Source organism: Pseudomonas sp. MWU13-2517, from assembly GCF_023242545.1.
In the GTDB taxonomy this organism is placed as follows: Bacteria; Pseudomonadota; Gammaproteobacteria; order Pseudomonadales; family Pseudomonadaceae; genus Aquipseudomonas.
The window spans coordinates 169,980-257,301 of sequence record NZ_JALMFA010000011.1; the positions used below are offsets into that span (position 1 = coordinate 169,980).

Annotated in this window: 68 protein-coding genes (1 of these 68 running past the window's edge); 38 read left to right on the forward strand and 30 right to left on the reverse strand. The window is 60.2% G+C overall.

Going from position 1 to position 87,322, the window contains the following annotated elements:
* The 3 genes in view from M5B97_RS17700 to M5B97_RS17710 are tightly spaced (at most 14 nt apart) and all read left to right on the forward strand, a layout consistent with a single transcriptional unit that may run on beyond the window.
* On the forward strand, positions 1-195 hold the final stretch of the coding sequence (locus tag M5B97_RS17700) for a cytochrome P450 (protein ID WP_248732175.1). It extends 1,110 nt beyond the left edge of the window; the window shows 195 of its 1,305 coding nt (coding positions 1,111-1,305); its start codon lies beyond the left edge, outside the window; its stop codon occupies positions 193-195.
* Positions 179-1,249, forward strand: coding sequence for a MupA/Atu3671 family FMN-dependent luciferase-like monooxygenase (locus tag M5B97_RS17705; RefSeq protein ID WP_248732176.1), 1,071 nt, complete (start codon positions 179-181; stop codon positions 1,247-1,249). Before M5B97_RS17700 ends, M5B97_RS17705 begins: the two co-directional genes overlap by 17 nt.
* 14 nt (positions 1,250-1,263) lie before the next feature.
* Positions 1,264-1,929 carry a DUF2807 domain-containing protein gene (locus M5B97_RS17710; protein ID WP_248732177.1) on the forward strand — a complete coding sequence of 222 codons (666 nt, stop codon included), beginning with the start codon at positions 1,264-1,266 and terminating at the stop codon, positions 1,927-1,929.
* Here the strand turns inward: M5B97_RS17710 and M5B97_RS17715 are convergent.
* From M5B97_RS17715 to M5B97_RS17740, 6 genes are read right to left on the reverse strand one after another with little or no spacing between them, the layout of a single operon-like run.
* The gene (locus tag M5B97_RS17715; RefSeq protein ID WP_248732178.1) at positions 1,866-2,642 is read right to left on the reverse strand and encodes a 4'-phosphopantetheinyl transferase superfamily protein; all 777 of its coding nucleotides are present in this window, start codon (positions 2,640-2,642) and stop codon (positions 1,866-1,868) included. The two genes, M5B97_RS17710 and M5B97_RS17715, sit on opposite strands and share 64 nt — an antisense overlap.
* Complete coding sequence (locus M5B97_RS17720; RefSeq protein ID WP_248732179.1) at positions 2,587-3,912, reverse strand: ATP-binding protein; 1,326 nt, start codon at positions 3,910-3,912, stop codon at positions 2,587-2,589. The genes M5B97_RS17715 and M5B97_RS17720 overlap by 56 nt, the downstream gene beginning before the upstream one ends.
* The gene (locus M5B97_RS17725; protein ID WP_248732180.1) at positions 3,905-5,317 is read right to left on the reverse strand and encodes a sigma-54 dependent transcriptional regulator; all 1,413 of its coding nucleotides are present in this window, start codon (positions 5,315-5,317) and stop codon (positions 3,905-3,907) included. Before M5B97_RS17725 ends, M5B97_RS17720 begins: the two co-directional genes overlap by 8 nt.
* A gap of 48 nt (positions 5,318-5,365) precedes the next feature.
* Positions 5,366-7,795 (reverse strand): ABC transporter permease, encoded by a 2,430-nt coding sequence (locus M5B97_RS17730; protein ID WP_248732181.1) that lies wholly within the window; start codon positions 7,793-7,795, stop codon positions 5,366-5,368.
* 1 nt (position 7,796) lies between these two features.
* Positions 7,797-8,513 (reverse strand): ABC transporter ATP-binding protein, encoded by a 717-nt coding sequence (locus tag M5B97_RS17735; RefSeq protein ID WP_248732182.1) that lies wholly within the window; start codon positions 8,511-8,513, stop codon positions 7,797-7,799.
* A gap of 46 nt (positions 8,514-8,559) precedes the next feature.
* Positions 8,560-9,810 carry an HlyD family efflux transporter periplasmic adaptor subunit gene (locus M5B97_RS17740; protein ID WP_248732183.1) on the reverse strand — a complete coding sequence of 417 codons (1,251 nt, stop codon included), beginning with the start codon at positions 9,808-9,810 and terminating at the stop codon, positions 8,560-8,562.
* Positions 9,811-10,237: 427 nt separating this feature from the next.
* On the opposite strand from M5B97_RS17740, the gene M5B97_RS17745 reads away from it, so the two are divergent.
* Positions 10,238-10,783 (forward strand): AraC family transcriptional regulator, encoded by a 546-nt coding sequence (locus M5B97_RS17745; RefSeq protein ID WP_248732184.1) that lies wholly within the window; start codon positions 10,238-10,240, stop codon positions 10,781-10,783.
* A gap of 213 nt (positions 10,784-10,996) precedes the next feature.
* Here M5B97_RS17745 and M5B97_RS17750 read toward each other — a convergent pair whose 3' ends face one another.
* The 7 genes from M5B97_RS17750 to M5B97_RS17780 all read right to left on the reverse strand — a co-directional run bounded on the left by M5B97_RS17750 (position 10,997) and on the right by M5B97_RS17780 (position 17,230).
* Positions 10,997-12,052: an alpha/beta hydrolase gene (locus M5B97_RS17750; RefSeq protein ID WP_248732185.1), complete on the reverse strand. Its 1,056-nt coding sequence runs from the start codon at positions 12,050-12,052 to the stop codon at positions 10,997-10,999.
* On the reverse strand, positions 12,042-13,394 hold the full coding sequence (locus M5B97_RS17755) for an MATE family efflux transporter (protein ID WP_248732186.1): 1,353 nt from the start codon (positions 13,392-13,394) through the stop codon (positions 12,042-12,044). Before M5B97_RS17755 ends, M5B97_RS17750 begins: the two co-directional genes overlap by 11 nt.
* On the reverse strand, positions 13,391-14,035 hold the full coding sequence (locus M5B97_RS17760) for a hypothetical protein (RefSeq protein WP_248732187.1): 645 nt from the start codon (positions 14,033-14,035) through the stop codon (positions 13,391-13,393). The genes M5B97_RS17755 and M5B97_RS17760 overlap by 4 nt, the downstream gene beginning before the upstream one ends.
* Positions 14,028-14,288, reverse strand: a complete 261-nt coding sequence (locus M5B97_RS17765; protein ID WP_248732188.1) for a phosphopantetheine-binding protein — start codon at positions 14,286-14,288, stop codon at positions 14,028-14,030. The genes M5B97_RS17760 and M5B97_RS17765 overlap by 8 nt, the downstream gene beginning before the upstream one ends.
* Complete coding sequence (locus tag M5B97_RS17770) at positions 14,263-15,222, reverse strand: 3-oxoacyl-[acyl-carrier-protein] synthase III C-terminal domain-containing protein (RefSeq protein ID WP_248732189.1); 960 nt, start codon at positions 15,220-15,222, stop codon at positions 14,263-14,265. Before M5B97_RS17770 ends, M5B97_RS17765 begins: the two co-directional genes overlap by 26 nt.
* Positions 15,223-15,450: 228 nt before the next feature.
* A complete protein-coding gene (locus M5B97_RS17775) occupies positions 15,451-16,053 on the reverse strand; it encodes a glutathione S-transferase family protein (RefSeq protein WP_123717570.1) in 603 nt (200 codons plus the stop codon).
* Between the two features lie 10 nt (positions 16,054-16,063).
* Complete coding sequence (locus M5B97_RS17780) at positions 16,064-17,230, reverse strand: PLP-dependent aminotransferase family protein (protein ID WP_248732190.1); 1,167 nt, start codon at positions 17,228-17,230, stop codon at positions 16,064-16,066.
* Between the two features lie 81 nt (positions 17,231-17,311).
* On the opposite strand from M5B97_RS17780, the gene M5B97_RS17785 reads away from it, so the two are divergent.
* The 3 genes from M5B97_RS17785 (at position 17,312) to M5B97_RS17795 (ending at position 19,948) form a co-directional block, all read left to right on the forward strand.
* Positions 17,312-17,746, forward strand: coding sequence for a MarR family transcriptional regulator (locus M5B97_RS17785; protein WP_248732191.1), 435 nt, complete (start codon positions 17,312-17,314; stop codon positions 17,744-17,746).
* A 186-nt stretch (positions 17,747-17,932) separates the two neighbouring features.
* Positions 17,933-19,279: an NCS2 family permease gene (locus M5B97_RS17790; RefSeq protein WP_123717567.1), complete on the forward strand. Its 1,347-nt coding sequence runs from the start codon at positions 17,933-17,935 to the stop codon at positions 19,277-19,279.
* Between the two features lie 30 nt (positions 19,280-19,309).
* A complete protein-coding gene (locus M5B97_RS17795; RefSeq protein WP_134656846.1) occupies positions 19,310-19,948 on the forward strand; it encodes a LysE family translocator in 639 nt (212 codons plus the stop codon).
* Here the strand turns inward: M5B97_RS17795 and M5B97_RS17800 are convergent.
* Positions 19,926-25,175: a DUF6543 domain-containing protein gene (locus M5B97_RS17800; protein ID WP_248732192.1), complete on the reverse strand. Its 5,250-nt coding sequence runs from the start codon at positions 25,173-25,175 to the stop codon at positions 19,926-19,928. The genes M5B97_RS17795 and M5B97_RS17800 overlap by 23 nt on opposite strands.
* Positions 25,176-25,329: 154 nt before the next feature.
* Positions 25,330-25,683 (reverse strand): hydroxyisourate hydrolase, encoded by a 354-nt coding sequence (gene uraH, locus M5B97_RS17805; RefSeq protein ID WP_123717565.1) that lies wholly within the window; start codon positions 25,681-25,683, stop codon positions 25,330-25,332.
* A 344-nt stretch (positions 25,684-26,027) separates the two neighbouring features.
* On the opposite strand from uraH, the gene puuE reads away from it, so the two are divergent.
* The 8 genes from puuE (at position 26,028) to M5B97_RS17845 (ending at position 33,185) form a co-directional block, all read left to right on the forward strand.
* Positions 26,028-26,954: an allantoinase PuuE gene (gene puuE, locus M5B97_RS17810; protein ID WP_248732193.1), complete on the forward strand. Its 927-nt coding sequence runs from the start codon at positions 26,028-26,030 to the stop codon at positions 26,952-26,954.
* Entirely contained in the window at positions 26,951-27,466 is a 516-nt protein-coding gene (gene uraD / locus M5B97_RS17815) for a 2-oxo-4-hydroxy-4-carboxy-5-ureidoimidazoline decarboxylase (protein ID WP_248732194.1), read from the forward strand. The genes puuE and uraD overlap by 4 nt, the downstream gene beginning before the upstream one ends.
* Positions 27,467-27,507: 41 nt before the next feature.
* On the forward strand, positions 27,508-28,503 hold the full coding sequence (gene alc / locus M5B97_RS17820) for an allantoicase (RefSeq protein WP_134656849.1): 996 nt from the start codon (positions 27,508-27,510) through the stop codon (positions 28,501-28,503).
* A 141-nt stretch (positions 28,504-28,644) separates the two neighbouring features.
* The gene (locus M5B97_RS17825) at positions 28,645-29,148 is read left to right on the forward strand and encodes an ureidoglycolate lyase (protein WP_025854991.1); all 504 of its coding nucleotides are present in this window, start codon (positions 28,645-28,647) and stop codon (positions 29,146-29,148) included.
* A gap of 51 nt (positions 29,149-29,199) precedes the next feature.
* The gene (locus M5B97_RS17830; protein ID WP_248732195.1) at positions 29,200-30,486 is read left to right on the forward strand and encodes a urate hydroxylase PuuD; all 1,287 of its coding nucleotides are present in this window, start codon (positions 29,200-29,202) and stop codon (positions 30,484-30,486) included.
* Between the two features lie 133 nt (positions 30,487-30,619).
* Entirely contained in the window at positions 30,620-31,963 is a 1,344-nt protein-coding gene (locus tag M5B97_RS17835) for a nucleobase:cation symporter-2 family protein (RefSeq protein ID WP_248732196.1), read from the forward strand.
* 45 nt (positions 31,964-32,008) lie between these two features.
* Positions 32,009-32,377 carry a hypothetical protein gene (locus M5B97_RS17840; RefSeq protein WP_134656852.1) on the forward strand — a complete coding sequence of 123 codons (369 nt, stop codon included), beginning with the start codon at positions 32,009-32,011 and terminating at the stop codon, positions 32,375-32,377.
* Positions 32,378-32,399: 22 nt separating this feature from the next.
* Positions 32,400-33,185: an outer membrane protein OmpK gene (locus tag M5B97_RS17845; RefSeq protein WP_134656853.1), complete on the forward strand. Its 786-nt coding sequence runs from the start codon at positions 32,400-32,402 to the stop codon at positions 33,183-33,185.
* A gap of 46 nt (positions 33,186-33,231) precedes the next feature.
* On the opposite strand, the gene M5B97_RS17850 is transcribed toward M5B97_RS17845, so the two are convergent.
* Together M5B97_RS17850 and M5B97_RS17855 are read right to left on the reverse strand one after the other, a co-directional pair.
* The gene (locus tag M5B97_RS17850; RefSeq protein ID WP_248732197.1) at positions 33,232-34,362 is read right to left on the reverse strand and encodes a patatin-like phospholipase family protein; all 1,131 of its coding nucleotides are present in this window, start codon (positions 34,360-34,362) and stop codon (positions 33,232-33,234) included.
* Positions 34,363-34,391: 29 nt separating this feature from the next.
* On the reverse strand, positions 34,392-35,327 hold the full coding sequence (locus M5B97_RS17855) for a lipid A biosynthesis lauroyl acyltransferase (protein ID WP_123717558.1): 936 nt from the start codon (positions 35,325-35,327) through the stop codon (positions 34,392-34,394).
* 119 nt (positions 35,328-35,446) lie between these two features.
* Between M5B97_RS17855 and minC the strand changes: the two genes are divergently transcribed.
* From minC to M5B97_RS17895, 8 genes are all read left to right on the forward strand, one after another.
* Positions 35,447-36,184: a septum site-determining protein MinC gene (gene minC, locus M5B97_RS17860; RefSeq protein WP_123717557.1), complete on the forward strand. Its 738-nt coding sequence runs from the start codon at positions 35,447-35,449 to the stop codon at positions 36,182-36,184.
* Positions 36,185-36,385: 201 nt separating this feature from the next.
* Entirely contained in the window at positions 36,386-37,198 is an 813-nt protein-coding gene (gene minD, locus M5B97_RS17865) for a septum site-determining protein MinD (protein WP_016970146.1), read from the forward strand.
* A gap of 3 nt (positions 37,199-37,201) precedes the next feature.
* Positions 37,202-37,456: a cell division topological specificity factor MinE gene (gene minE, locus M5B97_RS17870; protein WP_010208824.1), complete on the forward strand. Its 255-nt coding sequence runs from the start codon at positions 37,202-37,204 to the stop codon at positions 37,454-37,456.
* Positions 37,457-37,552: 96 nt separating this feature from the next.
* A complete protein-coding gene (locus M5B97_RS17875; protein WP_248732198.1) occupies positions 37,553-38,188 on the forward strand; it encodes an RluA family pseudouridine synthase in 636 nt (211 codons plus the stop codon).
* A gap of 171 nt (positions 38,189-38,359) precedes the next feature.
* Complete coding sequence (locus tag M5B97_RS17880) at positions 38,360-39,649, forward strand: M18 family aminopeptidase (protein WP_123717555.1); 1,290 nt, start codon at positions 38,360-38,362, stop codon at positions 39,647-39,649.
* A 147-nt stretch (positions 39,650-39,796) separates the two neighbouring features.
* Positions 39,797-39,973: a hypothetical protein gene (locus M5B97_RS17885; RefSeq protein WP_167659640.1), complete on the forward strand. Its 177-nt coding sequence runs from the start codon at positions 39,797-39,799 to the stop codon at positions 39,971-39,973.
* 72 nt (positions 39,974-40,045) lie between these two features.
* On the forward strand, positions 40,046-42,211 hold the full coding sequence (locus M5B97_RS17890) for a mechanosensitive ion channel domain-containing protein (protein WP_134656856.1): 2,166 nt from the start codon (positions 40,046-40,048) through the stop codon (positions 42,209-42,211).
* 17 nt (positions 42,212-42,228) lie between these two features.
* Positions 42,229-43,566, forward strand: a complete 1,338-nt coding sequence (locus tag M5B97_RS17895; protein WP_248732199.1) for an amidohydrolase — start codon at positions 42,229-42,231, stop codon at positions 43,564-43,566.
* 129 nt (positions 43,567-43,695) lie between these two features.
* Here M5B97_RS17895 and M5B97_RS17900 read toward each other — a convergent pair whose 3' ends face one another.
* The 5 genes from M5B97_RS17900 to M5B97_RS17920 form a co-directional block, all read right to left on the reverse strand.
* Positions 43,696-43,920, reverse strand: a complete 225-nt coding sequence (locus M5B97_RS17900) for an MbtH family protein (protein WP_071486465.1) — start codon at positions 43,918-43,920, stop codon at positions 43,696-43,698.
* 82 nt (positions 43,921-44,002) lie between these two features.
* Positions 44,003-45,397 (reverse strand): aspartate aminotransferase family protein, encoded by a 1,395-nt coding sequence (locus tag M5B97_RS17905; RefSeq protein ID WP_248732200.1) that lies wholly within the window; start codon positions 45,395-45,397, stop codon positions 44,003-44,005.
* A gap of 460 nt (positions 45,398-45,857) precedes the next feature.
* Positions 45,858-46,625 (reverse strand): N-acetylmuramoyl-L-alanine amidase, encoded by a 768-nt coding sequence (locus M5B97_RS17910; RefSeq protein ID WP_248732201.1) that lies wholly within the window; start codon positions 46,623-46,625, stop codon positions 45,858-45,860.
* Between the two features lie 247 nt (positions 46,626-46,872).
* A complete protein-coding gene (locus M5B97_RS17915) occupies positions 46,873-48,192 on the reverse strand; it encodes an ATP-binding protein (RefSeq protein ID WP_248732202.1) in 1,320 nt (439 codons plus the stop codon).
* Positions 48,192-48,872, reverse strand: coding sequence for a response regulator (locus M5B97_RS17920; protein WP_123717549.1), 681 nt, complete (start codon positions 48,870-48,872; stop codon positions 48,192-48,194). Before M5B97_RS17920 ends, M5B97_RS17915 begins: the two co-directional genes overlap by 1 nt.
* Positions 48,873-49,047: 175 nt before the next feature.
* On the opposite strand from M5B97_RS17920, the gene dsbD reads away from it, so the two are divergent.
* From dsbD to dsbG, 3 genes are read left to right on the forward strand one after another with little or no spacing between them, the layout of a single operon-like run.
* The gene (dsbD, locus tag M5B97_RS17925) at positions 49,048-50,775 is read left to right on the forward strand and encodes a protein-disulfide reductase DsbD (RefSeq protein WP_248732203.1); all 1,728 of its coding nucleotides are present in this window, start codon (positions 49,048-49,050) and stop codon (positions 50,773-50,775) included.
* Positions 50,775-51,626, forward strand: coding sequence for a TlpA disulfide reductase family protein (locus M5B97_RS17930; protein WP_123717547.1), 852 nt, complete (start codon positions 50,775-50,777; stop codon positions 51,624-51,626). The genes dsbD and M5B97_RS17930 overlap by 1 nt, the downstream gene beginning before the upstream one ends.
* Positions 51,602-52,363: a thiol:disulfide interchange protein DsbG gene (dsbG, locus tag M5B97_RS17935; RefSeq protein WP_248732204.1), complete on the forward strand. Its 762-nt coding sequence runs from the start codon at positions 51,602-51,604 to the stop codon at positions 52,361-52,363. The genes M5B97_RS17930 and dsbG overlap by 25 nt, the downstream gene beginning before the upstream one ends.
* An 80-nt stretch (positions 52,364-52,443) precedes the next feature.
* Here the strand turns inward: dsbG and M5B97_RS17940 are convergent, their stop codons facing one another.
* The 3 genes from M5B97_RS17940 to M5B97_RS17950 all read right to left on the reverse strand — a co-directional run bounded on the left by M5B97_RS17940 (position 52,444) and on the right by M5B97_RS17950 (position 69,032).
* Positions 52,444-55,191, reverse strand: coding sequence for a hypothetical protein (locus M5B97_RS17940; protein ID WP_248732205.1), 2,748 nt, complete (start codon positions 55,189-55,191; stop codon positions 52,444-52,446).
* Between the two features lie 149 nt (positions 55,192-55,340).
* The gene (locus M5B97_RS17945) at positions 55,341-68,228 is read right to left on the reverse strand and encodes a non-ribosomal peptide synthetase (RefSeq protein WP_248732206.1); all 12,888 of its coding nucleotides are present in this window, start codon (positions 68,226-68,228) and stop codon (positions 55,341-55,343) included.
* Between the two features lie 51 nt (positions 68,229-68,279).
* Entirely contained in the window at positions 68,280-69,032 is a 753-nt protein-coding gene (locus M5B97_RS17950; RefSeq protein ID WP_248732207.1) for an alpha/beta fold hydrolase, read from the reverse strand.
* A 302-nt stretch (positions 69,033-69,334) separates the two neighbouring features.
* On the opposite strand from M5B97_RS17950, the gene M5B97_RS17955 reads away from it, so the two are divergent.
* Positions 69,335-69,886 (forward strand): RNA polymerase factor sigma-70, encoded by a 552-nt coding sequence (locus tag M5B97_RS17955; RefSeq protein WP_034117025.1) that lies wholly within the window; start codon positions 69,335-69,337, stop codon positions 69,884-69,886.
* 2 nt (positions 69,887-69,888) lie between these two features.
* Here M5B97_RS17955 and M5B97_RS17960 read toward each other — a convergent pair whose 3' ends face one another.
* Both M5B97_RS17960 and M5B97_RS17965 read right to left on the reverse strand, forming a co-directional pair.
* Positions 69,889-70,677 (reverse strand): transporter substrate-binding domain-containing protein, encoded by a 789-nt coding sequence (locus M5B97_RS17960; protein WP_248732208.1) that lies wholly within the window; start codon positions 70,675-70,677, stop codon positions 69,889-69,891.
* 92 nt (positions 70,678-70,769) lie between these two features.
* Entirely contained in the window at positions 70,770-71,393 is a 624-nt protein-coding gene (locus tag M5B97_RS17965) for a TetR/AcrR family transcriptional regulator (RefSeq protein ID WP_123717541.1), read from the reverse strand.
* Positions 71,394-71,546: 153 nt separating this feature from the next.
* Between M5B97_RS17965 and M5B97_RS17970 the strand changes: the two genes are divergently transcribed.
* The 8 genes from M5B97_RS17970 (at position 71,547) to M5B97_RS18005 (ending at position 80,878) form a co-directional block, all read left to right on the forward strand.
* Entirely contained in the window at positions 71,547-73,325 is a 1,779-nt protein-coding gene (locus M5B97_RS17970) for an acyclic terpene utilization AtuA family protein (protein ID WP_248732209.1), read from the forward strand.
* A gap of 12 nt (positions 73,326-73,337) precedes the next feature.
* Positions 73,338-74,210 (forward strand): SDR family oxidoreductase, encoded by an 873-nt coding sequence (locus tag M5B97_RS17975; RefSeq protein WP_248732210.1) that lies wholly within the window; start codon positions 73,338-73,340, stop codon positions 74,208-74,210.
* A gap of 3 nt (positions 74,211-74,213) precedes the next feature.
* The gene (gene atuC / locus M5B97_RS17980) at positions 74,214-75,830 is read left to right on the forward strand and encodes a geranyl-CoA carboxylase subunit beta (protein ID WP_248732211.1); all 1,617 of its coding nucleotides are present in this window, start codon (positions 74,214-74,216) and stop codon (positions 75,828-75,830) included.
* Positions 75,831-75,846: 16 nt separating this feature from the next.
* A complete protein-coding gene (gene atuD, locus M5B97_RS17985) occupies positions 75,847-77,004 on the forward strand; it encodes a citronellyl-CoA dehydrogenase (protein WP_248732212.1) in 1,158 nt (385 codons plus the stop codon).
* Positions 77,001-77,762, forward strand: a complete 762-nt coding sequence (locus tag M5B97_RS17990; protein ID WP_248732213.1) for an enoyl-CoA hydratase-related protein — start codon at positions 77,001-77,003, stop codon at positions 77,760-77,762. Before atuD ends, M5B97_RS17990 begins: the two co-directional genes overlap by 4 nt.
* Before the next feature lie 42 nt (positions 77,763-77,804).
* Entirely contained in the window at positions 77,805-79,700 is a 1,896-nt protein-coding gene (locus M5B97_RS17995; protein ID WP_248732214.1) for an acetyl/propionyl/methylcrotonyl-CoA carboxylase subunit alpha, read from the forward strand.
* A gap of 287 nt (positions 79,701-79,987) precedes the next feature.
* Positions 79,988-80,530 carry an exonuclease domain-containing protein gene (locus M5B97_RS18000; protein WP_248732215.1) on the forward strand — a complete coding sequence of 181 codons (543 nt, stop codon included), beginning with the start codon at positions 79,988-79,990 and terminating at the stop codon, positions 80,528-80,530.
* Positions 80,531-80,593: 63 nt separating this feature from the next.
* Positions 80,594-80,878: a pyrimidine/purine nucleoside phosphorylase gene (locus M5B97_RS18005; RefSeq protein ID WP_123717533.1), complete on the forward strand. Its 285-nt coding sequence runs from the start codon at positions 80,594-80,596 to the stop codon at positions 80,876-80,878.
* Positions 80,879-80,927: 49 nt separating this feature from the next.
* Here M5B97_RS18005 and M5B97_RS18010 read toward each other — a convergent pair whose 3' ends face one another.
* Positions 80,928-81,734, reverse strand: coding sequence for an MOSC domain-containing protein (locus M5B97_RS18010; protein WP_248732216.1), 807 nt, complete (start codon positions 81,732-81,734; stop codon positions 80,928-80,930).
* A 98-nt stretch (positions 81,735-81,832) separates the two neighbouring features.
* Positions 81,833-82,762 (reverse strand): chemotaxis protein CheV, encoded by a 930-nt coding sequence (locus M5B97_RS18015; protein WP_123717531.1) that lies wholly within the window; start codon positions 82,760-82,762, stop codon positions 81,833-81,835.
* A 554-nt stretch (positions 82,763-83,316) separates the two neighbouring features.
* Here M5B97_RS18015 and M5B97_RS18020 point away from each other — a divergent pair.
* The 3 genes from M5B97_RS18020 to M5B97_RS18030 all read left to right on the forward strand — a co-directional run bounded on the left by M5B97_RS18020 (position 83,317) and on the right by M5B97_RS18030 (position 85,684).
* Positions 83,317-83,766, forward strand: coding sequence for a hypothetical protein (locus M5B97_RS18020; RefSeq protein ID WP_177421564.1), 450 nt, complete (start codon positions 83,317-83,319; stop codon positions 83,764-83,766).
* 368 nt (positions 83,767-84,134) lie between these two features.
* Positions 84,135-85,028: a sensor histidine kinase gene (locus M5B97_RS18025; RefSeq protein WP_248732221.1), complete on the forward strand. Its 894-nt coding sequence runs from the start codon at positions 84,135-84,137 to the stop codon at positions 85,026-85,028.
* On the forward strand, positions 85,025-85,684 hold the full coding sequence (locus tag M5B97_RS18030) for a response regulator transcription factor (protein WP_134656878.1): 660 nt from the start codon (positions 85,025-85,027) through the stop codon (positions 85,682-85,684). Before M5B97_RS18025 ends, M5B97_RS18030 begins: the two co-directional genes overlap by 4 nt.
* Here M5B97_RS18030 and yegS read toward each other — a convergent pair.
* On the reverse strand, positions 85,643-86,563 hold the full coding sequence (yegS, locus tag M5B97_RS18035; protein WP_248732217.1) for a lipid kinase YegS: 921 nt from the start codon (positions 86,561-86,563) through the stop codon (positions 85,643-85,645). The two genes, M5B97_RS18030 and yegS, sit on opposite strands and share 42 nt — an antisense overlap.
* Between the last annotated feature and the right edge of the window lie 759 nt (positions 86,564-87,322).

Genomic DNA, 87,322 nt, shown 5'->3' on the forward strand with positions numbered 1-87,322 from the left:
GGTATGGCGCTCGCACTGGACCAGCTCACCACGGCCATAGAAACACTGTGCAACGTTTGTCATTTCACCCTGGCGCCCTCAACGCCCCCTGCAGCGCTCACACCGTTGTACGGTCTGAATGTCATGCCCAGAGGTGCTATCCATTTCATCATTGAATCCGTAGACAGGGTCACCCAGCATGAATGCATCGCCTGACCTGGCGTCAGACGCCATCCCGCGGCTCAGCGTGTTCTGTTTTTCGGACGTGGCCCGAGACAGCTTTGCGGAAAAATATGAGCAACTGCTGAGCACCGCCCGGCTGGCGGACGAACTCAACTTTCATGCTATCTGGACGCCTGAAAGGCACTTCCACACTTTCGGTGGGATGTTTCCCAACCCCTCCGTGATGAGCGCAGCATTGGTCGCCAGCACGCGACGTATTGCGATCCGCGCGGGCAGCGTCGTGCTGCCCCTGCATGACCCGTTGCGCGTCGCTGAAGAATGGGCGCTGGTGGACAACCTTTCACGCGGTCGGGTAGGCGTGGCGTTTTCGGCGGGTTGGCAGCGTAATGATTTTGTGCTCAATGCGCAGAACTACCGTGAGCGCCATGACGTACTCTTCACGTCCCTGGAACAGGTTCAAGCGTTGTGGCGCGGCGAAACCGTGACCCGTCACGAACTGTCTCGGCCTGGACACCCCGAACCGGTCACGCTGCAAACCTGGCCGCCCGCCTATCAAGCCGACATTCCGGTCTGGGTCACGACAGGGAGTAATCCGCTCTTATTCAACGAAGCCGGAAAACGCGGCTTGAATGTACTCACGCACCTGATTGCACAAACCCGGGAACAGCTGCAGGAAAACTGCGCGTGCTATCGCCAGGCACGCCAAGCCGCCGGGTTGGACCCCGCGGGCGGCACAGTCACGTTGATGATGCATGCCCAGGCCGGAGCAGACCGGGAATCGTTATTGCCACGCTTGCGACCAGCCCTGACGGGCTACCTGCGCGCTTTTATGCAGCTGTCCGAAAACCTCAATGGCCCGTCTACTCTTGATCGGGAAACAACAGAAAAAAAGCAGGCTTACGCGCTCAAATGGGGCGTGGAAAAGTACCTCAACCACTACGGTTTGTTTGGCTCTGCCACCGAATGCCTGGCACAACTCCAACAGTTCAAGCGTGAAGGCGTCGATGAAGTCGCCGGGCTGGTGGACTTTGGCATGCCTCAGGACAGCGTTGAAACAACCCTGCGCACACTGGCGACATTACTGTGAACTATGGAGGTTATATGAACACCCTGAAAACGATGAAGTTGATGCTTGCCCTGCTCGCCGGCACGACCAGTTACTCGGCGCTGGCCGCAGAAAAGACCTTTCCATTGACAGCTTTCAACAGCGTAGAAGTGCGACAGGGTATCAACCTGTCGATCAAGTGCGCAGCCACTTCGTCGATGGTGGTGTCGGGTGCCACAGACACGCTGAACAAGCTCCAGGTGACGACCAATAAAAAGGCGCTGTTGCTGGTCAATGAGGCCGCGGCGAACGATCGCTTCGTCTCCCATTCGCTGGACATCACGCTGTACACCAGCGAGCCGTTGACGGCGCTGACGGGCAAGGCCGGGATAAAAATCGTAGCACCTGCCTGTGCCGTCGACTCATCCAAACTGACGGTTGCCGGCAGTATGGGCGCCGACATCCAGATCGAGGGCAAGACGGCAGAGCTGGTGCTTGACCTGGCGATGGGCGGCACCTTCAATAAAAAGCCGCAGCCCTTCGTTGCAGACGTCGCGAATGTACGGATGAGCATGGGCGCGGAATCATCCCTGTGCCACGTCCCGCGGATCAACGGCAGCCTGTCGGCCGGCGCACGGATGTCTGTCAGCCCATCGGCTCAGGTCGATACGGGCGCCACGGGCTCGTTTGCCAGCGAAATCTCGACATCTGACTGTTCATAAACAATCGGTGTAAACCCATCACTTTGTGTTTGATGGCAGCTGAGCTGCCATTGGACTGAGGATTGCGGCGACTCAACGATCGCACCATAAGCCAGGCAGAAACGTCCCTGCCCTTGCACTTGGCAGTAATGGATCTGCCCGCGACCGCTGGGTGCGTCCTGCCTGACGTGGACCACCCCGCTCGAGCCCGCCTGTGGGATGACGCAAAAGCTGGCCAGCGATTGGGTAAGCCCCGTACCGCGAGCCTTCAACCAGGCTTCCTTGAGGCTCCAGAGCTGCGTAAAGCGAGCGAGATAGTCGGCTTCGTCAAGCGCCAGCCAACGTTGTTCCTCCGGGTGGAAAAAGCGCTGGGCGATGGATTGTTTGACCGCAACCTTGCCGCTGACCATTTCCAGATCAACCCCCACCTCATGCTCTCGACACAAGGCGATAGCGGCCAAATCACCGCTATGGGTCAAGTTGAAGCGCAGCCAGGCGTGTTCAGGCAGCCACGGTTTACCAGTAGCGGTTCTGGCGATGCGCACCTGGTCAACCGGGACCTCAAGGTAAGCGGCCAGCACTTGGTACAGCCAACGTTGCGCACCTTGGCGAACCGTCATCCCCGCCAATTCACTGCCGAAGTGCCGCAGCAGGCAGATGCCACGGCCGTCGATCAGCTCAGGCAGGGGATTGCAGCGGTAAGTTGATGGTGACCTTGCAACCGGTCTGGTCATGGCGATTTTCCAGGGACAGGTAACCGCCGTGGCTTTCGGCAATTTGCCGGCACAGGATCAGGCCGATGCCGGTGCCATTGGGTTTGGTGGTGTAGAACGGTACGAACAGGTTTTTCGGGTTTGTCAGCCCCACGCCACGATCCAGGATGCTGATCAGCAAGCGTCCTTTCTCCTCAGTCCATTCGATGTCGATACTGTCAGTGCTGTTGCCCATGGACTCGTCGGCATTTTTTATCAGATTGATCAGCAACTGATGGATCTGCACCCGATCGAGGCTGGCCATCAGCGGACGTGGTCCCTTCAGGGTGATCACCCGGTGGGCGAACAACAGCGGCAACTCGGCCAACAGGGCAGCCAGGTCCACGCGCTCTTTGAGGGCCGGCGCCAGTTTGCTCAATTGCCGATAGCTGCTGATAAATGCAATGAGCTCGCGTGCGCGCCGATTGATCAGATCGATGCCTTCGGTAAACCCGGGCGGCAGGTTGTCTGAGTGAAGCCGGTAATGTTGCTGCAGCATCTGGCTGATGGAGGCGATGGGACTGAGGGAATTGTTGATTTCGTGACTGATCACACGCAGCAGGTCTTGCCAGGCTTTCTGCTCTTCCTGACGCAACATGTCGTCCACGTCACTGACAAACAACAGCACGTTCTGTACACCGTCGACCATATAGGTGTCACTGGTGACCTTGTAGCGTCCCGGCCGCCCTTCATGATCGGACACGACCGGTTGCTCCGTGTTGGCACTGCGCAACAGGTTGTCGAGCTGCCAGGTGCTGGCCGTCTCGCCAATCAATTTTTCCAGCGAGGTGCCCAACATGCGTGAGGCAGCGTTGTTGCACCAGATCAGGCGATGGTTGCCGTCCAGGGCGAAGATGGCAACCGTGATGTTGGAAATCACTTTTTGCAGCAGGAAATCCATCTCCCGTTGTTGTTGGCGGTGGCGCGACAACTGGCTGGAAATATCATTGATCTGCTCAATGACGCCCTCGAAAACCCCGGCCCCGGTCGTGACCCCACGCAGGCTGAAATCCTCCTGTTCGACCGCTTCCAGCAGGTTGGAGATGACGTTGATTTTGTAAATCAACTGCTGAAAAAAGTGGTAGCAGAAATAAACCATCGCCACACACAGGATGAACAGGGTGAACAACTTGAGGTAGATGGACTGCGCCGGAAAAATCCATAGCAGCAAGTAGGCAATGATTGCGCCTATCGGCGCGAGGCTGCACAACAACAGGTGACGTATTTCAAATGACTGGAAAAACTTACTCATGGCAGATTTTTAATTTTTCAAGCCGACGATAAAAGGCACTGCGGCTGAGGCCCAGCGACTCGGCGGCCTTGACCGCGTTGCCGTCATACTGGCGCAGGCGTTGCAGCAGCAGGGTTTCTTCTGCCTCGGCAAGTGTGCAGGCGTCGCTCAATCCTGAAGGCACGTCGTTGAGCAGGCGCTCCCTGTTTTGGGGTGGCACCGAAAACGGCAGGCAAAGGTCTTCCAGATCAATCACGTTGGCGCGACACAACAATACGGCTCGCTCCAACAGATGGCTGAGTTCGCGGATGTTTCCAGGCCATGGGTAACCAAGCAACCCTTGGCGTGCCTGCGGCGTCAAGACCGGACATGGCTTGTTGTACTTGCGCGCAAAACGTTTCAGGAAGCGCTCGGTCAGCGGCTCGATATCTTCCAGTCGCTCGCGCAGCGGCGGCAACTGGATCTGAATCAGGTTCATGCGGTACAGCAGGTCCTGGCGGAAGCGCCCTTCCGCCACGGCCTTTTCCAGGTCGGAGTTGGTCGCGGCGATGATCCGGCATTGAGTCGTCTGGGTACGCGACGAGCCCACGCGCTCAAATTGGCGCTCTTCCAGCACCCGTAGCAGCTTCACCTGCTGCGTGAGGGGCAAGTTGCCGATTTCATCGAGGAACAGCGTGCCCTTGTCCGCCAGTTCAAACCGGCCGATACGGTTCTCCCGCGCGTCGGTAAACGCGCCTTTGACATGGCCGAACATCTCGCTTTCGAACAGCTGCTCGTTGATGCACCCCATGTTCACTTCGACAATGCTGTGTTCGTTGCGCGCGGAAATCTGGTGGATATAGCGCGCGAGCAGGCTTTTACCGGTGCCGTTTTCGCCCAGGATCAGCACACTGGTATCGGTCACCGCCACCTTCTCTACCAGGCCGATCAAGCGTTTCATCGCCGGGGAACGCACCACCCACTCGCTGTCCATGTCATCTTCAAGCGCCAGCTTGAGCAGCTTGTTTTCCTCTCGCAGGCAATTGCCTGAACGGCGTGCCTGGCTCAGGTCGATCTGCTGCTGCACGATACTCAGCAGACGCTCGTTGTCCCATGGTTTTTGAATGAAATCCGCCGCCCCGGCACGCATGGCGTTGACGATGATGTCGACACTTCCCCACCCCGTCATCGCGACAGCCGGCAGGCAATCATCGAACTTCTTCATTTCGGCCAGCAACTGCAAGCCTTCCAGGCCGGAGGTGGTGTCTTTCTGGAAGTTCATGTCCATCAGCACCAGGTCAACGGGCCTGGCAGACAAGTGGGCAAGCAGGCGATCGGCCTGGGTTTCCACGGTCACGTCATACCCCTGCATGCGTAACAGGATATCGAGGCTGGTCAGGATCCCCGCGTCATCGTCAATGACAAGGATGTGTTTCTTATCGTTCATTCTAAGCATCCAGCTTGTACGGCCGTGCCTGGGAAGCACGGCCGTCGTTTATTCATAACGAATCGCGTCGGCAGGCGACATATTGGTTGCCCTTCGGGAAGGAAGCCAGATAGCCAACGCCACGACCAGCGTAATCATCAGCGCCACCATCCAGAACAAAAGCACAAACGGTGTGTTGCCGTTGCCCAGGACACGCGTCAGTTTGGGTGCCACGAAGAATGCCAGAGGCAAGCCGATAACAAGGCCGGTCAGTAGCTGCTTGCCGCCCTGAAGCATAAGCATACGTAACAAATTACTTTCCGTGGCCCCCATGGCCATGCGCAAGCCAATTTCCTGGGTGCGCTGATTGATCAGGTTGCACATCACCGCATAGATACCCGTGGCCGCCAGTATCATCGCCACCAGACCGAACAACATGAAAAGGTTGGCGATAAAATGCAAGCCGGCCGTGTTGCGGGCCAAGCGTTCATTCAAGGTCTGGATTTGATTGACGGACAGGTTGTTGTCGACCTGACGGACCGCATTGACCAGCGCAGGCCCTACCGTTTCAGGATTTTGCGCGCGCATTACCAGCATCAACGACGAGGCGGGTTGCTGCTCCAGGGAACGGTACACGGTGGTGCGGTGGCGGAAGGCACTGAAAGGCCGCCCGTGGATCACGCTGGGCACCACACCGACGACGGTATACCAGCGTTGGTCGTCGGTATCGCGAAAACGCAGGCGCTTGCCGATCACATCACGCTCGCCCGGCCAGAACTGCTCTGCAAAGGACTGGCTGACCACGACCACCTGTTGTGAATCCTGGGTATCACTGTGAACGAACTCCCTGCCTGCCATGGGGACAATGCCCATCGCCGACAAACTGCCCGGCATCACCTGTACATCATTGACGATGGGGTAAGACCAGCGCTCGTTTTTGTTAATAGTCGATGAGTCGACCTCCACCTGGTGTGGCATAGTGAATTGTCCGACAGTACTGGTGGTCAATGCCGCGCTTTCCACCCCGGGGATCGCACTGGCCGCCTCTTTCAGGCGTTGGTAGAACAGGATACGGCTTGCATCGTCAGGGTAGCTGTTAGTGTTGAGGTGGATTTGCGCGGTCAGGTAGTTGTTGGTATCCACACCATAATCCGCGCGTGTCGCCTGGTAGACCAACAATGCAAACAACGCACTGATACACAGGATCGAGCACGAGAGCCCCACTTCGAAGATCACCAGGATCCGTGAAACCCGGCCTGCGCCACGGCTCTGGGCGCCACGGGTGCCATCACGCAGCACATCATTGAAATTGCCATGGACGATCTTCCAGGCCGGCAATGCGCTGGTGAGCACAGCCGTGATGATCACCAGGACAAGGGCATTGAGGACCAGGACATTGTCGAGCGACAGTTGCCACCAGAACGGGATCTTATTGGGCACGAAGCCGGGCAGTATGGTGTTGGTGATCTCCAACCCCCATGCCGCCAGCAGCACCGCCACAATGCCGGACAGAAAACAGATGAACAGGCTTTCGAGCATCATTTGCAGGACCAGGCGACCTGCAGGAGAACCCAATGCGACACGAATCGCGATCTCTTTGGAACGCTCTGTGGTCCTGGCCAGCAACAGATTGCCGACGTTGCAGCAGGCCAGCATCAGCACAAAACAGACAGCGAGCAGCATGACGATAAAGATCGGCGTGGTCTCCTCGCCCATGAAGTTTTCCTGGAAGGTCAGCACCTGGGCAGACAGCCCTTTGTTGCTTTCCGGATGCTCCTGAGCCAGCGCCTGCATCACTCTGCTGAGGTCGCGATTGGCATCCTCAAGGGTGGCTCCGGGCTTCAGGCGCGCATACACCGACACCTCCGGAGCCCCTTTGCGCACCAGGTACTGTGAAGGTTCAAGCTGCGAAGGCAGCCACAGGTCATGGAAAAAAGGAAAGGCAAAGTTCTGCGGCATGATGCCGACGATGCGGGTATGGACACCATTGATCCTGATATCACGACCAATCACCTGCGCATCGGAAGCGAAGTAGTTTTGCCACATCGCGTAGCTGATCACTGCGACAGGCTGAGCGCCTGCTTGCACGTCTTCTTGGTTCAGCACGCGCCCACGGAACGGCTGAACCGCGACATAGGAAAACATGTGTGCTGTGTTTCGGATGGCCATATAGGAAACAGCCTTGCTGCCATCACTGATATCGGCGCGCTCTGCGTAGAAATACCCCATATCCTCGAGCTGGGTGGTGCGTGCCTTGATATCGCTGTAGTCCATGAAATTCAGGCCCGAATCGCTCAGGCTGACACCATTCACGGTGGGGTTGACCAGCACCATGCTTTTACCGTCCGGATAAGGAAGCGGCGTGAACATGATGGTATTGATGACCGAAAACATATACAGGGTCAGTGCCAGCCCGCAGGACATGATCAGCACCGTGACAAAGGTGAAGCCAGGGCTTTTGAGCAGCAGACGCAACGCATAACGAATGTCAAAAAGCATCTTATGCTTCCTTCACCAGGCTCAGTGGCCGTGCCTGTTCCCCATCGCCGACAACTTTGCCGTCAGACAGGACGATACTGCGCTGTGCACGCTCCGCCGAGCGCGGATCGTGGGTCACGATACAGATGGTGGCGCCTTCCTGATGCAACTTATCGAGAATATCCAGTACCGCTTCGGCGTTATGCGAATCCAGGTTACCAGTGGGTTCGTCCGCCAGCAGGATAGACGGGTTGCCGACAATCGCCCGAGCCACTGCAACACGCTGCTGCTGACCGCCGGAGAGCTGCGAGGGATAGTGACGACTACGGTGAGACATGTTGACCTTGGCCAATGCCTCGGCCACACGTTGATGACGCTCGGACTTGGAAATATCACTACGGTAAGTCAGTGGCAGCGCGACATTTTCTTCAATCGTCAGCTCACTGATGAGGTTGAACGACTGGAAAATAAAGCCGATGTCTCGATTACGCACCTGCGCACGCTGTTTCTTGGAAATGTTGTCGACGTTGTGGCCCGCCAGTTGATAAGTGCCGCTCGACGCGGTGTCCAGCAACCCCAGGACAGAGAGCAGCGTCGATTTACCGCAGCCTGACGGCCCTGATATAGACACGTACTCACCCTTTGAGATGGTGAGCGTGATCTTGCTGAGCGCATGGGTTTCGATTTCGTCGGTCAGGAAGATTTTGTTTACATCCGTCAGAGCTACCAAAGGTTCCATCTTTATTGTCTCCAGGGCATTGTTCCGGTGGCTGGCTCGAGCTGTATCAGTTGGCAATTTCAATCTGATCGGCCCCCTGCCAGGCGGTGCTGTCACTGAGTATTATTTTGTCGCCGGCGTTAAGCCCGCGGGTGATCTGAATGTAGTCAGCAGAACCCTGCCCGAAATCCACTTTCATCTTGGTCGCAGAACGGTCTTTGTCATCCAGGCGGTAGAGCATGGAAGGCAAGTTATTCTGCGCGAATGGCGGGCGCTCGACATACAGCGAATTATTGATTTTCGTCACTGCAATCAAACCGTCGACGCTGAGGTCCGGACGGGCCTCCTGAGGCAAGGGCTGGTTGAATGTGACGTCGACCTTGACCGTACCGTTGATCACCGCAGGATCGACCCTGGACAACACCCCGGAGAACCGGCTACGCCCGGTGTTGATCGTGACGGCTTGCCCGACTGCGAGATCGCGCGACTGCAATTCGGGCACCTTGAGCTCGGCGTATAATTCTTTCTCCTTGGCAAGCCGGGCAATATCACTGCCAACCGTTACCCGTTGACCGACCTGGACTTTCACATCCTGCAAAATGCCATCTATTGGCGACTTGACCTTGAGCGAGTCAACTTCCTGCTGGCTCAATGCAACCAGCGATTCGAATTTATTCAGGCGCATAAAGTTGGCCTTGTTATCCGCCTGGACGCTGAGTTTAAGCGTCTTTAATCGGCGCTCTTCAAAACCGACTTGCTGCGTGTACTGCTCGGTCAGGATGCGTGTGGTTTCATACTCCAGCCGCGGCACCGCGGCGATGTATTTTTTCTGCGCGGCCAGTTTCAACGTGGAACCGAGCAGCCGGCTCTTGGCATCCAGCATCAAGGCTTCTTGATTGAGGATTTTATTTTGCAGTTCGGCATTTTTTGCCTCCGTTTCCGCCCGCAGCGCTTTAAGTTCCAACTGGTTCTCTTGAAGCCTCTGTTCGAGGGTGGGATTGCTCATGACAACCAGCAGTTCTCCCTTGCTGACTTTCATCCCGGCCTTATAGATGACCTCCTCCACCCGAGCGTCAACGTTAGCCGCTACCCAGTTGATGTCCAAGGGCAAGAGCACCCCGTTGCCCCGCACTTCGACGGCGAAGTTACCGTATTTGACTTCGGCAACCGTGACACTGCTGCGGGATACTTGGTAGGGCGAGAACTGATAGTTATAGATAACCAGCAAAAGCAACAGTAAAAAAACGCCAGCCGCAATGGCTTTACTGTGTTTTTTCAGTACAAGCTTATTTTTCGGCGGCGCGATCGAGATATCCATGAGAGTACCAATGTTAACAACTGAAACCAGTAAAGCACATTCCATGCCAGTGCATAAAAAATACGTAACTAACTGATAATTAAGCATATTTTAAAAATACACAGCGATGTGCACTCCATACAAATGGCTGTGCGTTCCAATTCCGGAATTTCCACTAAAACCTGTATGCGGGCTTAACCATATGGGGCGTAGCAAATACGGGAAACCTCGTCCCAATAATGGGATGAAAAATAGTGGTCCTAAAAAAAACATGTCGAAAATGGGATCCAATTTTCCATAAATTGGGAAATACAAAAAAAACACTTAACAAACAGCCACTTGAAACATGCGAAAAAATGGCATAGCAATTGCCTATCCTTCCCCGCATCAAACGCCAACACACATAACTAAAACGCTTCGCCATTGAGCGCTGCAGAACGGAGTCTGTATGTGGGAACGTAAAATTTCGAATGCTGAAAAGACTTTGTTTACACAACAAATAATGGATGACCTGTACAAACGTCACTTTGATATCTACGGCAAGCAGGCACACACCGACAAGGCCATGTGTATTGTCAAAGTGATCAATCACATCGTGGAAAATATTTCAGAGGAGATTACCTTGGAAGACCTCGAAAAAATCTGTGGTAAGTCACGATTTGATATTTGTCGGGTGTTCAACTTGTTTTACAACGTGACGCCAATTAAATGGATGTGGAAAGTTCGCCTGGCACTGGCGAAGGAATTTATCCATCTGGCGCCGGAATGGTCGCTGACGGATATCAGCTATGCGTGCGGTTTTTCATCATTGCCACATTTTTCTCGCAGCTTCAGTAAAACCTATAATGAAACACCGTTGAAACTCAAACAGTGTGTCATGAAGTCGGGAAATTACGAATCCAAGAAAGAAGCCACTGAATATGACTTCATCTTTGGCATGCAACGCAATGGGTTTTCCCGCAACATGTTGATCAACAACATCAATTCACTATAACAATAAAAACCAACGAAAGACGCACGAACCTCAGGTTACTCACACACTCGACCCAGCATAAAAACCGCGCAATCATGAGGCGACAGCTTTCGTTTTCCGGGGAAAACTGAAGCGACGAAAAACCTTGGCCGGCAATAGCGTATGAGTACTTGAGGGGAAGGCAATAAAGTTCTGGGATTTATAGAGCTGGACGAATAATCGGGCTATATAAAGTCAACGCCTCGAGCGTTTGATCCGTATGTTAAACGCCGCACGCAAACACAACGCAGGGTTAACAATAGCGAAATAATCCTCTTGCGTTGTCGCATCCAGAAAAGTTGCAATACGATTAAATACCGTGGCGTCGCGCAATGCGCCATTGTGCCCCTTGCCCTCAGTCACAATGAGTTTGCTTTTGCCCAATACATGGTTAAGCACCATCGCATCTTCCAAGTCGATACTCACGTCGCCCTTGTCATGCAGGATCAGCACAGGCTGCTTTATTCGTGCAATGAGTTCAGGTCCGATTTTATCCGGATGCACGCCATAACGTAGCTGATACAGCTTTTTCATTGACGCTGCAATGTCACGAGGCATCTTATGACTGAGCACATAATTATCCAGCACTTCGCCGTAACTGCACGGACTGCTGATCAAGATCATTCGCTTGAATAGCAGGCCTTGCAACGCTGCCATACAGCCCACCAAGCCGCCCGATGAATGGCCGATAACCACAGAAAAAGGGCCATATTGGCGCTCTATATCGATGACGGCTCTGGAGAGATCGTAAAAAGAGACACCCTTGCCCTGGGAGATCCCATGCGCCGGCAGATCCGGTGCGAAGACGCTATACCCCTTGGCCTGCAGGCGCTGGGCAAGATGCCTGAGCATAATGCTGCGACCGTCCCAGCCATGCAGCAGCAGTACTTTCTCCGAATGCGGCTCAGGTTGAGGGTAAATAAACATTTTCCCGACCGTGCGCCGCCACGTAAAACTCTCCTGTTGACATTGGCTGAGCAACATCAGCTCGGCGGGCTTATAGGGTAATGGTCGGGTCTTTTCAAATAGACGCAACGCATACAGCGCCGAAAGATAGGAAGACATCAGATCCAGCGAATAAAGGTCGAACAGTCTTATCAAACGGCATACGCGAACATAGTGAGTGGTGGGCCTGACCCGCGCCTTCATTAACAATGTAGGTCGCATGCGCATGATCACCAGCACGCGAAGGTAATTTTGGTGGACCAGCGCAACGACCAATAACAGGGGATAAATCACACTAAAGAGCATGTTCACGCCCTAGTTTATTTGCGAGCCGCCAATACTCGTTAACGAAAGCCAGAAAGTTAATGGTACTGAACAGAATGATAATGCTCATGATCGCTTTCAAGTTGGAGAAACGCTCCCAACCGACCAATAAAACGATCACCATCAGCACTTCGATGATGACGGTGAGCACTAATACCCGGCGTGCCTGATCCAGTTGTTCGAGTAAAGCCTGTAAAGAAGCCACAAACGCCGTCAGGAAGAAGGTCGGCAATAAGATCAGCATCATCTGGCTGCTAGCTTCCCTGATCGCCCCATTACTTGAAAGAATACTGATCAGTGTTTGTTCACTGAAATAGACCGCCGCGGTCAGTACGAGATAAAGCCCGCCAATAAACATCAAGCCGCGGTGCAAAAGCCATTTCAGCCCTTCACCGCTACTGATCGTCAGGCGCTGATTTATCAAGATCGCCAAGGCGGAGCCGCATGCCACGGCGGGAATGACAATAAACATCCGGATCTTGGTGATGATCAGAAACGCGGCGACGTACTGTTCACCCAAGGTCCCAATCAGTGGGAACACCAGCAGCGAACTGAAGAACACCACGATAAACGATGCAAAAATCGGTAAGCCCACCTGCTGGATCAGGCCTTTCAATCGGGCAACGAATGCCTGCGGCCGATCATCCTGAGCCTGATGCCCCACACGCCATACCAGCCATGTCGCGACCGGGATCAACAGGCCGGACGCCAGAGCATTGGCTACGATGATCGAATAGAAGCCCAGCCCGTAGACGTGGTAACTGACGTAGCAAATACCAGCGTTCAAAACAATGTAGGCCATCACCAGGAGCATGCTCAGTGCGCTCCTGCCCTGCCCTCGCAGGGCGCTGTTGCACATTTCCAGTTGAATGAACGGCAACATCGAAAGGAAATAGAGGGGCAGCGCCTGTTGATAAAAGCGCCCCCCGGTTACGGGAAGCAGGTTCTCCAGCCATGGCGCGGATAACGCAGTCGTCCCACTCAGTAGCGCAACAATCAGGATACCCAGGACGGATAGGATTGAGGTTGCCCTCAGGACTTTCTGTTTTGACCAGAGGTTCACGGACCGGGCACTGAACACCTGATTACTGATGGCCAGGCATTCGAGAATCGCCAGGAACAAAAAGCTGAACGGCTGGATCATCGACAGCCAATAAATCGATGTCGTTTCAGTGCCATGCCCCAAAATGGCGGTCTGGATATTCTGTGAAAACGACACCGCGACGGCTACGACAATCATGGGCCAGGCAAGCTTCAGCAGATCCGCAATATCCCGAGCTGCCCCTTGGCGTTGCGACAGAACCAAACCCGGTGTTGTATTCACACGACCTCCCCCACGCTGTCATGCCGTGGGCTGGCGTAGTGGCCGGAGGTTTTGCCATACAGGCTGTAAAACATCATCGAGAGATAAGACAGCGTGTGCGTCGCGCCCAGCAGATAACCATGGCCACCCATCAGTTTTTCCGCTCGGTTGGTCAGTTGGGTGATCTGCCAGTGATCGTCTTCAGTGTCCTGAAAGTCCTGTGCCGCAATACGCATCTCCCATTGCAGCATCAGTAAGCTGCACTGACTGCTCAGATCCGCGAAGTCCGCCTTGATCAACTGGTGCCGGGTCGTTTTCATACCAAAGCTCCTGCGCTCGGACAAATGGGTCCAACTCACATTCAACATTCGCGTCAACAGTCCCAAGCGGGCGGCGACGGAAGCAGTCATTGAGGTGTCGCCAGCGACTGCCAACTGCTCCCTGCCCAGAAACTTCAGATCGAGACCGATTGAAGCCAGCACCCTGTCCTCCGGCACTGATGGGTAAGCCTCGACAGTCAAGTCGTCTGGTACGATTTGATAACCCTGGCTGAACACGCACGTGGCTTGCTGTGCCTCCTCAAGACGCAACAGTCGCACAGCATCTGCGGGTTCGTGGTCCGCAAACAGCTGATAAATTCGGTTAAACGCACCGTCAGGCATATGAGTTCTCCAACTGAAGATGCTGTTCGATCCAGGCGATCAATTTGCCAACCGAGGTAAATGCATCCTGATTGATCTGGTCTGGCTCAAACATCAACCCCGGGACCTTTTCTTCAAGGGTCAACAGGAACTGCACAAATAACACCGAATCCAGATCCAGGTCCTCGTTGAAGTCTGTTTCCAAACTGACCGAGACACTGGAAGACATAACATCATTGAGTGCTTCGTTAACCGCCAAGAGAAGACGAGACATGTAAAACCTCACTGTTTTGTTTTTTTTCGATTAAAACGCATGAAAGCGTAACGCCCATGCCCATGGTCAGGCAGAGTATTCGTTGCCCTGTAAAATTTTTCAGCAGGCCGGACAAGTTGAACAGGATGTCCGAACAGTAAGCATGACCATATTCGGCAATATGTTCGGTAAACAGTATCCCTTTGAAGTCCAGTTTATCAGCCACTCTCTTAAGCATCGGCAAGTCAAGATTGCAGGGAACAATGGCGTCGATGCTGCCCGCCGGCACATTGAACTTATCCAATGCATAGAGATAAAAATCGTAATAGTCCTGCTCCAACGACGCATACAATTCGCGTCGACGCGCTGGCGTCTCACCCCGGTGGTTGTCATAAAAAGAAGCCATATGCCTTACAGCCGTGTGCGTGACATACCACGGGGAAGGCCCCGCATTGAGCAGCATTGCCGCAGGCACTTCGGCCAGCACGCTGTTATCGAGCCGATTGATAGCACTATGAAAAGCCTTCTCTCCCGTTAACAACAGCATGGGTTCATTGCGCTTGACCAATCTATTTTTAAATAAATGAATCGCTGACATGGCAGAGGAACAATGGTTCATACTGGTGCTGAGCACTTCCCAGTGACCTATACCACATACCTCGGCAATGTCCGCCAACCAATGATTATCAAAGAACGTGTTATGTGTCTGAGTCTTGGCATAGACCAAGCATCCCTTAAGTTCGACTGCCTGGGGATTTGCTACTAGCATTGCGCGCACTGTCTCAACCAGCATGCTGGCATGTGTGCTGGAAGACATCCCGACTGAATGCAAAGAGTAATAACGTTGAAGTACCTTGCCGGCGCCTGGCTTTAAACCATGTGATTGTTCAAGCGTGCTCAAGGGTTTTAATGAAATACGATCCGGCAACCAACATAAATAATTAAGTGGCAGCATAACGTTCCCGCATGGCGTAATTTTTTAGTGCATTTATAAATTACACACATCGTCCCAGAAACGGATCGCGCTTTTTGCCTCAAATTGCTTAAAAGGCTTATTTTTCCCATTTGCAGGTCCCACAAATGGAATGTTGACTCCGCCATGTCGACCTCGCGCCCTACCGGCGATGGCATTCTCAAGAACGCCATCGCCCGCACGCTGCGCTCGCGCCGGTCAGTCAGTCAGTCAGTCCAGCATTGGCACATGCTTAGGATGGCTGGCAACGCGGGCCAACCACGCCTGCACACCCGGATAAGCGTCCAGGTCAAAACCACCCTCATGGGCCACATGGGTGTAGGCATATAACGCCACATCGGCAATAGAGAATTGCTCCCCCACCAGATAGGGCGTCACTTGCAATTGACGCTCCATGACCTTGAGCGCCTTGTAGCCGCCTTTGTGCAGTTTCTTGTACTCCTCCAGACGCTCTGGCGGCAGGCCCAGATAGAACTGGATAAACCGCGCCACCGCAATGTACGGCTCATGGCTGTACTGCTCGAAGAACTGCCATTGCAGCACCTGTGTGCGCAGGCGCGGTTCGGACGGCAGGAACTCGCTGCCATCGGCCAGGAAGTTGAGGATCGCGTTGGATTCCCACAGGCAGGTGCCGTCTTCCAGTTCCAATACCGGGATTTTGCCATTCGGGTTCTTGGCCAGGAATTCGGCGGTCTGGGTGTCCCCCTTGAGGATGTCGACATCGATCCATTGGTATTCAATGCCCAGAAGGTTGAGCATCAACTTGATCTTGTAGCAGTTGCCCGACTTGTAATCGCCATAAACCTTGTACATGAGGCTCCCCTTATGCCGCTTGCGCGTGCTGTGCTTGACGGACCACCGCGGCCAGGCGCTTGAGACCTTCGTCCAGGCGGGCCGGGTCAATATGGCTGAAATTGAGTCGCAACGAGCCAAGATGCTGGTCCGGCTCGGAAAAGAACGGTTCACCGGGCATGAACGCGACATCCTGCTCCAATGCTTGCGCCAACAAAGTGCGGGTATCGAGGGGTTGTTTCAAGGTCAGCCAGAAGAATAATCCGCCCTGGGGCACCTGCCAGTCAGCCAGTTCGTGGAAATGACGCACCAAAGCGGCCTGGAATACATCGCGGCGCTCACGGTAGAAACTGCGCAGCTGCGCCAGGTGTTGCCGGTATTTTTCAGTGCCGATCCACTGCAATGCCTGCCATTGGCCGACGCGATTGGTATGCAGGTCAGCTGATTGCTTGAGCTTGAGCAGGTGCGGGAACAGGTCCGGGCTGGCGATCAGATAGCCCACACGCAGGCCGGGCAACAGCGTCTTGGAGACAGTACCGGTGTAGATCCAGCTGGCTTTTTTCAGGCGCCCGACAATAGGCTTCGCGCTGCCACCATCAAAGGTCAGTTCGCGATAGGGCTCATCTTCGATCAGCGTCACGCCGAACTCATCGAGCAAAGCGGCCACGGCTTCGCGCTTGGCCTCGCTGTAACGCACCGCCGACGGGTTCTGGAAAGTCGGGATCAGGTAGACGAATGCCGGTCGATGGCGTTCGAGGTTGGCGCGCAACCCCATCAGGTTGGGGCCGTCGGCCTCCAGTTGTACGGTGAGACAGTCGGCACCGAACAGTTGGAAGATCTGCAGCGCGGCCAAGTAGGTCGGGCCTTCCAGCAAAATCGGCGTGCCCTTGTCGATATACAGCTTGGCCGCCAGGTCCAGGGTTTGCTGGGACCCACTGACCACCAGTACCTGGCCGGCCTCGCACGGCACGCCCAGCGCACAGGCCTCGGCCGCGAGCAATTCGCGCAGCCGTGGCTCGCCTTCGCTCATGCCGTATTGGCCAATGTTCAGTGGCATGTCATCCCAATTCAACGCCGGCAACATGGCTTCGGCGGGCAGGCCACCGGCGAATGACATCACCTCCGGGCGCTGGGCTGCCGCAAGGATTTCACGGATCAAGGAGCTTTTGAGGCGCGTAACACGTTCAGAGAAGGCCATAAGGTCACCGCTAGCGAAGCCTGTGGGAAATACGTCAAACTGGTTGACCGAAATTACGACGACTTGCACGGATACGTCAATATGCTTGACCTTAAAAACCCCACTGCCCAGCAAGATGCCATGGAAGCATTCTTTTTCGGCTACCAGGCGTTTACCGCCAAGGCCGACGAAATGCTCGGACGCCGTGGCCTGAGCCGCGTGCATCAGCGCATCGTGTTTTTTATCGCGCGCTACCCCGCAATGAGCGTGAAGGAACTGCTGGAATTGCTCGGCGTGAGCAAGCAGGCGTTGAACATGCCACTGCGCCAATTGCAGGAAATGCACCTGGTCGACAGCGTCGCGTCCGAGACCGACAAGCGCAAGCGCCTGCTGGAACTGACCGAGGAAGGCCGGCGTTTCGAACAGTCACTGCGCCGTGAACAAGTGAAGTTGCTGCAGCGCGCCTTCCACGAAGCCGGGGAAGAAGCCGTGACGGGGTGGCTGGCGGTGAATCAGGCGCTGAGCGCGGGGAATTAGCCTTTCATCTTCTTTTGCGCAGATGATCGAAAACATTATTTGCTTTATTTGTATACAAAAGCATAATCCACTGCGTGCGAGTTCCTGACCTACTGGTCAACAAACCCGCCAGTACCTCAAAGCGCTGTTGCCCACATTCGTGACCGGCGCTGGAAATAACAATAAAACTCTTGAGGAGTACTCGCTGTGGATAGCCGCAAATCCGAAGCCCCTACGCTGGACATCGCCCCGCCCGACAGCCGTTGGCTAGAACGTCTGTTCAAACTCAGCTTGCACGGCACCACAGTGAAGACCGAACTGATCGCCGGCCTCACCACCTTCATCACCATGGCTTACATCATCTTCGTCAACCCGAACATCATGGCCGACGCCGGTATCGATCACGGCGCGGCCTTCGTCGCCACCTGCATCGCCGCCGCGCTGGGTTGCCTGTTGATGGGCCTGTATGCCAACTGGCCAGTGGGCCTGGCGCCGGGCATGGGCTTGAATGCGTTCTTCACCTACACCGTGGTCGGTACCATGGGTTACCACTGGGAGACCGCGCTGGGCGCCGTGTTTATTTCCGGCGTGCTGTTCATGGGCCTGACGCTGTCCCGCGTGCGCGAATGGCTGCTCAACAGCATCCCCGTGAGCCTGCGCCATGCGATGGGTGCAGGCGTAGGTCTGTTCCTCGGCGTGATCGGCCTGAAAACCGCCGGCATCATTGTCGACAGCCCAGCCACACTGATCAAACTCGGCTCGCTGCACGAGCCTGCGCCGCTGCTGGCGGCGGTGTGTTTCCTGCTGATTGCCATCCTCAGCTACCACCGCGTGTTCGGCGCAATCCTCATCAGCATCATTGCCGTGACCTTGGCCGGCTGGGGCCTGGGCGTGGTGCATTACAACGGCATTCTCTCCACGCCGCCGAGCCTGGCGCCCACCTGGATGGCCATGGATGTAAAGGGTGTATTCAATGTCAGCATGATCAGCGTGGTATTTGCCTTTCTTTTTGTACACATGTTTGACACCGCAGGTACACTGATGGGCGTTGCGCAACGCGCCGGGCTGGTCAATGCCGATGGCAAGATCGATAACCTGTCCCGCGCACTGAAGGCCGACAGCGCTTCCAGCGTGTTCGGCGCGGTGGTCGGTGTACCTCCCGTGACGAGCTACGTGGAAAGCGCTGCCGGTGTCGCCGCTGGCGGCCGCACGGGGTTGACTGCGGTGACCGTGGGCGTGCTGTTTGTGGCGGCGATGTTTTTCGCGCCGCTGGCGGGCATGATCCCGGCCTACGCCACTGCCGGTGCATTGATCTACGTGGCAATGCTGATGATGGCGAGCATGGCTCATATCAATTGGGATGAAGCCACCGACAGCATTCCGGCCATTGTCACCGCGATCATGATGCCCCTGACCTTTTCGGTGGCCGACGGTATCGCCCTGGGCTTTATCACATACGTGGCGCTCAAGGCTGGTACCGGCAAGCACCGCGAGATTTCCGTGAGCCTGTGGGTGCTGTGCGCGATCTTTATCGCCAAATTTGTATTTCTATGAAAACTTGCCGCTGACAACTGGAGGAATGAAATGACGATTGAAACCTGGCTACTGTTCAGCGGCGCAGCCTTGGTCGTGATCCTGATCCCGGGGCCACTGTCATTGCTGATGATCAGCAACAGTCTCAACTACGGCCTGCGCCGTTCGTATCCAGCGTTTCTCGGCGGGGTGTTTGCCTCGATCTGCCTGTTGAGCGCCTCGGCCCTGGGCCTGGGTGCCCTGCTGCTGGCATCGGAACAGTTGTTCAGCGCGTTGAAAATCCTCGGCGCTGCCTACCTGTTCTACCTTGCCTGGCAAAGCTGGCAGCAATCCCGTCAGCCAAGCCAGGGTGCGGTGGTGCCACAAGCGGTAGCAACGCCGCGGTTCCGCGCGTTGTTTGGCCGAGCGTTTGTGCTCGGCGCCAGCAACCCCAAGGACATCCTGTTCTTCGCTGCCTTCCTGCCGCAATTTCTCAGCAGCCAGCAACCCTTCCTGCCGCAGCTGCTGATCATGATCGCCACCTGGACCCTGCTCGACCTGCTGTGCAAACTGGCCTACGGGTTGAGTGCCCATGGTGCGGCGCGCTACCTGCGCAGCGGCAAAGGCCAAAGCTGGTTCAACCGCACCAGCGCCGGGCTGTTCGGTGGCGCGGGGATGGTGTCGCTGATCAAGGGGACGGGCCCACTTTGACAAAGTAAACGCTGGGCGGAAGCGTGCCTGATACAGGCCATTGAATGCCTGCTACTAACCGGACAAGGCGCCCTTCCTCCCTGGCACGCTTGATTCGCGCGAATACCTGCGAAACGGGATGACGGTTGATGGCTTTATTGAACCAACCGTCCGTCAGCCTGGAGTGCAGTGTGATAGACGATCTCTCGACCCAGCGGACGGATACGTAATAGAGCCTGTCCGAAAGCGCATGAGTCACGACCAGGTCACGTGTAGTCCTCCTACCGTGGGTGACACGCAATTCCTCTACGTTGAACCCCATCTGCTCCAACACCTGCCTGACGGCCGGATGCTGCGCGTTGTTTCGCACCACGGTGTGCCTGCGGCTGACGGAGCGCAGCAGCGGGTCCAAGCCCTGCACTCGAAAATCGACACGGGTGAAACCAGGCGCTTTGCCGTCATAGCCAATGAATACCGATACCCTGCCCCTTTCGCTGGGCCGCAACATTTTCAGCAAATCATCGGTCTGCCCGGGCCGCGCGGGGGCCGGAGGCAACCAACCATCCAGGGTCGCGCGGATATTGAGCAGGTGAGTGGCCGTAGCTGGACGCCTGGGGCCTGAAAGCTCGACCAGTCTGGCGACTGCAAAGTTCTGGCTACCTTTTGTCAGGGTGGGAAAGGCCTCACTCACATACCTTGCCAGCGCCTTATTGAACAGCGGCTGATGAAGCTGCCAGTCGTTCGCCGAACTGCGCGACGCCGGAATGGGCTGCTCGTCAGGCGCCGTGCGTGTCCACCGTTCGATGTCAGCGCTCGCCAAGGAAACGCGCGGCTCATCCCTTGTGATGAACACGATGCGGTGCAGCGGCGCTTGATCGCCCTGGGGCAACAGCCGGTAATAACCGCTCAACGGATCCGCCAGGCTGGTATTGGGTGGTGCCACTCGCAGGACGTTGTAGGAAATACCTGGACTGGCCAGAGGAACGTGAAACACACCAGGCGCCGGGGAGCTCAACTGCGCGGTAATCGGAATCTGCATCCGCCAGTCCAACCAATGGGTTGCCGTGGAGAATGACTGCAGGATCGAAGCTTCCGTCGCGGTGCGCAAAACCGGTGGCCACCAGTCAGATAAGGCCGACACCGGCGCGGGCCACGGGTTGAGCACCCCCGAACTCGTCCCGGCCATCGGTTGCGGCGCGTCCGCACCCAACAACCATTCACCCGGCTGATGGATATTCAAGATCAGTTCGCCCTGGCCCGCGACCTGTCGATTTTCCAGGCGGAATACCGGCTCGTTGCCGCGTCGATAGACCGGATAATGGTGCGTGTCGTCCGCCACAAACAGCACGCCGTCCTTCGCATGGATGCCGACCTGATCCGGTCCCTTCAACGCCACGGCCTCTTTGGGCACACCCTCGATTTTGAAATGTTCCAAGGTCTTGAGCTGCATCACGGGGGGCGATGCCAATCGCATTGGCCCGCCCTGCGCAGTCATGCGCAGACGATGAATACGCCCCAGGGCAACCCTTGATACGGGGCGGGCGGCGCGCGATGCGACACGCCCCGCCGGCTTCGGGCCGGGCATGACGTTCAGCAGCAGGTCGATGATCAGAAAGCTGCTCATAAAGCCCACATCGACGGCATCGTGCGCATCGCCAAAGCGGTGATAGTGCCGCGCCGCAAGCAGCAACTCATAAACGTCATTGAGGACGCCGAACAAGGGAAAGAAAAACTGCGAGAAAAACGCAACGATCCGGCGACTGCGGGTCCCGCTTTGCTCAGCCAGCCGCCGGGCGCGGTAGTTCTCCAGTTCTTTGCCGGAACGGCTGACCGCCTGAGCCTGGCGCTGCAGCTCGAACACACTGGCTCGATACAGCAATGCCCGGGCATCGCTGTGGGAGGTGGCGACAATTGCCAGCCAGTCCTGCGGATCACAGGCGACCTGTTCAAGAATGACGTTCTCCAGCTCATTGAGCTGCACCGTGGGCTCCAGGTGCTTGATCTTGAATGAGCGAATGAACTCGATCCCGCGCTGTATTCCCTTCACCATGGAAATGCCCGGTAAATAATCAAGGATATCGAGTGCCGGATCGGGCGCAGCGGCCCGGGCGGGATGGTGAGTCAGCGCCTCGAAGGCCCAGCCGGGTGCAACCTGCCGAGCCAACACCTTGACGCTGCCAGGCAGTGAGCCGACCCGGTTCAACTCAACCCGCGCCTGTTCCAGGCTGCTGTATTCGGTGAGCACTGCCTCTGGCGGGCCGTCGGGCCAATAGACCACACACTGGCCCGTGGCGATGTCTCGCACCACCACCAGCCCTGCGATGTAGCGATCATGCTGCATGGTGTGCCCCACCAGGTGCACCACATGCAATTGCAACTGATGCTGGTTTTTCAGCAGATCCCGGGGCGTTCGCGCGGCCATCGCGGTGCGCAACAGACTCTCTGCACTCGCCGTCAGCCCTTGCTGAACCGCCGCGTAAAGATGCTGTTCGGCACCCGCCCGCAACGTGCGGTTCAACAGCGCTGGAATACGTCCCTCAGTCACCTTTTGGGCATCGCCGACAGGTGGATAAAACACTGAATTGATCAACCTGGCGTACTCGCCACCGATATCCAGTGAAGCCACCATGGGTATCAGGTAAGCGGCGTTCAACCGCTCTTTCCATTGGGGCTGCAGATAGCGGGCGCGGTTGAATCGCCACTGTGTCCAAGGTGCCACTGGATCCAGATTATGCAGCGCCAGTTGCTGCAGGCTGAACGTCGTACGCTCGGGGGTGGCGGTCAGGATTCGCTGGCGATCCCCCACAGAGCAGCGGCTTTCCCACCCGCAAAAGCTGTCTTGGACATCATCGGGCAGATCAATCAACGGCTGCTCGATATCCAGGTGCGAGGGCAGACCATCCTGGTGCAAGCGGTCCGTCAGCGCACGGCGGGCAAACGTGCCGAGGTCGGGCAGGCAGTCTTGCAGGCGACGTGCGAAGGCAAAGGCGCTGCTCAGATGCAAACGCCACAAGCGCCTGAAGTGCCTGCGCTGGGCACTGGACGCACTGGCTAACCAGGCCGGCAGTTGCGTGGATTCGGACGCGACCTTGCACATCAGTTCAACGTTCGCTTGTGCCTGGCTCAGCGCGCTGTTCGCCGGAGCCGTCAGGTTGCCTTGCAGTTCGAACATCAACAGCGAGCGACTCAACTCGGCATCCGTCACTTCGCTGAAAATACGCGTGATGTCCTCAGTGCTTTTGTGCAAACGGTCGCAGGTCCCCAGCAGTTTCTTGAGACTGGCCAGTGCAGGTTTGCTACGAATCTCCAGGTAACGCACGCTCAAGGATCCACGCGCCGCATGGGCGCGCAGGTCGCGGCGTTTATCACGCTCCACATAGCCCCATAGCACCGAATCGTCACAACTGCCCAGGCTGGCCTTGAGGCTTTGAGTCAGGGCGTCCAGCCCGGAAAAAGCAGCCACGCCGCCTTCGGCCCCAAACGCGTACAGCACCACAGAGCGCCGGCGGGTCGGGACCCTCACGGCGGCGGCGGTCGTGACGACCCAGACGTTATTCAGCGGGTAAAAGGCATCTGGCTCATTGCCAATGGCGACGGACATCACCCGGGTCTGGCTCTGCGAGCGTCGTGAGGCCAGGGGCTGGTCTATCACCTCAATCATCAGATCGCGATGCGCAGTGCCCAGCAGCTTGAGTTGGTGTTGCAGCAAAACCTCGCAGCGCAGGGCCTCGGCCTGAGCATTCAGGAACAGCGAAACCCGCCTGGGCGTCCCCGCCCCGCCGGGCCGCCCGGCCCAAAAAACCAGGTCGAGCAAGCGTTGTGGCGCAGCCTGCACTAATGCTTTCAACGCCTGCGCATGGACATCCCGTTGGCGTATCAGTGACAGCACCCCTTGATAAGCGGGCGTCTGCACATTGGGATCGGCCGGGCCCAACAACGTGACCAGGCCTTTTTCGTAGCGTTTGACCTGCCGCTCCACCGTCAGCATCGCCAGCGTGGGTGCCGTGCTGGCAAACACAATCTCTGCCCGCCGGCGTTGATGGTCCCATCTGAGCAGTTGATCACGGAGCGGACCGAGCCGAGCGCCACCGATCAGCTGCTTGCGCGCGCCTTCCACACAAGCGAGAAACGCCCTGGCCTCCAAGGGCTGAGGCCGCGGTCGGGCAGTAGAGAACACATGCGCGAGATTGACCTTTCTGGCACACGCCAACTCATTGCCCCACTGCCCACTCAGCAACGCCTCAGCCCCTAGCGCCAGGGCATCGCCCGTCACTGCGTGGCCACGAACGAAGCGGGTTGTCGGGGACAAGTCCGCCGGCGGGCAGGCCACATTGCGCTGATCCAACGGTAAACACTGCCACAGTAGGTGAAAGCGCTCACTGCCAAGCTCGAGCACGCCGCCTTGAAAGGCCTCGAAGCTCGGGTACTCATGAAAATTACGCAGCACACCCGGCAGGTAGATGACATGGGGCGCGTCAACGGGCTCACCGGCACGGTATAGATGCAAGGCACCGGGAATTGCCAGTGCAGGCGAACCGGGCCACATCAACTGGCCTACTCGCACAGCGGCCAAGCCGCCACCGGCGCGCTGGCGTGCCGCAGCGGTCGGGGCATCGATGACGGCCTGGACCATCATCATTCCCGCACTCGACAACTCGTCGAGCTGCCGTGCAATGAAGGCACGGTCAGCAAAAAGCTGCGTGTGTAACGCCGCCCAGCGCTCCCGACGCGTCAGCCAGGAACCTTGCACCAGCGTGTCCCAATAGGTCCGTTGCGCACGAGCCAACACGTCAGGCAGCCCCATCGCAAGCACCCGCCGCAATGCTTCCAGCGGGGTGTAGGGCAACCGACGATTCGGGCTCCCCTTGATGCTCAAAGCGGTAAAGGCGTTGACGTTAATCACCACCGACGGCTTAACCAGCGAGAACAACGCCCGATCGGTCAACGTGTCGAATTTCTGCGGTTCACGGGGCGGCTTGGGCTCAGTGAAAATCAGGCTGTCCGGGTCGATCTCGAAGGTCTTGCGCAGTTCGGCTCGAAGCACATTCAACACCTTGGGAGAACGGCCGATCAGGTGCGCCAACGCCTGCGTCGACTCGCTGCACCGCAGGTCGGCCAGGGCGAGCTGATTGATCAGGCGGCTGGGGTGTGAGCAGGTATTGATTCGCCATCGAAGCGCATCGCGAATGGCCTGTAGCGCGGCTTCGGGCGCAGCGGCTGAATCATCGGTATCGGGGAGCGGACCCATGGTGCTTTCTTCTCATTGAGGAAAACACCCAGCCTAGGTACCGCCGAAGGCCAAGGAGCACTAGATAGTTGAGCCCTCGGCAAATAAAAAAAGCCCGCTGTGTGGGCGGGCGAAAAACCAACGAAGAGCTTTGGGGGTGTGAAGCGAGGTGACGCTAGCTACCGCGATAGGTGGAGTAGCTGTAAGGCGAAATCAGTAGCGGGACATGGTAGTGCTCCTGTTCGGCGCTGATACCGAAGCGCAATACCACCACATCCAGGAAGGCCGGTTCCGGCAGTTGTACACCACGGGCACGGTAGTAATCGCCAGCGCTGAATTGCAGCTGGTACACGCCACTGCGGTAGGCGTCGCCTTGCAGCAGCGGCGCATCGCAGCGGCCGTCGCTGTTGGTCAGGGCGGTGGCGACCAGCTCAAGCTGAGCGCCTTCGACGCGGTACAGCTCAACCTGGATGGCGCTGCCGGGGCAGCCGTGTGCGGCGTCCAAAACGTGTGTGGTCAAACGTCCCATGGCGTCTATGCGCCTCCCGTGGTCAGTAGAAGAGAATCCGCACTTTTTCGGGGCAGGGAAAAAGTCGGCGATGGCTGATTAAGACACTTTTTAAAAAAATTGTACACAATAAAAATCACAAACCCTTGGATGCATGCTTTCGTGCGGCTCGCCAGGGCAACCGACGAGTAATCCTTGCTTTTAAACGACCTTTTGTCCATTAGCTGACCAATCAGGCAAGTTTCTTGCTACAGCATCCCCCCAGGGCCCTGCAGAAAAAATGCGGAAATGCAGGCTTACAAAGTCGTCGATAAGTTGTATACAATCACTCATCGCCAACACGACGAACAAGAAGGAAGACTGCAGTGAGCGCTGACTACCCACGCGACCTGATCGGTTACGGCAGTAACCCTCCTCATCCCCACTGGCCGGGCAAGGCGCGCATTGCGCTGTCTTTCGTACTCAACTACGAAGAAGGTGGCGAGCGCAATATCTTGCACGGTGACAAAGAGTCTGAAGCCTTCCTCTCGGAAATGGTCTCGGCCCAACCGCTGCAGGGCGAACGCAACATGAGCATGGAGTCGCTGTACGAATACGGCAGCCGGGCCGGTGTGTGGCGCATCCTCAAGCTGTTCAAGGAATTCGATATTCCGCTGACCATCTTCGCCGTGGCCATGGCCGCCCAACGGCACCCGGATGTGATCCGCGCCATGGTCGAAGCGGGCCATGAGATCTGCAGCCACGGCTATCGCTGGATCGACTACCAATACATGGACGAGGCCCAGGAACGCGAGCACATGCTCGAAGCCATCCGCATCCTCACCGAGCTGACCGGCGAACGCCCCCTGGGCTGGTACACCGGGCGCACCGGCCCCAACACGCGGCGGCTGGTGATGGAGGAAGGTGGCTTCCTCTACGATTGCGACACCTACGACGACGACCTGCCCTATTGGGAACCCAACACGCCCACCGGCAAGCCGCACCTAGTGATCCCCTACACCCTGGACACCAACGACATGCGCTTCACCCAGGTGCAGGGTTTCAACAAGGGCGATGACTTTTTCGAGTACCTCAAGGACGCCTTCGATGTACTTTACGCCGAAGGCGCCGAGGCACCGAAGATGCTTTCCATCGGCCTGCACTGCCGCCTGATCGGCCGCCCTGCACGCCTGGCCTCGTTGAAGCGCTTCATTGAATACGTCAAAGGCCATGAGCACGTCTGGTTCACTCGCCGGGTGGACATTGCCCGTCACTGGCAAGCAACCCACCCCTGCCCGGGAGCGGCGAAATGACTGCGTTCCACAGCTTCAAACCTTCGACCCTGAGCCGCGACGAATTCGTCAGCGCCTTCGCCGATATCTACGAACACTCGCCGTGGGTGGCCGAAAAGGCCTTTGACCTGGGCCAGGACGCTTCGATTGACCAGATCGAAACCCTGCACCAGCGCATGAGCGACATCCTGTTGAGCGCCGATCACGCCAGCCAACTGGCCTTGATCAACGCTCACCCGGACCTGGCGGGCAAAGCGGCCGTCCAGGGCCAACTGACCCAAGCCAGCACTGATGAACAGGCCGGCGCGGGGATTCACCAATGCACGGCCGAAGAGTTCTCACGCTTCACCGAGCTGAACGAGGCCTACAAGGCCAAGTTCAAGTTTCCCTTCATCATGGCGGTAAAAGGCAGCAACCGGCACCAGATCCTGGCCGCGTTCGAAACGCGCATCCACAACTCGGTGGACACCGAGTTCAAATGCGCCCTGGCCGAGATCAACAAGATCGCGTTGTTCCGTTTACTGACCCTCTAACAGACCATTCCCAGCCACTCTATCCAAGGCAGACAAGAAGAATGAAAGCTTACGCCGCACCTTTCGAAAAGTTCGTCAACCTGGCCGATGCCCGCCTGGGCACCAAGATCATCTCTGTGACCGATGACTGGTTCGCCGACGCCAACCGCCTTTTCCAGCCGACCCCGGCCGTGTGGAAGGAGGGCGTTTTCGATGACAACGGCAAGTGGATGGACGGCTGGGAGTCGCGCCGCAAGCGTTTCGAAGGCTACGACAGTGCGGTCATCCGCCTGGGCGTGCCGGGTTCGATCAAGGGCGTGGACATCGACACTTCGTTCTTCACCGGCAACTACCCGCCGTCGGCGTCCCTGGAAGCGTGTTTCCTGGCCTCGGGCGAGCCCGACGAAAACACCCAGTGGGTAGAAGTGCTGTCGGCCGTCGAGCTGCAAGGCAACAGCCATCACTACCACGAAATCAACAACGACCAGGCATTCAGCCACCTGCGCTTCAACATCTACCCGGATGGCGGTGTGGCCCGTCTGCGTGTGTACGGTGTGCCGTTCCGCGACTGGTCGTCGGTGGGCGATAACGAACAGGTCGACCTGGCTGCCGCGCTGAACGGCGGTCGCGCCCTGGCCTGCTCCGATGAACACTTCGGCCGCATGAGCAACATTCTCAACCCGGGCCGTGGCATCAACATGGGCGACGGCTGGGAAACCGCGCGTCGTCGTACACCGGGCAATGACTGGGTGATCGTCGCCCTGGGCCATCCGGGCGAGATCGAGAAGATTATCGTCGACACCCTGCACTTCAAGGGCAACTACCCGGACACCTGCTCGATCCAGGGTGCATTCGTGAAAGGCGGCACCGACAGCCAGATCGAAACCCAGTCGTTGTTCTGGCGTGAACTGCTGCCGGCGCAGAAGCTGGAAATGCACGCCGAACACACCTTCGCCGAGCAGATCAAGGCACTGGGGCCGATTACCCACATCCGCCTGAACGTGTTCCCGGATGGGGGTGTGAGCCGCCTGCGCGTCCTGGGCAAGGTCGCTAAATAAGCAGTGAACCCTGTGGCGAGGGAGCTTGCTCCCGCTGGGTCGCAAAGCGCCCCCAAGAACTGGAACTGCTGCGCAGTCCAACGGGAGCAAGCTCCCTCGCCACACAAGCAAACAACACAGAATCCGGATAAGAAGACAGCCATGCGCACACTGATGATCGAACCCCTGACCAAAGAAGCCTTCGCCCCTTTCGGAGACGTTATCGAGACCGATGGCAGCGATCACTTCATGATCAACAACGGGTCGACCATGCGCTTTCACAAACTGGCGACGGTGGAAACCGCGACGCCTGAAGACAACGCGATCATCAGCATCTTCCGCGCCGACGCGCTGGATATGCCACTGACCGTGTGCATGCTGGAGAGACACCCGCTGGGCAGCCAGGCTTTCATTCCGCTGCTCGGCAACCCCTTTCTGATCGTGGTCGCGCCACTTGGCGATGCACCTGTATCAGGCTTGGTCCGCGCCTTCGTCACCAACGGCAGGCAGGGCATCAATTACCATCGCGGCGTCTGGCACCACCCGGTGCTGACGATCGAAAAGCGGGATGACTTCCTGGTGGTTGATCGCAGTGGCACTGGCAATAACTGCGATGAGCATTTTTTCAAAGAGGATGAGCGTTTGATCCTCGCCCCCCACCAATAAGAGAAGGTCTGATCACCCGACAACAAGGGTGACAGGCGAGAGGTAAAGACTGTGGAAGCACATCTGTTGGAATGGCTGAACCTGAGCGTGCGCTGGGTTCACATGATCACCGGCGTCGCCTGGATCGGCGCTTCCTTTTATTTCGTCTGGCTGGAAAACAACCTCAACCGCGTCAACCCCAAGGACGGCCTGGCCGGTGACTTGTGGGCGATCCACGGTGGCGGTATCTACCACCTGGAAAAATACAAACTGGCCCCACCGACCATGCCGGACAACCTGCACTGGTTCAAATGGGAAGCCTATTTCACCTGGATGTCGGGCATTGCGCTGCTGTGCGTGGTGTTCTATTCCAACCCGACCCTGTACCTGCTGGCCCCGGGCAGTAGCCTCAGTGGCCCGGAAGGCGTACTGCTGGGTATCGGCTCCCTGTTCGTCGGTTGGTTCATCTACTCCTTCCTCTGCGACTCGGCCCTGGGCAAGCGCCCTGCTCTGCTCGGCTTGATCCTGTTCGTGCTGTTGATTGCCGCCGCGTACGGCTTCAGCAAGGTGTTCAGCGGGCGCGGCGCCTACCTGCACGTGGGCGCCGTCATCGGCACCATCATGGTGGGTAACGTGTTCCGCATCATCATGCCCGCCCAGCGCGCGCTGGTGGCGGCCATCGAGCAAAACCGCACGCCTGATCCGGCATTGCCGGCCAAGGGGCTGCTGCGCTCGCGGCACAACAACTACTTCACCTTGCCGGTGCTGTTCATCATGATCAGCAACCACTTCCCGAGCACCTACGGCAGCCAATACAACTGGCTGATCCTGGCCGGTATCGCGGTGGCGGCGGTGTTGGTAAGGCACTACTTCAACACCCGGCATAACAGCCAGAAGTATGCGTGGACCCTTCCGGTGGGCGCGTTGGCGATGATTTGCCTGGCGTATGTGACCGGGCCAAAACCGCAATCGACTTCGCCGGAAGTGGCCAAGGCACCGGCGGCGATCGAGTACCAGCCGTTGCCGGAAACCGCGTTGGGTGGTGGCCTGAAACCTGCCGCGCCGGCTGCAGCCCCCGCTGCGCCTGCCCAGGCGACGATTGATTTCGACAAGGTGCACGGGGTGATCCAAGAACGCTGCGCCGTGTGCCATTCGGCCAAGCCGACCAGCCCGCTGTTCAGCACCGCGCCGGCCGGCGTGATGTTCGACACCCCGGCGCAGATCCAGCAGCAGGCGGCGCGCATTCAGGCGCAGGCCGTGGCCAGCCAGATCATGCCGTTGGGCAACATCACGCAGATGACCCAGCAGGAGCGGGACTTGATTGGCACCTGGATCAACCAGGGAGCCCGTACCAACTGACAGCCTGATGCACATCCACCTATGGGAGCGGGCTTGCTCGCTCCCACAGGGCCTTTGCAGCGTTTTCAAGACCAAGCTCCACCCGGCAATTGAATGCCGAACAACACAAAAATAAAAAGATTCGAGGTGTTGCATGTCCCAGTTAGAAACGCAGACCCCTGCGGCGCCCGCCATCGTGCGCCTGCCCCTCTTGCAACTGATGCTGGTCGGCCTGCAACACGTCTTGCTGATGTACGGCGGCGCCGTCGCCGTGCCCCTGATCATTGGCCAGGCCGCCGGCTTGAGCCGTGAAGAAATCGCCTTCCTGATCAACGCCGACCTGCTGGTTGCCGGTATCGCCACCCTGGTGCAGTCATTCGGCATCGGCCCGGTGGGCATTCGAATGCCGGTGATGATGGGCGCCAGCTTCGCCGCTGTCGGCAGTATGGTCGCCATGGCCGGCATGCCCGGGATCGGCTTGCAAGGGATCTTCGGCGCGACCATCGCCGCCGGGTTCTTCGGCATCCTGATCGCACCGTTCATGTCCAAGGTCGTACGTTTTTTCCCTCCGTTGGTGACCGGCACGGTCATAACCGCCATCGGCCTGTCGTTGTTTCCGGTCGCCGTGAACTGGGCCGGTGGCGGCAGTGCTGCCGCCACGTTCGGCTCGCCGATTTACCTGGCGATTGCCGCACTGGTACTGGCTACCATCCTGCTGATCAATCGCTTCATGCGTGGCTTCTGGGTGAACATCTCGGTGCTGATCGGCATGGCGCTCGGTTACGGTTTGTGCGGCATGCTCGGCATGGTCGACCTCAGCGGCCTGACGCAGGCGCCGTGGGTGCAGGTGGTGACGCCACTGCATTTCGGCATGCCCACGTTTGAATTGGCACCGATCCTGTCGATGTGCCTGGTGGTGGTGATCATCTTCGTCGAGTCCACCGGGATGTTCCTTGCCCTGGGCAAGATCACCGGCCAGGAGGTCACGCCGAAGATGCTGCGCCGTGGCCTGCTGTGTGATGCCGGCGCGTCTTTCTTCGCCGGTTTCTTCAACACCTTTACTCACTCCTCCTTCGCCCAGAACATCGGCCTGGTGCAGATGACCGGCGTGCGCTGCCGCTCGGTGACGATCATGGCCGGGGCGTTCCTGATTGTGCTGAGCCTGCTGCCCAAAGCCGCGTTTCTGGTGGCGTCAATTCCGCCGGCGGTGTTGGGCGGCGCGGCGATTGCCATGTTCGGCATGGTCGCGGCGACCGGCATCAAGATCCTGCAGGAAACCGACATCGCCGATCGCCGCAACCAACTGCTGGTGGCAGTGAGCATCGGCATGGGCCTGATCCCGGTGGTGCGCCCGGAATTCTTCGCACAGCTGCCGCTATGGATGAGCCCGATTACCCACAGCGGAATTGCCATGGCCACCCTCAGCGCCCTGTCGCTGAACATACTGTTCAACATCCTGGGTGGCGCCGAGCGATCCGCAGTCGCCTCTACCCACTGATTCCTTCGTTAACAATAAAAACAATAACGAACAAGGAACATCCCCATGTACGCCATTCACCTGGGGCCGGCCACAAGCCGCGCCCCATTCTCGCCCCACGCGCTCTGTTACAGCGCACTTGAGCCAAGGCCTGAGAGCCAGTATTCTCCGCGCCCGCTCGAATCGACTCAAAAAAAAACAGCGAATGTAAAAGCTGACTGCAAGGCCAACTTATCCGGGCCTACTGTCTGCGGCCAACGTGCACAAAACACCACCGGACTCGACTGCAAGAACTGCAGCCGAAGGCGTTTTATTGGTTTTTTAAACACCTTGGCGCAGCTCTTGCTAAAAGCATTAAAGCTGACCAAACAGACGATTTTTGCAGCGAACCAAAAGGCGCCACACCAGAGCGCTTGCGTAGAAGAACAATCCTAAAACTTTGACTCGGGAGCACCGAATGAAACCTATGTTGAAAGGCCTGATGTTGGCAGGTTCCCTGCTGGCCGGTGGCCAAGCCGTAGCCGGCGATCTGTTGCAGTGGCAGAACAACAGCCTGACGTACCTGTGGGGCAAGAACTTCACCATCAACCCACAGATCCAGCAGACCGTCACGTTCGAACATGCCGACGCCTGGAAGTACGGCGACAACTTCCTGTTCGTCGATCGTATCTTTTACAACGGCAAGGAAGACGGCAACGTCGGCCCGGATACTTATTACGGCGAGTTCAGCCCACGGCTGTCGTTCGGCAAAATATTCGACAAGGACCTGTCTTTCGGCCCGATCAAAGATGTATTGCTGGCCTTCACTTACGAGTTCGGCGAAGGCGATAACGAGTCGTACCTGCTCGGCCCGGGCTTTGACCTGAATATCCCGGGTTTCGACTACTTCCAGTTGAACTTCTACCAACGCCAGACCGAGGGCAATCGCCCGGGTGACGGCGTCTGGCAGATCACTCCTGTGTGGTCGTACACCCTTCCAGTGGGCAATTCCAACATATTGATCGACGGCTACATGGACTGGGTAGTCGACAACGACAAGAACGCCCGCGGCACTTACCACGCCAACCTGCACTTCAACCCACAGGTCAAATACGACTTGGGCAAGGCACTGCATTGGGGCGAGAAACAGTTGTATGTCGGGTTTGAATACGACTACTGGAAGAACAAGTACGGCATTGAAGATTCCGGTGCGTTCAAGACTAACCAGGACACGGCAAGTTTCCTCGTCAAGTACCACTTCTAACGGTTGACTGTATTGCCTGTGGGAGCGGGCTTGCGCGCTCCCACATTCAGTTCGGCGTCAATCCAAGGAACCTCGACAACTCCTCACGCTTGGCCAGCGCATCGCGCCGCCCCAGCTCGATCAACTCACTGCAATACCCCGCCTCGAACAACAAGTAACTCAACACCCCCGCCCCGCTCGTCCTGGTCGCCCCCGGCCCGCGCAGGAACAAGCGCAATGCCGCCGGCAGTTCCTGGCGATGCCGCGCCGCGATTTCATCGATCGGCTGGCTGGGCGCAATCACCAACACCTCCACCGGCGCCACCCCAGACGCGACATGGCTGAATTGGTTCAAGCGCTCGAGCAACTCGATATCACTCTCCAGGCTGTCGATGAATGTGCTGTTGAGCATGTGCCCACCAATCTGTGCCAGCGTCGGCTGCTGGCCGGTATAGGCACGTTGCGTGGCAGGCTCGTTGCCGCGCGGGTTGCCGCTCACGCCCACCACCAGCACCCGGCTGGCGCCCAAGTGCAAGGCAGGGCTGATCGGCGCCGACTGGCGCACCGCGCCATCACCGAAATATTCCTCATCGAGCTTGACTGGCGCGAACAGCAGCGGGATTGCCGAGCTGGCCAGCAGGTGTTCTACCGTCAATTGAGCGGGCACACCAATACGCCGATGGCGCAACCAGGCATCGATGGTACGGCCGCCCTGGTAGAAGGTCATCGCCTGCCCGGACTCATAGCCGAAAGCCGTCACCGCTACGGCATGCAGATGCTGTTTGCGGATGGCCTCGTCGATGCCTTGCAGGTGCAGCTTGTCGTTGAGCAGGTCCCGCAGCGGCGCACTGTCGAGCAGCGCCACCGGCACCTGGCCCCCCAGGCCCAACAGGCTGTGAATGAAGAAGCGACTGGCCTGGCGGATCACTCCCGGCCAGTCGCTGCGCAGCACCAGGTGGCTGCGAAAGCCCTGCCAGAACGCGGTAAGCCGTTGGATCGCCGCGGTGAAGTCTGTCGCACCGCTCGCCAGGCTCACGGCGTTGATCGCCCCGGCGGAGGTACCGACAATCACCGGGAAAGGGTTCGGCGCCCCTGGTGGCAACAGCTCGGCAATCGCCGCCAACACTCCCACCTGATACGCCGCTCGCGCCCCGCCGCCGGAAAGAATCAAGCCTGTGACCGGTTCAGCTGGGCGCATTGCATCACTCCATAGGGGGAAGGCAGGTATTACCGACGGCGTTTTTCGTACAGCTTAGGCTCACCCGGTGGCCGGCTCTTGAAGCGGCGGTGCGTCCACAGGTACTGCGCGGGGCATTCGCGTACCGAGGCCTCGACCCACTGGTTGATACGCAGGCAGTCGACTTCATCGGTTTCGCCGGGGAAGTCAGTCAACGGCGGGTGAATCACCAGGCGATAACCACTGCCATCGGCCAGGCGCTCCTGGGTAAACGGCACCACCAGGGCCTTGCCCAGGCGGGCGAATTTGCTGGTGGCGGTGACGGTAGCGGCCTGGATGCCGAACAGCGGTACGAAGATGCTTTGCTTGGCGCCGTAGTCCTGATCCGGTGCGTACCAGATGGCGCGCCCGGAGCGCAGCAACTTGAGCATGCCGCGCACGTCGTCGCGCTCTACCGCCAGGGAATCGAGATTGTGCCGCTCACGGCCGCGCCGCTGGATAAAGTCGAACAGAGGGTTACCGTGCTCGCGGTACATGCCATCAATGGTGTGTTTCTGCCCGAGCAGGGCGGCGCCGATTTCCAGGGTGGTGAAGTGCAGGGCCATCAGGATCACGCCCTTGCCTTCCAGCTGCGCCTGCTTGAGATGTTCCAATCCTTCGACATGGGCCAGCCGTGCCAGGCGTGGCTTGGGCCACCACCAGCTCATGGCCATCTCAAAGAAGGCGATACCGGTGGAGGCAAAGTTTTCCTTGAGCAGTTGTTTGCGTTCCTTGGCGGACTTTTCCGGGAAACACAGTTCCAGGTTGCGCGCAGCAATGCGGCGACGGTCGCCGGCCACACGGTACATGCCGGCGCCAAGTAAACGACCAATGGTCAACAGCGCACGGTACGGCAACTGAGTGATCAGCCATAACAGGCCGAGTCCCAGCCATAACAGCCAAAAACGCGGGTGAAGAAATGCAGCTCGAAAACGCGGGCGATCCATTACAGATTCCGGTAAAGACATGGGCCGCGCATTCTACAACGGTTCGACCCGGCTTGCGGCCCGCGGATGTTCTCGTTATAAGTCTCGACACTTTTCGTGACAAGCCGCTTTTGCCGACCATGAGCCAAACCGAACCGCTAGACCAAGATCCCGTGTTCCAGCTGAAAGGCAGCATGCTGGCCATCACCGTGCTGGAACTTGCCCGCAACGACCTCGACGCCCTGGACCGCCAACTGGCCGCCAAGGTCGCCCTGGCGCCGAATTTTTTCAACAATGCCCCATTGGTACTGGCCCTCGACAAACTGCCGGCCGGCCAGGGTGCCATCGACTTGCCCGGGCTGATGCGTGTTTGCCGCTCCCATGGTTTGCGTACCCTGGCGATTCGTGCCAGCCGCATCGAAGACATTGCAGCGGCCATTGCAATTGAACTGCCAGTATTACCGCCCTCCGGTGCCCGCGAGCGTCCGCTCGACCCCACCGAAGGCGAAGTGAAGAAAAAACCGGAAAAACCACCGGAGCCGACGATCAAGCCTACAAAGATCATCACCTCCCCCGTACGCGGCGGGCAGCAGATTTACGCCCAGGGCGGTGACCTGGTCGTGGTGGCGCCGGTCAGCCCCGGGGCGGAACTTCTGGCCGATGGCAACATCCATGTATACGGCCCAATGCGCGGACGTGCCCTCGCCGGCATCAAGGGTGATACCAAGGCGCGGATTTTTTGCCAGCAGTTGACCGCTGAGCTAGTGTCCATCGCCGGCCAGTACAAGGTTTCAGAAGATCTGCGCCGTGATCCGCTGTGGGGAGCCGGGGTACAGGTCAGCCTGTCGGGCGACGTGTTGAACATCATCCGTCTTTAACGGATACTGCCGCATTTTCCAAGCATCTCTAGACTCTGATAGCACAGCGAAACCGGCAAGATTTGCGTAGGAATAATTAAAGACTGGCGTTTTCCCTGCGGAGACAACGGTTTTTTCCTACAAAGGCTGTCCGCCTGCAGCGAGTTTCAAGAGATGTTTTTCAGGGACTGAAAAGTCCTTCTTCCTTAGGGGTGAAACACCTTGGCCAAGATTCTCGTGGTTACATCCGGCAAGGGTGGTGTGGGTAAGACCACCACCAGCGCCGCTATCGGTACCGGCCTCGCTCTGCGCGGCCACAAAACCGTTATCGTCGACTTCGACGTCGGTCTGCGTAACCTGGACCTGATCATGGGCTGTGAACGCCGCGTGGTGTACGACTTCGTCAACGTCGTCAACGGCGAAGCCAACCTGCAACAAGCCCTGATCAAGGACAAGCGCCTTGAGAACCTGTACGTACTGGCCGCCAGCCAGACCCGTGACAAGGACGCGCTGACCAAAGAAGGCGTAGGCAAAGTCCTGGCCGAGCTGAAAGAAACCTTCGAATACGTGGTATGCGACTCCCCGGCCGGTATCGAAACCGGTGCTCACCTGGCGATGTACTTCGCCGATGAAGCCATCGTGGTGACCAACCCGGAAGTGTCCTCCGTACGTGACTCGGACCGCATGCTGGGCCTGTTGGCCAGCAAGTCCCAGCGCGCCGAAAAAGGCGAAGACCCGATCAAGGAGCACTTGCTGCTCACCCGTTACAACCCTGAGCGCGTCAGCAACGGCGAAATGCTGGGTGTTGAAGACGTGAAGGAAATCCTCGCAGTGACCCTGCTGGGCGTGATCCCGGAATCCCAGGCCGTGCTGAAGGCTTCCAACCAGGGTGTTCCGGTGATTCTCGACGACCAGAGCGACGCCGGCCAGGCGTACAGCGATGCCGTCGATCGCCTGCTGGGCAAGTCCGTGGAACATCGCTTCCTCGATGTCAAGAAGAAGGGATTCTTCGAGCGTATCTTTGGAGGCAACTAAACAATGAAATTTCTCGACTTCTTTCGTGCCAACAAAAAACCAACGACCGCGTCGGTCGCGAAAGAGCGTCTACAGATCATCGTGGCGCACGAACGCGGCCAACGCAGTACGCCGGACTACCTGCCAGCCTTGCAGAAGGAACTGGTCGAGGTGATCCGCAAGTACGTCAATATCGGCAACGATGACGTGCATGTCGCCCTGGAAAATGACGGCAGCTGCTCGATTCTGGAACTTAATATCACCCTGCCTGATCGTTGATCGAAAAGGCGGTCGCCACGGCGGCTCGTTCACCTTGATCCCTGTTGGGGAGCCGGGTGGGCGAGCCGCCGTTGGCGTTTGTTGCGAGGCTGTTTAATGCCGCTGTCCAATATTCATATCCTGCATCAGGACGCCGCCGTCCTGGTGGTGAACAAGCCTACCCTGTTGCTCTCGGTGCCTGGTCGGGCCGATGACAACAAGGACTGCCTGATCACCCGGCTGCAGGAAAACGGCTACCCCGAAGCCCGCATCGTCCATCGACTCGACTGGGAAACTTCCGGGATCATCCTGCTGGCTCGGGATGCCGACACCCACCGCGAATTGTCCCGTCAGTTTCACGACCGCGAAACCGAAAAAGCCTACACCGCATTGGCCTGGGGCCAGCCGGAGCTGGACAGCGGCAGCATCGACCTGCCCTTGCGCTACGACCCGCCGACCAAACCGCGGCATGTGGTAGACCACGAGCAGGGCAAGCATGCGCTGACCTTCTGGAAGGTGCTGGAGCGTTGTGGCGACTGGTGCCGGGTGGAGCTGACACCGATCACCGGGCGCTCGCACCAGTTGCGCGTACATATGCTGTCAATCGGCCACCCGCTGCTGGGTGATGGCCTGTACGCCCATGAACAGGCCCTGGCCGCCTGGCCACGGCTGTGCCTGCATGCAAGCATGTTGAGCTTCACGCACCCGCAAAGCTGCGAGCGCCTGCGCTTTGAGTGCCCGGCCCCGTTCTGACCGCTGAGCGCATCTCCTCCAGGAGGGAGCTTGCTCGCGAAGAGCCTGAGAGCAACGCATTCATTCAGGATAAATGCAGCGCTCCTGGGTTTTTCGCGAGCAAGCTCCCTCCTACAATGAATCGGCCGAGCCAATACGGTAGACTCCGCGCATTGCTGTCTGGAGCTATTTATGCGCGAAGCGTTGAATCAAGGCCTGATCGACTTCCTCAAGGCCTCCCCTACTCCTTTTCATGCCACTGCCGCCCTCGCCCAGCGCCTGGAAGCGGCCGGTTACCAGCGGCTCGACGAGCGCGACACCTGGGCCACCGAAGCCAACGGCCGCTATTACGTCACCCGTAACGATTCCTCGATCATTGCCTTCAAGCTCGGCCGTCATTCGCCGCTGCAAGGCGGCATTCGCCTGGTCGGCGCCCACACCGACAGCCCGTGCCTGCGGGTCAAGCCGCAACCGGAGCTGCAACGCCAGGGCTTCTGGCAACTGGGCGTGGAAGTCTATGGCGGTGCGCTGCTGGCGCCGTGGTTCGACCGCGATCTGTCCCTGGCCGGCCGCGTCACTTTCCGCCGTGACGGCAAGGTCGAGAGTCAGTTGATCGACTTCAAGCTGCCCATCGCCATCATCCCCAACCTGGCCATTCACCTGAACCGTGAAGCCAACCAGGGTTGGGCGATCAATGCCCAGACCGAGCTGCCGCCGATTCTCGCGCAATTCGCCGGTGACGAGCGCGTGGACTTCCGCGCCGTGCTCACCGAGCAACTGGCACGGGAACATGGGTTGAACGCCGACGTGGTGCTCGACTACGAGCTGAGCTTCTATGACACGCAAAGTGCGGCGGTGATCGGCCTCAATGGCGACTTCATCGCCGGCGCGCGCCTCGACAACCTGCTGTCGTGCTACGCCGGCCTGCAAGCCTTGCTCACCAGTGACACCGACGAAACCTGCGTGCTGGTGTGCAACGACCACGAAGAAGTCGGCTCTTGCTCCGCCTGCGGTGCCGATGGCCCGATGCTGGAACAGACCTTGCGCCGCCTGTTGCCCGAAGGTGATGAATTCGTACGCACCATTCAGAAATCACTGTTGGTGTCGGCGGACAATGCCCACGGAGTGCACCCGAACTACGCCGAGAAACACGACGCCAACCATGGCCCGAAACTCAACGCCGGCCCGGTGATCAAGGTCAACAGCAACCAGCGCTACGCCACCAACAGCGAAACCGCCGGCTTCTTCCGCCATCTATGCATGGCCCAGGAAGTACCGGTGCAGAGCTTTGTGGTACGCAGCGACATGGGCTGCGGCTCGACCATCGGCCCGATCACCGCCAGCCACCTGGGCGTACGTACCGTGGACATCGGCCTGCCGACGTTTGCCATGCACTCGATTCGTGAACTGTGCGGCAGTCACGACCTGGCGCATCTGGTGAAGGTGCTGGGTGCGTTCTATGCGAGCCACGATTTGCCTTGACGTTCAGGGCTGAGGGCGCACAGGTACGTGGGAGGGGGCGTGCTCTCTCCCACATGCAGTCTGCGTATGCCTGATCTGCATCACCTGCACTTTCTGCATTCCGACCTAGACTTGTCAGTATTCCCACTCTGACAAGGCCGTCGCACCATGATCCCCATGTCCTCCTTCCACGCCATGCTTATCCCGGTTCTGATCGGCATGATCATGTTGGCCGTGGGTTTCAACTTTCGTGACAAGCCGGTCGGCGTGTTCGGCATGTGGATCGGCATGCTGCTGATCCTGGGGACAGTGGTTTACAAGATCCTCGCCAAACTGGCGGAATGACAAATGCACTCGCATTGGGCATAGCGGCCTCGTACACTCGGTCAATTCGTCGTTTCCAAGGTTGACCGCCTCGTGCTCTCCCGTCTGTTCGCCCTGCCCTGCTATATCCTGATCGCCCTGCTCACGCTGTTGCCGCTGGCGCCTGCCCAAGCCGTGGGTTTACCCGGCCTGCTCGGCACTACCACCAAGGCCCAGCCCCAGGCGGAAGTCCCCTTGGGGCAGTCGCTGGATGAGGTGATCAAGACGCTGGAAAACGACCAGCAGCGCACCCAACTGCTGAGCGACCTGAAGAAACTCCGTGAAGCCACCCAAAAGGCGCAACCCGCCGCCGAACAAGGCGTGCTCGGGCTGATCGGCGGCACCCTGGCGGGCCTTGAGGCGCAGTTCTCCGGGGCCGACAGCCCATTGGGGCGCTGGTCCAATGAAGTCGACCAGGCCAAGGACGAACTCAGCGCCCTGATGCTGCCGGCCAGCGAATGGCTGCCGATCATTTTCGGCTTTGCCGTGATCCTGGCAGTGTGGAGCCTGCTGGCGGCGGCGCTGATCTGGCTCAGCCACCGTGTGCGCGAACGTTTCGGCCTGCCCGAAGAGCTGCCGCAGCACCCACGCACCTGGGACATGGTGCGCTTCGCCCTGCGCAAACTGGGCCCCTGGATGATCGCCCTGATCATCACGGTTTACCTCAGCTACGCCCTGCCCTCGTCCCTGGGCAAATCCCTGGCGATGGTGCTGGCCTACGCACTGGTGATCGGCACCTGCTTCTCGGCGATCTGCGTGATTGCGTTCTCCGTGCTCGACGGCCCTCACCGCCACCGTGCCCTCTATATCCTGCGCCATCAGGCGTTCCGCCCGCTGTGGTGGATCGGCAGCTTTGCCGCCTTCGGCGAAGCGTTGAGCGACCCACGGCTGGTCCAGGCCTTGGGGCAGCACCTGGCTCACACCGCCGCGACCGTGGCCAATGTGATGGCTGCGCTGTCCACCGGCGTGTTTATCCTGCGTTTCCGTCGCCCCATCGCGCACCTGATTCGCAACCAACCGCTCTCCCGCCGCCTCACACGCCGCGCGCTCACCGACACCCTGTCCATCATCGGTACCTTCTGGTACTTGCCGGCGCTGCTGCTGGTGGGCATTTCGCTGTTCGCCACCTTCCTGTCGGCGGGCGACACCAGCACAGCGTTGCGCCAGTCGCTGTTGTGCACGGTGCTGCTGGTGCTGTGCATGGTGATCAACGGCCTGGTACGCCGCCACGCCCTCAAGCCGCAGCGCGGGCACAAGCGCCACGCCTTGTATTCCGAGCGCCTGAAGAGCTTTGTCTACACCCTGGCCCATCTGGTGGTATGGCTGGCATTCATTGAGCTGGGCCTTCGTGTGTGGGGGATGTCGTTGATCCGCTTTACCGAAGGCGACGGTCATGAAATCAGCGTCAAGCTGTTCGGCCTGGGCGGCACACTGTTGTTCGCCTGGCTGATCTGGATTCTCAGCGACACGGCCATTCACCATGCCCTGACCCGCTCGCGCAAAGGCCTGGCCAACGCCCGTGCGCAAACCATGATGCCGCTGATCCGTAACGTGCTGTTCGTGACCATCTTCATCATCGCGGCCATCGTCGCCCTGGCGAATATGGGCATGAACGTCACGCCGCTGCTGGCAGGTGCCGGTGTGATCGGCCTGGCCATCGGTTTTGGCGCACAGTCACTGGTGGCGGACTTGATCACCGGCCTGTTCATCATCATCGAAGACTCCCTGGCCATCGATGACTACGTGGATGTCGGCGGCCACCTCGGCACCGTCGAGGGCCTGACCATTCGGACCGTGCGTCTGCGTGACATCGACGGCATCGTGCACACCATCCCGTTCAGTGAAATCAAGAGCATCAAGAACTACTCGCGGGAGTTCGGCTACGCAATTTTCCGAGTGGCGATCCCCTACAACATGGAAATCGACGACGCGATCAAGCTGATGCGCGATGTCGGCCAAAAAATGCGCAACGACCCGCTGCAACGTCGCAATATCTGGTCACCGTTGGAGATTCAGGGTGTCGAAAGTTTCGAATCGGGCAGCGCGATCCTGCGCGCGCGGTTCAAGACGGCGCCGATCAAGCAGTGGGAAGTGTCGCGGGCGTTCAACCTGTCGCTCAAGCGTCATCTGGATGAAGCCGGGCTGGATCTGGCTACGCCGCGCTTGAGTGTGCAGGTAGTGACCGCCGGCACTGTGCAGGAGAAAGATCAACAACAATAAACTCAGGAGAGGTCCTTATGCGTTTAACCGGTCTGACACACCAGTGGGTTTTCGGCGCGCTGTGCGCAGTTGCCAGCAGTGCCGTGATTGCCGCCGGCAGCGGCCAGGACAGTGCCCGCGAGGAAATCGCCGCCCAGGCAAAAGCGCTTGAGCCGGCGTTGCTGGAAACCCGACGCGACATTCACGCCCACCCTGAACTGGGCAACACCGAAACCCGCACGGCCGAACTGGTCGCCAAACAATTGCGCGACCTGGGCCTTGAGGTCAGAACCGGCATCGCACGTACCGGTGTCGTAGCCGTACTCAAAGGCGCCCTGCCCGGCCCGACCGTCGCCCTGCGGGCCGATATGGATGCGCTACCGGTGAAGGAAGTCGCCGACCTGCCCTTCGCGTCCAAAGCCAAAGGCACCTACCTGGGCAAGGAAGTCGATGTGATGCACGCCTGCGGCCACGACGCCCACACCGCTATCCTCCTGAGCACGGCGAAAATCCTTACCGGCATGCGCGACCGCTTGCCCGGCACAGTCGTGTTCTATTTCCAACCTGCCGAAGAAGGCCCGAGCGACTTCATCCCCGACGGCAAAAACACCTGGGGCGCGAAGATGATGGTGCAGGAAGGTGTGATGAAAGCGCCCAAGCCGGACGCGGTGTTCGGCCTGCACGTGTGGGCCGGTGTGCCAGCCGGGCAGATCGCCTACCGCCCAGGCCCAACCCTGGCCAGTTCCGATGACCTGCGCATCAAGATCCTCGGCAAACAGACCCACGCCGGTCGCCCGTGGGACGGCATCGACCCGATCACCGTCGGCGCGCAAACCATCGTCGGCCTGCAAACCGTGGTCAGCCGCCGCACCGACATATCGTCATTCCCGTCGGTGGTCAGCATCGGCACCATCAACGGTGGTACGCGCTACAACATCATTCCCGAATCGGTGGACATGAGCGGCACCATTCGCTCCTACGACTACGGCATCCGCCAGAAGCTGCACGCGGATGTGCGCCAGACGGTAGAGAAAATCGCCGAGAGCGGTGGCGCCAAGGCCGAAGTCACGATCATCGAGAAATACGACCCCACCATCAACAACCCGGCCCTGACCGAGAAAATGCTGCCGAGCCTGCGCTGGGCGGCCAAGGATGATGTGGTGCAAGGCCCGTTGGTGGGCGGTGCCGAGGACTTCTCGTTTTATGCCAAGGAGGCACCGGGGCTGTTTGTGTTCCTGGGGGTGACGCCGCGGGATCAGGACATGAGCAAGGCTGCGCCGAACCATAACCCGGGGTTCTATGTCGATGAGTCGGCGTTGGTGGTGGGGGTCAGGACGCTGGCATCGCTGGCAACAGACTACCTGTACACCCGCTGAACCACTGTCGTGGCGAGGGAGCTTGCTCCCGCCGGGCTGCGAAGCCGCCCTGAAAAACAGGAGCGCTTCGCACTCCAGCGGGAGCAAGCTCCCTCGCCACACAAACCACTTCGCATAGGATGCGCTGGATCAGCCGGCCAGCGCAGCGCTGTCCATCTTCTGGCGCAGGCTCAGCGGGCGCATGTCGGTCCAGACCTCCTCGATGTAGGCCAGGCACTCTTTCTTCATGCCGCTCTTGCCCACGGTGCGCCAGCCTTCCGGCACGGCCTTGTAGTCGGGCCAGATGGAATACTGCTCTTCATGGTTGACCACAACCTGGAAGAGGATGTCGTCGCGGTCAAATACTGAGGTCATTGCTGTTCTCCATCGCTCAAAGGCTGGCTGCGCACCACGCGCAGCGCTGATATCTGTAGAAACGTACCAGGCCGGCAAAAAATTAGAGGCCGGCAACCGCCGCCGTCACGGCGCGCCCGAAAATTTCGGCAACACGGTCGATCTCGGCAGCGGTGATCACCAGCGGCGGCAGGAAACGCACCACACCGCCATGACGACCGCCCAGCTCCAGGATCAGGCCGCGCTTGAGGCATTCACGCTGTACCCGTGGTGCCAGTTGGCGATGTACCGGTGGATGGCCCTGGATATCGGGGGTACCGTCCGGGTCCACCAGTTCCACCCCCAACATCAACCCACGCCCACGAATATCGCCCAATTGCGGGACATCCCGTTGCAGGATGCGCAGGTGTTCAGCCAGCCGTTCACCCATGGCGGCGGCGTGGCCGGCCAGGTCATGCTCCTTGAGGTAGCGCATCACTGCCGAACCCGCCGCCATTGCCATCTGATTGCCACGGAAGGTCCCGGCGTGAGCGCCCGGCAGCCAAGTGTCGAGCCAGTCGCGATACACCACCACCGCCAAGGGCAGGCTGCCGCCGATGGCCTTGGACATCACCACCACGTCCGGGATGATACCGGCGTGCTCGAAGGCGAACATCTTGCCGGTACGGCCGAAGCCGCTCTGGATCTCATCGACGATCAACGCCACACCGGCCTGCTCGGTAATACGCCGCAGACCACGCAACCAGTCGAGGTCGGCAGGGATCACACCACCCTCGCCCTGCACCACTTCGACAATCACCGCGGCCGGCAGGGCTACGCCGGCCTCCGGGTCATTGAGCAGGTTTTGCAGGTAATGCAGGTTGACCTGTACGCCTTGCGCACCGCCCAGACCGAACGGGCAGCGGTATTCGTAGGGGTACGGCAGAAATTGCACACCATTGGCAAGCAAGGCACTCAAGGGTTTCTTCGGCCCCAGGCTGCCCATCAGGCTCAACGCACCCTGGCTCATGCCGTGATACCCGCCCTGGAATGACAACACCGTACTGCGGCCGGTGGCGGTGCGTACCAGTTTCAGCGCGGCTTCCACCGCGTCGGTGCCGGTCGGCCCGCAGAACTGGATTTTCGCTTCCCGCGCCAGCGCCGGCGGCAGCAGGCCGAACAGGTCCTGCACGAACTGGTCCTTGACCGGGGTGGTCAGGTCGAGGGTGTGCAGCGGCAGTTCATCGCTGAGTACCTGCTGGATGGCTTCGATCACCACCGGGTGGTTATGGCCCAGCGCCAGAGTGCCGGCACCGGCCAGGCAATCGATGAAACGGCGGCCCTCCACGTCCTCCACGTAGATACCCTTGGCGCGTTTGAGTGCCAGGGGGATACGCCGTGGGTAGCTGCGGGCGTTGGATTCCTGTTGGCGTTGGCGGGCCAGCAGTGGGGTTTCCTCGAATTGGTAGAGTGTTTCGTGCACCTGGGTGTCTTCGATGCGGATGGTGGCGACTGACATTTCTCGATCCCTCAATACGCGGGTGGGGTGAGCAGACGGGTGATCCGTGGGTGTACGGATTTCATGTTCTGGAGACGCATCAGCTTCGGGGGGATTTAGGGGAGACGGCGTACATATCCGTTATTCAGGTCACGGCCACCTGGGGTTCCGCCCTTACGGCGGGTCACTTTGGAAAAGCCGGAATGCCGGCCCAGCCCAAAGTATCCAAAGGGCTCTTGCCCCACCACTCGGCACCTCGCCCAGGCTCGGTGTGCCCGAACACAGGCTTGAATCCGTGGGCCGCAGCTTTTTGCTTTCTTGTGGGAGCTGGCTTGCCTGCGCTACACAGAGTATCTACACAACTTTGGTGTGGCCAAGAACCTGTGGCGAGGGAGCTTGCTCCCGTGACGGCTCGGAAGCCGGCGACTAACCCTTAGTGGCCGTGGCTTGGATAACCGATATGTCACGATCAACCGGACACTCAGATCCCCCGATACCGCTCATTCAACGCATACAGAACCGCGCACGTTTGCGCATCGAGAAACCCGCAATAGTCCTGCGGCCGAAAGTGCATCTGAAACGCCCGGGTTCGCTGTTCGAATGCCCGGCGATTTTTCGCCGGTGCGTATCCGTAGCGCTGGAAAGCCCGTTCCACTTCCACCTCCGGCGGCAGCCCGAGGCAAAACCGGCGTTGGTACATAGCTCGCGTGGCCTCGTCGAACCAGGCGCCGATGCCCGCTTCGTACAAGCGCCGCCAAGGCAATTGCGGCCCGGGGTCGCTCTTGCGCCAATACGCCACATCCGAGTGGCCAAGCACGTCGGTCGGCCCAATCTGTGGGTAGCGACCCAGAATGTCACGAAGCAGGGCAACCAACATGTCGACCTGCGCCTCCGGGTACGCCGGAAAGGTGAACACGCCCCCATCATCCCGCGCCAGGTTGACGATCTCGATGCCGATCGCCCGGCCGTTGAGATTGTCTCGCCCCTCCCAATGGCTTGTACCGGCGTGCCAGGCGCGCTTGTCTTCGGGCACCAGGCGAAATACCCGCAACTCAAGATAACCGCCGGCGCGATAGGCCGGCTCATTCGGGTCCGGCAACAGGTAGTGCGCGCTGACGCCGCCCTGGGTCAGCGTATTCAGGGATGACGTGAACGGCGCGGCGGTGTAATGCAGCACCACCTGCCGCACGGGCTCGCCGTTACGTTCGTTGAAATCGCTGGAAGGAAAACTGCTATCGATGACCAACATAAGGACCGTCCTTTTTCAATACAGGCCGAATCATTCAACCCGCTGGAGCACAAAAAAATTACCGCCATCCTGAAGCGCGCACGTTCAGGATGGCGGTAACTATTTGGTCCTTGAAAAAGAAGGCTCAGTTGAAGCTTTTTGTAGAGCGAGCTTGCTCGCGAAAAACTCACAGGCGCCGCGCCCATTCAGGCAACACGCGTTATCGTTGAGGTTTTTCGCGGGCAAGCCCGCTCCTACAGATGGCCGCTCAGCGCCGCAGTGGCATCCCGAGGTCCACCCGCAGGCCGTCCGGCCGGCTGTCGAACTTCAGCGAGCAGGAACAACGCTGGACGATGGCCTGCACAATCGCCAGGCCCAGGCCGCAGCCCTCGCTGTTGCCGTTGCGCCAGAACCGTTGCGTCAGGTATTGCAGGTCCTCGCTGGAGATCTGCTTGCCATGGTCACGGACCCGGAAGACTACGTTATCGGTCGCGGTCAGCACGCTCAGTTCCACCCGCGTATCCGCAGGGGTGTGGCGCAGGGCGTTGTCCAGCAGGTTGCGCAGCGCCGCGACCGCCAGGCCCACCGGCATTTCAACCGGGGTGGCCGAGAGGTTGTCGGGAAGGACCAGGTCAATACGCCGGTTGTCCCCCGCATTGGCGTCCTGGATCGCCAGGCGCGCCACTTCCTCGGCCGTGGAGTGCAGGCCGTCATCGAACGACAGGTTGCCCTCCACCCGCGCCAACAGCAGCAATTGCTCCAGGGTCCGGTGCAGACGGTCGGCACCTTCCTCGGCATGCGCCAGGGACTGGTCGCGGGCCGCGCCTTCGGTCATACGGGCCACTTGCAGGTGGGTCTTGATCGCTGTGAGTGGGCTGCGCAGTTCATGGGCGGCGTCGCCGGTGAGGCGGCGTTCGCGCTCAATGGTCTTGGCAATCCGTTGCAGCAGCTGGTTCTGGGTGTCGAGCAGCGGCTTGAGTTCGCTGGGCAACGGGTGGATCTGCAACGGTTCAAGGGAGTCGGCACTGCGCCGCATCAAGGCATCGCGCATGCGATTGAGCGGCACCAGGCTCTGGCCGATGCCCAGCCACAACAGGCACAGGCAACCCAGCAAGGCCACGCCCACCGGCACGGACGCCGCCAGCAGGATCGACAGGTTCAACGCTTCGCGCTCCACCTGGCGGTCGGCGGTGGTGATCAGCAAATCACCACGGGACAGGGTGAAACTGCGCCAGCCCACTCCGTCGATGACCTGGTCGCGAAAGCCGCTCTTGCGCGACTCCAGCCCTTCCTCCGGGGTGGTATGGCTGCGAGCCAGGATCTCGCCGCGCAACGAGCTGACCTGACAGGCCATGCCGCCCGGTACGTTCAGTTGTTCGGTGCGCAGGTGCGCACCGCCACTCACACTGGCCAGGCCCGGCATCTGCTCGGTCAGCCCCGCCACCATGCGCGCCGACGCGACCAGGCGTTGATCGAGGGAGAACATCATCTGGTTGCGCAAGTCGTTGAGCATCCAGGCGGCCGCGAGGGCCCAGATCAACACAAAAGCGGCGCCCAACTTGAATGTCAGGCGCAGGCGCAGGCTCATCACGAAGCGTTCTCTGCGTCATCCGCCGTGCCCAGGCGATAGCCCAGGCCGCGTACGGTCTCGACGATGCCGTTACCCAATTTGCGCCGCAGGTGGTGGATGTGCACGTTCAACGCGTTGCTTTCCAGTTCGTCGTTGAAGCCGTAGACGCTGTCCTTGAGCTGTTCGCTGGAGAGCACACGGCCCTTGTTGTGCAGCAACGCTTGCAGCAGCGCCTGCTCGCGACGGGACAGGTCCACCGGCTGGCCACCCAGGAAGGTCTCGCGGCTGCTGGGGTCGTAGGTCAGGCGGCCGTGTTCGATCAGGTTGACGCTGCGCCCCGCCACGCGCCGCAGCAGGGTTTGCAGGCGGGCGGCGAGTTCGCGCAGGTCAAAGGGCTTGAGCAGGTAGTCATCGGCACCGGCCTGCAAGCCGTCGACGCGGTTGGTCACGGAGTCCCGTGCCGTGAGGATCAGCACCGGGATTTCCAGGCCCTGGCTGCGCTGTTGCTGCAACAATTTGAGGCCGTCTTCATCGGGCAGGCCGAGGTCGAGCACCATAATGTCGAACGTCGCGGCCTTGAGCATCGCCCGCGCGGCTGCGGCCGAGGCCACGCGCTCGACGGTAAAGCCCTGGGCGGTCAGGCCGGCCACGATGCCGCTGGCGATCAGTTCGTCGTCTTCACAGACCAGTACGTGCATGCTGAACCCTTCATGAAAGATGGGGAGATTAAAGGTTGGCCGGATTAAGCGCAGATTATGCCGTGAAAAGAGACGCGCCCAGACTTTCCCTACACTCTAGAATAGCGCCGGTTAATCATCGGTTAATCAACGCCACACATTGTGTGCCTCACTTGCATCGAACTAAGGCTTGACCATGCGGCATCTGTTTACCTTTTTGCTGGTGTTGTTCGCGGGGTTCGCCCAGGCCGCGCCAGGCAACCCGTTTGAGACCAAACCTGATTTCCTTCCGGTGGGCAAAGCCTTCACTTTTACCTCCGAGCGCCTGGAAAGTGGCGAGACCCAGCTGTACTGGCAGATTGCCGACGGTTATTACCTGTACAAGCAGCGCATGAAGTTCGATGGCCTGGCTGAAAAGCCCGCGCTGCCGCAAGGCGAGGCCCATAGCGATGAGTTCTTCGGCGATCAGGAAGTGTATCGCCAGGGCCTGGAAGTGAAGATTCCGGCCGGAGCCACCGGCCAGGTCAAGCTGGGCTGGCAAGGCTGTGCCGACGCGGGCCTGTGCTACCCGCCGCAATCGATCACCGTGGACCTGGGCGGCAACCCCGCCGTGGCTGCCACTGCTGAAGCCCAGGACCAAAGCCTGGCCAGCGGCCTGCAACAGCGCAGCCTGGGCTGGAGCCTGCTGGTGTTCTTTGGCTTGGGCCTGTTGCTGGCCTTTGCCCCCTGTTCGCTACCGATGTTGCCGATCCTTGCCGGCCTGGTAGTCGGCAGTGGCGCCAGCCCACGTCGCGGTTTTGCCCTGGCCAGCAGCTATGTAGTGTGCATGGCCCTGGTATATGCCGCACTCGGCGTGCTGGCCGCGCTGCTCGGCGGCAACCTGGCGGCGCTGCTGCAAACCCCTTGGATCCTGGGCAGTTTTGCCGCGCTGTTTGTGATCCTCGCGCTGCCGATGTTCGGTTTCTTTGAACTGCAACTGCCGGCCTTCCTGCGCGACCGCCTGGACAACGTCAGCCGCCAGCAAAGCGGTGGCAGCCTGGTGGGCGCGGGGGTTCTCGGCGCGCTGTCCGGCCTGTTGGTAGGCCCGTGCATGACCGCTCCCCTGGCTGGCGCCCTGCTCTACATCGCCCAGAGCGGCAATGCGCTGCACGGTGGCCTGATCCTGTTCGCCATGGGCATTGGCATCGGCGTGCCGCTGTTGCTGCTGGTGACGGTGGGCAACCGCTTCCTGCCCAAGCCGGGTACCTGGATGAACGTGCTCAAGGGCATCTTCGGCTTCCTGTTCCTCGGTACCGCCGTGTTGATGATTAGCCCGGTGGTCGGCGAAAGCCTGTGGCTCGGCCTGTGGGGCGCACTGGCGTTGGTGATGGCCTACTGCGGCTGGACACTGGCCCGCGAATACGGGCTGGCCGCCAAGGTGTTTGGCGCAGGTTCCCTGGTGCTGGGCCTGTGGGGCGCGGTGCTGGTGGTCGGCGCAGCCGGTGGCAGCGATGACCTGTGGCAACCGCTGAAGGTCTACAGCGGCTCGCGCGTCTCCGCCGCAACGACCGCCCACGATGCGTTCATGACCATTAACGACCCGGCCGTGCTGCAAAGCCAGCTCGACGCCGCCAAGGCCCAGGGGCAATGGGTATTGGTGGACTACTACGCCGACTGGTGCGTGTCGTGCAAGATCATGGAAAAGCAGGTATTCGGTAAACCCGAAGTCATGGATGCGCTGAAAGACGTGCGCCTGCTGCGCCTGGACGTCACCGCCGACAATGCCGCCAGCCGCGAGCTGCTCGGCCGCTATAAAGTCCCTGGCCCACCCAGCTTCGTGGGGATCGGCCCGGACGGTGAAGAGCGCCGTGCCCAACGCATCACCGGCGAAGTGGATGCCGCCGCCTTCCTGCAACGCTGGACGCAAACCCGGAACGCGCTCTGATGCTGACCTTGACCATCGGTACCTTCGCCATTGCCCTGAATCACATCCTGCTGATCAGCGCGCTGATTCTCGCCACGTTGGTGGGCTGGCGCGTGGCCAAGCGTGGCGGGGAAAACCCGGAGTCGGTGCTGTTCAGCCTGTTCCTGCTGGGCATGCTGGTAGCACGCCTCAGCTTTGTGCTGATGTACTGGAGCGAGTACCGCAACGACTGGCTGCAGATGGTCGACCTGCGTGACGGCGGCTTTCTCGCCTGGCCCGGCGTGATTGCGCTGGTACTCGGCGCGCTGGCCTACGGCTGGCGTCGCCCTGCCCTGCGCAAGCCGCTGAGCGCCGGGGTGATCACCGGGCTGGTGTTCTGGAGCATGAGCAGCTTGTCCCTGAGCCTGTACGACAAGGGCTCGCAATTGCCCGACATCACCTTGCGCAACGCCAATGGCGAGGTGGTGCAACTGGCCGATTACAAAGGCGGCCCGCTGGTGATCAACCTGTGGGCCACCTGGTGCCCACCGTGCCGGCGGGAAATGCCGGTGCTGGAACGCGCCCAGCACCAACGGCCCGACGTGACCTTCCTGTTCGTCAACCAGGCCGAAAGCATGCAAAGCGTCAGTACCTTCCTCGCCACCCAAGGCCTGACCCTCGACAACGTGTTGTTTGACGCCAGTGGCCGCCTCGGCCAGGCCGTGGGTTCCATGGCGTTGCCGACCACCCTGTTCTACCAAGCCGATGGGCGGCTGATCAACAGCCACCTGGGCGAGCTGTCCCAGGCCAGCCTGGCCCGCGCCATGGAACCCTTCGACTCCGCTCCCGCCGCCACAAGGAAACCGACATGCCAAGCCTCCGCCACCTGCTGACCCTGCTGCCACTGACCCTGGCCGCTACCCTGGCCCAGGCCGAAGACTGGCCGGCGCCGATCAAACAGATCGAAGCCAAGGGTGCCAGGATCCTCGGCAAATTCGACGCGCCCAGCGGCCTCACCGGCTACGCCGCCCAGTACCAGAACCGTGGCATGGCGCTGTACCTGACCGCCGACGGCAAAAGCGTGCTCGCCGGCAACCTGTACGACGCCCAGGGCAATGACCTGAGCAGCGCGCCCCTGGAAAAACTGGTGTACGCGCCGATGGCCAAGGAAGTCTGGGCCAAGATGGAACACAGCAACTGGATTCAGGACGGCGATAAAAACGCGCCGCGCATCGTCTACCTGTTCAGCGACCCCAACTGCCCTTACTGCAACATGTTCTGGGAACAGGCCCGCCCGTGGGTGAAAGCCGGCAAGGTGCAGTTGCGCCACATCATGGTCGGCATCATCCGCGAGGACAGCCCGGGCAAGTCAGCCGCGCTGTTCGCCGCCAAGGATCCGCAAAAAGCCCTGGAAGAACACGAAGCCGCCGGCAAGGGCAGCAAGTTGCAGGCTCTGGACAAGATCCCGGCGGATATCGAGGCCAAGCTCGATGCCAATATGAAGTTGATGGATGAGTTGGAGTTATCGGCCACCCCGGCGATTTTTTATCTGGATGAAAAAGGTGGGCTGCAGCAACAGCAAGGGGCGCCTTCGCCGGAGAAGTTGGTGAAGATACTGGGCGCGAAATAAAAATAACCTCAATGCTTTAATAGGTAAGCCGCAACTTTTTATTAATAGAAAGTGCCACTGCGAGGCAGTGGCACTTCAAACTAGTTAAGCCAAAACGTAAAATTATCCAACCCAATCCATTCCGCCGTTGTGGTAGTGACGATTATCGAGGAAATACGCCCTCCATAAGGGGCAGTAAAACTCACCCACTGGTCAACGTCCCCCCCCATCGCTTGACCATAGCGAGTGAAACTGCCCTGCAAAATATCTTGTTCGTCATAAAAAGAAAATTTTACGTCTGCGTCCAGCCACACCATACCGAATAAGGTGCGTACACAGCTGAACTTTAAGTTCATCCGTATCACCTGTGGGCCGGTGGTGTTGTATCCAATCATTAAACCAGGAGGAACATACTTATCCGGGCTCGCCTGATAGGGATAGTTCGCGATGCCAGACGTTCCCGCACCGCTGACATGCGAGATCGACATCCGTGGCGTTTCTATACGTCCACCTGCATAAACCAATTGTGGGAAAGGAGTATCACTAAAATTCTCGTAGATTATTTTAGGAGGTAAAACGACTGTCAATTCCAATGATGGGAAACGCACTGCGTCCGTCGCACTTGAACTGCCGTCAGTCGTGACATCGCAAAAAACAGCCAACGAGCTGTGATTTTTCAATTTTTCTAATTCAGATCGAAGCAGTACTGCCGACAATCCATTGTAGACTTCATCTGAAGTTACGCGTGGGTCTATACGCACGTTGATCGTATAGGAGACACCGGTTTCGAGAGTCCCGACAGCACGCAGCCAAGCATTTTGCCCCTCAAGAGCAAACCACCACGCTTTGTCGAAGTTTGCGTCATACACGGTGATATGCGCCTCACCTGTAAAAGTCTGCAGATCTAAAACCCCGCCCTGGGTAGCCGGTGGAGTCGCCTCCGGCACCACCGGCGTTGGAAGTCTCGTCGGCACGCTGATCTTCAATGCCAACGTCTTCGACGGCGCCAGCTTACAAGTACTGGTCACTATGTAATTGATCGGGATGGTTTTACCTGCGCCCTGAATCACCGCTTCACGCGGGATCGCAAAATCCACATAGCCCGGATCGCTGTTGCCCGGTTTTGATTCCAACGGCAGGCTCGTGCCGTCCGCTCTGATCCACTTCAGCTGGATCGAGTGATGAGGGCTGATCCGTTCATACGCCACCCGCACCGTCACGCCATCCTGGCCGTTCCAGATCGTCAGTTGATCATCCACCGCTTCAAGCACCGTTGGGTGAGGCAGTACCCAAGCCTCTTGCTCGATGTTGAAAATCCGCACAGGAAACTCGATGGCCGTCTCCAGCGTGCGCTGGCCATCAAAGTTCACCGCGAAATGCAGCCTAAACTCGCTGCAATCGGCCAGTTGTTGCAGCTTGGCCCTGGAGATCGGTGTATCGACTCCATCGTGTAACCAGGCGGCTGTCAGCGGCTTGCCCTCCAACACATCAAACTTATAGGCGCTGCCATCCTCAAGGGTGCCGGTTACCCACATCCAGCAGCAGTTCCGCTCTATGGCGTAATCCCAGATGGGCACCACACCTGTTGCGTCATCGCTGAAGGTATTGAGATCCACCTTGTTGCCAGTGGCCTCTTCAATGCCCGGTCTGGTCAGTTGAGGCGCAAGTACCTTGATCACACGATCCGGAGAATGTTGGGGTTCGTAATTGTTGAATTGAAGGCTGTATTTCAGCGTCAATGTCTTATTAAAAAGGGTGGCGATGATTTCCGGGGCAACATCAAATGACAGGCTCGTTTCGCCCGTCTTCACATCCTTGCAACCGAGTGCCACTGGCCCGTAATTCGGCCCTGAGGCGTAGGCACACACGTGATCACCCTCGAACATGCCTTCATAACCCACAATGGCGTGCCCGCCATTGACCGTGTTGACAGGGTTGACCTGCCAGTGACCAGCAGGTTGCTCTACCGATTCGCGCAAGTGCGGCGGGTTCAGATCCTGTGCCGGATCAACCTGCAGCAACGAGGTGGTGCGCAGGTGGAAATCCTCGGCGTTAACAGGAAGCGGGTTTTCTAAAAGTGGATCGCCTGGCTCAGGGTACACAGGCTCTGTCGTATCCCAAATCACACCCAGGTGGGTGGTGATCGCCGAATAGTCTTCCAGCCTGGACAACCAGCCTCGCGCGAGAGCAAACCTGAAAACGTGGTCTGCATGAGCCTCATGTGCCTGCACCACATGATCCAACGCTATCCATATAAAGCGGTAAGGCGCGATATGCTGGTTACCGGCAACGGTGACAAACAGACGCTGGCCCTCGTAGATCATCGGCCAAGCCTTGATCTCGACAATTTCATCGCCGGTGAAGCTCTGCATCCTCAGCCACCAGGTGTTCCACTCGTTCTTGGAGTGAACAAATACCGGCCTCGATACAACCAAGTCTTGCTCGCTGATTTGCTGGACTTCCAACTCCAGCGTCAGGGATTTCTGTACACGGCCTCCAGCGATGGCCGTGTACTCGAAGAGCACCGTGTGCCCGATGCAGTAACTGATCAACTGCGCCGGAATATCGACGACGTCAACGCCATCCGCCACGGAAACAGGCTCGAAGACTGGCGCGGCCTGCCCCTTGATAGCCATGTAAAACATGACCCCGGAGGCCCTCGCCGGCAGTGTCAGTGTCGCAGTCGTGCCATCGATAGCGTCGATGGGATAAAGCACACTGTTGTTCGCTGCGAACTTGATAACTGGGTAAGGCAGCTCTGCTTCGACCAATGTTTCTGTTGGCAGGGGGGACGTAACGCTTAAGGCTCGCGCGGAGGGTGTGCGTTTGGGGGTCGGTTTTTTAGACATGATAAGACTCCTGTCCAGCGTTAGATAACTATCGGGGTTGGCCATGAGGCCAGAAACTCGACTTATCAGATGCTTGGAGCAGGCGCCTGCCTACTGTCAGAATTGACAGTTCCGACGCAACGTCACGCTGTATCCGACCAACGGCCGCCTCAGAATCCCTCCAATTCCGCCATCAAATCACTCAACCTATCCACCTTCTCAGCACTGATCTCATTGGCCGCCAACCCGTCGATATACTCAGCCAGCTCCGCCACCGTGCTGCACTCGAACATCGCCCGCAGCGGTACATCGCGCTGCAAGGTCTTCTGCACCCGCGAGGCAATCTGCGTGGCCAGCAATGAATGCCCGCCGAGTTCGAAGAAGTTGTCCTGCACCCCTACCCGTTCGACCTTGAGCACCTCGGCCCAGATTGCGGTCAGGGTGGTTTCCAGTTCATTGCGCGGTGCCAGGTAGTCCTGGCTGTGCAACTGGCCGATCTCGAGGGCCGGCAGGGCCTTGCGGTCGAGTTTGCCGTTGGCGTTGAGCGGCAGACGGTCGAGCCATAGCCAGTGCAGCGGCACCATGTATTCCGGCAATTCGGCACGCAGGCTTTGCTTGATGCGGTCCAGGCGTTCGTTGACGTTCAATGCGTCATCAGTTGCCACCAGGTAGCCAACCAGATGCTTGCCGTTGACGCCTTCCTGCACGCCGACCGCCGCGTCGCGCACTTCGGGTTGCTCATGCAGGCGTGCTTCGATTTCACCCAGTTCGATGCGGTAGCCGCGAATTTTCACTTGATGGTCGATACGCCCGACGTACTCCAGCACACCATCGCTGCGGCGCCGCGCCAGATCGCCGGTGCGGTAGAGACGTTCGCCCGGTGCGCCAAATGGGTTGGGCACAAAGACTTGGGCGGTGCGCAGCGGATCGCTGACATAACCGCGGCCGACACCGGTTCCGGCGACACACAGTTCACCGACCGCGCCCTGGGGCACCAAGTCGAGCGCACCGTCGAGCAGGTACAAACGGTTATTGTCGGTGGGCGTACCAATCGGCAGGTAAGTGCCACGGGTCGAGGCCAGGTCGACGCGGAAGAACGCCACATCATCCGAGCATTCCGCCGGGCCGTAGGCATTCACCAAGCCAATCTGTGGATAGCGCAGCAGCCATTGGTGCGCCAGCTCCGGCGGCATGGCTTCCCCGGTGGGCAACATCCAGCGCAGGCCATCGAGGCTGATACGCTCCTGGACCAACATGCCTTGGATCAGCGACGGCACACTCTCCAGCACGGTGATGCCTTGTGCTTGAACGTGCGCCAGCAGCCCCTGCGGATCATGGGCAATGGTGTTCGGCACAATATCTACCCGCGCACCAAACAGCGGCGCGGCGAGGAACTGCCACACGGAAATATCAAAGCTTTGCGAGGCGGTCTGGGCAATCACGTCCGCCTCACTCAGTTGCAGGTAGGGCACCTTGCTCAATTGGTTATTGAGCATGCCGCGCTGTTCGACCATCACCCCTTTGGGCAGGCCGGTGGAACCTGAGGTGTAGATCACATACGCGAGGTTGTCCGGGCCGCTGTAGACACCTGGGTTTTCTCCACGACTCGGTACGTCCTCCCACACCAGCAACGAGCACTCGGTGCCCTCCAGCAGTTCGATGGCCTGTTCGCGGCACGCCTCGGTGCACACCAGCAGCGGTGTGCGGCTCAAGTCGATGATGCTGCGCAGACGCTGGCTCGGCAGGCCCGGGTCGAGCGGCAGGTAGCCGGCACCGGCCTTGAAGCTGCCGATGATCATGCCCAGCAGGTCGAGGCTACGCTCGGCCAGCAACGCCACCGGTTGGTCCAGGCCGACGCCTGCGGCGATCAGCGCGTAGCCCAGGCCGTTACTGCGGCGGTTCAGCTCGTCATAGGTCCAACGCTGCTCCAGGCAACTGGCGACAATCCGTTGTGGATGGGCAGCCACCTGTTCTTCGAACAGCTCGATATAGCTGCGTTCCAACGGGTAGGCCTGTTCGCTCTGGTTACAGCCCTCCACCAGGAAATCGCGCTCCTGCTCGCCAATCAGTGGCAGGTCGGCCATGTCGCCATGGAAGCCCTGCACCAGCGCCAACAGCAGGCGCTTGAATTCGCCGAGCATGCCTTGCACGGTGGTTTCATCGAAATAACGCTGGTCATAGGACAGGTGCAAACCCAGGTCATCGCCGGGGTAGCACACGGCGGTCAACGGGAAGTTGGTGTGGGTGCGGCCGGAGTCCGAAGTGGCGTTCAGGCTTTGTGCGCGGTCCAGCACCGACACTTCCACCGGGGCGTTTTCGAACACGAACAGGCTGTCGAACAGCGGCTGGCCTTTGGGCAACTCACTGTGTTCCTGGATCGTCACCAGCGGCAGGTATTCGTATTCACGCAGCTGCATGTTGCTGTCGAGCAGGCCGCTCAACCACTGGCGCACGCTGCAGCGCTGATCGTCCTCAGGCAGTTTCACGCGCAACGCAATACTGTTGATGAACAGACCGACCGTGCGTTGCATTTCCGGCATTTCCACCGGGCGACCCGCCACGGTGACGCCGAACAGCACGTCACGGTCGCCGCTCAGACGGCGCAACACCAAGGCCCAGGCGGCCTGGGCGAAGGTATTAACAGTGAGCTGATGGGCCTGGGCCAGTTCGCGCAGCTGTGCGCCGTCGCGGGCATCGAGGCGGGTGTAGCAATCGCCCACCACCATGCCGCCGCTATGGCCGGCGTGTTCGCGCAGGAACGGCCGGTCGCTCGGGATCGGCGTGGTGCGCTCGAACCCTTGCAGGTTCTGCTGCCACCACTGGCGCGCCTCGTTGAGGTTCTGGCGTTGCAGCCAGGCAATGTAGTCGCGATAACGCGGCGGCGTGGCCAGTTGCGCTTCGCGGCCCTCCCCCAATGCCATATAGATTTCGAAGAAGTCATTCATCAGCAACGAGCGGCACCAGGCATCGATGAGGATGTGGTGGTTGCTCATCATGAACCAGTAGCGCTCAGCGCCGACGCGGATCAGACGCAGGTGGAACGGCGCCTGGTTGAGCAGATCGAAACCGGCTTCGCGCTCAGCCTTGAGCAAGGCTTGCAGGCGCGGTTCCTGCTGCTCCTCGGGGTCATTGCTCCAGTCCAGGTATTCAATCGGCGTGCTGCCCGGCTTGTGGATCACTTGCAGCATGTCTTCGCCGACGTTCCAGCAGAACGACGCACGCAAGGCTTCGTGACGGGCGATCACTGCCTGCCAGGCCTGGGCGAAACGCTGCGGGTCCAGGGCGCTGTTGATGCGGTAGCGGTCCTGCATGTAGTAGAGACCGGTGCCCGGTTCCAGCAAGGTATGCAGCAACAGGCCCTCTTGCATCGGCGTCAGCGGGTAGACGTCCTCAATGGCATTGGCGGGAACCGGCAAGCCATCCAGTTGTGCCTGGGTCAGGTGCGCCAGGGGGAAGTCGGACGGCGTGAGGCCACCGGCATCGTCTTTGAGGCAGTGCGCGATCAGGCTGTGCAATTCGGCCAGGTACCCATCGGCCAGTTGGCGGATGGTCTGAGGGTCGTGACGCTCGCGGCTGAAGGTCCAGCGCAGTACCAGCTCCCCGCCATAGACCTGGCTGTCGACGCTCAGCTCATTGGGCAGCGGTGCATCCGGGTCATGGGCCAGGCCGGCGGACTCATCCAGCGGATGGAACAGTGCATCGGCACCGAAGCTCTGGTCAAACTGGCCGAGGTAGTTGAAGGTGATGTCAGCGTCTGGCAATGCCGCCATGCTGCGTTTGCACAGGTCGTCCGCCAGGTAGCGCAGCACACCGTAGCCCAACCCTTTGTGCGGCACGCCGCGCAGTTGCTCCTTGATTGCCTTGATCGATGCGCCCTGCTCTTCAAGCGGAATGAGGCGCAGCGGATAGGCACTGGTGAACCAACCCACCGTGCGGGTCAGGTCGATTTCGTCGAACAGCGCTTCGCGCCCATGGCCTTCCAGCTGAATCAATGCCGAATCGTGACCGCTCCAGCGACACAAAACACGCGCCAGGGCCGTCAGCAGCAAGTCATTGACCTGGGTGCGATAGGCACTCGGCGCCTGTTGCAGCAGTTGCCGGGTGGACTCGGCATCCAGCCGCACACTGACCGTATCAGCATCGCGGTTGCGCAGCGAACCGTGCGGGCGATCCACCGGCAACGCCACCGATGGGCCTGCCAGTTGCGCCTGCCATGCACCCAATTCTTCACGCAGGGACTCGCTGCCGGCATACGCCTGCAAGCGTGCCGCCCAATCGCGTAGCGCACTGGTCTTGGCCGGCAGGCTGACGGACTGGCCGTCGCTCAGTTGGCGGTAGACCGTTTGCAGGTCTTCGAGCAATACACGCCACGATACGCCGTCCACCACCAGGTGATGGATCGCGATCAGCAGCCGTTGTTGTCCTTGCGGGCCATCCACCAGCAAAGCGCGCAGCAGCGGCCCGTTGGCCAGGTCGAGGCTGCGCTGAGTGTCGGTGAACAGCGCCGTGCATTGATCCATATCGCGCACGTGCGCCTGCATCAGCACACCGCCTTCGGGTACCGCCAAGTGCTCGGCGTGCCATTGGGCATCGCGTTGGGTGAAGCTCAGGCGCAGGGCGTCGTGGTGTTCCAATACCGCCAGCAAGGCTTGCTCCAGGCGGTGCGGGTCGAGCAGCTGCAAAGGCTGGAGCAGCAGCGCCTGGTTCCAGTGCTGGCGGTTGGGAATCTCGGTTTCGAAGAACCAATGCTGGATCGGCGTGAGCCCCGAGCTGCCGGTGAGCAGGCCCTGTTCGGCGGTGATCCGCTCAGAGCGGGTGGCAACGGCGGCCAGGGTGTGCACCGTCTGGTGCTGGAACAGATCGCGCGGGCTGAAATGAATCCCTGCCTGGCGCGCACGGCTGACCACCTGGATCGACAGGATCGAATCACCGCCCAGCTCGAAAAAGTTATCGTCCAGCCCGACTGGCTGCACGTTCAATACCGCACCCCAGATCGCCGCCAGGCTTTGCTCCAGCTCGCTGCGCGGCGCTACATACTGTTGGCGATTGGCTTCGGGGTCCGGTTGCGGCAGGGCGCGGCGGTCGAGCTTGCCGTTGGCGGTCAATGGCATGCTGTCGAGCACGATCAGGTGCGCGGGCACCATGTAGTCCGGCAATTGCGCCCTGAGGTAAGCCTTGAGCGCTTCGCGCAAGCTGCCGTGGTCGGCGTCGCTGGCCAGATACGCCACCAGTTGCTTGCCGCTCGGCGAGTCCAGCGCCAGCACCACGGCTTCGCGCACGGCCGCGTGTTCCAGCAGCCGGGTTTCGATCTCGCCCAGTTCGATGCGGAAGCCGCGGATCTTCACCTGATGATCGATACGGCCCAGATACTCTACCAGGCCATCGGCGCGTTGGCGCACCAGGTCGCCGGTGCGATACAGGCGGCCGCCATGGGCCGCGAAGGGGTCGGCAACAAAACGTTCCGCCGTCATGCCCGCACGCCGGTGATATCCCTGGGCCAGGCCGGCACCGCCGACGTACAACTCGCCCGTGGCGCCTTGGGGCACCAGGGCCAGGTCGACGTCGAGAATGTACGCCACGCGGTCACCGATAATGCTGCCGATCGGCACGCTGGCGGCGCCCGCCTCCAACTGCTGCGGCGCCAGGCTGGCCAGCGGCATCACCACAGTTTCGGTCGGGCCGTAGGCGTTGAAGAACACCTCCGGTTGGAACGCCGCTCGAATGCGTTGCAAGTGCTCGCCGGTCAGCGCTTCGCCTCCGGTGATGCACATGCGTACCGGCAAGGTCTGATGCTGGGTCGCCAGCCATTGCGCTAACTGGCTGCCGTAGCTCGGCGTGAAGCCCAGGATGTTGATGCGATGGGTGCGGATCAGCCCGCAGATTTCTTCAGCGTCCCATTGGCCCTGGGCGCGCAATACCACCTGCGCACCGCTGAGCAGCGGCACCAGCAAACGCTCGGTGGCGGCGTCGAAATTGATCGAATAAAAGTGCAGCTCACAGTCATCCGCCCGTATCCCGAAACGTTCGATCACCGCCAGGCAATGCATGGCGATTTCGCCGTGGCACACCACCACGCCTTTGGGCTTGCCGGTGGAACCGGAGGTGTAGATCAGGTACGCCTGATGCTGTGGCAGACTGATAAATGGCAGCTCGGTCGCCGGATAGTTGGCCAGCACCGGCAGGTCCTCTTCCAGGCACCAGCACGCCACCGTGGCCGGCAACTCGCCCAGGGCCGCGAACATCGCCGCATCACTGAGCAACAGGCCAATGCCGCTGTCTTCGATCATGTAGTGCAAACGGTCCAGCGGGTATTCCGGGTCCAGCGGCACATAGGCGCCACCGGCCTTGAGGATCGCCAGCAGGCCAACGACCATTTCCAGAGAACGTGGCAGCGCAAGACCCACGCGCACCTGCGGGCCGACACCGCGCTCGCGCAGCATCCAGGCCAGGCGATTGGCACGCTCGTCCAGTTCGCGGTAGCTGAGGGTCTCCCCGGCAAAGGTCAGCGCAGGCGCATCGCCGCGCACCGCCGCCTGCCGGCCGAACAGGCCGTGGAGGCACTGGTCGAGACGGTGCTCACCGGCCTCACGGCCCAAGCTGCCCTGCAACGCACGCTGCTCGTCAGCGGTGAGCAGCGGCAGCTCGCTGAGGCGCTGTTGCGGATCGCCGATCAAAGCTTCCAGCAAGTTGCGCCAATGCTCGGCCATGCGTGCAATACGCGGCTCGTCGAACAGGTCGGTGCTGTAGGTCAGGCAGCAACCCAGGCGCTGGTCGAGGTCGGTGACTTCCAGGTTCAAGTCAAACTTGGTGGCACGGGCATCGTTGGCCAGGTACTCGACAGTCATGCCGGCCAGTTGGCGGCTTTGCTGGAATTCCCAGCGCTGCACGTTGCACATCACCTGGAACAGCGGGTTGTATGCCGCGCTGCGGGTGGGTTGCAGGGCTTCCACCAGATGGTCGAACGGCAGGTCCTGGTGGGACTGGCCTTCGATCACGGTGTGGCGCACCTGCTCGAACAGCTCGCCGACACGCATCTGTCCATTGAGTTGGCAACGCAGTACCTGAGTGTTGAGGAACGCGCCGATCAATCCTTCGCTTTCCGGGCGGATACGGTTGGCCACCGGCGCGCCAATGCGCAGGTCGGTCTGGCCGCTGTAGCGGTAGAGCAGCACGGCCAGAGTGGCGGTCATGGTCATGAACAGGGTGAGGCCGCGCTCGGCATTGAACGCACGCACGCGGGCGGCCAATGCGTCGCTCAGGTCGAAGCGGTACAGCTCGCCCTGGTGACTTTGCACGGGGGGTCGCGGACGGTCGGCGGGCAGTTCGAGCAATGGATGCTCATGGCCCAGTTGCGCAATCCAGTAATCCAGCTGACGCTGACGCTCGCCGGACTCCAGCCACTGGCGCTGCCATACGCTGTAGTCCAGGTATTGCACCGGCAACGGCGCCAGTGGTGAATCGCGCTCATCGATAAAAGCTTCATAGAGCGCGCTGAGTTCACGGGCAAAAATGTCCATGGCCCAGCCTTCGGTGACGATGTGATGCAGGGTCAGCACCAGGTAGTGTTCCTGCTCACCGGCCTTGACCAGGCATGCACGCAGCAACGGCCCGGTTTCCAGATTGAAGGGGGTGTGGGCTTCATGGTCGGCCAGTTGCTGCAGGCGTTGCTGGCAATCGGCGGGAGTGAGCGCCGAGAAATCCCGCCAATCCATGCGCAGGCCGGTCTGGCGCGAGACCTTCTGATACGCCACGCCATCAACACTCGGGAAAGTGGTGCGCAGGGTTTCGTGGCGCATGACCAGGGCTTGCAATGCCGCCTCGAAGCGCCCCACATCCAGCACGCCACGCAGGCGCGCCATACCGCCGACGTTGTAGGCCGGGCTGTCCGGTTCCATCTGCCAGAGGAACCACATGCGTTGCTGGGAATAGGACAACGGCACGGGCGCGCTACGGTCGACCCGGGCGATTGCCGCTTGCTGGTTGCGCTGGCCCGCCGCTTGGATCAGCCCGACTTGCTCGGCAAAAGCGCCCAACTCACTGGCTTCGAATAAAGTACGCAGCGGCAACTCGACGTCACACGCCTGGCGGGTGCGGGAAATGATTTGCGTGGCCAGCAACGAATGGCCACCGAGGGCGAAAAAGTCATCGCGCAGGCCGATACGGTGCAGGCCCAGCACCTCGCGCCAGATCGCGGCGATTTGCTGCTGCAGCGGGGTTTCGGGTTCAACGTGCTCACGCACCTGCCACGCCGGCTCCGGCAGCGCACGACGGTCGATCTTGCCGCTGGGGCTGAGTGGCATCGCGTCCAGGCGCATCAGCAGCGCCGGGACCATGTACTCCGGCAGCTCGGCGGTCAGGGCGCTTTTCACGGCCTGCTCGTCCAGCCCGGCCGGCGCGGTGTAGTAACCGATCAGCTTGGCGTCGCGCACCAGCACCACGGCCTGGGCGATGCCATCAAGGGCCAGCAGGCGCGCTTCGATTTCTTCGGGCTCCACGCGGAAGCCGCGCAGTTTTACCTGTTGGTCAAGCCGCCCCAGGTATTCCAGCACACCCTCGGCGCTCCAGCGGGCGCGGTCACCGGTGCGATACAGGCGGGTGCCCTGGTGGTCCGCAACGAAACGCTCAGCCGTCAGCCCGGCGCGACCGAGGTAACCCCGGGCCAGGCCGATACCGCCGATGCACAATTCGCCCGGCACACCCAGCGGCACGGGGTTGAACTGCTCGTCCAATACGCGGCAGATCACGTTGCCCAAAGGCCGGCCAATCGGTGAGCGCTCGCCGTCTTCCACATGGCAGTGCCAGTGGGTGACATTGATCGCGGTTTCGGTCGGGCCATAGCGGTTGTGCAATTGCACGGCCGGCCATTGCGCCAACACGCGGTTGCGCAGCTCGGCGGACAACGCCTCGCCACCGGAGAACAGGCGACGCAGGCTGGTGCATTCAGCGGCGAGCGGCTCGTCGATAAACTGCTGTAACAGCGGCGGCACAAAGTGCAACGTGGTCACGCCGTGCTCTTGCACCAGTTGCGCAATGCGCTGCGGATCGCGATGTTCGCCCGGACCGGCCAGCACCAACCGGCAGCCGGTGATCAGTGGCCAGAAGCATTCCCATACCGACACGTCGAAACTGATCGGCGCCTTTTGCATCAGCACGTCGGTATCATCGAGTGCATAGGTGGCCTGCATCCACTGCAAGCGCTCGGCCAGGGCCGCATGGGTATTCCCCACGCCTTTGGGCTGGCCGGTGGAGCCTGAGGTGTAGATCACATAGGCAAGGTTGTCGCCGTGCAGGTGCAAGCCCGGCGCCTGGGTCGGCCAGCTGTCGAGGTGCAGGCTGTCCATGGCGATCACACAGACATCGTCGGCCACCGGGAGCTGTTCGAGCAACGCCGTTTGGGTCAGCAACAAGTGTGCGCCACTGTCCTTGAGCATGTAGGCCAGGCGTTCGGCGGGGTAATCCGGGTCCAGCGGCACATAGGCGCCACCCGCCTTGACGATCGCCAGCAAGCCGATCAGCAGTTGCGGTGATCGTTCGGCGGCGATGGCAACGCACACGTCCGGACCAACGCCTTTGTCACGCAGGTAATGGGCCAGGCGGTTGGCCTGGGTGTGCAGTTGGGCGAAGGTCAGGCTGCCGTCCTGCCAGACCAGCGCCGTGTTGTCCGAAACCTGTTGATTGAGCCGTTCGGGCAGCCACTGTGTGGCCGGGGCGCACGGCGCTTCACTCCATGGAGCCTGCTCGTTGCCTTGCATCAGCATCAGGTCGCCGATGGCTTGCTGTGGTTGCTCGCACGCGGCGCGCAGCAGGTTGATGAAGTGCTCGGCCAGACGCTCGATGCTGCGGCTTTCGAACAGTTCATCGGCGTAGTCGAACGACAGGCTCAGGCGCCCGTTGCGGTCTTCTTCGCTATGCAGTTGCAGGTCGAACTTGGCTTCGCGACTGTGCCACGGCAGCTCATCGGCGAGCATGCCCGGCAGACGGCGCAGCGCGCTCAAGTCGCGTTGCTGGTGGTTGAACATCACTTGGAACAGGCCCTGCTCGCGGGCTTGAGGGAAGGCTTCGAGCAGTTGTTCGAACGGCAGATCCTGATGGGCTTGCGCGCCCAGCGCCGATTGGCGCGTGGCAGCCAGCAATTGATTGAAAGGCAGGCGCCCGTCCACCTCGGCGCGCAGCACCAAGGTGTTGATGAAGAACCCGATCAAGCCTTGGGTTTCCTGGCGTGGGCGGTTGGCATTCGGCACACCGATGCGAATATCGCGCTGGCCACTGTAGCGGTAAAGCAGACTTTGGAGCGCCGCCAGCAACACCATGAACGGGGTCGACTCATTAGCCCGGGCGGTCCGGCGAACCGCCTCGCTGAGGTCCGCACTCAGGCGCACGCTATGGCGCGAAGCGCTGTGATTGCGCTGCGCCGAACGCGGATGGTCGGTGGCCAGGCTCAGGGCCGGATGCTCCTCGCCCAACTGTGCCCGCCAGTACGCCAGTTGTCGCTGGCCTTCGCCCTCGTCCAGCCATTGGCGCTGCCAACTGCCGTAGTCGGCGTATTGCAGAGCCAGTGGCGGCAATTCCAGGGGCTGGCCCTGAGTCGCGGCAGCGTACAGGCGTGAGAATTCGTCGATCAGGATGTTCAGCGACCAGCCGTCGGCGATGATGTGGTGCAGGGTCACCCACAGTTGATGGTCTTCGTCGTCCAGGCGTACCAGGGTCACCCGCAGCAGCGGGCCCTTTTCCAGATCGAACGGAGTGCGCGCTTCGTCTTCACGAATCTTTCGGGCACGGGATTCGCGCTCGGCAACCGGCAGGTCGCTGAGGTCGATGATTGGCAGGTCGAAATCGATGGTGTTATCGACACGCTGGAACGCCTGGCCCTCACGCTCGTAAAAGCGTGTGCGCAGGGCTTCGTGGCGCTGGATCAGCTGCCGGAAGCTGAAACGCGCGGCGTCTTCATCCAGCTCACCGCGCAGGCGCAGGGCGCCGGGAATGGTGTAGGCACTGCTTTGCGGGTCCAACTGCCAAGTGATCCACAGGCGGTTCTGTGCCAGGGATTGGGGCAGCTCGTCCTGACGCGACAGCGCATGAATCGCGCCTTGGGCTACGCCGCCGTCCTCTTGCAATTGCGCAACGTCGACGGCAAACGCCGACAGGGTCGGCGCTTCGAACAGCATGCGCAGGTTCAGTTCCAGGCCCAGGGTTTCACGCAAACGCGCGACGACCTGCGTGGCGGTGATGGAGTTGCCGCCGAGCAGAAAGAAATGGTCGTCAGCCGCGACCGTGGCCACCTGCAACTGCTCGCACCAGATCGCCGCAATCTGCTTTTGCAGTTCCGATGCCAGTGCCGCATGGCTGGATTCAGCTTGCAAATCAGGGAACTGCGCATAGCTGTCGAGGCTGCCGTCGGCATGGCGAAGGGCGCACGCCGCGCGCTGCACCTTGCCGCTGGAGGTCTTCGGCAAGCCACCAGGATTAAGCAGCATCACCACGCTGGGCGCTTCTTGACAGGCCTCGGCCACGGTTTGGCGAATGGCTTTGATCAACACGTCGGGCGGCAGGATTTTCTGCACGCTGCGGCTGATTTCCGCAGCGATACCGATGCCTTCCAGGCCCTGGTCCTGCACCGCGAACGCGGCGACCCGCCCCTTGCGCACCCCTTCAACTTCACGCTCGAGGGTCTGTTCGATGTCCTGGGGGTACAGGTTGTGGCCGCGCACGATCAGCAGGTCCTTGAGGCGGCCCGTGATGTACACCTCGCCGTCGCGGATAAAACCCAGGTCGCCGGTACGCAGCCAGGTACGACCGGCATGCTGCACAAAGGTCTTGGCGGTGGCTTCTGGATTGCGCCAGTAACCGTGGGCGATGCTCGGCCCGGTGGCCCAGAGTTCACCGATGCAGTTATCAGGCAGCTCGCTCAAGCTCTGCGGATCGGCGATCAGCACTGCGTGTTCCGGTTGGCTGGTGCCGCAACTCATGATCGCACTGCCTTGCCCCAGCGCGGCGCGGTTGGCGGCCAGGGCCTGTTCATCCACACGCAGGGCCGGGATGCCGTGACCACGCGTGCCGCCGGCCACAAACAGGGTCGCTTCGGCCAGGCCGTAGGACGCGAAGAAACTGTCCGGGGTAAAACCGCAGGCCGCGAATTTCTCGGCGAAGCGCTCCAGGGTGTCGAGACGGATCGGTTCGGAGCCTGAATACGCTACGCGCCATTGGCTCAAATCCAGGCGTTCCAGGGCCGAGTCGCTGACCCGTTCACTGCACAGTCGATAGGCGAAATCCGGCCCGCCGCTGATGGTGCCGCCGTATTCGCTGATCGCTTCCAGCCAGCGCAATGGCCGCCCGAGGAAGTACGCCGGCGCCATCAATACGCAGGGCACGCCGCTGAAAATCGGTTGCAGCAGCCCGCCGATCAGGCCCATGTCGTGGTACAGCGGCAGCCAGCTGACAATCACGTCGTCCGGGTTCAGGTCGATACCGAAGCCGCGACGGATCAGCACTTCGTTGGCAACGAGGTTGCCATGGCTGACTTGCACGCCCTTGGGCAATGCGGTGGAACCTGAGGTGTATTGCAGGAAGGCAATGTCGTCAGCCTGCAGCTCGGGCTCGACCCAACGATCAGCGATAGCTGTATCCAGGCTGTCGACGCTTAGCACCGGCGGCGCGTTGTCGATCTGCGCCAGGCCATCGCCAAGGCTGGCGATGGTCAACAGCAGACGCGGCTCGGCGTCCTTGATGATCGACAGCAAGCGCTCCTGGTGATGCCGACGCGTGGACTCCGGCGGGTAGGCGGGCACCGCGATCACTCCGGCGTACAGGCAACCAAAGAACGCCGCGACGTAATCCGGGCCGCTGGGGAACAACAGCACCGCACGGTCGCCCATTGCCGCATTGGCTTGCAAGGCAGCGGCGATGGTGCGGGCACGCTGGTCCAGGTCGCGGTAGCTGAGCACAACACAGTGCTCGGCGGATTCGGCGAGGAAGCGCAGGGCGACCTGGTCCGGGGTCTGCGCGGCGCGACGTTGTAGGGACTGAACCAGGGTGCGGGGAAGTTCGAAGGCGTCCATCATGGGGTTCCTGCCTGAAATCGGCTTACGGGAAAATCGGAAATTGGAAGGCGTTCAGCCGGCGATCCGCTGCTGCGCCGCGCCAGTGCGCCAGCGGGCCAGGTGCTCATCGGCATAGCGACGCAGGCAACGCAGCACCGCGCTTTCGTGCTGCACGAGAAAGAAGTGATGGCCGTCGAACATGTCCAGGGAGAAACCACTGGCGGCATCGATCTGCCAGTCCAGCAACTGGTCGGCACGCACGCTGTCTTGCTTGCCGCCGAACACATGAATGGGCATGCGCAGCGGCTCACGCTCGCCATAGCTGAAGCTGCCGCACAGCAGAAAATCGGCGCGCAGGATCGGCAGCATCAATTGCATCAATTCAGGGTTGGCCAGGGCTTCTTCGGCGGTGCCCTGCAGTTCTCGCAGGCGGGCGATCAGTTGTTCATCCGTCTTTTCGATGGCGTATTCGCTGACATCGCGACGGGCCGGGCCAGCCGTGCCGGAAGCGAACAGCGCCAGCGGCGCGGGCACATCGCGCAGGCTCAGTGCATGGGCCAACTCAAAGGCCAGCAGACCACCGAGGCTATGACCGAAGAGCGCATAGGGACCGTCCAGGCTGCGGCTGATTTCATCGGCAAGCTGGGCCGCCAAGACCTTGATGTCACGCTGCAACGGCTCGTCCATGCGCATGCCGCGCCCTGGCAATTCCAGCGGGCACACGTGCAACCAGTCCGGCAAGGCGCGGCGCCAGCGGGCGTAAACCGAGGCGCTGGCGCCCGAGTGGGGTAGGCAGAACAGGCGTAGACGGGTGGGCGTGCTCATGGGTTTAGGACTCCCCACTGAAACACGCTGCTTGCACGGTAAAAACCCATCTCGCCCTCCTGCGGGTGTTGATCCCTGGCCGTTTCGCTAACGGACCTGTCACCCATGAGAACGGACGGTGTCTTCAAATAATTAGTCCCCGAGGACGAGCGAGACGCGGTTCACACCTTGCAGATGGGCATAAGATTAGTTCTTCCTCTCATTTGACAATAATTATCATTAAGCATAATTTGTTGCCCGATGTGTAGGAGGCTTCAGCACGGACGCCCTCCCCTAACCTCTTTTGCGACAAGGTGATTTCCATGACGGAACAAGTATCCACAGGCAGGTGCGACTCACCGCTTCTCCAGGCGTTCGTCGACAATCGGCTGATCCTGGTGAAGATTGCGGCGCGAATTACCGGGTGTCGCTCCCGCGCTGAAGACGTCGTGCAAGACGCCTACTTTCGTCTGCAATCGGCGCCGACGATCACCTCATCGTTCAAGGCGCAACTGAGCTATCTGTTCCAGATCGTGCGCAACCTGGCGATCGATCACTACCGCAAGCAGGCGCTGGAACTCAAGTACTCGGGACCGGAAGAGGAAGGTCTGAATGTGGTGATTCACGGTGCATCACCCGAAACCTCCCACATTAATTTCAACACCCTGGAAAACATCGCCGACGCCCTGACCGAGTTGCCGCAGCGCACCCGCTATGCGTTCGAGATGTACCGCCTGCACGGCGTGCCGCAAAAGGACATCGCCAAGGAGCTGGGCGTGTCGCCGACCCTGGTGAATTTCATGATTCGGGATGCGCTGGTGCACTGCCGCAAGGTATCGGGCAGCCACAGCGATACGTTCGCTCGGCGGGTGTAGCTTCAGGGCACCGGCATTACATCAATGCGATACGGCTCGAAAATCTTCAGCATCTGGCCGTTATCGCGCAACTGCTTGAGCAACGCGGCGAATGCCTCCCCGGTGATCGGCGCTTTCGGGCGCAGCAAGGCGTAGTGGTGATACACCTGGTCGATGCGTTCCGACACCAGGAATTTGCCGGCCATGTCCGTGTTGCGCACCATGAAATCGCTCAGGTACGAACGCGTCACCAATGCAATATCGGCACGCCCGCGCACGACCATCAGCAGGTTGCTGTCATGGGAATAGGTCAGCGTCGCATTGAAATGCTCGGCCAGGTATTTGGGGTCGGCGTTGAAGTTGGCGAACGCGTAGTGATAGCCGCTGAACACCGCCAGGCGCTTGCCGGCCAGGTCGGCGAAATACTGCTGGTCGCGATCAGGCTCGCGCTGGGCGACGAAGATTTCCGCGTCTTCCAGGCCCATGTCGACGCTGGTGTGGGCAATGCCCTGCCAGCCCCAATCGGGGTTTTCGAAGATCGCCATGTCGACCCGGCCCTGTTCGAAATCCCTGAAACGCCGTGGAATAGAGGTAGGCACCAGTACAAACTGGTAATCGCTTTGCAACGTGTTGAGGGCTTCCACCAATTGCGGCAGTAAACCGGTGTCCGCCCCTTGTTCGGGACGCACGGTGTAGGGCGGAAAATGCGCAGCACCGATCCTCACCAATTGCGCAGCGGATGCCGGCATCCACCCTGCGGTGCCCACTGCCCATAATGTAAGTCCTGCAGCCAGCCGCCATGGCGAAAACATCGAGGCACACACCGTTCAACACTTTGATGGCGATAAGCTAGGCGTTTTTCCCAGGCGAGACAACTTTCGGCGCCAAATTAATAGCTTGCGCCTCAATCGGCCTTCAGCACCATCAGCAGGGCTTCTTCAGCCAATTGCTCAAGCGTCAGGCTGCCCTGGGCACGAAACCACGTGGTGGTCCAGGACAACGCGCCGGTCAGGAAGCGCCGCGTAATAAACACATCGCCCCTGATATAACCGGCGGCCTTCGCCTCCCCCAGCACTTGCAGCCAGATAGCTTCGTACACATCGCGCAGGGCCAGCACCTGGGCCTGGCCTTCGGCCGACAACGAGCGCCATTCGTACACCAGCACCGCCATGGCCTCACCACTGCCCCCCATGATCGACTGCAATTCGCAGCGGATCAGCGCCAGCACGCGTTCGCGCACGTTCGTCGCGTCTTCAAGGGATGCACGCATCATCGCGGTGTTGTAGTGAATGGTTTCCTCCATCACCGCACGCAGGATCTCGTCCTTGCTCTTGAAGTGATGAAAGATGCTGCCGGACTGGATACCCACGGCGCTGGCCAGGTCGCGCACGGTGGTGCGTTCAAAGCCTTTGTTGCGAAACAGGTGAGCCGCGGTTTGCAGCAACTTGCCCCGGGCACTGTCGGGGTCGGTCAATTGGCCGCCATCGACCATGGTGCGCATCACCCGTTGGGCTTTGTGCTCATCCATGCTGCTCTCCTTCACTTCTACTGACGTCTTGGGCGGCAATTTAGGCTGTGACCGCCACCCAAGCAAGCGCTTGGGTAAAACTTGTGTCGAGAGTTTACAAACCAAGCGCTTGCTTGGTAGTCTCGACATCAGCCATTCGAGGAAGGATTTCTCATGAGCAACACGGTTCGTATCGGCTGTGCCAGCGCTTTCTGGGGCGACACCAGCACTGCTGCCGCCCAGTTGGTGCAGGGCGGCGCGCTGGATTACCTGGTGTTTGACTACCTGGCGGAAGTCACGATGTCGATTCTCGCCGGGGCGCGAATGAAAAACGCCCAGGCCGGCTACGCCACGGACTTCGTCGACGTGCTCACGCCACTGCTGGCCGATATCCAGCGCCAGGGCATCCGCGTGATCAGCAACGCCGGTGGTATCCATCCGCAAGCGTGCGCCGCTGCCCTGCAAGCGGCCTGCGATAAAGCCCGGGTGCCCTTGAAAATCGCTGTGCTGCTGGGCGACGACCTGCACCCCCAGCTCAAACAGCTGCGCGGCATCACCGACATGTTCAACGGCGCACCCCTGCCGCCAGCCTGTGTGTCCGCCAACGCTTATCTCGGCGCCCCGGGCATCGTCCAGGCGCTTGATCTGGGTGCCGATATCGTCATCACCGGCCGGGTGGTCGACAGCGCCGTGGTCAGCGCAGCGCTGGTGCATGAGTTCGGCTGGTCCTGGCAGGATTATGACCGCCTGGCCCAAGCCGCGCTGGCCGGGCACATTATCGAATGCGGCGCGCAGTGCACCGGTGGCAACTTCACCGATTGGCGCGACGTGCCGGACTACGAACACATCGGTTTCCCCATCGTCGAAGTCAGCGCCGACGGTCAGTTCACGGTGAACAAAGTCGACGGTACGGGCGGCTTGATCAGTGAACTCAGCGTGGCCGAACAACTGTTGTATGAAATCGGCGACCCGCGTGCGTACCTGCTGCCCGATGTGATCTGCGATTTCAGCCAGGTCCGATTGCAGCAACAGGGCAAAAACTGCGTCCGCCTGCACGGCGCCAAGGGTTTGCCGCCCACTGCGCAGTACAAAGTCAGCGCCACTTACCTCGACGGGTTCCGCTGCACCGCCAGTTGCCTGCTCGCCGGGATCGATGCGGTGGCCAAGGCCGACCGCGTCAGCCAGGCAATCATCCAAAAGACCTCGGAGCTGTTCAGCCAGCGCGGCTGGGGCCCCTACAGTGAAGTGAATATCGAACTGCTGGGCAGCGAAGCCACCTACGGCGCCCACGCCCAACGCCACGACAGCCGCGAAGTGGTGGTGAAGCTCGCCGTGCGGCACCCGAACAAACAGGCGCTGGAGCTGTTCGCCCGTGAAATCGCCCAGGCGGCGACGGGCATGGCGCCGGGCTTGACCGGTATCGTCGGCGGGCGGCCTTCGGTCTATCCGTTGATCCGGCTGTTTTCGTTCCTGATCGATAAAACGGCGTGTGAGCCGCTGATCGAGTTCCAGGGCCAACGCCACGCCTGCGCGTTGCCGCCCGCTCATGCACTCGCCACGCCCAGCGCGCCGCTTGATCCGCCCAAGCCTCAGGGCCGTGCAGACGCCAGCGTACCGTTGGTGAAACTCGCCGTGGCGCGCTCCGGCGACAAGGGCAACCACAGCAATATCGGCGTGATCGCCCGTGACCCCGAATACCTGCCGTGGATCGCCGAAGTGCTGACCCCGGAGGTGATCGTCGATTGGATGGGCCATGTGCTCGACCCACTCCACGGCCGCGTCGAGCGCTGGTATTTGCCCGGCAGCCACAGCCTGAACTTCCTGCTGGAAAACGCCCTGGGCGGCGGCGGTATTGCCAGCCTGCGCATCGACCCGCAAGGCAAGGCATTTGCCCAGCAGCTGCTGGAAATCCCCATCGCCGTGCCGCAGCACATTGCCGACCAACTCAGCTAAAGGAGCGTTGCCGTGGCCTTCGACTCGATCTTCAAAGCCGACCTGTTCCAGGGGCAAACCGTCATAGTCACGGGAGGCGGCAGCGGCATAGGCCGTTGCACCGCCCATGAACTGGCGGCCCTGGGCGCCAACGTGATGCTCATTGGGCGCAAACCGGAAAAACTGCAGACGGTGGCGGCGGAAATTGCCGAAGACGGCGGCAGCGCTCATTGGCTGGCTTGCGATATCCGCGATGAAGAGGCGGTGAAAACCCGGGTCAGCCAGATCATCGGCGAGCACGGCCCGATCCACGGGTTGGTGAATAACGCTGGCGGCCAGTACCCTGCGCCGCTGGCGTCGATCAACCAGAAAGGCTTTGAAACCGTACTGCGTACCAACCTGGTCGGCGGCTTTCTGATGGCCCGTGAAGTGTTCAACCAATCCATGAGCAAGCACGGCGGCGCCATCGTCAACATGCTTGCCGACATGTGGGGTGGCATGCCCGGCATGGGCCACTCCGGGGCGGCCCGTTCGGGCATGGATAACTTCACCAAGACCGCCGCGTTCGAATGGGGTTACGCCGGTGTGCGGGTCAATGCCGTCGCGCCGGGCTGGATCGCTTCCAGCGGCATGGACACCTACGAAGGTGCGTTCAAGGCGGTGATCCCGACGCTGCGCGAACATGTGCCGCTCAAGCGCATCGGCACCGAGTCGGAAGTCAGCGCCGCCATTGTGTTCCTGCTCAGCCCCGCCGCCGCCTTTATCAGCGGCAGCACGTTACGCATCGACGGCGCCGCCAGCCTGGGCAGCCGAGCCTGGCCGCTGAACAAGGCACAGCCACCCAGCGAGCCGTTCAATGGTTTTCACCGTGCATATGTGCCCGATGTGCTCAAGGCGGAGCAATAAACCATGCCGGTGATCGAAACGCTGATCGACATCCACAGCCCGCAATTCGCGCAAAACCGCGAAGCCATGTTGACGAGTCTTCAGCAGTTGCGCCAACTGGAACAGAACCTGCTGAGCAAAGCACAGGATGCCAAGCCCAAGTTCGACAAACGCAACCAACTGCTGCCCCGCGAACGCCTCAACCTGCTGCTGGACCCTGGAGCACCGTTTCTCGAACTGGCCAGCCTGGCCGGCTACAAACTCCACGACGACAAAGACGGCAGCGCCGCCGGGGGCGGATTGATCGCCGGCATCGGTTACGTCAGCGGTGTGCGCATGCTGGTAGTGGCCAATAACAGCGCGATCAAGGGCGGGACTATTTCCCCCACGGGCCTGAAGAAATCCCTGCGCCTGCAACAGATCGCCATGGAGAACAAACTGCCGGTGGTGACCCTGGCGGAAAGTGGCGGCGCAAACCTCAACTACGCCGCCGAGATTTTTGTCGAAGGGGCACGCAGCTTTGCCAACCAGGCGCGCATGTCGGCCATGGGCTTGCCGCAGATCACCGTGGTGCACGGCTCGGCCACGGCGGGCGGAGCCTATCAGCCGGGGCTGTCGGATTACGTGGTGGTAGTGCGCGGCAAAGCCAAGCTGTTCCTGGCCGGGCCGCCGCTGCTCAAGGCCGCCACCGGCGAAGTGGCGACCGATGAACAATTGGGTGGCGCCGAGATGCATGCGCAAACCGCCGGCACGGCAGAGTACCTGGCGGAAAATGATGCGGATGGCGTGCGTATCGTGCGCGAAATCGTCGACCTGCTGCCGTGGAATGATCGTCTGCCGCCCGCCTCGAAACGGCCTTACACAGAGCCGTTGTATCCCATCGACGAACTGCTGGGGCTGATCCCCGATGACCCGAAAAAGCCCTACGACGTGCGTGAAATCCTCGCGCGCCTGGCCGACGGTTCGGCTTTCCTGGAATTCAAGGGCGAGTTCGATGCCCACACCGTCTGCGGCCACTTGCACATCCAGGGTCGTGCCGTTGGGGTGATCGGCAATAACGGCCCGATCACGCCCAAGGGCGCAAGCAAAGCGGCGCAGTTTATCCAGCTGTGCGACCAGAGCCGCACACCGCTGCTGTTCCTGCACAACACCACCGGTTTCATGGTCGGCACCGAATCGGAACAGCAAGGCGTGATCAAGCACGGCGCGAAGATGATTCAGGCAGTGGCCTCTGCGCGGGTGCCCAAGCTCACGATTGTGGTCGGCGGTTCCTACGGCGCCGGCAACTATGCCATGTGCGGCCGCGGTCTGGACCCGCGGTTCATCTTCGCCTGGCCCAACAGCCGCACGGCAGTGATGGGCGGCGCACAAGCGGGCAAGGTGCTGCGTATCGTCACCGAGGCCAAGCAGTTGAAAGACGGCCTGGTGCCCGACCCCAAGATGCTGGACATGCTGGAACAGGTGACCGCGCAGAAACTCGACAGTCAATCCACTGCACTGTATGGCAGCGCCAATCTGTGGGATGACGGGCTGATAGATCCCCGCGATACGCGCACGTTGCTGGGGCTGCTGCTGGATATCTGCCACGAAGCCGAGGTCAGGCAGTTGCAGCCCAACAGCTTTGGTGTAGCGCGTTTCTAACAGGAGAACAAACACGATGATCTTCACCCAGGAACACCAGGAACTGCGCCGCACCGTCCGCGCTTTTGTCGACCGCGAGATCAACCCTTACGTGGATGAATGGGAAAAAGCCGGGCGTTTTCCCATCCACGAGATCTTCCGCAAGGCCGGCAACCTCGGCCTGCTGGGCATCTCCAAGCCGGAGAAATTCGGTGGCATGGGCCTGGACTACAGCTACTCGATTGTCGCTGCCGAAGAATTCGGCACCATTCGTTGCGGCGGCATTCCCATGTCCATAGGCGTGCAAACCGACATGTGCACCCCGGCCCTCGCCCGCTTCGGCGGCGATGAACTGCGCGACGAATTCCTGCGCCCGGCCATCAGCGGCGAGCAAGTGGGCTGTATCGGCGTCTCGGAAACCGGCGCCGGTTCCGACGTGGCCGGGTTGAAAACCCATGCGCGCAAGGACGGCGGCGATTACGTGATCAACGGCAGTAAAATGTGGATCACCAACTCCCCCAGCGCCGACTTTATCTGCCTGCTGGCCAACACCTCCGACGACAAACCGCATATCAACAAATCGCTGATCATGGTGCCGATGAATACGCCCGGCATCAGCGTCAGCCCGCCGCTGGAAAAACTCGGCATGCACAGTTCCGAGACCGCCCAGGTGTTCTTCGACGACGTGCGCGTGCCCCAGCGCAACCGCATCGGCCAAGAAGGTGCGGGTTTCATGATGCAGATGCTGCAATTCCAGGAAGAGCGCCTGTTTGGCGCGGCCAACATGATCAAGGGCCTGGAGTACTGCATCGACAGCACTATCGAGTACTGCAAGGAACGCCAGACGTTCGGCAAGGCCCTGATCGACAACCAGGTGATCCACTTTCGCATGGCGGAACTCGCCACTGAAATCGAATGCCTGCGCGCCCTGGTCTACCAGGCCACCGAGCAATACATCAAAGGCCAGGACGTGACGCGCCTGGCCTCCATGGCCAAGCTCAAGGCCGGACGGCTGGGCCGCGAAGTCAGCGACAGTTGCCTGCAATACTGGGGCGGCATGGGCTACATGTGGGACAACCCGGTGGCCCGCGCCTACCGTGACGTGCGGCTGGTGTCGATCGGCGGCGGTGCCGATGAAATCATGCTGGGCATCATCTGCAAACTGATGGGCACCTTGCCCGGTAAAAAGCCATGAACACCCTGCTGCTCGAAGCCCATCACGGCGTGCTGCACATCACCCTCAACCGCCCCGAATGCCGCAACGCCATGAGCCTGGAAATGGTCAATGAACTGCGCACGGTGCTGGCGGGGTTGGACAGCCAGGTGCGCGCACTGGTGATCAGCGGGACCGGTGGGCATTTCTGTGCCGGTGCGGATGTAAAGGACATGATCCATGCCGGCGATCGATTACAGGCGCTGAATCGGGCGTTCGGCACGCTGCTGCAGGAAGTTGAAGCGGTACCGCAGGTGGTGATCGTGGTGTTGCAAGGCGCGGTGCTGGGCGGTGGGTTTGGCTTGGCGTGTGTGAGTGATATTGCGATGGCTGATCATCAGGCGCAGTTCGGTTTGCCGGAGACCAGCCTGGGCCTGCTGCCGGCGCAGATTGCGCCGTTTGTGGTGAAGCGGATCGGGCTGACCCAGGCACGACGGCTGGCGCTGACGGCGGCACGGTTTGACGGGGTGGAGGCCGAGCGGCTGGGGGTGGTGCATTTTGTGGAGACGGACTCTCAGGCGCTGGCACAGCGCTTGGACGAGGTGTTGGAGCAGGTGCTCAAGTGTGCGCCCGGGGCGAATGGACGCACAAAAGCGCTGTTGCTGGCCAGTGTCGATGAGCCCCTTGAGCGTGTGTTGGATCGGGGCGCGCAGTGGTTTGCTGAGGCGGCGACCGGCGTCGAAGGGCTTGAGGGAACGCAGGCGTTTATACAAAAGCGTAAGCCGGGGTGGTGCAAATGACGCCATCGGGAGCAGACACCCCATCAGCCGAGGGATAACTCAATGCCGCCATTCAGCAAAATCCTGATCGCCAACCGCGGCGAAATCGCCTGTCGTATCCAACGCACGGCCCAAACCCTGGGCTACCGCACCGTGGCCGTCTACAGCGACGCCGACGCCCAGGCCCTGCACGTCCAAATGGCCGATGAAGCCGTCAACATCGGCCCTGCGCCGGTACAACAGTCCTACCTGAACATCCCGGCCATCCTCGATGCCGCCAAAAAAACCGGCGCCGACGCCATCCACCCAGGCTACGGCTTCCTCTCCGAAAACGCCGCATTCGCCAAGGCCTGCCTCAACGCAGGCCTGACCTTTATCGGCCCAAGCCCCGAAGCCATCGAACTGATGGGCAGCAAACGCCTGTCCAAACTCGCCATGCTCGACGCCGGCGTGCCCTGCATCAAGGGTTACCAAGGCACCCGACAAGACGACGCCACCTTACGGCAGGAGGCCAACCGCATTGGCTACCCCCTGATGATCAAAGCCAGCAGCGGCGGCGGCGGGCGCGGCATGCGCCTGGTGCACGATGCCGACGCCCTGCTGGAAAATCTCCACACCGCACGCTCCGAAGCAAAAAATGCGTTTGGCAGCGATGAATTGATCCTCGAACAAGCGCTGATCGACCCGCGTCACGTCGAGATCCAACTGTTCGGCGACCGTCATGGCAACCTCATCTACCTCGGCGAGCGCGACTGCTCGATTCAGCGCCGCCATCAGAAAGTCATCGAAGAAGCCCCCTGCCCCGTCATGACGCCCGAGTTGCGCCAGGCCATGGGTGAAGCCGCCCTCAAGGCCGGGGGCACGGTGAATTACGTCGGTGCGGGCACCGTGGAGTTTTTGCTCGACCGCGACGGCCGCTTCTACTTCCTCGAGATGAACACCCGCCTGCAAGTGGAACACCCGGTCACTGAACTGATCACGGGCCTGGATCTGGTGGACTGGCAGCTGAAAATCGCCGCCGGTGAACCGCTGCCGCTGAAACAGGCCGACGTGCTCCTGAGCGGCCATGCCATGGAAGTGCGTCTGTACGCCGAAGACCCGGCCCAGGGCTTTCTGCCGCAAACCGGCGATGTGCTGCGCTGGGAGCCGGCTGCCGGTGTGCGCATCGACCACGGCGTACTGCAGGGCCAGCGCATCAGCCCGTTCTATGACGCGATGCTCGGCAAGATCATCGCCCACGGCGCCACCCGCGAAGAAGCCCGACGCAAACTGCTGCGTGCGGTTGAGGACACCGTGCTGCTGGGAGTGACCACCAACCAGCGGTTGCTGGCCGATATGCTCAAACATTCAGACTTTATCGCGGGCGATTTCAGCACCGGCTTTGTCGTCGAGCATTTCAGCCAAATCCCGCCCCAGCCAGCGTCGCAAGAACAACTCGCCCTGGCCGCCGCGCTGTTTTATCAACACAGCGCCATCGCGCACTCACCTGGACTGGCGGGGTGGAGTAATAATGCACGTGGCACTGACACCGCGCCTTGGGCGTGCCGCCTGGAGGTCAACGGAGAAATCCATGACGTCAGTACCACGTCCCTGCACGTCACCACCGACGGCCGGCATGCCACCCTGGAATTCAATGGCATCCGCCGACGTATCGCCTACCACCTCAATGGCAACCGGTTGTGGCTGCCGGGCCTTACCATCACCAACTGCACCCAGCAAGTCGCCAGCCGCCAAGCCGGTGCCAGCAGCGGTACCGTCAAGGCGCCAATGGACGGTGCCATTGTCGACATACGTGTGAGCGTTGGCGAAACCGTCAGCAAAGGCCAACTGCTGCTGGTGCTCGAAGCCATGAAAATGGAGCATCCACTCACGGCCGGCATCGACGGTGTGATCAAGGGCCTGCAGGTCGTTGCTGGCGATCAGGTGCGCAATCGCCAGGTTCTGCTGGAGATCGAGTAGAAGCAGCCCTGGGACTTAATGCCAGTCAGCTAAGGGTGAACACTGTATGTGTGGCGAGGGAGCTTGCTCCCGTTGGGCCGCGAAGCGGCCCCGCTCTTTGTTTGCAAAGCATGGGACTGCTGCGCAGTCCAACGGGAGCAAGCTCCCTCGCCACAGGTTACTTTTTAGCCTTACTCCTTTGACTGACTGGCACTAGCCTTGGGACTCAATGAAAAAGCAGCGCGGAACTACAAGGTCACGCTACGCTCTATCCCCATCAGGAAACGAAGAGTACGGGAACCTGCGCGATGCCTCATTGGCTGATTATTGACCTTGAAGCCACAACGGATGAAGGCGGCTGGCCCGTGACGGAAATGGAAGTCACCGAGATCGGCGCAAGCCTGGTCAACCGCCAGGGCCGCGAACTGGATCATTTCCAGCGCTTTGTGCGGCCGCTGCGTCGCCCATTGCTGACGCCCTTCTGCCGCCAATTGACCCATATCACCCAGGCCAACATCGACGCTGCCGCCCCGTTCGCCGAGGTGTGGCCGCTGTTCGAACGCTGGCTGGGCCAGCATCAAGCACGTCTGGAAAGCTGGGCCAGTTGGGGGGATTACGATCGTGTGCAGTTGGAACTGGAATGGCAGCGCCATGACCTGACCAGCGCCCTGGCGCAAACGCCCCATATCAACCTCAAGCAACGCTTCGCCAAGGCGCGGCGCCTGGACAAGCCGCTGGGGCTCAATGGTGCCCTGCAATTGGCGGGGATGCAGTTCCATGGCCAGCAGCATCGCGCGCTGGAAGATGCGCGCAACACCGCACGCCTGCTGCCGTTGATTTTGCCGGTCTAGGCAGCTCCTCCGGGCTTGGGCATACTGGCCGACCTTTCCAGACCCTTTTCCGAGGATTCACCCATGTTTAAAGTCAATGAGTACTTCGACGGCACCGTCAAGTCGATCGCTTTCGGCACCGCAGAAGGTCCGGCGACTATCGGCGTGATGGCCCCGGGTGAATACGAATTCGGCACCGCCCAGAGCGAAATCATGCACGTGGTATCCGGCGCCCTGACGGTCAAACTGCCGGACGCCGGCGAGTGGGAAACCTTCGCCGCCGGCAGCCGGTTCAACGTACCGGCCAACAGCAAGTTCCAGCTGAAGGTGGCGGTGGACACCGCTTACCTGTGCGAATACCGCGGCTGATTTTTCTGCCCGTCAAAAAAATGCCCGTCTCGCAGGAGACGGGCATTTTTTATTCCAGGATCATGACCGGCATGCCCACCTCGAGGTGGCCAATGCCGTCGTTGACCAGGTTCTGGCCGAACATCGCACCGTTCTCCGTCTTGCGATAGGAGTCGAGCGTGGCGAAAGGCTCGCGGTCAGCACTACGCTCGCCGGTTGCGGGGTCGATCGTGGTCAGAATGCAGCGTGAGCACGGCTTGACCACGCGAAACTCGACGTCGCCAATACGCAGGCGCTTCCAGCCGTCCTCTGCGAAAGCTTCGCCTCCTTCGATCACCAGGTTGGGGCGAAAACGCAACATCTCCATCGGGCGGCCAACGTGCTGCGAAAGATCGTCCAGCGACGCCTGGCCGATCAACAACAGCGGGTAGCCGTCGGCAAAGGCCACTTGGTCGTCATCCTTGCCGAAACCAGCCTCGGTGGTACGTGCCCGCGCCAGCGGCATCTGCACCAGCCGCGTGGGCTTGCCGATAAACTCGCTGACCCAGGCCGCCGCCTCATCCCCGGCATCCGGCACGCGCAAGGTGTCGCGCCAGAGGGTCACGCCACGCAACTCGGCGTCATTGCCGGGCAAAGCCACCTCAAGCGGCGCGACGCCTGGGGTGCTGAGGGTCAAGCCACCGGCAGCGTTCCACAGCGCCGATAACTGGCTCATCTTCGCCACCGCCCGCTGCGTCAGGAAACGCCCGCTGGCTTCGTCCACCAGCATCCAGCGTCGGTCCCCTGCCAACCCCAGTCTATCCAGGCCGATCTGCTGCAAGACCTCGGCCTTGCCGGACTTCAAAGGGTAACGGTACAACGCGCTGAGACGAAGCATGGGCCTGCTTTCCTGGGGGGATAGAGCGCCACCCTATACGAGCAAGGCCCCGGAATCAAAAACCATGGCTTTGTTTATGGTTAACGGGCCTGCCCCGCTCACTGCGCATCCAGCATCAAACGTTGGCGCACCACATCCACCAGTTTGTCCGGCTGGAACTTGGACAGGAAGTTGTCGCAGCCGACCTTCTTGACCATCGACTCGTTGAAGCTGCCCGACAGCGAGGTGTGCAACACCACGTAGAGCCCGCGCAAGCGTGGGTCGTTGCGGATCTCGGTGGTCAGGCGATAACCATCCATCTCGGGCATTTCGGCGTCGGTGAAGATCATCAGCAGCTTGTCGGTCATCACCTGACCGCTGTCGGCCCACGCCTTGAGCATATTCAGTGCCTTGAGCCCATCGCTGGCGATGTGCATCTTCACCCCGAGCTGCCCAAGGGTGTCGCGCAGTTGCGAAAGGGCTACGTTGGAGTCATCCACCAACAGTACTTCGCGGCCACGGGCGCGTTCCAGCACCGGGTCTTCGAGTTTTTCACGGGAAACCTTGGCGTTGTACGGCACGATCTCAGCGAGGACTTTTTCCACGTCGATGATTTCCACCAACTGATCATCGACCTTGCTGATGGCGGTGAGGTAATGCTGGCGCCCGGCGCTGGTCGGCGGAGGCAGGATGGCTTCCCAGTTCATGTTGACGATGCGGTCCACGCCGCCCACTAGGAACGCCTGCACCGAGCGGTTGTACTCGGTGACGATAATGGTGCTGTTGGGCCCCGGCACCAGCGGGCGCATGCCGATGGCCTGGGACAGGTCGATCACCGGCAGCGTCTGGCCACGCAGGTTGACCACGCCGCACACGAATGGATGGCGCTGGGGCATCAGGGTCAACTTGGGCAGTTGCAGGACTTCCTGCACCTTGAACACATTGATCGCGAACAACTGCCGCCCGGCCAGGCGAAACATGAGAATCTCCAGGCGATTCTCACCCACCAGTTGCGTGCGTTGATCTACCGTGTCGAGAATGCCGGCCATTAAAAGCTCCTGATGTGCGCGCTTGATTCACGCTGAGAGAGTATGCAGCTCAGTTAAGTCTAGTTATCGGCGGCAAACGCCAGACCTTGACCCCCCGTAAAATGCCATGTAAATCAGTTGATGTCACACTGACATCATGCTTTACTGAATCGCGCCTTCATGCGCCTTGCCGCAACGCCGCACGACATCCAAATCGGCGCGGGGTTCCGCTGCGTAAGGGATTCCCCTATAAGCAATCAGGTCCAACCTGATATTCGCGATATCTAATAGCCATTAATGTGACGCCATTCTCATTGCATGAATGGAGTCAGGCTTTTGTTTGCCACACCAAGCCCAAACCCCACGGGTCTTCCAGGCACTCTGTTGGCGGCAACTAACGTTGTGCAATTGCCCCGGACAACGCGGGTCACGCGCGGCTTTCGTGGTCAATTCAATAACGGTCCTACTGAAATCTCAGAACCGACCTACAGATCTCAGTCATATTTCAGCGGTAGTTTTACGCCATTCACCCGGTGCGACATCTCATCACCCGACCTTATGTTGTGGAGACTTACATGATGAATAGCGCAAACGAATGGCAAACTGCACTTCCCGAATTCCTGCTGGAAGCCGAAATGCTTCTGGCCAAATCGGAAGAGTGCTTGAGCCACCTGCATTTGATTCGCAACGACAGCGATGCCATCGACTGCATGAAAGCCAGCCTCGCCAAGCTGGCGGAAAAAGCCGAAGGCCTGGCACTGCAGGCAATCAGTGAATTCTCCAGGCATATCCAATACCTGATCGCCAACGCCGTGAACCCCATGCAATTGCATGATCAGGCCCTGGACGCCCTGCATGACTGCCTGACGTTGCTGGCCTGGCAACTGGAATTGATCGACACGCGCACCGGCGAACTGACGCTGGATGAAAGCGAACAAACAACGTTGATCGCGACGGTCACCCTGCAAATCCCACAGAAAGACTTCGGCAATAAGCCGCAACAACGGCTGCACCACAGGGTTTGAGCAATGATCAGGTCGTATTTAATACGTTAGTTATCTAAAAACGACCCTTTTGTTAGTCGCTCGAGATGATCTTGCGCGACAGATATGTCAATTAGCCATGCATGCAATAACGTTACAAACCAAATCTATTAGTACAACTACTCACTCACTTTGCACTTCGGGCTTATCACCTGGAATGTTTGCCTGGTTAATAAGCCTGCCGAGCAAGGCGCCAGGCGACCGACGATAACAGTGGTGGTACTATGCCCCGCTCGAAGTGGCTCAACTTCATCATGTCTACAAACGATTCGGCACCGTATTCCAAACAAGGGCCTGTCAGCCGCCATGACCGGCCTTCCCGCACCGAACCTTCATTGGCTCCATCCGCTATGTACGCCAGCCTCAAGTCACTCATCACAAGGTCCGTGTCCCGCAGCAATGCCCACCGCCTGGTCCTTGCCTTGTGCCTGTGCTCATTGTTGGTCAGCCTGTGGGCCTATATCGGCCGTATGCCGCTGCCTTTATCGATCCTGTTGCTAAACCTGACCACCTTGATCGTGGTGGGTGTGTGGCAGTGGAACTCGCGCAAATCCATCAAGCTCCAGCCCCAGGAGCTGGCCGACCGCCTGTTGCAAGTCCAGGAAAACGAACGTCACCGGCTCAGCCGCGACTTGCATGATGATATTGGCCAGTTGCTGACCGCCGCCAAACTGCAAAGCGAATGGCTCAAGCGCCGACTGCCGGACGACCTGCAAAGCCAATGTGCGGTGCTGTGCAATACCTTGAATGAAACCCTGGCCAAAGTGCGCGACGTCTCGGCGATCCTCAATCCGCGTCAGTTGGCCAGCCTGGGTCTGGAAGCCAGCCTGCGTGCGCACCTGCTCAAGACCCTGGAAAACACCCCGGTTCACTGGAGCCTGGAATGCCAGCAACGGTTGACCGGCATCCCCGAGGAAATGGCCGTGGCCGCCTTTCGCATCACCCAGGAAGCGGTGACCAACATGCTTCGCCATGCCCAGGCGCAGAACCTGCTGGTGCGCCTGCAACGACTGCCCGAAGGCTTGTCGCTGATGATCTGTGATGACGGCCAGGGCTTTTCACCGGCGCCCAACCCGGGCCTGGAAGGCCAGCGGGGTATGGCCGGCATGTCCGAACGGATCGATCAACTGGGAGGCTCCTTGTCCGTCAGCAGCCGGCCCGGCAAAGGCACGCGGATCGATGCACTTTTCCCCTGGGCGCCCCGCGCCCTCGAACGGGCCAGCGCCCCTAAGGCTGTTGAGTGACTTGCAAATTACTCCTGGTGGATGACCATGCCCTGATCCGGGCCGGCGTGCGCGCGCTGATCCTGGATATCCCCGGCTACACCGTGATTGGTGAAGCCAACGATGGCGCGCAACTACTGGAGGCATTCAGCACCCAGCAGCCGGATATCGTGCTGCTGGACCTGTCGATGAAACACACCGGTGGCCTGGACGCCTTGCAGCAACTCAAGGCGGCCTACCCCAAGAGCAAAGTGTTGATCCTGTCGATGCACACCGACCCCGAGCTGATCATGCGTGCGCTGGAGTCCGGCGCCCATGGCTACCTGCTCAAGGACACCACGACCAACGAGCTGGAACACGCCCTGCAGGCCCTGCGCAACAATGAGCGCTACCTGAGCCCCGCCATTGCCCACACCGTGATCAACCAGGCATTGATCCGCAGCCAGGGGCCGGCCTCGCCCGTCGCCCACAACCACACCCTCACGGCGCGCCAGCTGGAAATCCTGCGCCTGATCGTGCGCGGTAAATCCACCCGGGAAATCGCCCTGGGCCTGGGCTTGAGCATCAAGACCGTGGAAGCCCATCGCTCGCAGATCATGAAGCGCCTGCAGATCTACGACGTCGCCGGCCTGGTGCTATTCGCCGTGCGCGAGCAGATCATCAGCCTGGACGACTAGGGGAGAACCCGGCGGCAAGTGCACGCGCAAGGCCTTGGGCAACGCACTGAAACGCAGGTCGTCGCCCTGCAACGGTTCGCCATCCAGGTTGATGTACAACCCCTCGGCCACCTTGATCTCGACCCAGGGCAAGCGCGCCCGCACAAACATGTTATCCAGGCCCCAGCCGTCGCTCATCAGGGTGAGCAAGGTGCCGACCACCTCCTGGGGTGCCGGCAGGATGCTGATATCCAGCAAGCCATCATCGGCCAACGCGCCAGGGCACAGCACATGCCCACCGCCCGCCTGGCGGCCGTTGCCGATACCGAGCGCAAGCAAATCGCCTTTCCAGTGAAAGCCGGGGCCTTCCAGCTCACCATAAGCCGCCTTCAATTCGCTGAATCGCGTCAGGCCGGTGAACAGGTAGGCGGCGCCGCCGAGGACTTTTTTCAGGTCTTCCGAGGTATTGGCGGTGACCTGGCTGCCGAAGCCGCCGGTGGCCATGTTGAGGAAGATTTGCCCGCCGACCTCGCCGAGGTCGATCGCCCGCGGTGGCACGTCGAGCAGTGCCAACGCCTGGGCGGGTTCCAGCGGCACGCCGGCGGCGCGGGCAAAGTCGTTGGCGGTGCCAAGGGGCATCAGGACCAGGCTGGCGTCGGTCTTGGCCAGGGCCATGGCTTCGGCGACGTCACGCAGGGTGCCGTCGCCACCGCCGGCGATGATGTGGGTGTAGCCGTCGGCGAGGGCTTCGTTGACCAGGCGTTGGGCGTCGCCGCCTTCCCATGTGACCCGCACGGCCAATTCTCCACCCTGCTCGCGCCGGGCCTGTACGGCGGCGCGCACGTCCTCGTTCAGAGCTTGTTTGCCGTGGAGGATCAATAGTGCTTTAGGGGTGGTCATGGGTGGGTGACTCCGGGGGTTGAGGGTTCCTGAAGGATGTGGACATTGGGTCGGGGGGAAAAAGTCATTGGGGGGTGGAAATTAATTGGCCGGTTTATCGAGTACATTGGACTTGCCCCAGCACTCGGCACCTCGCCCAGGCTCGGTGTGCCCGTAATCCGACATTGATTTGGGGCGCCTGAGATCAAGATCAAAAGCGGCTCGCTTCGCATCGTGATGTGTGTAGACAGCCATGCTGTGCTGCAGCTTTTGCTTTCTGTGGGAGCTGGCTTGCCTGCGCTACACAGAGTAGCTACACGACTTTGGTGTGGCCATGAACCTGTGGCGAGGGAGCTTGCTCCCGTGACGGCTCGGAAGCCGGCGACTATCCAACTGGGCCTCCGCCAGAGAGTTCGTCCCCGATTGTTGGAATGGAATGAGTACATATCCATTGCTGCGGTAACGACGGCTTAGGGTTCCGCCCTTACGGCGGGTCACTTTTGGAAAAGAGCCCCAAAAGTAACCAAAAGGGCTCTTGCCCCACCACTCGGCACCTCGCTCAGGCTCGGTGTGCCCTCACTCCGGCTTGAATCCGTGGGCCGCCGTCATGGGCCATCCCTGGCCCAGGACGGCTAACCCGGCGTCCTGCCGGGTTACCCACGGATTCAAGCCTGCGTTCGGCCAGCGTGGTTTAACGGGGCGCCCAAGATCAAGATCAAAAGCCAGATCAAGAGCCAGATCAAGAGCAGATCAAGAGCAGATCAAGAGCAGATCAAGAGC

Bases quoted from the DNA above. Each gene is read 5' to 3' on its own strand.
- M5B97_RS17705 (WP_248732176.1), top strand. From the start codon at position 179: ATGAATGCATCGCCTGACCTGGCGTCAGACGCCATCCCGCGGCTCAGC.
- M5B97_RS17710 (WP_248732177.1), top strand. From the start codon at position 1,264: ATGAACACCCTGAAAACGATGAAGTTGATGCTTGCCCTGCTCGCCGGC.
- M5B97_RS17715 (WP_248732178.1), bottom strand. From the start codon at position 2,642: ATGACCAGACCGGTTGCAAGGTCACCATCAACTTACCGCTGCAATCCC.
- M5B97_RS17720 (WP_248732179.1), bottom strand. From the start codon at position 3,912: ATGAGTAAGTTTTTCCAGTCATTTGAAATACGTCACCTGTTGTTGTGC.
- M5B97_RS17725 (WP_248732180.1), bottom strand. From the start codon at position 5,317: ATGAACGATAAGAAACACATCCTTGTCATTGACGATGACGCGGGGATC.
- M5B97_RS17730 (WP_248732181.1), bottom strand. From the start codon at position 7,795: ATGCTTTTTGACATTCGTTATGCGTTGCGTCTGCTGCTCAAAAGCCCT.
- M5B97_RS17735 (WP_248732182.1), bottom strand. From the start codon at position 8,513: ATGGAACCTTTGGTAGCTCTGACGGATGTAAACAAAATCTTCCTGACC.
- M5B97_RS17740 (WP_248732183.1), bottom strand. From the start codon at position 9,810: ATGGATATCTCGATCGCGCCGCCGAAAAATAAGCTTGTACTGAAAAAA.
- M5B97_RS17745 (WP_248732184.1), top strand. From the start codon at position 10,238: ATGTGGGAACGTAAAATTTCGAATGCTGAAAAGACTTTGTTTACACAA.
- M5B97_RS17750 (WP_248732185.1), bottom strand. From the start codon at position 12,052: ATGCTCTTTAGTGTGATTTATCCCCTGTTATTGGTCGTTGCGCTGGTC.
- M5B97_RS17760 (WP_248732187.1), bottom strand. From the start codon at position 14,035: ATGCCTGACGGTGCGTTTAACCGAATTTATCAGCTGTTTGCGGACCAC.
- M5B97_RS17765 (WP_248732188.1), bottom strand. From the start codon at position 14,288: ATGTCTCGTCTTCTCTTGGCGGTTAACGAAGCACTCAATGATGTTATG.
- M5B97_RS17770 (WP_248732189.1), bottom strand. From the start codon at position 15,222: ATGCTGCCACTTAATTATTTATGTTGGTTGCCGGATCGTATTTCATTA.
- M5B97_RS17775 (WP_123717570.1), bottom strand. From the start codon at position 16,053: ATGTACAAGGTTTATGGCGATTACAAGTCGGGCAACTGCTACAAGATC.
- M5B97_RS17780 (WP_248732190.1), bottom strand. From the start codon at position 17,230: ATGGCCTTCTCTGAACGTGTTACGCGCCTCAAAAGCTCCTTGATCCGT.
- M5B97_RS17785 (WP_248732191.1), top strand. From the start codon at position 17,312: ATGCTTGACCTTAAAAACCCCACTGCCCAGCAAGATGCCATGGAAGCA.
- M5B97_RS17795 (WP_134656846.1), top strand. From the start codon at position 19,310: ATGACGATTGAAACCTGGCTACTGTTCAGCGGCGCAGCCTTGGTCGTG.
- M5B97_RS17800 (WP_248732192.1), bottom strand. From the start codon at position 25,175: ATGGGTCCGCTCCCCGATACCGATGATTCAGCCGCTGCGCCCGAAGCC.
- uraH (WP_123717565.1), bottom strand. From the start codon at position 25,683: ATGGGACGTTTGACCACACACGTTTTGGACGCCGCACACGGCTGCCCC.
- uraD (WP_248732194.1), top strand. From the start codon at position 26,951: ATGACTGCGTTCCACAGCTTCAAACCTTCGACCCTGAGCCGCGACGAA.
- alc (WP_134656849.1), top strand. From the start codon at position 27,508: ATGAAAGCTTACGCCGCACCTTTCGAAAAGTTCGTCAACCTGGCCGAT.
- M5B97_RS17825 (WP_025854991.1), top strand. From the start codon at position 28,645: ATGCGCACACTGATGATCGAACCCCTGACCAAAGAAGCCTTCGCCCCT.
- M5B97_RS17835 (WP_248732196.1), top strand. From the start codon at position 30,620: ATGTCCCAGTTAGAAACGCAGACCCCTGCGGCGCCCGCCATCGTGCGC.
- M5B97_RS17840 (WP_134656852.1), top strand. From the start codon at position 32,009: ATGTACGCCATTCACCTGGGGCCGGCCACAAGCCGCGCCCCATTCTCG.
- M5B97_RS17845 (WP_134656853.1), top strand. From the start codon at position 32,400: ATGAAACCTATGTTGAAAGGCCTGATGTTGGCAGGTTCCCTGCTGGCC.
- M5B97_RS17850 (WP_248732197.1), bottom strand. From the start codon at position 34,362: ATGCGCCCAGCTGAACCGGTCACAGGCTTGATTCTTTCCGGCGGCGGG.
- M5B97_RS17855 (WP_123717558.1), bottom strand. From the start codon at position 35,327: ATGGATCGCCCGCGTTTTCGAGCTGCATTTCTTCACCCGCGTTTTTGG.
- minC (WP_123717557.1), top strand. From the start codon at position 35,447: ATGAGCCAAACCGAACCGCTAGACCAAGATCCCGTGTTCCAGCTGAAA.
- minE (WP_010208824.1), top strand. From the start codon at position 37,202: ATGAAATTTCTCGACTTCTTTCGTGCCAACAAAAAACCAACGACCGCG.
- M5B97_RS17875 (WP_248732198.1), top strand. From the start codon at position 37,553: ATGCCGCTGTCCAATATTCATATCCTGCATCAGGACGCCGCCGTCCTG.
- M5B97_RS17880 (WP_123717555.1), top strand. From the start codon at position 38,360: ATGCGCGAAGCGTTGAATCAAGGCCTGATCGACTTCCTCAAGGCCTCC.
- M5B97_RS17885 (WP_167659640.1), top strand. From the start codon at position 39,797: ATGATCCCCATGTCCTCCTTCCACGCCATGCTTATCCCGGTTCTGATC.
- M5B97_RS17895 (WP_248732199.1), top strand. From the start codon at position 42,229: ATGCGTTTAACCGGTCTGACACACCAGTGGGTTTTCGGCGCGCTGTGC.
- M5B97_RS17900 (WP_071486465.1), bottom strand. From the start codon at position 43,920: ATGACCTCAGTATTTGACCGCGACGACATCCTCTTCCAGGTTGTGGTC.
- M5B97_RS17905 (WP_248732200.1), bottom strand. From the start codon at position 45,397: ATGTCAGTCGCCACCATCCGCATCGAAGACACCCAGGTGCACGAAACA.
- M5B97_RS17910 (WP_248732201.1), bottom strand. From the start codon at position 46,625: ATGTTGGTCATCGATAGCAGTTTTCCTTCCAGCGATTTCAACGAACGT.
- M5B97_RS17915 (WP_248732202.1), bottom strand. From the start codon at position 48,192: ATGAGCCTGCGCCTGCGCCTGACATTCAAGTTGGGCGCCGCTTTTGTG.
- M5B97_RS17920 (WP_123717549.1), bottom strand. From the start codon at position 48,872: ATGCACGTACTGGTCTGTGAAGACGACGAACTGATCGCCAGCGGCATC.
- dsbD (WP_248732203.1), top strand. From the start codon at position 49,048: ATGCGGCATCTGTTTACCTTTTTGCTGGTGTTGTTCGCGGGGTTCGCC.
- M5B97_RS17930 (WP_123717547.1), top strand. From the start codon at position 50,775: ATGCTGACCTTGACCATCGGTACCTTCGCCATTGCCCTGAATCACATC.
- dsbG (WP_248732204.1), top strand. From the start codon at position 51,602: ATGCCAAGCCTCCGCCACCTGCTGACCCTGCTGCCACTGACCCTGGCC.
- M5B97_RS17940 (WP_248732205.1), bottom strand. From the start codon at position 55,191: ATGTCTAAAAAACCGACCCCCAAACGCACACCCTCCGCGCGAGCCTTA.
- M5B97_RS17945 (WP_248732206.1), bottom strand. From the start codon at position 68,228: ATGATGGACGCCTTCGAACTTCCCCGCACCCTGGTTCAGTCCCTACAA.
- M5B97_RS17950 (WP_248732207.1), bottom strand. From the start codon at position 69,032: ATGAGCACGCCCACCCGTCTACGCCTGTTCTGCCTACCCCACTCGGGC.
- M5B97_RS17955 (WP_034117025.1), top strand. From the start codon at position 69,335: ATGACGGAACAAGTATCCACAGGCAGGTGCGACTCACCGCTTCTCCAG.
- M5B97_RS17960 (WP_248732208.1), bottom strand. From the start codon at position 70,677: ATGTTTTCGCCATGGCGGCTGGCTGCAGGACTTACATTATGGGCAGTG.
- M5B97_RS17965 (WP_123717541.1), bottom strand. From the start codon at position 71,393: ATGGATGAGCACAAAGCCCAACGGGTGATGCGCACCATGGTCGATGGC.
- M5B97_RS17970 (WP_248732209.1), top strand. From the start codon at position 71,547: ATGAGCAACACGGTTCGTATCGGCTGTGCCAGCGCTTTCTGGGGCGAC.
- atuC (WP_248732211.1), top strand. From the start codon at position 74,214: ATGCCGGTGATCGAAACGCTGATCGACATCCACAGCCCGCAATTCGCG.
- atuD (WP_248732212.1), top strand. From the start codon at position 75,847: ATGATCTTCACCCAGGAACACCAGGAACTGCGCCGCACCGTCCGCGCT.
- M5B97_RS17990 (WP_248732213.1), top strand. From the start codon at position 77,001: ATGAACACCCTGCTGCTCGAAGCCCATCACGGCGTGCTGCACATCACC.
- M5B97_RS17995 (WP_248732214.1), top strand. From the start codon at position 77,805: ATGCCGCCATTCAGCAAAATCCTGATCGCCAACCGCGGCGAAATCGCC.
- M5B97_RS18000 (WP_248732215.1), top strand. From the start codon at position 79,988: ATGCCTCATTGGCTGATTATTGACCTTGAAGCCACAACGGATGAAGGC.
- M5B97_RS18005 (WP_123717533.1), top strand. From the start codon at position 80,594: ATGTTTAAAGTCAATGAGTACTTCGACGGCACCGTCAAGTCGATCGCT.
- M5B97_RS18010 (WP_248732216.1), bottom strand. From the start codon at position 81,734: ATGCTTCGTCTCAGCGCGTTGTACCGTTACCCTTTGAAGTCCGGCAAG.
- M5B97_RS18015 (WP_123717531.1), bottom strand. From the start codon at position 82,762: ATGGCCGGCATTCTCGACACGGTAGATCAACGCACGCAACTGGTGGGT.
- M5B97_RS18020 (WP_177421564.1), top strand. From the start codon at position 83,317: ATGATGAATAGCGCAAACGAATGGCAAACTGCACTTCCCGAATTCCTG.
- M5B97_RS18025 (WP_248732221.1), top strand. From the start codon at position 84,135: ATGTACGCCAGCCTCAAGTCACTCATCACAAGGTCCGTGTCCCGCAGC.
- yegS (WP_248732217.1), bottom strand. From the start codon at position 86,563: ATGACCACCCCTAAAGCACTATTGATCCTCCACGGCAAACAAGCTCTG.